The sequence below is a fragment of the Streptomyces sp. NPDC048600 genome, assembly GCF_055587025.1.
The window spans coordinates 1-114,324 of the sequence record NZ_JBVJGZ010000005.1 but is presented as its reverse complement, the minus strand read 5'-3'; the positions used below and the strand labels follow the sequence as shown (position 1 = coordinate 114,324).

Below are 114,324 nucleotides of genomic sequence, written 5' to 3'. Positions count from 1 at the left end.
TGGCACCTCGACCGCGACGACTGGCGCATCTCCCGCGCGGACCGCACCACCCCCCCCCCCCCTCCCCCCCCCCCCCCCCCCCCCCCCCACCCACCCCCCCCCCACCCCCCCCCCCCCCCCCCCCCCCCCCCCTTTCCCGCTGTGCGTGAGCGGTGTCAGACGCGCTTCTCGGCGCGGCGGCGCATCCAGAACACGCCGCCGCCGATGGCGGCCAGCGCCACCAGACCGCCGCCGATGGCCATGTCGGTCGGAGTGGCGCCGGTGGTGCTGCTGCCGCCCAGACCGCCGCGGACACCGCCGATGACGGTGAACGCCGCGTCCCGCGTGAGCGGCTGACGGCCGGTGCAGTTGACGGTGATGCTGTACGACCCGGGGGCCGCGTCGTTGTTGATGGTGGCGGTGCCCTTCGATGTCTCGTTGGCACCGCTGATGGGCGACAGGTGGGTGGACGGGAAGGCGCTGGACGTCGCCGTGCCGCCCTGGGGGCAGCCGTCGACGGTGATGGTCATCTGGCCGCCGCGCGCGATCACGCTGGGCAGGGCGACGATGTTGCTGGCACTGTCCCACGCGACGGCCGCGGGGGCGGCGAGCCCGAGAGCTGCGACCGCCGCGGCGGAGACCGCCAGAGCACGAGAATTGCGCATGTGATCCTCCGCGGAAGACGCCCCGGGGCCCGTCCCCGGTCGATCGGCGAGAAAGCGCCTCCCGGAACGACCCTCAGATGCCGTGCGGACGACCGCATTTCGGCAATGGTCCGTCCTGGTGAGGCAACACGCCGTAAGACAAGCGCACAATCGGATATTGCCGCAGGTCACGGACCGTCAGAAAAATCCTGTTCCGCGCTACTCGGATGGCGCACCGGCCGTCCCCCGCTTAACCCGTTCGACTCTCCCCCGTCGCCGGTTCCGTGCGCGGGACTTAGCGTTCCCGTATGCGCGAAATGACGTGGCGACGGCCGCGTCGAGAGGGGATGGCGAATGTCTGCGTCCGAGCTGGCCGAAGAGGAGGAGCGGCGGAAGAAGCGCGCCCCCTGGGGCGTGATAGCGCTTGTTCTGCTGACCGGCCTCGCGCTCATTCGCAACGGGTCCGGGGAATTCGACGTGGGTCCGCCGCAGCCGGCGTCCGCGGCGGCCGCCGACGGCCGCACGGCGGTGGACGGCGTCTTCGGCCGGAGCCCGGACCCGCTGCCCTACGGCGTGCCGGACCGGGTGCGGATCCCGGCGATCCGGGTCGACGCGCCCATGATGTCCGTCGGTCTGGACGCGGACGGCTGGGTCGGCGCGCCGCCGCCGGAGGACCCCAATCTGGCGGGCTGGTTCACCGGCGCCGTCTCCCCCGGCGAGAAGGGCACGGCCGTCGTCGTCGGGCACGTGGACAACAGGCAGGGCCCGGCGGTCTTCTACGGCCTCGGGGCACTGAAGAAGGGCAATCGCGTCGAGGTCGCCCGCAAGGACGGGAAGACGGCCGTGTTCGAGATCTACGGCATCGAGGTGTTCGAGAAGAACAACTTCCCCGGCGACCGCGTCTACGCCTCCAAGGGCGCCCCCGAACTGCGGGTCATCACCTGCGGCGGCGGCTTCTCCCAGCAGAACGGCTACGACGGGAACGTGGTCGCCTTCGCCCGCCTGGTCGAGGTCCGCTGAGCGGATCCCCGCCCGGGCGGGCGCCGGGCGTCAGAGGTGCTGCCGGCTCGGCACGGTGACGTGGTAGCCGGCGTCCAGCAGTTGCGGCAGATACGCGCGCAGCGCCCGGACGCTCTGGGAGCGGTCGCCCCCGGCGTCGTGCGAGAGCACCACGACACCGGGGGCGGCGCCGTTCTCGACGCGGTGGCTGATGGCGCGGGCGCCGGGGGTGGTCCAGTCGAGGGTGTCCAGGGTCCAGGCCAGCGGCTCCATGCCGAGCTCGGCACCGATCTGGAAGGCCGCGCGGTTCCAGGCGCCGTAGGGGGCGCGGAACCACTCGGGCCGCTCTCCGACGGCCCCCTCGATGACGTCGCAGGTACGTTTCATCTCGGAGTGGATACGGGATCGGGAGAGCTTGGTCAGCAGCGGATGCGACCAGGTGTGGTTCCCCACCACATGCCCCTCGTCGGCCATCCGCTCCAGCAGGTCCGGGTTCTCGGCGGCCATCCCCCCGCACACGAAGAACATCGCCCGGACGTCGTACTCGCCCAGCGTGTCGAGGATGTCGGGGGTGTAGCGGGGGTCGGGGCCGTCGTCGAAGGTCAGCACCATGGTGCGGCCGCGGCCCGCGATCCTCAGCAGGGGCTCGTGACGCACCAGCGTCCTGGCCGGGGCGGCGCGCGGGGGCCCGTAGCCGGTGAGCGGCTGGAGCCGGTAGGCGGAGGGCTTGAGGGGGACACGGCGGGCGGGGGCACCGGCCGCGGGGGCGACAGGGGCGGCGGACTCGCCGCCCAGCGCGAACAGACCGGCCGTACCGGCCGCACCTGCGGCAGCCACGCCGGCGATCAACACCCGGCGCCTGGTGAACAACTGATCCTTCTTCATGACTCATCAGTCGCCCGGACGAGGGCAGACGCCCCCCGGTAACACCGGGGCGGCGGCACGAATCCACCCGGTCGGCCCACAGGGGAGGCCGGCTGCGGCCCTCCGGTGGAAGTGGCCGCGACACGGGGGCGCGCCGGCACGCCGGTCACCTCTGCGCACATAACGTCTGACCTCATGTCATGGAAAAGAAGGGCGAACGCGACACTCGGACGCCTGACCGGATTCGAGATCCGTCGTGCGGCGCCGGATCAGGCGCACGACTACCCGGCGGACTACGACGAGGAGGCCAAAGCGGTGATCAACGCCGTGCGGCCGTACTCCATGACGCCTCCCGAGCGGATCAACGCGCTCATCCTGGCGACCCGGTACGTGGTGCGCCACCGCATCCCGGGCGCCGTCGTGGAGTGCGGGGTCTGGCGGGGCGGCAGCATGCACGCCGTGGCCCGCACCCTCCTCTCGCTCGGTGCCCCCGACCGCGACCTTTTCCTGTTCGACACCTTCGAGGGCATGCCACCACCCACCGAGCACGACCGCAGCCTCGACGGGGAGTCCGCCGCCCGGTTGCTCGCCGCGTCGAAGGAGGACAGTCTGATCCGGGCCGTGGCGAGCCTGGAGGACGTCAAGTCGGCCTTCGGGCAGATCCCTTACCCGAAGGAGCGCATCCACTACGTGCAGGGACTCGTCGAGGAGACCGTCCCCGGGGACGCGCCCGGACAGATCTCGATCCTGCGGCTGGACACCGACTGGTACGCCTCCACCCGGCACGAGCTGGAGCATCTCTATCCGCGCCTCGCCTCCGGGGGCGTCCTGCTCATCGACGACTACGGCACCTGGCAGGGGGCGCGCCAGGCGGTGGACGAGTTCCTGGAACGGACCGGGGAACAGCTGTTGCTGCTGCGGATGGACGAGGGGCGGATCGCGGTCAAGCCGTGATCAGGTCACTCGACCTCGTCGCGGCGGTTACGTGACAGCGCGGCCTGCACCGACCCCGCGGCGAAGCCGTACGTCCGTCGCACGAGAGGCAGGTCCACCAGCGCCATGCCGACTGTGAAGAGTGCCGCTGCACAGGCGCCACCGGCGACGCCCGACCCCAGGGTGCCGCCGCCCTGCGAGGCCACCGCCCACCCCAGCGAGGCACCGCACACCCCGAGGAGGGTGGGGGCGAGCAGCGGACGGACCAGGCGGACCGGGATCCTGCGGCTGGTGGCACGGCCGAGGACCAGGGCCTCGACGGCCCCGGACAGAGTCCAGCCCAGCCCGACGGAGATCACGCCGAGCGGCTCGAGCAGCGCAAGCGCGACGGCGAGCCAGGTGACGGCGCTCAGCAGACTCGCCCGCAGCACGCTCCGCGCGTCGCCGATCGCGTAGAGATAGCCCTGACAGGCCACCGAGACCACGCCGCCGACGGCCAGACCCAGGCAGGCCCAGGGGACGACCACGGCTGCCTCCCGCCACTGTGTGCCGAAGAGACCGGGCACCAGACCCGGGGCGGAAGCAGCCAGCACGGTGAGGACGAAGCCCATGCCGACGGAGGCGATGTCGACGGCCTGCTGGACGAGCCGTGCCGACCGTTCCTCATCGGTGGACAGCCGCGACATCGTGGGGAACGAGACCCGCCACAGCGACTGCATGACGAGGTAGGGAATCTCCATCAACCGCTTGGCCAGCGTCCACAGGCCGAGTTGGGAGACCCCGCCGAGCGCCGCCACGCCGAGGTTGAGCACCTGGTCACGCAGCAGCCAGGTCGCGCTGACGGCCTGGAACCGCAGACCGAATCCGACGAGCGGCTTGACGAGGCGGAGCTCCGGCCGCGGCCGGACCAGCCCCGCGGGACACACGAAAGCCATCACGACCGTTCCGGCCACCGCGCGGACGACGGTCGCGGTGGCGAGCCCCCACACTCCGATACCGGCCACCACCGTGCCGATCGCCCACGCCTGGAAACACAGCACCTGGGTCATCTCGACCGCGACGAGCCGCCGGTAGAGCAGGGATCTCTCCAGCAGGATGCGGCCCGGGAACTGGAGGGCGACGAAGGGCATCGAGGCGACCATGACGGCGGTCACCCAGGCGATCCGGCCGAGCGGCACCGCGACCACCACGGCGACGGCGGTCATCGTCAGCGTCACACCCAGTTGCAGCGCGCTCAGAGCGCCGAGTTCCTCGTCGCTCGGGGGTTCCGGGCGCCGGATCAGTCCGGCGCCGAGGCCGCCGTCGGAGACGAGACCGGCGAAGAGCACGAAGGACATGCCGATGGCGACCACACCGAAGTCGTGGGGGTTCAGCAGCCGGGCCACCACCACGTTCCCCGCGAATCCCAGCAGAAGGACGACGAGTCCGCGGGTGCTGACGAGGAAGACGCCCGCCTTGGCCCGCTGCTTCAGCTCCTGGTCCGAGAGGGCCTCGTCCTCACGGTGTGGCCGCTTGGCACCCATGCCGGCGTCAGTGGGCGGCCTGCCGTGAACGCCGACGGGCCAGTCGCGTCCGGATGCCGAAGCGGCCCAACTGGCGACGTCCGTGGTCGTGGATCAGGGTCACGACATCCGCGCGGCGTCGGTCGAGGGAGGCGGCCGGTCCTACGCGCAACCGCAGCGGCAGGGTCTCCGGCTCCAGCCGGAGGGCGACGTCGGGGGCCAGCAGCAGCCGTGTCATGAGGGTGGAGTAGATGGTGTCACGGGTCGCCGAGAGCCATGGTTTGGCCAGCACGTGGTGCAGCAGGAAGGGCTCCGTTCCGTCCTCGTAACGGCAGGTCAGACGCTTCTGGTCGGTCAGGGACAGCCCTGGGAAGGGCGGATGGGGAGCCAGCCGGTGTTCCATGACCGCCAGTTCCCCGGGCTCGAACCGGGCGGCGAGTACAGCGTTGAGCACATCCTGGTCGGCGAAGTAGAAGGGGTCGTCGAGGGTGGCCTTGCCGTATCTGCTGTGCGCCAGGCCGATGGTCCGCTGGCCCTCGGTCCACGGTGGCATCAGCCGGTCGGCGAGGGGATGCGGAAGTGCCACCAGTCCCGCGTTCAGATAGGGCTGCCGCCGCAGGGGACCGAGCCCGAGCGTGGTCTGCCACTCCCGGTGGAAGCGGCGGCTGTTGGGCAGGCAGTCGACGAACGCCACGATGTGACCCTGCCGCGCCGCCTGGGTGATCTCCGTCAAGGGCCGGGTGACGATCATGTCCGCGTCGATGAGGACCATCACCTCCGCCGGGTGCCGCTCGGGGCCGAACGGGGCCAGGAACCACGCGGGTGCGTCGGGTGACGGCGGATCGACGAGGGTTGCGTGTCCGGTGAGCCGGCTCCGCTGCTCGGCCGAGAGACCGAGGTCCACCACGAACACGGGCTCGTCGTGGCCCGTCAGCCGCAGCGAGTTGATCAGGGCCGCCAGTCCGGGGAAGAACCGCCGGTCGGCGACCGTGTAGAACGCGGTGCCCGGCAGCGGCGCGGGGGAATCGTCCATGCTCAGGCCCTCCGAACGAAGGCGGTGGGTGAACCACGTCACCGGCGACGACTCGATTCTATGGCGATATGCACATACTGTCCTGTATGCCTAAAATTGCACCGTGTCCACCGAACGGGCCGTCGTCTTCCGGTTTCATCGCGACCCGCTTGTCAGCCGTACCCGTGTGGCGCAGTTGCGCGGGCTCAACCCGCGTGTCCCGGTGCATGGACTCTTCGGCGGCGCGCGCGGGGCGCGCGGCGCGGCCTTCCGCCTTGCGGGCGGGCCGCTGCTCGGCCTCGACAGCCTGTACGCCTCCGGCCACAGCGGCTTCTGGAACTGGAAGAACGGCGACCTGGTCCTGCTCGACTGGTACCGCGAGGTCGGCCGTCGGCTTCCCTTCGACGTCCTCCATCTCGTCGAGTGGGACCTTCTGCTGACGGAGCCACTCGAGCGGATCTACGCCACGGTGCCCGTCGAGGCCGTGGGCCTGACCGCCCCGACCCCCTTGAGCGTCATCGGTGACGACTGGCGCTGGCTCAAGGGGCGGGAGGAGGCCCGGGAATGGCGCGAACTCCTGGCCTACGCACGCTCCGGCTTCGGCTTCGAAGGCACGCCGTACGGCTGCCTGGGCATCGGCCCCTGCTTCCCCCGGGCCTTCCTCGACGACTACGCCGCCGCCGACCCGCCCGACCTCGGCAACGATGAGCTCCGCTACCCGCTGTTCGCGCAGCTTCTGGGCCATCCGGTGGTCGACACGGGATTCCGTCGCTCCTGGCACTCCGTGGACGAGGACCGGTACTTCAACGCCGTGGGGACGGCGATCGAACCGGACACCGTCACGGCCGAACTGGCGAGGCCGGACGGCCGACGCGCCTTCCACCCCGTCCGCACCAGATGGCGGGCGGACAAGCCCGCCCGCCGCGTCAGCGGCGGCGGCCCCGGGGGAAGGGCAGCGCCGGGCGGATCGTCATCCAGGTGAGGCGGATGCCGTCGGCGGCCAGGGGCGCCCCGGCCAGGACACAGTGGCCGGACCACCCTGTCCCGGCGGGAGCCGGGGCGCCCGCGTCGGCGTTCATGACCCGGCCCGCACGACGGCGGTCATGATCCGCCCTGAGGGGGCACTCATGATCCCGACCGTGGGGCGGCCGGGAGGGGCGGGCTCCCTGGGGGCGGCCGGAGTCGTGGGTTCCGATAGATTTCCGGCTGTGACGGATCAGCACCGGTTCGAGCGGGGCACCGACGGCCCCAAGGTCATCATGGTCGGGGTCGACGGCTCGGACTCCTCGCTGCGGGCCGCGGCCTACGCGGGCGGTCTGGCCCGGCGGCAGCGCGCGCTGCTCGCGGTCGTGTACGTGCAGCCCGTGCTGGCGGCGGGCGCGGCGCTGGGCGCGCCCGTGGCGGAGGCGACGGGCGGGATCGCGGAGGATCTGGTGGCGCAGATCCGCGAGGCGGCCGAACGGGTCAAGGGGATATTCGACGTGCGCTGGGAGTTCCACACCCTCCGCGGTGACCCCTACGCCGGTCTGGTGGAGGCGGCCGACGAGCTCAAGGCGGACGCCGTGGTCGTCGGCGCCTCGGAGCAGGCCGGCCACCGCATCGTCGGTTCGGTGGCGATCCGGCTGGTGAAGGCCGGGCGGTGGCCGGTGACGGTGGTTCCCTAGGGTGCCCGTGTCCGGCGGTCCCCAGGACGCCGTCACTTCGCCATCACCAGACCGTCCTGGGCCGCGCCCCGGCTGAGGACGACGTCACGGATACGGTCGCGCACGGCTCTGACGTCGGCGCCCTGGCGGAGCGCGGCGTTGAGGTCGACGACCCGGCCCGCGTCGACGTCGAACAGCTGTGGCACGAACTCGGCCCTGGTGACCTCCCAGCGGCCGCCCGGCCGGGCCGGCGGGCTGAAGGTGAAGCGGCCGACGCTGGACTGGTTGCCGCGCGGGTCCTGGACGCCTTCGTAGTTGGTCATCTCGCCGGCGATCTGGTCGCCCATGCCGTAGATCACCCAGGTCCCGTTGACCTTCTCGTAGGCCTGCGGGACATGGGCGTGGGTGCCGAGGATCAGGTCGATGTCGGAGCGGCTCCCGGTGCGGGACGCGGTGAGGGCGCGGGCCAGGGCGAGCTGCCGGTCGTCGGGGGCGTCCTGCCACTCGGTGCCCCAGTGCACGGACACCACGACCACGTCGGCGCCCGCCCGCCGGGCCGCACGGGCGTCGGTGATCATGCGCTGTTCGTCGATGAGGTTCACGGCCCACGGCTGTCCGGCGGGCAGCGGGAAGCCGTTGGTGTCGTACGTGTAGGACAGGTGGGCGACCTTCGCCGTGCCCGCCCGCAGCACGGTGACCGTGCGCGCCTCGGCCTCGGTGCGGGCCGTCCCCGCGTGCCGTACGCCCGCCCGGTCGAGGGCGTCCAGGGTGCGCAGGATGCCCGCCGCGCCGTCGTCGAGGCTGTGGTTGGAGGCGGTGGAGCAGCCGTCGTAGCCGGTGGCGGCGAGGGCTGGGGCGATCTCGGGCGGGGACTTGAAGGCGGGGTAGCCGGTGTAGTCGCCGTTCTCGCCGTAGACGGTCTCCATGTGACACAGCGCCAGGTCGGCGCGGGCGACGACGGGTTCGATCCCGGACAGCATCGGGCGGAAGTCGTAGCCCGTGCCGCCGGCGTCGAACCGGGCCCGGTCGATGATCGAGCTGTGCGGCAGGACATCGCCGGAGGCGACGAGGGTGAAGCCGCGGGGGTCGGTGGCGCTGGGGGCCGGGTGTCCGGCTCTGGGTTCGTGGCGCTGGGCCTGGCATGCGGCGCCCGCGGTGAGGAGTGCGGTCAGGACGAGGGCGACCTGCCGTCTGCGTGCGATCATCCGTTCACCTCATATTGGTCATATTTACTGACCAATAGGTACGAAGGTGACCGGCACCCCAAACGGCCTCCACACCCCCTTTAACCCGTCCGGTCCGCGCGGATGGAGGTGTCCGGGACCGTTCGTCGAACCGTTCGCCGACGCGTTCGACCGTCCGCCGCACATCCGTGCGCACGCCCTGTCCCGGTGCGGATCGCTGCGATGCCATACGCCCATGACGGCCGTGACGACTCTCACCCCCGGGACGACGACCGCCGAGCACGAGCTCGCCGCCTTGCAGCGGGAGCACGGCCGGCCACTCTTCGCACTGCTCCTGCGGCTCTGCGACGGCGACCGGCAACGCGCCGAGGACCTCGTGCAGGAGACCCTGGTCCGCGCCTGGCAGCATCCCGAGGCGCTGCGCGCCGACGCCTTCGAATCCGTACGGCCCTGGCTGCTGACCGTGGCGCGGCGGCTCGCCATCGACGCGCGGCGGGCCCGTCAGGCACGTCCGGCCGAGGTCGGGGACGCCGTGCTGGACAGCGCGCGGGTCTGCGCCGACCACGCCGAACGGTCGGCCGCGACCGTGGATGTGCGCGAGGCTGTGAAGACACTCACTCCGGAGCACCGTGAAGTCCTGGTGCTCGTGTATTTCCAAGGGGCGAGTGTGGCGGAAGCCGCGCAAACCCTCGGCATTCCACCCGGTACCGTGAAGTCCCGCGCTTACTACGCGCTGCGCGCCCTGCGCCGGGTGCTACCGGGATACGCGGCCGACCTGCGGTGAAACCAATGGTCGGGTCAAGCCTCCGTAAAGTGCCTTGCCCAGGACCCCGGTTGAGTAATCGGCTGTCCTCATCCGTGTTCCGGATGGGCCCTTCAGTACGGGGCCCGGGGTCGGGCGACGCGCACGCACCGGAGGAAGGCAGGAAGGGATGCAGCACAGAGGTCATCAGAGCACCGACGGCAACGGCGGAGGGGAACTGACCGTCCCCATGGCCTGGTTGTACGCCGAGTACATCGCCGACGAGCTGCTGCGGTCGGGAGACCTGATGCCGCCGACGTCCTTCGAGTTCCGGGCCGGCCGCGACGCGCTGGCGCTCACCGTCTTCCTCTCCGACACCGAGGGGGAGCTGTCCGGGATCCGGGTGGTCACCCAGCTGGAGACCTGGCTGTCGCTGACGGCCTACGACCAGCCCTGGCAGGACTGGGTGCGCGCGCGGATGGCCGAGCTCACCGAGGAGGCGCAGGCCGCCGCGGTCCCCGCGCCCGATCTCGAACTGGCCGCGGCGGCCTGGCGCTGGCTGGAGGAGACCGAGCTGCTCGCCCCGGACCTCAACGCCGTCCCCGGCGGAGGCCTCGGCGAGGACGACAGCCCGAAGGTGTGGACTCCGGCCTGGCAGCTGGGACTTCCCCTCGGGCACCTCGCGATCAGCCTCTTCTGAAGCCCGCCCGGCAGGCCCGTACAGCCCCGTGGGGACACGGTTTCGCGCCCCCGCGGGCGTCGTCGACGGGCCTGATCCCGAACCGATTGCGACCTTTTTCGGGACGGGACCAATCCGGGGGCCCGAGGGCTCCGAATCCCTTGGCGCCGATTCGCGCGTGGCTTGAGTGATTCGGCGGTGCGGTGCGTACGGATGGGAGCAAGGAGTAACCCCACCCGCACTCAAAGGCACGAGGATTCGGCATGAGGTCCCAGGAACGGCATCGCGACGTCGCCGCCTACGCGCTCGGCGTGCTGGACGAGGCGGAGTCCTTCCGCTTCGAGGACCACCTCATGGAGTGCCCGCGGTGCAGCGCGCATGTGACCGAATTCGGTCCCGTCACACGGCAGCTGATGCTCTACCGCACCGCGACCCCGCGGGCCGTGCACCCCATGGCGGCACCCGGGCCCCGGCTCCTGGACCGGCTGCTCGGCGAGGTCGCCGCGCGCACCCGGGCCCGGCGCAGGCGCTCGCTCTACGCCGTGGCCGCCGCGGTGGTGCTGGCGGTGGCCGGGCCGGCGATCGCGCTGACGGCCGAGCGCGGCACCGACCCCCTGCGGGTCGAGGCGACCGACGAACGCTCGGGCGTGTGGGCGCAGGTCACGGCCGTGGCCGAACCGTGGGGCAGCGAGGTGTCGCTGGAGGTCAAGGACGCGGCCGGTCCGAGAGTGTGCCGGCTCGTCGCCGTCGGGCACGACGGCTCCGAGGAGACGATCACCACCTGGACCGCCTCCGCCCGCGACGCCCGCCCGACCTCCACGGAGGGCGGCGCCGCCCTGCACCCGGACGAGATAGCCCGCTACGAGGTGCGCACGACGACCGGGGAGCGGCTGGTGACGATCCCCGTGCAGTGACGTACGGTCCCCGCAGAGGCTCTTGACGCCGGAGCCGGCCCGGAGCACCCAGGGAGGCTCAGTCCCTGAAGGCGACGTCCTTCGTCGCCACGGTGCCCGCGCTGCGGCCGGGGGCCTTCTGCTCGTTCCAGTAGAGGTTGGTGTGGGCGATCACCAGCTCCGGGGACGGGGCGCCGTACTCGCTGAGGTCCTCGGTGGTGTGGGCGTCGCCGACCAGGAAGACGTCGTAGCCGCGGGTGAAGGCGCCGTGGACGGTGGAGCGGATGCAGGCGTCGGTCTGGGCGCCGGTGACGAAGATCCGGCCGATCCCGCGCTCGGCGAGGACCTCCTCCAGCTCGGTGTCCTCGAAGGAGTCGCCGAAGTGCTTGTGCACGACGGGCTCGCCGTCGCGCCGCACCAGCTCCGGCACGTACTCCCAGCCCTCGCTGTCCCGGGTCAGCTGCTCGTCCGAGTGCTGCACCCACACCACCGGCACGTCCTCGGCCCTGGCGCGGTCGACCAGGGCGGCGATGTTGGCGGTGACTCCCTCGCGGTCGTGCGCCGACGCCACCACGTCCTTCTGGAAGTCGATGACGAGCACGGCGGTGTGCGGACGGTCGGGCAGAGTGCTCACTGGGGCCTCCCGGTGCGGTGCGTGCGGGCACTGATCACGTACGGACCAGGCTAGGACACCCCGCTGACACGCCGGCCCGGGTCACTTCAGCAGCCGGGACATCCGGCGGTCCGCGAGCGGTTTGCCGCCGGTCTGGCAGGTGGGGCAGTACTGGAGGGAGGAGTCGCTGAAGGAGACCTCGCGGATGGTGTCGCCGCAGACCGGACAGGCTTCGCCGGTGCGGCCGTGGACGCGCAGTCCGCTCTTCTTCTCGGCCTTCAGCCGCCCCGCGGCCAGGCCCCGGGACCGCTCGACCGCCTCGGTCAGGGTTTCGCGCAGGGCCGTGTAGAGGGTGCGGGTCTCCTCCGGGGTCAGCTTGGCGGCCAGTTTGAAGGGGGACATCCTCGCCGCGTGCAGGATCTCGTCGCTGTAGGCGTTGCCCACACCGGCGATCAGGCTCTGGTCGCGCAGGGCGCCCTTGATCTGGCGGCGCTCGTCCTTCAGCAGCGCGGCGAACGCGGCCTCGTCGAAGCCGTCGGCGAGCGGGTCGGGGCCGAGCCGGGCGATGCCGGGGACCTCCCCGGGGTCCTGGACGACGTACACCGCGAGGCGCTTCTGGGTGCCGGCCTCGGTCAGGTCGAAGCCCGCGCCCGTCTCCAGGGCGACGCGCAGGGCGAGCGGCCCCTTGCCGGGCTTGGGCATGCCGTCCGGGAGGCGGTCCTTCCACTGGAGCCAGCCCGCGCGGGCGAGATGGGTGACCAGGTGCGGGCCGCCGTCGGTGGCCAGGGCCAGGAACTTGCCACGCCGTCCGACGCCGGTGACCGTGCGGCCCTCGAGGGCCGAGAGCGGGGGGTCGTACGTCTTCAGGACGCTGATCGCGACAGGTAGCGCGCGGACGATCTCATGACCGGTCAGGTGCTCGGTGAGGAAGTCCTTCAGCGCTTCGACCTCGGGGAGTTCCGGCATAGGTCCAGGGTGCCATCAGGGAGCGGAACGCTCAGGTCCGCACAGCCGGGCGGACGGCGGCGCCCCCGCCCGGTGCTCAAGTCCGCACGACCGGGCGAACGACGGCGCCCCCGCCCGATGCTCGGGTCCGCGCGCCTCGCCGGACATCCGGGTGCGGCCCCCGGCGCGGCGCTCACCTCCGCCTGTTGGGCCGCCGCCGGTCGCTCTCCGGTACGTCGAACTCGCACCACACGCACTTGCCGCCGCCGCGGGCCTCCACGCCCCAGTCGTCGGTGAGCAGGTCGACCAGGAGCAGTCCGCGGCCGGAGACCCCGGACTCCCCCGCCTCACGGCGGCGCGGCAGCGCGCTGGAGGAGTCCTCGACCTCGACCCGCAGCCGCCGGCCGCCGGCCAGGGCCCGCAGGGTGACGATCGCGGCGCCCTCGGTGTGCATCAGGGCGTTGGTGATCAGTTCGTCGGCGATGAGTTCGATCTCGTCGGCGCGGTCCCGGGCACCCCAGGTGTGCACGGCGGCACGGACCATGTGCCGCGCCTCGTGCAGGGCCTCCGGGTCGCCGGGGGCCACATGCTGCTGGAGCCGCCCGCCGCCCACGGGCACGTCCAGGCCGCGCCGGTGCAGCAGGAGCAGGGCCACGTCGTCGTCGCCGCCGCGCTCCTCGGCGAGGTCGATGAGCATGTCGGCGAGGCGGCGCACGTCCTCGGGGCCCGAGGCGATGAGCGCCGTGAGGGTGCGCATGCCGTCGTCAAGGTCGGAGCCCGGCTTCTCCACCAGGCCGTCGGTGCACAGCAGCAGGGTGTGCCCGGGGTCGAGCTCGACAGTGGAGACCGGGTACTCCAGGCTGCCGAACTCCGCCGACAGCCCGAGCGGCAGCCCGCCCGCGACGGGGATCCGGCGGCAGGAGCGGTCCGCGTGGCGCAGCAGCGGGTCGATGTGCCCGGCGCGCACCACCTGGACCACTCCGGTGGCCAGGTCGGCCTCGGCGTAGAGGCAGGTGGCGAAGCGGTCGGTGTCGAGTTCGTGCAGGAAGACGGAGGCGCGGGCCATCACGGTGGCCGGGGTGTGGCCCTCGGCGGCGTAGGCGCGCAGCACGATCCGGAGCTGGCCCATGACGGCGGCGGCGTGCGTGTCGTGGCCCTGGACGTCCCCGATGACGGCGCCGACGCGGCCGCCGGGCAGCGGGATGAGGTCGTACCAGTCGCCGCCGATGTCCCGGCCCTGGGAGCCGCCGATGGCGGCGGCGCGGTAGCGGACGGCGACGTCGGCGCCGCGCACGCTGGGGATGGTGCGCGGCAGCATGGCCTGCTGGAGGCCCTGGGCGATGTCCTTCTCCTGCTCGTAGAACATGGCCCGTTGCAGGCTCTGGGCGATGCTGCTGCCGAGCGCGACGAGGATGTTGCGTTCCTCGGTGGTGAAGCCGCGGCGGTCGTTGTAGAGCAGGCCCATCGCGCCGATCGGGCGGGCCTGCACGATCAGCGGCAGATAGGCGGCCGAGGTGATCCTCAGGTCGGTGATGTGCGGCCACAGGATCGGATAGCCGGCCGCGAACTCCTCGGGGGACTCGATGAAGCGGGGGCTGAGGGTCCGTACGACCTCGTTCATCGGGTACGGCTCGTCGATGCCGGTGACGTCGGTGCCGGCGACGAAACTGCCCGCGGGTCCCTCGGCGATCAGCCGGACGCGGCCCGCCTCGACCAGGCCCATCACCAGGCTGGTGGCGCCGAGGTGGGTGAGCCCGTGGGTGTCCTTGAGGACGTCGATGACGTCCTGGACGGTGCGGGCGTGGGCGAGGGCGGCCGTGGTCAGCTGGACGACATTGGTCTGCTCGCGCAGTGCCGTGTCCTGCTCGAGCCGTTCACGGCGGGTCGCGATGTCGGCGAGTTCCTGGGTGGCGTCACGGACGACACCGATGATCCGGCGGGGCCGGCCGGTCTCGTCGCGCCGGATGTAGCCCTGGGTGTGGGTCCACTGCTGGGTGCCGTCGCGGCGGCGGATGCGGAAGTAGGCGCCGTAGTTCTCGCTGCCGTCCTTGAGGGCCTGCGAGACGGTGGCGTCCAGCCTGCGGGCCTCGTTGGGCGGCACGCGGACGGCGAGGGTCTCGGGGCGGTCGTCGTACTCCTCGGGGAGGATGTCGAAGATCGCGTGTGCCTGGGCGTCCATCACCATCAGGCCCGCGTCCAGGTCCCAGTCGAAGCTGCCCATGCGGTTGAGCGCGAGGATCGCGTTCGCGTGGTCGGGCCAGTCGTCCGGGAGTGACATCGTGCCCGCTCCCCGATCAGCCATGGGCCCACCTTGCCAGGATTCGACCGATTCCACGAGCGGGGCCTGCCGGCCGGGCGACCCCGCCACGGGTGGCCTTCTCACCCGCCGAGGAAGCCGAGGGGGCTGCCGAAGACGATCCCGGTGGCCCGGGGCGCGGCCGGGTCCTCGGGGATCAGGCCGCCGCCGTCGGGCAGGTCGGGGGAGTCCGGGACGGTCTGCGGTCCGACACCGCCGCCGGGCGACGTACCGGTGCCGGGCTCGCTCGGCGGACGGGCGCCGGGGGGCGTCGCGGTCACCGTGGCCGTCGGGCAGGCGGTGGCGGTCGCGGTGGGCGGCGCGGCCGAGGGGGTGGCGCCCGGAGTGACCGTCACGGTCGGCGTCACGAGGCAGTCGGCCGGGGACTCGCCGGGCTCGGAGGCGCCGGGCTCCGAGGCGTCGGGGGACGTGCTGTTCCCGTCCCGCAGGTCCTCGCGGGGAGCGCTCGGGCTCGAGGAGTCGGGGCCGGACCGATCCGGGTCGGGCCGGCCGGGGGGCGAGGTGCCCTCGCCCGGGGTGCCGGTGCCGGAGGTGCTCGGGCTCGCGCCAGGGCTGTCCGACCCGCTCGGGGACGGGGGCCGGGTCACCCAGGCGGGCGGGGCCACCGGACGGTCGTGGCGGGCGTCGCGGCCGCACCGCCGCTCGATCCAGGTGTCGTTGACGACGTCGACGATGGTGATGTGGGTGATCACCTTCGGCGCCGGGGTCACCACGACCACCTCGGCCGGGCGGTAGCCGGACCAGGCCGTGCCGGCGGTCGACTCGGGCCCGCCCGCCCCGGCCGGCGGCAGCAGGGGGTTGCCGCAGGCGCAGCGCACCCGGGGCACTCCCCTCGTGTCGACGAGGACGGCGGTGCCGGCCTGGAGGACCGACTGGTAGACCGTCGTACGGCCGTCGCGCCAGCCGTGGTTGGTGACCCGGGTGTCGGCGCGCAGCTGCACCGGGGTCAGGCCGCGCAGATAGCCGGGGACGGCCTGTGCGCCGATGCCCTCGACCTCGGCGAAGGCACGCGCCTTGGCCGGGTCCGCGGTGAGGTGGCCGATCTGGCGCCCCACGTCACAGCTGCCGACCCCTTCGGTGCCGCCGTACAGACCGGGCGTGGCTCCGGAGACGAGGCGTGGCCGGGCGAGGGGTTCGGAGCCGCGTGGCGTCGGGGTGGCGGGCGCGGGCTTCGCCGTCGGGTCGGCCGTGGAGGCCGTGAACGGGTCGGGGCCCTGGGCCGCGGCCGGCTGGAGGAAGACCTCGCCGCCCGCCTCGCCCGGCTCGGTGTCAGCGCCGGCACAGCCGGCGACGACCAGCGCCGCCAGGAGCGCACACGCGGTGACGAGGGTTCGGATGGGTGAGGGCACCACGTTCTCCCGCCTCGTTTCGGGCAATACCTCACCATTGTTTGCTTCACTCACTTGGGTTACGCAAGCGGAGCATGCGGACACGCGCTGTGACCGGTCCGGGCCTGCCGGAGCGGAGGAGATCCGGGCCCGCCGGAGGAGAGGAGCTACGGCCGTGGACTGGTTCACCGAGTCCGGCTACTGGCTGAGCCGGCTGGTCTTCCAGCGGGCCCTGGCCGCGGTGTATCTGATGGCGTTCCTGACGGCGGCCCTGCAGTTCCGGGCGCTGATGGGCGAGCGCGGCATGCTGCCCGTCCCCCGTTTCGTCGCCCGGGTGCGGTTCCGTGACGCGCCCAGCGTGTTTCAACTCCACTACTCCGACCGCTTCTTCGCGGCCTGGGTGTGGACGGGCTGCGCGGTGTCCGTGGCGCTGCTCGCCGGGCTGGACTCCTGGCTGCCGCTGTGGGGCGGGATGCTGCTGTGGCTGGTGCCGTGGGTGCTGTATCTGTCGGTCGTCAACGTCGGCCAGACCTGGTACGCGTTCGGCTGGGAGTCCCTGCTGCTGGAGGTCGGCTTCCTCGCCGTGTTCCTCGGCAACGACGAGGTGGCCCCGCCGGTCGTGGTGCTGTTCCTGCTGCGCTGGATCCTGTTCCGGGTGGAGTTCGGGGCGGGTCTGATCAAGATGCGCGGGGACGCCTGCTGGCGAAAGCTGACGTGCCTCGACTACCACCACGAGACCCAGCCGATGCCGGGCCCGCTGAGCTGGTTCTTCCATCATCTGCCGCGTCCGCTGCACCGCGTCGAGGTCGCCGCCAACCATGTCGTGCAACTCGGCGTCCCCGTCCTGCTGTTCACCCCGCAGCCGATCGCTTCGGCCGCCGCCGCGCTGATGATCGTGACCCAGCTCTGGCTGGTCCTGTCCGGCAACTTCGCCTGGCTGAACTGGATCACCATCGTGCTGGCCCTGTCGGCGGTGCGGTTCCCGGCCGACCCGCCGTCCGTGCCGGACGCCCCGCTCTGGTACGAGGTGACGGTGCTCGCCGTCGCCGCGCTGATCGTGTTCCTCAGCTACCACCCGGTGCTGAACATGATCTCCCGGCGCCAGGTCATGAACCGCTCCTTCGACCCGTTGCACCTGGTCAACACCTACGGCGCGTTCGGCAGCGTCAACCAGATCCGCTACGAGGTGGTGATCGAGGGCACCCTGGACGACAGCCCGCGCGCCGAGTCCGACTGGCGGGAGTACGAGTTCAAGGGCAAGCCGGGTGATCCCCGGCGCTGGCCCCGGCAGTTCGCGCCCTACCATCTGCGCCTCGACTGGCTGATGTGGTTCGCGGGGCTGTCCCCCGGCTACGCCGGTGCCTGGTTCGGGGCGCTGGTCGAACGCCTGCTGGAGGACGACCGGGCGACCCTGAAGCTGCTGCGCCGTTCACCGTTCCCGCCCGGCACACCGCCGAGGTTCGTACGGGCCCGTCTCTTCCGTTACCGGTACACGACGTGGCGGGAGCTGCGGGAGACGGGGGCGTGCTGGGAGCGGACGTACGTACGGGAGTATCTGCCGCCGACGCGGCTGGAGGGGCCGGTCCGCCGGGGCTGAGAGGCGGCTCCGCCGGGGCCGAGTGACCCGTACGCCGGGGCTGAGGGGCCGGGCACCCGGTTCCGCGGGACCGGCCCGGCGGTCACACCTCACCGGCGGTCCGCCTCAGCCGCAGGGTCATCAGCTCGAACGGCCGCAGACGTACGGCGATCCGGCCGCCGTCGAGCCGTGGCCCGGCCGCCTCGGGCAGGGGCCGTTCCAGCAGGTCCGTGGCCTGCACCCCCGCCACGCCGAAGCCGGGCGTGAGCACGGCGCGGCAGCGGCCTCCGTGGGCCTCGTGGAAGCGGACCACCACGTCACCGCTGCCGTCGTCGGCCAGCTTCACCGCAGTGACCACGACCGCGTCCTGGTCGACGGCCACCAGGGGCTCGATCTCGTGCGCGCCGGTGAGCCGGCGTTCCGGCAGGTTCAGCCGCCAGCCCTCGCGGACGGCGTCACCGATCCCCGCGCCCGGCAGCAGGGCGTGCCGGAACCGGTGCACGCCCTGGTCGGTCTCGGGGTCCGGGAAGCGGGGCGCGCGCAGCAGCGAGGCCCGGACCGTGGTGGTCGTACCGAGGTCGCCGTCGGTGCGGACGGTGCGGGTCACGTCGTGGCCGTACGTGGAGTCGTTGACGACGGCGACGCCCCAGCCGGGCTCCGCCACATGCACGAACCGGTGGTTGCAGGCCTCGAACTTGGCCGCCTCCCAACTGGTGTTGGTGTGGGTGGGCCGGTGCACATGCCCGAACTGGGTCTCCGACGCGTACCGTTCGGCGTGCACGTCCAGCGGGAACGCCAGTTTCAGGAACTTCTCCGTCTCGTGCCAGTCGACCTCGGTGTCGAGCACGAGCCGTCGTTCACCCGGTGCCAGGGTGAGCAGCTGGGTGACGCGGGAGGCGCCGAAGGTGCGCACGACCCGCACACGGGCGCCGTCGTCGGCGGCCGTGACCTCGTCGGCGTCGGTGAGGTCGGTGACCGTGTTGCGGTAGAACCGGTCGACGTCCCAGGCGTCCCACATGTTCGGGAAGTCCGGGTGCAGCTGGAGCAGGTTCGCCGCCCGGCCCGGCGCGACGGTCTCCCGGTCGGCCTCGACGTCGTACGCGGAGACGACCAGCCCCGCGGCGTCGATCTCGACCCGGAGCAACCCGTTGTCGAGCACGAAGCCGCCCTCGGGGCGGAGTGCACGGGTCGCGGGCGGGGGCTCGGCGGGAGTGCCGGCTCCGCCCGCGGGGACGCCGCCCCGGCTGTGCGGGGCGGCGTTGAAGGCGAGTTCGCGGCCGCCCTCGCCGGCCAAGGCGCGCTGGGCCGCGTCGACGATGCCGTTCAGTTCCTCCGCCACGCGGGCGTAGGTCCGGCGGGCCTCGCGGTGCACCCAGGCGATGGAGGAGCCGGGCAGGATGTCGTGGAACTGGTGGAGCAGAACCGTCTTCCAGATCCGGTCCAACTCCTCGTAGGGATAGGGGTATCCGGTGCGCACGGCGGCCGTCGCCGCCCACAGTTCGGCCTCGCGCAGGAGGTGTTCGCTGCGCCGGTTGCCCTGTTTGGTCCGCGCCTGGCTGGTGAGGGTGGCGCGGTGGAGTTCGAGGTAGAGCTCGCCGACCCAGACGGGCGGCTCGGGGTACTCGGCCTCGGCCTTGGCGAAGAACGCCGCCGGGGTCTCCCACTCGACGGTCGCCGAGCCCTCCAGGTTCCGCAGCCGGGCGGCCTTGGCGACCATCTCCCGGGTGGTGCCGCCGCCCCCGTCGCCCCAGCCGGTGGGGGCGAGGGAGCGGCGGGCGGCGCCCTTGTCCCTGAAGTTGCGCACCGCGTGGGCGATCTCGCCGCCGCGCATCGAGCAGTTGTAGGTGTCGACGGGCGGGAAGTGGGTGAAGATCCGGGTGCCGTCGATGCCCTCCCACCAGAAGGTGTGGTGCGGGAACCTGTTGGTCCGCGACCAGGAGATCTTCTGCGTCAGCAGCCGCCTGGAGCCGGCCGCCCTGATGATCTGCGGCAGACCGGCGGCGAAGCCGAAGGTGTCGGGCAGCCAGGCCTCGTCGTTCTCGATGCCGAACTCGTCGAGGAAGAACCGCTTCCCGTGCACGAACTGACGGGCCATCGCCTCCGACCCCGGCATGTTGGTGTCCGACTCCACCCACATCCCGCCGGCCGGCACGAACCGGCCGTCCTCCACCGCCTTGCGCACACGCGCCCACACCTCCGGCCGGTGCTCCTTCACCCACGCCCACTGCTGTGCCTGCGACATGGCGAACACGAAGTCCGGCTCGTCCTCCAGCAGGGCCGTCATGTTCGCCGTGGTCCGGGCCACCTTGCGGACCGTCTCGCGCAGCGGCCACAGCCAGGCCGAGTCGATGTGCGCGTGACCGACGGCGCTGATGCGGTGCGCGGAGGGCGCGGCGGGCACGGCGAGCGCGGGGCGCAGCAGCGAACGGGCCCGTTCCGCGGTGCCGTTGACGTCCTGGAGGTCGATCGCGTCCAGTGCCTGTTCCACGGCCCGCAGGATCTCCCAGCGGCGCGGCGCGTCCACGGGCAGCTCGGCCATCAGCTCGCCCAGCACCTCCAGATCGAGCACCAGCTCCCACACCGCCCGGTCGAACACGGCGAGGTCCATCCGGGTCAGCGTGTACTGCGGCTCGTCGCCGGCCGTCTCCTTGTCGCCCAACTGCGTGGGCCTGAAGGGGTGGTAGCCGAGTACGACGGGGTTGGAGGCGGCCTCGACGTGCAGCCGCACCTCCTCGCCGCCGGCGACGGGTGAGCCGATCCGCACCCACTGGTTGCGCGGGTTGAGGCCCTTCACGGGGGTGCCGTCGGGGCGGTAGACGAGGCCCTCGCACTGGAAGCCGGGCATGTTCTCGTCGAAGCCGAGGTCCAGGAGCGCCTCGACGGTCCGCCCGGCCCACTCCCTCGGCACGGTCCCCGTGACCCGGAACCAGCTGGTGCCCCAGGGGGCGCCCCACCGGGCTCCCACCCCGATCGGCCCGGGTTCGGCCGCGAGCCCCTCGGCCACCGGAACCGGCTCGTCCGGGGCGTGCCAGACGGCCACCTCCAGCGGCACGGACTCGGGGTACACGGCGGGTCGGACGCGCTCGTCGAGGACGCGCCGCAGCCGGGCCTCGACGAGAGTGCGGTCGTCATGCATGAGGTGCTCCGTGGGTCGTCTCGCTGCTGACGGGCGTGGGTCACGGTCACGGGGGCCGACGAGATGTACAGCTCCCCCGCCGCGCGCGCTTCGAACCGTGCCGCACGTCCCCGCTGTCCGTGGGCGCGTGAACCGGGCTCCGGACTCTCGACGTACGACCCGCGCAGAGGCAGAGTTCTCCCTACGTACTCGCCAGTAGCCACCGTCCTGAGGAGCCGCCGTGACCAGTTGGGTGGGCCGGACCGCCGTCGACATAGCCGCCGCCGTACGGGAGAAGCGGGTGACGCCGCGGGAGGTGGTGGCGGAGCATCTGGCGCGGATCGAGCGGCTGGACGGGCGGATCGGGGCCTTCCGCGTGGTCCGGGCCCGGGCGGCGCTCGCCGAGGCGGACGAGGTCGGGGCACGGGACGACCTGGGCGAACTGCCGCTGGCGGGGGTGCCGGTGGCGGTCAAGGACAACCTGGCGGTGCGGGGCGAGTCGATGCGGATCGGCTCCGCGGCCACACCGGTGACACCGGCCGCGGAGGACCATGTGACGGTCGCCCGGCTGCGGGCGGCGGGCGCGGTGGTGGTGGGCCTGACGAACGTGCCGGAGCTGTGCGTGTTCGGCACCACCGAGGGCGTCCACGGCACCTCCCGCAACCCCTGGGACACCGCGCGCACCGCGGGCGGCTCCTCCGGCGGCAGCGCGGCGGCGGTGGCGGCGGCCTTCACGCCGCTCGCGCTGGGCAACGACGGGATGGGCTCGCTGCGCATACCGGCGGCCAACTGCGGCCTGGTCACCATCAAGCCGGGGCACGGGAAGGTGCCGGCCGGGATCAGTGACGGCGACTGGTTCGGCATGTCGGAGAACGGCCCGCTGGCCACCACCGTCGCGGACGCCCGGCTGATGCTCTCGGTGCTCGCCGACGCCGAGGTCCCCCACCGCGAGGAGCCCGCGCCGCACTCGGTGGCGGTGTCCCTGCGCAGCCCGCTCGCCGGGGTGACCGTCGCCAGGCCGTACGCCCAGGCGGTCCGGGAGGCGGCGCGGCTGCTGGCCGGCGCCGGGCACCGGGTGCGGCCCGCCGATCCGCCCTACCCCCTGTCGCTGAGCCTGACCTCGATCGCCCACTGGACGGCGGGGACGTCGGTGGACGCGCAGGGGCTCGACACCCGGCTGCTGGCCCGTCGCACCCGGACGCACGCGGCGGTCGGCCGGCGCTTCGTGGCGGGCGTACGGACGGGGGCGAGTCGGGAGGCGCTGCGGCGCAGGCTGGAGCCGTTCTTCGCCGAGCACGACGTGCTGCTGATGCCCGCGCTGGCCCGCCGCTCGCCGAGGTCCGCGCCCTGGCACGAGCGGAACTGGCTGCGCAACATCGCGGCCAACAGCGCCTATTCACCGATGACGCCGCCGTGGAACCTGACGGGCTGGCCCGCCATGGCCGTCCCCTTCGGCTCCCTGCCCTCGGGCGCGCCGTGCGCGGTGCAGCTGGTGGCGCGTCCGGGGTCGGAGGCGGACCTGCTGGATGTCGCGGGACAGCTGGAGGAGCTGCACCCCTGGCGGCGGACGGCGCCGCTCGACTAGAGGGCTTCGTCAGCCCGCTGTCGTCCGGAGGGCCTCGTCGGCCCGGTGTCGTCGCAGGTCCGGGGCGTTGTCAGTGGGGTCCCCTACGCTCCGGTGCATGCGAGCATCAGGAACGTTCAAGGTGGCCGAGTTCACTCCCGCGCCTGTCCCGCAGCCGGGGATCGAGACCGGGGTCCCCGTGGGCTTCGCCACGATGGAGAAGCGGTACGAGGGCGAGATCACGGGCCGCTCGGCCACGTTGTTCACCTCGGCGTACGGGGAGAGCACGGGCAGCGGCACCTATGTGGCCATGGAGTCCTTCGACGGGGCCCTGCACGGCGTGTCCGGCACCTTCAACTTCGCCCACAGCATGACGACCACGGGCCGGGGCACGGACAGCGCGTACTTCGTCGTCGTACCCGGCAGCGGCACCGGCGGGCTGGCCGGGATCACCGGGACGGGAGGCATCGTGGTCGACGAGGACGGCACGCACCGGATCTGGTTCGAGTACGAACCGGCCGGGTGACGCGAGGGGCCGGGCCGGCCGCGGGCGATCGGATGCGGCCCCGCCCTCGTGGGGCGGCGTCGGCGGTGATCGCGGAGGGGCCGCGGCGGTGCGGCGGATCGTCACCGCATGGGCGTGGGTCCCGCACGCCCATGCGCCAAGGACTCCCGCTCAGTCCACGCTGGGCAGGATGTGGGGCTCGGCGAGGTCGTCCTCGTAGCCCGCGAGGCGGATCGGGGCCGACCGGGCCCACACGTCGAGGCTGCCGATCTCGCCGGGCCGACGGCCGGCGCGGTCCTTGCGTTCCTTGGGGCGTTGATCGCGATTCGTCTTCTCCGGTGTCACCGCGCACTCCTTATGTGTCGGGTCACCCTCGGGCAATTCCGGTCAGTCTGCGCTCCGGCACCTGACGCCCGCTCGGGTCTGGCTGGAAAACCTCGGTCGCGGTGGCGCCCTTCCTGGTGCGGGAGCGGGCCGTGGTAGACCGGCTCGTCCCGGGACGGACCGTGGGTGTGGGTAGGACCCGTACTGCTGTCCGTCGCGCATCAGGATAACCAAATGAGCGGGGGTGCGCTCGATCGGGCTGAAAACTTGAGGTAACTATCCGAGGTCGGTCACGCTCGGAGCGCAAGCGTTCTGCACCTATTTTTTACAAGATCGACCCGTTTGCCGCCACCCGTTCAGCGCAGGAGATCGAACGGAATTCCGGCACCGCGAGGGCGTTCAGATCCCGTTGGCCAGGCCGAATGCTCGCCATGATCTGCTGGCGTACCGCTACGGCTGTCTCGCGGGAGGACGGACCCATGGAGCTGCGCGGCGTCGACGAGCTGATGGACCTGCTGAGCGCCTGCCGGGGTGTCCGCGCCCCCGGCCATCCGGTCGACCTGCACGAGCACTCCCTGCAGACCGCGGCCCTGCTGCGCCGCGGCCGTCCCGCCGACAAGGAGCTCCAGGTCGCCGGACTCGTGCACGAACTCGGCCGTGTACTGCGACCGGGTGATGTCACCGGTCACGCCGAGCTGGCCGCCGACGCCGTACGGCCGCTGCTGGGCGAGCGGGTGTCCCGGCTGGTGCGGCTGCACACACCCGCCGGGCGCTATCTCGGCGTCCTCGAAGCGGCGCCCGGCCGGGCCGCGATGTCCGAGGCGGAGGCCGCCGCCTTCGCCCGCGACCCGCTCGCCGAGGAGGCGCTGACCCTGCGGCAGGCGGACGACGCGGCGCGGGTGCCCGGCCTGGACGCGGGCGTGCTGGAGGACTGGCGCACCCTGCTGGAGCTGCTCGCGGCGCGCCGCTCCCGGCTGGGCGCGATCGACTGACCGGCCCGCGCGCCATCTGCCGGCGGCGGGCCTCAGTCCGGACGCCTCACCACTTGCCGGGCAGGTAGTCCTTCAGGAAGACGCCGTAGACGTCGTCGCCGGACTCGCCGCGCACGATCGGGTCGTAGACCCGGGCCGCGCCGTCGACCAGGTCGAGGGGTGCGTGGAAGCCCTCCTCGGCCAGCCGCAGCTTGTCGAAGTGCGGGCGTTCGTCGGTGATCCAGCCGGTGTCGACGGAGGTCATGAGGATGCCGTCGGAGGCGAACATCTCCTCCGCGCTGGTCCGCGTCACCATGTTCATGGCGGCCTTGGCGGCGTTGGTGTTCGGGTGGCCCGCGCCCTTGTAGCCGCGGTTGAAGACGCCCTCCATCGCCGAGACGTTCACGACGTAGGCGCGCTTGCTGGCCGCCCTGCGCGCGGCCTCGGCCATCGCCGGGCGCAGCGCGCTGATCAGGATGAACGGGGCCGTGTAGTTGCACAGCTGGGTCTCGAGCAGCTCGACCGGGGAGATCTGGTCGATGCTCTGCACCCAGGTGTTGCTCTCGACGACGTCCGGCACCAGGCCGCCCGCGTCGATGGCCGTGCCCGCGAGGTGGCGCTCGATGCTGGCGTTGCCGGCGACCAGCGCCAGGTCCGCGACCTTCTGCGCGTCGAGGCCGCTGACGCCGAGGGGCAGCGCGGCGAGGCCGTCGACCGCGCCGGAGTTGAAGGCGCCGATGACCTGGTGCGCGGGCAGCTCACCGGCGGGCAGCGGGGCGCTCTCGCCCTCGACCAGCGCGGCGTAGGCGGACGGCAGCCGGCGTACGGTCTGGGTCGCGTTGTTGATCAGGATGTCGAGCGGACCCTGCTCGGCGACCTGCTCGGCGAGCGCCACGGCCTGGGCGGGGTCGCGCAGGTCGATGCCGACGACGTCCAGGCGGTGGATCCAGTCCGCGGAGTCGTCCATGGCCTTGAAGCGGCGGATGGCGTCCTTCGGGAACCGCGTGGTGATCGTGGTGTGGGCGCCGTCGCGCAGCAGCCGCAGGGCGATGTACATGCCGATCTTGGCGCGGCCGCCGGTGAGCAGGGCGCGCTTGCCGGAGAGGTCGGCGCCGGCGTCGCGCTTGGCGCGGTTGACGCGGGCGCAGTCCGGACAGAGCTGGTGGTAGAAGTAGTCGACCTCGACGTACCGCGACTTGCAGGTGTAGCAGGAGCGCGGGCGCTGGAGTATCCCCGCGATCCTGCCCTCCTCGGTGCTCGACGACGGGAGGATGCCCTCGGTCTCGTCGTCGATGCGCTGAGCGGAGCCGGTCGCGGTCGCCTCGGTGACCGCCCTGTCGTGGGCGGTCTTGGCGGCCCGGCGCTCCTGCTTGCGGCGCTGCTTGACCGTGCGGTAGATGTGCGACGTGGCCTGGCGCACCTGGATCGCGTCGGGGTGGTCGACCTCCAGCCCGTCCAGCTCCTGGAGCACGCTGAGGCACACGGCGAGCCGTTCGGGGTCGATGCCGGGCCCGTACACGACCTCGTCCGTGGTCGCCGGACCGTCCTCTGTCACCGTCATCGCCGCTGCGCTTCCTGATTCCCTCGTCGCGGCGCTCCGGTAGCACCCGCTGTCGAACGGGGAATTCTACGGAGCGCCGGGCCGGACCGGCAAAATCCGCCGAGGTCAACCGTCGCAGGCGGTGATGAGCGTCTCCACCTCGGCGGCCAGAGCGGCGGCGAGCCGGTCCAGATCGGGGACGGCCTCGGCGTCGGCGACGAGTCCGTAGTGCACGCTGCCGCGGTACGTGGAGACGGCCACGGCCAGCGACTGCCCGCGGGCGAGGGGGGCGTACGGGTAGACGGCGGTGAGCGGGTGCCCGCCCAGGCGCAGGCCGAGGCTGGGCAGCGGCACGCTGGTGACGAGGATGTCGAACCAGAGCCGGGCCGCCTGCGCGGCGAGGGGTCCCCCGAGCCGGTGGCCGAGCGCCGGGACGTGGTCGGCGAGCAGGGCGACCGCGCCCGCGCCGCGGTTGGGTCCGGCGTCCTTGTTGCGGTCCATCGCCGTACGGACGGTCTCCAGGCGGGCGAGCGGGTCGGCCTGGCCGACGGGGAGCCGTATCAGGTAGCCGGAGAGCCGGTTGCCCTGTGGGTGGGCGGTGCGCGGGCGCCGCTTGGAGACGGGGATCAGGGCGCGCGGGGCGAGTCCCTCGCAGCCGTCGCCGCGTTCGTCGAGCCAGCGGCGCAGGGCGCCCGCGACGACGGCGATCAGCACGTCGTTGACGGTGCCGCCGACGCGCTTGCGGACCCGGTGGATGTCGTCGAGGTCGAGGACCGCTCCGGCGGTACGGCGGGTGCCGGACGGCTCGGCGGTCAGCGCGGCGGTCGAACGCACACCGAGGCCGGACACGGCGACCGACGCGCCGATGTCGAGCGCGCGGCCCACGTCGGACAGGGCCCCGCGGACCGCCCCGGGCAGCCGGCGCACGTCCGGCAGCAGGCCGGGGCGGGGCTCCTCGGGGCGCCGGGGCCGGGCCGGCGGGACGTCCACGGGGTCCATCACGGCGGCGGCGAGCATCAGTGCGCGCAGGCCGTCGGCGAGGGCGTGGTGGAACTTGAAGAGCACGGCGAAGGACGTGCCGTCCTCCCCCGGCAGCACATGCGCCTCCCACGGCGGCCGGGCCCGGTCCAGCGGGCGCTGCATCAGCCGTCCGGCGACGGCCTGGAAGTCGGCGGCCGGGGCGTGCAGGACCACGTGGTCGAGGGGGTCGAAGCCGCGGTACGGCTCCCGGGCGGCGCCGCCGAAGGAGAGCGGACGCAGCAGGCGGGAGGGCCGCCACGCGTCACGGATCCGCATCCGCAGGCCGGGCACCGCGGCGGCGCGGGCGGCCAGCAGGTCGGCGGCGTGCGCGCCCGCGGTGGGCGAGGGGGCGGAGAAGACACCGAGCGCGCCGAGGTGCATGGGGTGCTCGGGGGACTCGATGTTCCAGAAGGCCAGGTCGAGGGGTGCGAGCGGATCTGAAGTCAAGGGCTTGCCTCGCGTCGTCGACGGGTGAGTCAGCAGTCAAACCCGAGTGGGCGATTACGGTCAAGTACGATCAAGTTACGCACAGTTAACAGATGATTAAGTAACGCCGCAGAAGGCCCGAGGTCACGGCGTGCGGCCGGACGGTCGGGGCGGTGACGTCGCGTACGGCCACCCCGGCACCCGAGCACAACGGCACCCCGGCACCGAGATACCCCGGCACCGGCATACCCGCCCCCGAGGGGCTCACGGCACCCGCTGCCCCTTGCCCAGGGCGATCACTCCGCTGCGGGAGACGGTGTAGAGCTGGGTGTCCCGCTCCGGGTTGACGCCGATGGTGGCGCCCGGCGGGACCTCCACGTTCTTGTCCAGCACCGCGCCCCGCACCACCGCCCCGCGCCCGATGTGCACGTTGTCGTGCAGCACCGAGCCCTGCACCACCGCGCCGGGGTCGACCACGACACCCGGCGACAGGACCGACCGGGTGACCTGGCCCCGGATGAGGCAGCCCGCGCTGATGATCGACTCGCCCGCGATGCCGCCCGCGTTGAACCGGGCGGGCGAGAGCTGGTTGGAGTGGGTGTAGATGGGCCAGCCGCGGTTGTACAGGTTGAACGCCGGGCGCTCGGCGATCAGGTCCATATGGGCGTCGTAGTAGGCGTCCAGGGTACCCACGTCCCGCCAGTAGCCCTGGTCGCGGCTGGTCTCGCCGGGGACGTGGTTGTCACCGAAGTCGTAGAGCTGGGCCTCGCCGCGGTGGGTGAGCTGGGGCAGGATCGAGCCGCCCATGTCGTGCACGGAGCGCTGGTCCTCGGCGTCCCGCTGGAGCGCCTCGATGAGGGCCTTGGTGGTGAAGACGTAGTTGCCCATCGAGGCGAAGACCGAGTCGGGGGCGTCGGGCAGTCCGGGCGGGTCGGCCGGCTTCTCCAGGAAGCGCTCGACGCTGCGGCCGTCGGAGCCGGGCGTGATCACCCCGAAGGCCGAGGCCTCCGTGCGTGGGACTCTGATCCCTGCCACGGTCACCCCGGCCCCGGCCTCGATGTGCCGGGCCAGCATCTGCCGCGGGTCCATCCGGTACACGTGGTCGGCGCCGAACACGGCGACGTACTCGGGCTGTTCGTCGTGGACCAGGTTCAGCGACTGGAGGATGGCGTCCGCGCTGCCCAGGTACCAGCGCGGGCCGAGCCGCTGCTGCGCGGGGACGGGCGTGATGTAGTTGCCGAGCAGGCTGGACATCCGCCAGGTGGTGGTGATGTGCCGGTCCAGCGAGTGCGACTTGTACTGCGTGAGCACGCAGATGCGCAGGATGTCGGCGTTGACGAGGTTGGACAGGACGAAGTCGACCAGGCGGTAGGTGCCGCCGAAGGTGACCGCCGGTTTGGCGCGGTCGGCGGTCAGCGGCATCAGGCGCTTGCCCTCGCCGCCCGCCAGGACGATCCCCAGTACCGAAGGCCCACCACGACGCATCGCCGCTCCCCTCACTCCGGTTGCCTCTTCTGCCTGCCCCTGAGCAGGGGCGGCTAAGCCTGTTCGAGGACCTGCGCGTAGAGCGCGGCGGTGCGCCGGGCGACGGCGTCCCAGCCGAACTCCCCCACCGCGCGCGCCCGTCCGGCCTCGCCCATCCGCCGGGCGGCCGCGGGGTCACCGAGCACCGCGTCCAGCGCGCGGGTCAGTCCGGCCTCGAAGTCCTCGTCCACCGTCACCAGCCGCCCGCTCACGCCGTCCTCGACGACCTCGGGGATCCCGCCGACCCGCGAGGCCACGACCGGCGTACCGCACGCCATCGCCTCCAGGTTGACGATCCCGAGCGGTTCGTACACCGACGGGCACACGAACACGGCCGCGTGCGTGAGGAGTTGGATCACCTCGGGGCGCGGCAACATCCTCGGGATCCAGTGCACGCCGTCCCGTACGGCGCTCAGGTCCTGGTAGAGCTCGCGGAACTCCCGGTCGATCTCCGGGGTGTCGGGGGCGCCCGCGCACAGCACGACCTGTGCGGCCGGGTCGATGTCCCGTACGGCCCGCAGCAGATGGGGCACGCCCTTCTGGCGGGTGATGCGCCCGACGAACAGCACGAAGGGGCGGTCCGGGTCGAGTCCGACGCGCTTCAGGGCGTCGGTGCCGGGGTCGGGCCGGTACAGCCCGGTGTCGATGCCGTTGTGCACCACGTGGACACGGCCGGGGTCCAGTGCGGGGTAGCAGTCGAGGATGTCCTGGCGCATGGCACCGGACACGGCGATCACCGCGTCGGCGGACTCCACCGCGGTGCGCTCGGCCCAGCTCGACAGGGCGTATCCGCCGCCGAGTTGCTCGGCCTTCCAGGGGCGCAGCGGTTCCAGGGAGTGGGCGGTGAGCACATGCGGGATGCCGTACAGCGTCTTGGCGAGGTGACCGGCGAGGTTGGCGTACCAGGTGTGGGAGTGGACGAGTTGGCGGTCCTCCAGGGCGGCGGCCATGGCCAGGTCCACGGAGAAGGTGCGCAGCGCGTCGTTGGCGCCGTCGAGGGCCGGCCAGGGGCGGTGGCGTACGACGCCGTCGGCGCGGCCCTCGCCCCAGCAGTGCACGTCGAGGTCGACCAGGGAGCGCAACTCCCGGGCGAGGAACTCGACATGGACGCCGGCGCCGCCGTAGACGTCGGGGGGAAACTCTCGTGTCAGCAGTCCCACACGCACCGGATCCCCCTGTTCTTCGCACCAGGCTCCTCATGGTCACCCAGATGTGTCGCGCGGGGAAGAGCGCGGCGGGCGGGTGAAGCAGCAGTCGCCGCACAGGCCGCCGCCGGGCACCCGGTAGTACAGGCAGCAGCTGCGCCGCCGGAAGCCCGTGCCCGTGAGGGTGCCGGCGCCGGTGAGCAGGGGGTGCGCGAGCAGCTCGGCGGTGAGGGAGCGGGTCCTGGCGGCGGCCTCGGGTCCCGCGGTCGCGCCGGCCTGGCGGACCAGCTGCCGGGCGGTCCCGACGAGGGCGGAGGCGGCGTTGCCGCGCAGCAGGCCGGGCGCGAGCCGGTACTCGGAGCGCAGGGCGGCGGCCAGGGGTTCGAGGTGGCCGAGGAGCACGGCCTCGGCGAGGCCGGGGGCGTCGGCGGTGCGGCCCGGGCGTACCTCGGTGAGCCACAGGTCGTCCGGCGCGCTGCCTTCGGGGTCCCAGTGGAGCAGACGCGGGTCGAGGTCGGGGAGCCGCCCGTGGACGACGGCGCAGCCGAGGGCGATCGACCACAGCCGGGCGGCGAGCCCGAGGTGGGCGATCGAGGCGGCGACGCGCGGCTCGGGGGCGCGCAGGGCGGCGGCGGTCCTGCGGACACGGAAAGTCAGTGGATTCGTGTAAACGTCCGATGTTACGAATCCATAGGCCTGCGCGAGTGTCGCAGGGGGGTGGGGCCGGTCTCCGCCCGAGCCTAGGAGTGTGCGCACGGCGAAGAAGGGGCCGAGGTCGCGCAGAGCGGCGAGACGGGGGTCGAGGTCCACGAACATCAGTAGTACCAAGCCCCCTAGGGGTGATGACTTCAGGGTCTCCACACGGTGTCACCCGCCTGGGGGAGGACGAGGGGGCCTGCGTACTCCATCGGTAGTAGGAGCCATTGAGGTCTCAGGGACGACGACGGGAACAGCGGAAGGAGGCATGGTGTTGTCCATGGAAGCCGATCGTTCGCCGCGCCGGGCCGCAAGGACCCGCCTCACGCAGAGGAGCAGCTCATGAGCGCCCTCGCGTTGTCCGTGCTCCTGTCGTTCGTGTCCGCCGTCGCCTACGCGGGCGGTGCGATCGTGCAGGAGCGCGTGGCGGAGACCTCCCCGGGCGAGCAGTACGCGCCGGTGCGCCGGCCTGTCTGGTGGGCGGCCGTCGCGCTGAACAGCCTGGGTGGTCTGCTGCATGTGGTCGCGCTGGCGTTCGGACCGTTGAGCCTGGTCCAGCCGCTCGGCGCCCTGACCATCGTGTTCGCGCTGCCGATGGCCGCGCTGTTCGTCGGCCGCAAGGCCGGTGCGACGGCCTGGCGGGGCGCGATCATGGCGACGGTGGGTCTGGCGGGTCTGCTGTCGCTGGTCGGTGCCTCCGGTTCGCACTCGCTGAGCGGCCCCGAGCGCGTCGGCGCCTTCGTCGTCACCGGCGGTGTGGTCGCCGCGCTGATGGTGGCCGGCCGGGCCGCGCACCGGCATCTGGCGGTGCGCGCGATGCTGCTGGCCACGGCCTCGGGTATCGCCTTCGGCATGTCCTCGGTGTTCACCAAGACGGTGGCGGTCGACTGGACCGGCGGCGTGGCGCTGTCGGACGTGCCGTCGCTGGCCGCGATCGCGGTGCTGGCCACGGCGGGTCTGCTGCTGTCGCAGGCGTCCTACCGGGGCGCGGGCCTCGCGGCCCCGCTGGCCACGCTGACCGTGGTGAACCCGGTGGTGGCGGCCGCGGTGGGCATCACGATGTTCGGCGAGACCTTCCGCTACGGCACCACCGGCACCGTGCTCGCGCTGAGCTGCGGTGTGGTGGCCGCGGGCGGTCTGATCCTGCTGACGACCGAGCGCATCGCCCGCGAGGAGGCCATGGCCGCCGACCCGGAGCCCGCCTCCGAGACCAAGGCGCCCAGGGCGTCGGGGCCGGTCACGGCCAAGGCCCTGGTCCCGTCGCCCGCGACGACGGCGGAGCCGGTCACCGCCGAGGTGCCGGTGCCCTCGCCGGCCGCGGAGCCGGAACGGGCCGCCGCGGCCCGGCGGCGGGACGTGCTCGACGAGCTGAGCCCGCTGCTCGGCATGGCCGCCCTGGTGCCGGCGCCGATCCCGGCGGCCGCGTTCGAGCGCGGGCCGAGCGCCGAGGACATCGCGTTCGTCCGGGCCTACGCCCTGCCGTACGTCCCGCTGCCGGTCCTCGACCGGCACCGTATGCGTGTCAAATCCTGACGCCGCCGGCGCGCAGGTAGGCGATCGGATCCACGTCCGAACCGAAGCCGGGCCCCGTCCGCACCTCGAAGTGCAGATGCGGGCCCGTGCTGTTGCCCGTGGAGCCCGAGCGGCCCAGGCGCTGGCCCGCGCCGACGCTCTGGCCGGACTTCACACCGATCGCGGACAGATGGGCGTACTGCGAGTAGCGGCCGTCGTCGTGGCGTACGACCACCTCGTAGCCGAAGGATCCGCCCCAGCCGGCGCTGACCACGCGGCCCGAGGCGATCGACTTCACCGAGGTGCCGGTGGGCACGGGGAAGTCGACGCCGGTGTGATAGCCCTTCGACCAGGACGAACCGGCCTTGTGGTACGGCGTTCCGGCGGCCGCGTCGACGGGTGCCACCCGGGTCGCGCTGCCGTGGTTCTCGGCGCGCTCGGTGGACCGGGACGGCTTGCGCTGCTGGTCCGAGGAGGGCGCCTTCGCCCTGGGCTTCTTCTTCTCCGGTGCCGGCGGGGCCGCCCGCTCGGTGTGCCGGGTGGTCTTGGTGCCGTCCAGGCTGAGCCGCTGGCCGGGCAGGATCAGGTCGGGGTCGGCGCCGATGGTGATGCGGTTGGCCGCGTACAGGCCCCGCCAGCCGCCGCGCACGTCCTCCTCGTCGGCGATGCGGGACAGCGTGTCGCCCTGCACCACGGTGTACATCTCGGCGCGGCCCGCCCGCGACTGGGGCGTGGTCTGGGGCTGCACATCGCGTACGGAGCTCTTGGCGGCCTGCTGGGTCCGGGCCGCCTCCTGGGTGTGCACGTCGGGGCCGTCGCCGCCACGGGTGAGCCCCGCGCGCTCGGAGCAGACGGGCCAGGCGCCCGGCCCCTGCCCGTCGAGCACCTTCTCGGCGACGGCGATCTGCTGGTCCCTGGTCGCCAGGTCGGCGCGCGGCGCGTATCTCGTACCGCCGTACGCCTCCCAGGTGGACTGGGTGAACTGGAGGCCGCCGAAGTAGCCGTTGCCGGTGTTGATGTTCCAGTCGTTGCTCGACTCGCACGCGGCGACCTTGTCCCAGGTGTCCAGGTCGGCCGCCTGGGCGGCACCGGCGCCGACCAGCGGGAGGGCCATTCCGGCACCGCTCGCCGTGACGGTGAGCGAGGCGCGGTTGATCCTGTTCGGCTGATACCGGCGGTGCCGGCCGCGTACGGCCATGAAGTGCCCCCTAGCAAGCGTCAGGAGGGCCAAAAGTATGCGCGCGTAACAGGCCATGACAAGACGGCTATCGGTCGCACAGTCACCCCAAGTGGCCGGGATCGACTCTCCGTTGACTTCGGTTCAGGGTGACGGCGGCTTCGGTTCAGGGTGTGGGCGACTTCAGTTCGGGGTGTGGGCGACTTCAGTTCGGGGTGACGGCGGTGAGCCACCGGGCCGCCCCCGTACGTAATGAGCCCTGACGGACCCCATAAACAGTCGGTGTACCGGCACGTCGGGGCCGCCCCGGTGGGCAATACTGACGGTCACGCCCGGCACGTATCGCCCAGGAACCACCAGAGCCACCGGATCTTCTAGGAGCAGGCGGAAATGAGCACTTCAGCCCAGATCGGCGTCACGGGTCTCGCGGTCATGGGCCGCAATCTCGCCCGCAACTTCGCCCGCAACGGCTACACGGTCGCCGTGCACAACCGGACCGCCGCGCGCACGCACGCGCTGGTCGAGGAGTTCGGCCACGAGGGCGAGTTCGTGGCGGCCGAGACCGCCAAGGAGTTCGTGGCGGCCCTGGAGCGGCCCCGGCGCCTCGTCGTCATGGTGAAGGCGGGCGGGCCGACCGACGCGGTGATCGAGGAGTTCGCCCCGCTCCTGGAGCCCGGCGACATGATCATCGACGGCGGCAACGCCCACTTCGCCGACACCCGCCGTCGCGAGCGCGAGCTGCGCGAGCAGGGCATCCACTTCGTCGGCATGGGCGTCTCCGGCGGCGAGGAGGGCGCGCTGAACGGGCCGAGCATCATGCCCGGCGGGCCCGTGGAGTCGTACGACTCGCTCGGCCCCATGCTGGAGAAGATCTCCGCGAAGGCGGCCGACGGGGCGCCCTGCGTCACCCACGTCGGTCCCGACGGGGCCGGGCACTTCGTGAAGATGGTGCACAACGGCATCGAGTACGCCGACATGCAGCTGATCGGCGAGGCCTACCAGCTGCTGCGCGACGTCGCCGGGTACGAGCCCGCGCGGATCGCCGAGATCTTCCGCACCTGGAACACGGGGCGGCTGGACTCCTACCTCATCGAGATCACGGCCGAGGTGCTGTCGCACGTGGACGCGGCGACGGGGAAGCCGTTCGTGGACGTGGTGGTGGACCAGGCCGAGCAGAAGGGCACCGGCCGCTGGACCGTCCAGATCGCCCTGGACCTCGGCGTCCCTGTCTCAGGCATCGCCGAGGCGGTCTTCGCCCGCTCCCTGTCCGGTCACGCCGCGCTGCGGGCCGCCTCGCGCGACCTGGCCGGTCCGTCGGCGGCGCCGCTGGGCGAGGCGGAGGCCGCGGCGTTCGCCGACCGGGTGGAGCAGGCGCTGTACGCCTCGAAGATCGTGTCCTACACCCAGGGCTTCCACGAGATCGCCGGGGGCAGCGAGGAGTACGACTGGGACATCGACCTCGGGGCGGTGTCCGCGATCTGGCGGGGCGGGTGCATCATCCGGGCGGCCTTCCTGGACCGCATCCGGGCCGCATACGACGCCCGGGCGGATCTGCCGAGTCTGCTGTCCGACGGGGCGTTCGCCCGGGAGATCGCGGAGGCGCAGGACGACTGGCGTGAGGTGCTGGTCACGGCGACCCGGCAGGGGGTGCCGACGCCGGGGTTCTCCGCGGCGCTGGCGTACTACGACGCGCTGCGCGCGGAGCGGTTGCCTGCGGCGCTTACGCAGGGGCAGCGGGACTTCTTCGGGGCGCACACGTATCGGCGGGTGGATCGGGAGGGGGCGTTCCACACGCTGTGGGGTGGGGATCGGTCCGAGGTGTCCGGCTGACGGTTGTCCGGCCGACGGCTGAGCGGTTGTCCGTTTGTCCGGTTGCTCCGTCGTCGGGTGCGGGTTCGTCGTGGCTGGTCGCGCAGTTCCCCGCGCCCCCTTAGAGGGTTTGGCCCCTGGTTGCTCTGGTGAGCGGCTGGGGGTCTTCGGCTTTCGGGTGCGGGTAAGTGGGGGCTGGTCGCGCAGTTCCCCGCGCCCCTTCTGGGGCGGGGGTGGCTCTGGGGGGCTTTGGACGTGGGGGGTGGGGTAGGCGGGAAAGTGGGTGGGGGAAACGTTCGTGTTCGTTGTCGGAGGGCGTCATGAGTGAGCCGCGACCCGATCCTGTTCCGCCTGGGCCGACTCCCGGGCCGCAGCCTTATCCGGAGCCGGTGCCGCCGGTGCCCGCACCCCCGCCGGGGCCGCAGCCGGTTCCCGAACCGGATCCGTCCCCGATCCCGCCGGGGCCCGAGCCGGTGCCCGACCCCGAGCCGGGGCCGCCCCTGACCTGAGGGGGCCGCTCGGGTCAGGCCGTGACGGCCTGGGGGCTGCGCAGCTGGTCGGAGCCCGGGACCGGCTCGCCCGCGTCCGCGCCCAGCGCCACGATGCGGTTGTCAGCGTCCACGTGCACGACCCGCGGTTTCAGCGCGCGCGCCTCGGCGTCGGTCACCTGGGCGTAGCTGATGATGATCACCAGGTCTCCGGGGTGCACCAGATGGGCGGCGGCACCGTTGATCCCGATCACACCGGACCCGCGCTCACCCTCGATGACGTAGGTCTCGAGGCGGGCGCCGTTGGTGATGTCCACGATGTGGACGAGCTCCCCGGGCAGCAGGTCGGCGGCGTCGAGCAGGTCCGCGTCGATGGTCACCGAGCCCACGTAGTGCAGGTCGGCCTGGGTGACGGTGGCTCGGTGGATCTTGGACTTGAACATGGTGCGCAGCATGTTGAACTCCTGGAGGACGGCTCCCTGCCTGCTTTGTACAGGTCAAGGGCGTCCTCGACTTTACACCGGCACCCCCGTCCGATGCTTGTGAGGAACATCGCTCCGGTCGGGCTGGACGGCTTCCTACCTGGGGTTTCGCACCGCCGCCGACAAGCTGTACAGGCAATCCTCGGGGAATGCCCGGCGACTCATGCTGACCGCATGCCGACTTGCCTTATGAGCCATCAAACATCGATCTGCCGGGAGGTGAGCCCGTACGCGGTGTAGTCCTCGTCCTCGTACCAGTCCGCGCCGATCAGCCGGTCCGGAGGTCTTCGAGGCTGAACTCGTCGTGGGCGCGACGGCGGCCCAGGGATTCGAGGTCGGCGGTGGAGCGGTGGCGGGAGGCGGCCTGGACGTCGATGAGGTCGCGGACGGTGCCGCGGTCGGCGAGGGCACGGACCTTGGTGCCGATCACGTCGTCGAGGGAAAGAACGGGGCCGTAGGGGGTCTGGGCGGGCGGAGCCCAGAACGCCTCCTTGAGGACGTCGACCTCGCACTCCTCGCCGGTGTCCGGATCGGTGACGAGGAACCGGCCGCTGAGCGGATCGGTCTGGACGTGCGTGGTCCGCCATCCGCGCGCGCCGAGGCCTGGAGCAGGGTTCTCCGTGGCGACGTCGAGGTCACGGCTGAAGCGTTCGACCAGGCCGTGAGCCACGGCGTATCCGCCGGTGAGGACCAGAGGGTAGGGGGAGCCGAGGTCGAGGATGTCGGCGAGGAGTCGCTCATGGAGCGGAGTGAGCTTCACGCGGCGGTCGTCCCGGCGGGAGCGGCGCGGAGCAGCTCGGGGAAGGCGTCCTCCCAGACCTCGCGGATGTACGGGCTGATCAGGCGCCGCAGCACGGGCCACTGCTCGGTGAGCAGGCGGTGGTGCAGGAGGGCCACCAGATCCTCATTCAGCCCTTCGGTGAGGACGGTCCGGTAGGGCGTCATGCGGGACTTCGGGCGGTCCAGGCTGTAGCTCGTCCGCCCGGACCAGACGATGTGGAGCGGCAGTTCCACGTCGCCCTCGACGGGGCCGGCCAGCTCCTGCAAGCGCTTGGGCAGTCGGCTGCGGTAGCGGTCCCGCAGTACCTCGGCGCGGGGGGCGGTGGCGCAGCAACGGACCGTCCTGCCGACCCGGGATCAGCCCCACCCGCGGGCGCGGGTGATCATGACGCAGCAGGTCACGTGGAGGGCTATCGCGTCGGCTGCGGCTTCGATCTCGGTGCCGGAAATGGCGACGGTGCCGAAGCCGAGGTCCATGTCGTCGGCGCGAGGGACGAGAAGGACACCGAAGCGGGCCAGGTCGCGGGGCGGCCGGAGGGGGCAGGCGTCATCCATAAAGACACGCCGCTTCGACCCCGACAGCCGACTCGCTCGATACCAGTGCCGCGGACGAACTGGCGAGTCACGCTGCACACGTCCCCGGCGGGAGCCAGGCACCTGTGTCCCGGTCCCCCGTCATGGCGGCCACCAGCTCAGCAAGCTGGGACGCTTCCGCGCCCGATGCTGACCGTGTGCTGACCTAGCGAGGCCAACGAGCCAGTGACCTGCAAAAACACCCAATCGCTAGATCTTGGACTTGAACAGAGTACGCAGCACTTTGGCGCGTCCCCAGCTACGCGAGGCGCAGAACCGTGTTCTTCGTGGGGGTCTTGAAGGAAGCCGTTCCGTTCTTCGACGCGTCCGGCACCCTGTCGGGGTCGAGGACCCCGTTGGAATCCTGGGCGGACTTCTCGAAGGTGAACTTCGCGACGAACACGCCGCCGCTGATGACCAGCGGTTCACCGGCACCCGTCGCGCTCGTGTCCGCGGTCTTCCGGGTCTTGTCGGCGTCCTCGAGTTCGAAGGAGATGGTTCCCTTCCCGGGGACGGTGAACGCGCCGGCCACGTAGGTGAAGGTCGCCGTGAGCCTCTTCTCGATGTCGTCGGGCAGGCACGCGGGCAGCCCGCGCACCCGCACATGAGGGCTGGATCCGGACACGGGGAGCGGCGTGGCCGGGAGGATCGTGTAGGTCGCGACGGGGGGCAGTTCGGGAGGTCCGACGATCACTTCGTCGCCGGTGACGATGACGAACTCGCTGTTCACCAGTCCACCACCGAGACGGTGTTCGACGCGGCGTTGGTGACGTAGGCGCGGCGGCTGTCGGGGGCGAGCGCGAGGCCGTGGGGGGCGCCGCCGACCGGGATCGGGGCTCCGGTGAGCGTGAGCGTGGTGGTGTCGACCACGGCCAGGATCCGCTTCGCGGGGACGGTGACCAGGAGGCTGTGGCCGTCGCGGCTGACGGCCACGCCGTGCGGGGCGCCCGGCAGGGGAAGGGGACGGGCGACCGTCGGCGTCGCGGCGTCGATGACCAGGACCTCGTCCGCTCCGGTGTCCGTCACGAACAGGCGGGTGCCGTCCGGGGTGAGGGCCACGTCGAGCGGGGCCACCCCCGCGGGAACGGGGGCGCCGATCACCGTGCCCGTGGCGGTGTCCACGACCGAGAGGGTGCCGGCACCGGAGTTGGCCACGTACACGCGGGTGCCGTCCGGGGTGACGACCAGCCCCGCCGGTGAGCTGCCGACGGGGATCGGGGCTCGGGCCGCCGTGCCGGTCGCGGTGTCGATGACGGCCAGGGAGTCCGTGGCGGAGTCGGTGACGTAGAGGCGCGTGCCGTCGGGGCTCGGCGCCACATGGCGCGGTGAGCCGCCGACCTGGATCGGGGTGCCGCTCACCTCCGCGGTCGCGGTGTCGAGGACGTGCACAACGCCGTTCGCCGCGTCGGCCGCATAGGCGCGCCGACCGTCGGGAGCCACCGCCACTCCCAGGGGCTGGCCTCCGACGCGGACCCGGGTCGTCTGCGTGTCGACCACCGAGACGACGCCGGCGGCGGAGCCGGTGACGTAGGCGCGGCGGCCGTCGGGACTGAGCGCGAGGGCCGTCGGGGCGAGGCCGGCCGGGATCGTCTCGATCCGGGCACGGCTGGCGGTGTCGAACACATGGACGGCGCGGGAGTGGAAAGCGGCGACGTACAGCCGGCTCCCGTCCGCGTCGAGGGCCAGCCCGTGCGGGACCTGGAGGACCGGGATCGGATCTCCGCTCACGGCCGAGGTATTGGTGTCGATGACGGTCAGGGTGCCCGCATCGGCCGAACCGACGTAGACGCGCCGTCCGTCGGGGCTGACGGAGAGGAACTCGGGGCGGCTGCCGATCTGGACGGTGGCCGTCACGGTGCGGGAGACGGTGTCGATGACCGAGACGTCGTGGCTCAGCACGTTCCCGACGTAGAGCTGCCGGCCGTCGGGTGTGACGGCCAGGGCCGTCGGGTTCTGCCCCACGGCGACGGGTTCGCCTGTGACGCCGAGCGGGTCGGAGTCGATGAACAGGACGGTTTCCGTGGCGATGTCGGTGACATAGAGGCGGCTGCCGTCCGGGGACACCGCCACCCCGCCCGGGTCCTGCACGGGGGCGGTGGCGACGACCTGCTGGGTGGTGGTGTCGACGGCCGACAACCGCTGCTGTGAACCGACGTAGAGCCGCCGTCCGTCGCGGGACAGGGCCATCACGCGCGCGCCGCCGACATCGAGGGTGGAGGTGACCTTGTCGCTGGTGGTGTCGATCACGAGGACACCCAGGTCGTCGTCGACGACGAAGGCCTGTCGGCCGTCGGGGGCCACGGCCACCACGGTCGGGGTCCGGCCCGCGGGGATGTGGCGCGGGCCGGTCTGCAGGACCGCGACGGTGCCTTCGGCGGCGTCGGTGACGAAGACCTGCTGTCCGTCCGGGGTGACCGCCGCCGCCTCCGGGCGCTTCCCGACCGGGACCGTGACCGTCCCGGTGTCGAAGGGCAGGACGAACCGGCCGCCGAAGTCGGCGGCGTAGACACGGTGTCCGTCGGGGGTGAGGGCCATCGTCGCCGGCGTGCCGTCGAGCGGAAGGGTGCCGACGAGCGTCAGGGTCCGGGTGTCGACGACCGACACGCTGCCCATCGTGTTGCCGACGTACAGGTGTCCACCGTCCCTGGAGAGCACGGCGTGCCGGGGGAAGGAGCCGACGTCGAGCGTGGCGATCACGTTTCCGGCGGCGGTGTCGATCACGGAGACGGTCGCGTCCTCGTGGTTGACGGCGAAGGCCCGGCGGCCGTCCGGGGTCACCGCCACCGCGAGGGGGAACCGGCCCACCGCGATCGGAGTCCCCACGACCGTGTCGGTCCCCGTGGCGATCACGTGCACCAGTCCCTCGGACAGGCGGTCCGTCACATAGACGCGCCCGCCGTCCGCCGTGACCGCGGCCCCGAAGGGGTCCTCGCCGACCTGGATGGTGCGGATCACCTGGTTCGACGCCGTGTCGACGACGGCGACCCCGCCGGGCTGGACGGTGACGTACAGGCGTGTGCCGTCCGGGGTCATCGCCAGTTTCGCCGGTGCGAAGCCGGTCGGGATGCTCCCGGTCACCGCCATCGTGCCGGTGTCGACCACCGACACGGCGTCCGTTTCGCGATCGATGACGTACAGGCGGCCGCCGTCGGGGGTGAGCGCCATGTCCTTCGCACCGGAGCAGACCGTACGGTCCGTCACCGTGTGGGAGCCGGTGTCGACGACCAGGACGGTCCCGGTGTCCTCGGGGCTGGAGACATAGAGCCGTCGGCCGTCCGGCGAGACGGCGACTCCGTCCGGACTCACGTCGAGGAGGATCGGGGCGGTGCTGGGGTTGCTCACCGCCTCAGCATGGGACGGCCCCCCGCCGCCCGCACCGCGGGAACGGCCGACCGGGTGCGATGCCGCGCCGTCAGAGGTCCACCGTCGTCAGCGTGTTCGAGGCCGCGTTGACGACGAAGGCGTGGCGTCCGTCGGGTGCGACGGTGACGCCGTGCGGGGCGCTGCCGACAGCGATGGCCGGGCCGTCCGTACGCAGGGTTGCGGTGTCGACCACGGCCAGACCGCGCACCGTGGGGACGGTCACGAGGAGGCGCCGCCCGTCACGGGTGAGCGCCAGGCCGTGTGGGGCGCCGGGCAGGGCGACGGAGGAGGTCACTTCCAGGCCGGCGGTGTCGAGGACGAGTACGGCGTCGGAGCCGGAGTCGGTCACGAAGAGGACGGCGCCGTCGGGGGTGAGGACGAGATCGAGCGGGGCGACCCCCGCTGCGACGGTACCGGTCACCGTGTGCGCGACGGTGTCGATCACCGTGACGGTTCCCGCGCCGGAGCACGCCACGTACAGACGTGAGCCGTCGGGGGCGACGGCCAGCCCTGCCGGGGAGTCGCCCACGGGGATCGGGGTGCCCGTCACGGCACCGGTGGCGGTGTCGACCACGGTGACGGTGTGGGAGTCGGAGTCGGTGACGAAGAGCCGTCCCGCGTCGGGAGCGAGGGCCACGGCCCGGGGCCGGCCTCCCACGGAGATCTGGGGGCCGGACACCTTGGCCGTGGCGGTGTCGATCACGGTCACGGTGCCGCTCCCGGAGTTTGCCACGTAGGCACGTCCGCCGTCGGGCGTCACGGCGATGCCCAGGGGCTGGTCCCCGGCTCCGACCCGGGTCGTACGGGTGTCGATCACCGTGACGAGGTCGGTGTCGAGGCCGGTGACGTAGGCGTGCCGGCCGTCGGGGGCGAGAGCCACGGTCGTCGGCAGGTCACCGGCCGGGATCGCCTCCAGCAGGGCGCGGGTGCCGGTGTCGATCACATGGACGGTGCCCGAGAAGGACGCCACGTACAGGTGGCTGCCGTCCGGGCTCACCGCGGAGCCCTGCGGGAAGGGCCGGACCGGGATCGGGGCTCCGCTCAGGGTCTGGCCGACGGTGTCGATGACCGCGACTCCGTTCAGGCCCGCGCCGGTGTCGCCGCCGCCGACGCAGCTGATGTACGCCTGGCGCCCGTCGGGGCTCACGGTGACGAACTGCGGCTCCCCGCCGAGTTCGATGGTGGCGGTCACCGTGAGGCCGACGGTGTCGACGACCGACACGCTGCCGGAACCGGTGTCGGCGACGTAGACGTGTCTGCCGTCGGGGGTGATGTCGAGGCTCCTGGGGGCCTGTCCGACCGGAATCGGGTCACCGGCCGTTGCGAGGGGGTTCGTGTCGATCACGGTGACCGTGCCCGCCGTGGCGTCGGTGATGTAGAGGCGACTGCCGTCGTGACCGGCCGTCACCGCGGACGGGTCCGCCAGCGGGAGGGTGTCGGCGACGGTGCCGGTGGCGGTGTCGACGACGGAGAGCAGGCCGGGTCCGACGACGTACACCCGCCGGCCGTCGCGGGACATCGTCAGGGCGCTCACCGCGTCGACGGGGATGGTCGCGGTCACCTGGCGTGTGACGGTGTCGATCACCGTCACGTCGTTCGATCCGCTGTTGGCGACGTACGCGCGCAGGCCGTCCGGGGTCAGGGCCAGCGCCGTCGGCAGCAGGCCCGCGGCCAGCCGGGTCTCGCGCGCCTCGATGACGGCGACACTGTCCGCCCCGGCCTCGGTGACGTAGACGCGCAGGCCGTCCGGGGAGACGGCCACACCCTCCGGGCGCTTGCCGACGGGCACGGTGAGGGTTCTGGTGTCGAAGGGCAGGACGAACCGCTCCCGGAACGCGGCGGCGTACAGGCGCTGCCCGTCGGCGGTGAGGGCCATGTCGGCCGGCGGGCCGGGGACGCGAGTCGTCCGGATCACCCGCAGGCTGCCGGTGTCGATCACCGAAATGGTGTCGTCGTTGGAGTTGCTGACGTAGGCGCGGCCGCCGGCCGGGGAGATCACCACCTGCTTGGGGAAGTCACCGACCTCGATGACGTCGGTGACGGCGCGGGCGGCGACATCGATCACGGACACGGTGGCGTCCTGGCCGTTGACCACGAAGGCCCGCCGGCCGTCCCGGGTCACGGCCACCGCCCGGGGGAACTGCCCGACAGGGATGGGCGTCCCGGTGACCGTGTCGGTCCGGGCGTCGATGACGTGGACGGTCCCGTCGGACAGATCCGTCACCAGGACGCGCTCGGAGTCGGGTGTCACCGTCACACCCAGCGGATCGCTGCCCACGCCGATGGTGCGGATCACCTGGTCGGAGGCGGTGTCGATGACCGCGACCTCGTCGGAGTCCGTCGTGGCGTAGACGCGGGAGCCGTCCGGCGTCACCGCCAGGCCGAAGACGGGAGCGGGGGTGGAGACGGTGCGGGCCGGCGTGTTCGTCGCCGTGTCGACGACGGACACCGTGGCCGCCTCGGCGGCGGCGACGTAGAGGCGGCCGCCGTCGGGCGTCATCACCATCACGCTCGCTCCCGGGCAGTCGATCCTGCTCGTGACCGTGTGCCGGGCGGTGTCCAGCACGAAGACGAAGCCGGTGCTGTCGGAGCTGCTGACGTACAGCCGTCCTCCGTCCCTGGACAGCGCGATGCCGCGCGGTCTGAGGTCGAGCGGGATGGGGGCGACGCTGGTGCTGATCATTCCTTCACCGTGGGGCGGGTCCGCGAGGACCGCAATCGCGGGCGAGGCGGATGCCACCGCCCCGCCCGTCGCGCTCCGCAGGACGTGTGAACCGTCCGCCCGTCACGCATCGATCCCCGGTGCGGCTGGTACCTCATCTGTGCCGTGCCGGACCCGATCCGCCGAGAGGAGAGCCGCATGCGGTTCCGCGACCGCGTACTGCTGCGCCTGCTCGACGCGGACGAGCGCGCCGCCCTGCTGACGGCCGAGGTGGGCGACCGCCTGCTGAAGACCGCGTTCGTCGCGCGGGAGGCGACGGTCGGCCCGGTCACCGCCGTGGTGACCCGTCAGGTGAGCCTCATGCCCACGTCCCGGACACCGCAGCCGGTCGAGGCGCACTTGTACGACATCCAGTCGACCCACCAGTGGAGACTGACCGCCCAGCTGCCGCCGGCGGGCCCGGCGGTCGACGCCGACGCCCGGCTGGACCTGACCCTGCTCGCGAGCCGCGCGGGTGTGCGGACCTCGGTCACCGGGGTGAGTGTGGACGACCTGGGCGACATCGCCGCCCTGGAGGCCGTGGACGCCCGCATCGTCACCGAGGACGGCTCACTCCCCACGGACGCGCAAGCCCTGCGGGAGCGTCGGCTGACCTCGCTCGTCGGCATCCTGGAGGACCGGTTCGAGACCAGCGGGGAAGCACCGCTGGGTGATCTGCTGCGGGCGCACGGGACGACCTTCGAAGACCTTCGGGCCCGCCTGAGCACGCCGCACCACCCGCTGCGGCTCCGTCTCGCACTGGTCGAGGACGGCACGAAGCCGGCGACGGAGACGGCGTTCAAGTTGCTCTGCGTGGCCTTCGTCCTGGACGGCCCGCTGGACGATCTGGCGGCGCGGGTCGCCGAGATCCAGCTCGGGATGGCGCGGACCGCGGCGAGCGCCGAGCTGCCGCAGCCGCCGCCCGGGACGGCCGTGCGCGCGGCGACGCCCGCCCTGCTGCTGTTCCCGGAGACCGCCCTGGACGACGGGGACCTCCCCGCGGACTCCACCGGGATCGACCCCGCCGACACCGCGCGCCTGCGTGCAGCCCGCCTCACCGAACTCACCACCCGGCTGCGGCACATCGGCATCGTGCCCGTCGCGGTGCCCTGACCGGCAGGAGTGACAGCATGACCGTGACCGCCGAGTTCCCCTTCATCAAGGTCACCATCGACACCCGTGGCCTGCAGCCCCTGGCCCGGCGCGCGGTGGGCAACATCGCCGTCGTCGGCTCGACGGGCGGCTTCGGAGACGCTCAGCCCAACGTCCCGCTGCAGATCGGCGACGAGGCGGAGGCCCGTAAGCACCTCACGAACCCCGTCGAGGGCGGTATGGACGCCGGTCCGCTCTACCACGCCGTGCGGACGGCCCTGCTGCAGGACCCCGCGCCCTCCCGGGTCTACGCCGTGCCAACCGCGACCTCCGCCGGGGAACCCGGACCCGAGGGAGAGCCCCCCGGGCAGGAACCCGACTACACCCGTGCCCTGGCCGCCGCCGCGGCACTGCCCGTGCAGTTGGTCTGCCTGGCCGGCGAGTTCGATCCGAACCACCTGGAAAAACTCAAGAACCACGTGGACGACGTCAGCAAGGCCGGCTCCGCCAGGATGGGCGTGGCCATGGTCGACCCCGAACTCGCCGCGGGGAACCAGACGTTCGCGGCGGCCGCCGACGCCCGGTACAGAGCGGTCAAAAGCGGCTCCAGCCGCATGCTCCTGGTCGCCGCGCGGGTGGAAGTCGACAACGGCAGACCGAAGTTCGACGTGGCGGCCGCCGTGACCGGCGCCGTCGCGGGATTCCCCCCACACGCGAGTGTGCTGATGAAGCCGGTCCGCGAGGTGCGGATCCCGCTTGAGCGGCAGTTCAACGGCTCCGAGATCAAGGAACTGGCCGAAGCCTTCATCATTCCCGTGATCGACCCGGAACTGGTGCCGGGCGAAGGGCTGTTCCTCGGCTCCGGGCGCTGCTACACCACCGATGTCCAACGGCTCTACGTCGACGTGGTGCGCGTCCTCGACCACATCGAGTTCCTGCTCAAAGCGGGGCTGATCGGTGCGATCGGCGACACGCGCATCGACCGTCTGGGCATGCAGGGACTGCGCTCGAGGATCGACGGGATCCTCAGCCCCCTGGTCGGTTCCGGGATCATCACCGACTACACGATCGACATCCCGTTGCTGCCCATCCTGGAGGCCGCCGAGGCCAACCGCTCCCCCGGGCAGGCCGGGACGCTCACCGCGGCGCGCACGGAACGCGTCGTCGAGGTGCTGCTCACCGTCACATACGCCGGCTCGGTCCACTTTCTCGACATCAATCTCGCGCTCAAGTCCTGAGCCGGTTACCGGAGGACGCCGTGACCACTCCCAGCACCTGGGCCGACACACGTCTGGCCGTCGTCGTGGACAACAAGGTCGAATCGCCGCTCACACCCGTGGACTCCTTCACCCCCACGTTCACCCTGAACACGGAGGTGGTGCACTCCCTGGAGGCCACCCACGTCGGGTACATCGCCAACCCGGCCAGCTTCACCTTCACCCTGACCGTCAAGGCCATCGGCGGCGCCGCGGCCCTGCTCACCAAGATGGCCATGGAGGGCAAGGAGTTCTCCGTCGGGCTCTACCAGGCCAAGGGCAGCAGCACCGAGGAGTGGGACTTCAAGAAGCTGCTGTTCAACAAGTGCCTCATCACCTCGGCCAACCCGTCCAACGCCGTGATCAGCGGCGCGCCCTCGGCGGTCTTCGCCGGCGTGGCGCGGGAGGCGGTCGTCGACGACGGCGAGGAGCGGAAGCTGCCGCCGGTGGTGGCGTAGGTCCCGTCACGGCAGCCACGGCACGAAGGAGTCTTCATGACGGACGCCACGAGCCGCCCCGACGGTCCCTGGCCGGGCAGCGGCCAGGCGCGCCCGCGCGGCGGACGCGTGCGCAGAACCGGAATCGCCCTGGTACGGCGAGGCGAAATGGTGGTGCCGTTCGAGGGGAGCGAGGCCCAGCTCGCTCTCGCCGAGCAGGACGCGCGGCACGACATCCACGTCCATCTGCCGGTCGTCGTGGAGGTCGTCGGGACACCTCAGTCCCATGTGGTGCGCGAGGCGGTCGACGCGGCCCTGCGCCGGGTGCGGCAGGCCATGGACGCCCATGCGGAGGGGGGTTGAGACGTGGCCCTGCATGTGCACCTCCCTCTCCGGCTGCGCCTGGTGGAGCCGATCACGGCGCATGAACTCGCGCTCCTGGAGCAGGCGGTCGGCGACGCCTGCCGTACCGCGCTGCTCACCGTGCGCCGCGAGGTCACCGACCCGCGCGGGGGCGGGCGCCGTATCGTGCTGGACCGTCCGGCGCCGGTGTTCACCGGCCCGCCCCTGGCCGAAGGGGTGCGCGAGGGAGCCCGCGCTGCCGTGGAGCGCGGGCTGACACAGGCCATCTCCTCCTCGGGTCTCCTTCAGCGCCGGGTCATGCCGGGGGTTCGTGCCGAGGCCCGCGCGGACGAGACCCTGGACGCCTCGCGCCGCCGCGAGCACGAAAGCGGCAGCACCTACCGGATCCCGTCCTACGACCACGGGGGCGAGGAGGTGGCGGTCCCGCTCCTGGACCACGGCGGAGCCGGCAAGCCGGCCTCCTCCTGGCGGCCCGCCGACGGCCAGGTGCTGACCTTGGCCAGGGCACTGACGGTGGCGTGGGACGCGCATGTCGCCCGGTACGGCGCGAAGTGGGACCCCGCCGCCCTCGGCCACCCGGGCTACGCGGGGCTCGTCTCCGTCAAGGGCGGCCCGGCCGCGCACACATTGGTGTGGATCAGCCAGGTCGACAGGATCCAGCCGGACGGTCGGATCCTCGAAGGTGACCATGTCCCGCAGTGGCACCCGTTCGATCTCCTGAAATGGGAGAGGTCCGGGGGGCGTGCCGAGTTCCACCGCGACCGGCCGCGTGCCGGGCTCGCCGCCTTTCACGAACTCGTCCGCACCGACCGGCCCGGCACCGTGGACGAGCTCGAGAAGATGATCGACGAGCTGCTGGAGGAGCGCCGCGAGCCGGCGTCCCATCCCTTGCGCGAACCGGTCGCCCGACGCCGCTATGCCGAGCAGTTGCTCTCCGGCGCGCAGGGGCCCCGTGTCATCTGCCGGGTGACGGGCGGTCAGCAGCTGTTCGCACTGATGCGGAGCACCATCCAGTCGCCGATCCGCTTTGTGACGGCTCTGCCGCCCGGCCCTCCGGAGCCCAAGGTCAAGGGCGGAACGGGACAGGCGGCACCGCGCGCGAAGCCCCGGGGCAAGCCCGCCCCGAAGCCCGGTGCGAAACCCGCCCCGCCGAAGGCCCCCGGGAAGCCCCCCTCGGGCACCCCGGCGGGAAGGGACGCCGTATCCCGCCCCGGCGCCGGGGACGAGGAGTCCGTACGCGGTACCCCCGGCCGCCCTCATGGCAAGGGGCGGGGAAACGTCTGGCCCGTGACCGGAGTCGAGGGCGGCGAACTCACCTGTGCCCCCTACGCCGGTGAGCCCTCCCTGCTCAGGCTCGCCCACGGCGGAACCCGCCTCAAGGAGAGCATGCTCCGCATCGCCCGCCTGCTCGACGTCCCCGGTGACTGCGCCTACCCGGGGATGTTCACCGTGAACTGCGCCCGTGTGATCGCCACGCGGGCCCACGGCATCGGACTGGCCACACTCAGGAGCAACGTCACCAGCGAGGTGACCGTGCGGGGCGACGGCAAGGGCAACAACGGCTTTCTCGACCTGCGCCCCGGGCAGGCCCCCGAGCTGAAGTTCATGCGCGTCCTCGCCGAGGTCGCCGGCCTGGTCCGTGAACTCGCCAATGACGTGGCGGCGACGTACGGGCACTCGGCCAACGCCGCGCTGGTCAGACCGTACGCCGGGCAGGCGGGGGCACAGGCCGCTTCCTGGGGGCTGCAGTTCCTCAAGGACGTCCGGCAGCATCTGACGACCGGGTGCATGTACATGTACGCCGAGACGTGCCGGGTCCTCCTGCTCCAGCAACTGCGCTCCTCGCGCGCGGCGATCGAGGAGCGGCGCGGGGGCCACAAGGAGGAGACGCTCCAGCACTTCGCCCAGGCCCTGGACGTGCTCGGCGGTAGCGTCGTCAAGCTGCTGGTGCTGCGCAGGGCCGTACGCCATGCCGAACGCACCGGCGTCACGGGAACCGTGCGCCAGGTCCTGTCCGCCCGTGAGACCAAATACCGCGGCGGATATCACGGGTCCCACTACGAGGCCCCCGCACCCATCGGGGCCGTGGACGCGCGGACCCTGAGTCAGCTCGACGACGCCCGGATCGAACGCCTGGCGACCGCCTACGTGGCCGTGCACGGCGGGCGGTCGTGGACCGTCGGGCAGCTGGAGGAGGGCGTCAACGCCCGGCGCGCCCTGGTCAACCAGGTCGACCCCCTCTTTCTCCAGGTCGAGGACATCGAGGACCTCCTCAGGTCGGCCCACACAGACCCCTCGTACGTCCGTACCTATCTCGCGGCGCTGCTCGAGCGGATGGCCAGGGCCAACGACGAGATGACCCGCGGGACGCAGGAGGAGAAGGGCGGGGCGTTCTTCGCGCTGGAGACCTCGCACTGGGTCGAGAACGAGGGCGGCAAGGACCATCGCGGGATCCGGTACACCCTCAGAGGCATCCACGGCATGGCCGACGAGGAGCTCGAGCCGTATGCGGGAGGCCTTCCGGAGTACGCCCTCGGGGTGAATCTGGCGATCGGCCGCAAGGCGCACCTCGACTCCGTGCTCAAGGTGGCGGGCACCGCGGGGGTCGTCGTGCTCGCCCTGCTCTGCGCTCCGCTCGGCGCGACGGTCGCGGGGCTGATCTCCGGCGCCGCCGGTGCCGCGCTCGCGTACCGGGACTACAAGGAGGCGGAGGAGCAGGGACAGCTGTACCGCTCCCTGGAGGACCCGGAAGCGCTTGTGCGGTGGCAGGAGGTCGAGACGGCCCAGCTCATGGCCGCCGTCGGGCTCGCCTTCGCGGTATTCGACCTCGGGCACACGGCGGCCGGCGCCAAGATCGTCGGAAAGGCGGCACAGGCGGTGCGGGCGGCCCGCCAGGCGGCGCACGCCGCCGAGCGCCCCGTGGCCGTGCAGATGTGGCGCACGATCGTGGCGCAGACCACCGACGAGCTGCTCAAGCACGCCATGGCGCAGGCCGTCACCCAGTTCGCCGTCATGGAGGTGATGGACACGATCACGGCCAAGGTGCTCGGCCCGGTGATCGCGGACTGGAGCCGGGAACAGGGCCTGCTGCACGGCACTCTGGACCCGACCGAGGAGCCCGCCCCCACAGGCGGCCCCGCTCCCGCACCTCAGCCCTCCGGTGGACCCGCCCCCGCCCCCACGGCCGCTCCGCCACCACCGCCACCGCCTCCGGCGCGCAAGGAGGGCACCGACCGATGAACGTCGCAGCCGACCGCGCGGCAGCCCTCGAGGGGCTGCGCGCGTGGAGTCGTAGGAACCGCTCCGTCCGCGCGATCACGAAGGTCCTGAAGCAGGTCTACGGAGACGTCAAGGGCACCAAGGCCGCCGACGCCCTCGTCGAGTGGCTGCTGCTGCGGGCGTTGGGCGTGCACGAGAACCGGCTGAACGCGTCCCGGGACCGCCTCCAGGAACTACTGGTCCGCCTCCTCGAGGACCGCGACGTCCTGCGCGCCAAGGGCACCCGTGCCGCGCGCAGCCCTGCCGCGCAGGAGGCCGACATGCGGGCCCTGGTCAAGGAGTTCGAGAACCTCAGGACGTTCCAGCAGACCGTGCGGGAGACGCTCACCGGCGGCGAGCACGACTGGCACACCGGACTGCGCAACCAGATGGAGACCCAGCTGGGGCTGACGCGTTCCCACGCGCCCGTGCCTCCCCCGAAGGCCGCGGAGATCTCGCGGCTGCTCCCCCTGGTCAACCCACCCAAGCTGGCCCCCGGAATTCATCCCGCGATCGAGGGCGCCGCACGCTCCCTGCTTCAGGCCATGGAGAACCACCCGCCGCGCCCGGTACGGCCGGTGCCCAAGGGCCGCAGGGGGCCGTACGAGCCCTACAGCGCCCGGCAGTACGCCGGAACCCAGTCGAAGCGGGTGAACGACTGGGCGAGGACCCTGGTGGCCCTCTTCCGGGGCAGGGGCGGAAACGCGGTCGCCGAGGCCGTCAAGGCCATCATCGGCGGGTCGGGCGACCTCGCCGAGCGCAACCGCATGGTCATCGCCGTGCTCGTCGCCCACCACCGCATCAGGCCGGGCAAGGCCGTCCCCAGGAGCGGCCCCCATCTCGAGGCCGGTGCCTTCCAGCAGAAGTGGACCGGCTCCTCCTTCGAGTGGACCGGCCGTCTGCGGCAGCCGGTCCGTGGCTTCACCACGATCGGGATCGACGGCATCGTGGAGGGCTGGGTGCGCGACACCAAGTACACGGGCGTGCCGCTCGCCGAGTCCGGACACCTCAAGGGCCGTGTGGCCACGCCGAAGGAGGGCAAGGCGTCCGGCGAGATCCAGGGCGGATTCCCCCGCCGCGACCGGCCGTGGGAGGCCCACGAGACACCGGACGTCGCGACGCAGATGAAGCCCCCTCCCCCGATGTCGGCCCGCGAACGGATCGCCCTGTACGAGGAGAAGTCGGGCATCGTCCTCGAGGCGGAGCTGGAACGGCAGTTGGCCTTCGCCCGGGAGAACGGCCTCCGCGGGGTCCAGTGGGTGACCAACTCCCCCGAACTGGCGGCCGCGTTCGAGGAGATCCTCGGCGCCAAGCTGCGCAAGCCCGGCGTGGAGCTCGAGTTCAAGGCGGTGAGCGATTGATGACGTCCACGTCCAGACTCGACGAGTTCCAGCGGCTGCCGTCGGCGATCCTCACCGACGGCCTTCTGGCCGTCCCCCTGTTCGCCGTGCAGCAGCTCACGTTCACCGAGCGCTACACCATGCCGCCCATCGGCACCCCCGCCTTCCGGGCCGCGGTCGGCAACGCCGACGAGAGCGCCGGCCTCTCCGCGCTGCTGATCGGGCCGCAGCGCCACGCGTGGAAGCAGGGCCTGGAGCTGATGGCCAGCTTCGCCAGACGAGGCGGTGCGATCGGCCGCTTCACCGGCGGCAAGGTCTCCGGACTCATCCTGGCCACCCGCATGTCCGTCCGGATGAACATGCATGTGACCGAGCTGCAGTTCATGGCGTCCACGCAGCGGATCGACACCATCCAGGTGACCATCGGGCTCCAGCACGTGGCTCCTCCCGGGCGCGTCGACCTGCTCGTCGACGCGGGCATGCTGGCCGCCTCCACCGCGACGGAGTTCCTGTGACGAGCGCCCTGCCGGCCGGCTTCGGCCCGCTGCCGTTCAACCCCGCACGCGGCCTGCCGCAGCAGGTCCGGGTGACGGCGAACGGCCGCGCGCTCGCCGTCACCCTGGTCGCGATGACCGGCGACATCGTCGGGACACTGGCGCTGGACCGCACCCGCGTGGTCGTGGACGGGGCGGAGGAACAGGCGCCGCGCGACGCCTCCCGCGAGCCGGATGTCAGAGCCGGCCTGACCGCGCCGCCGCCTGACGCGCTCGGTTCTGCCGCGGTGCGCCCGTATCTCGTCGTGCTGGACGGCGGCCGGGTGGTCGGGTCGGCGCCGGTGGTCGTCGGCCGGCCCATGGCGTTCGGGACCTCACAGACCACGGGACTGGTGATCGAGATCCTGGTCACCGAACTACGCCTCGCGGCAGGCGCGTTGGTGGAACCGGGGGACGTCGGCAGCCGCATCGTCGCGGGCTTCAGGGAAGCGGGGGCGGGCGGTCCACCGCTGCGCGGCGCCGTGCCACGGGAAGGGAACGTCCATGACCTCCTTGTCTGATCCCACGACCGAGGCGGTGGTCGGGTTCCAGGCCGGCTGGGCGCTGGTGTTCCGCAAGGACGACGGCAAAGGCTTCCCCGACACGAAGTCCGAGCCGCTGCGACTGACCCACACCGACCACCCGGCGGAGATCCGGGTCGACGCGGACAACACGCTGCGCGGCGCGACCTTCGCGGTCACCGTGGACGGAATGCGGGACCGTGACTACGACACCGTCGCGGCGGGCCCCTATGTGCACCTGGAGATCCGGCTCGGCTGGTGGGACCTCAAGCGCGGGTTCGTCACCTCGGCGCTCGCCGCCATCGGTTCCCCCCTGCCGGGCGGCAGCGGCGAGGACGACGGGTACAGCCAGGTCCTCGAAGGCCGTGTGCTCGCCGTCGAACGCTCCCGCGCGGAGTTCACCTACCGTGCCCGGTTCGAGGGCATCGACGCGGCCTACTACCGCATGCAGTGCCGACACCCGCGCATGGACACGAAGGTGCCGCACACCTCCGTGGTCGATTACGCGCGCGAACTGTGCCAGCGGGACAGCACGGTGGGCGTACCGGTCCTGGGCGAGGGACCGGACACGCCGGTCGACGGTGCCCTCGACGTCTGCGCCGACGGATCCGTCGTCCAGGCGCTGAAGGACCTCGCCCGCCTCGCCCACGACGGTGACGCCCGCGCCGAGGTGCCGATGTTCCTGCGCGCGGGGCGACTGCACGTCGGGCGGTGGACGAAGCCGGTGGGCGGCGGCGACACCTGGGAGCTGACACCCGCCACGGGACTGGTGGAGAGCCGGCCGGTGGTGGAGCGTGATCCGGACGCCGTGTCACTCGGCTCCCCGTTCGAAGCGCCGGAGGTGCGCCGCTTCGACCTCACCCTGCTCGGCCGCCCGGACATCGGCGTCGGCGACATGGTGAGCGCGGATCTGCCCCTCCCCGCCCCGGCGAGCATGACCGGTACGCTCGCGCACTCGGCCGTCGGTCCGCTCGGCGACGCGGTCGGCGGTGCCGTCGGCGGGCTGGGGGTAGGCGCGCCCTTCCGCAATCTCGAGGAATACGGCGTCGTCGGCGTCCATCATCTGCTGAGTGCCGCCGAGGGTTTCGTCACCCGGCTCACCGTGGAGCGCCGCACCGGTGACGACCGGCGGGCCGTTGGGCCGAGGTCGGGCAGTTGCGACGAGGCCGCCAAGCTCGCGGCGAGCCTGGCGGAGCAACGCCGCCGGGCCGCCCTGGACCGGCGTACGCACGAGGTGGGACTGGTCCGGGGGCAGGACGTCGCCCCGGCCTTCCGCGACGGGCACGACGTGGCCGCCCAGACGCTCTCCCTCGACGAAGGGCTGGCCGACACACCCTCCCCCAACGTGCCCGGCAAGGCCGCCCCCGCGGAAACGCCAACCCAACTGGTCGGCAAGCCGTATCTCACCCCGTACGCCTTCGGCGGGACAGGCCTGATCGTGCCGCACTACCCCGGCATGCGGGTGGTCAGCCTGCACTACCGCGAGGAGCCGCAGAACGCCGTCGTCGCCGGAGCCCTGTGGGAGAACGGCAAGGCGCCCAAGTCCCACCTGGGCGACTGGTGGCTGAGCCTGCCGACGAATCTGGCCGGAACCGGCGTCGAGGGTGCGTCGGGCGGGGATCCGGCCACGGCGCCGCGCCCCCGCGACGAGGCCAGTCACGACCTCATCGACGGTCGGGGCAACCGCGTGATCGAGGTGCGCGGACTGCGGATCAGTGTGGGCAAGGCGCTGATGACAGAAGTCGGCGTTCGGCCCGAGGACGCGGCGTCCGACCAGGTGGTCATCGAACACGCCGCGAAGAAAGCCCGGATCGCGATCGACTCCTCGGGCAACATCGAGATCAGCACCGACGCCGATCTCACCCTCGCCGCCAACAAGATCACTCTTCGTACGAAGAGCACCGTGGAGGTGGTCTGATGCCCCCCGGCCCCGTGCCCGCCCGCGAGGTGGGCGCCGACGCCGAGCGCCGCTGGCTCGGCCACGGCGTCGCCCTGCGGCCCAGCAGCCCCGACGGCATCGGCCACGACATCGTCTTCACCGAGAGCGCCGACGGCCGGGACCTCGCCCGGGTCGAGGGCGGCGAGAACCTGGTGCAGGACCTGGCCGTCGCCCTGCTCACCGCGCCCGGCACCGACCCGTTCCATCTGCGGTTCGGCTTCGACGGACTCCAGGTGCTCACTCAGGGGCTCACCCCGCCCATGGCCCTGGAGATGCTCCGGCTGTCCGTGCTGCGCACCGTCTCGGTGGACACCCGGGTGGCCGAGGTGCTCGACCTCACCCTCACCGAGACCGTCCCCGGCAGTCGGCGCTGGGAGGTGAACGTCGTCCTGCGCACGGTGCTCGGCGACGTCCTGCAGAGCACGATCGGAGAGGTCGCGGCCGATGGCTGAGGAGAATCAGGCAGCCGACCTGGAGGAACTGGTGCGCATCAGCGGCTCCGGCAAACCCTTCGGGATCACCCCGGAAGGCTTCGTCCCCAAACCGCTGGCCAGGCTCCTGGACGAGAAGAAGGCCGCCGCACAGGTGCTGTTCGGCTCCGACGTCGACCTGACGGCCGGCAGCACCCTGCGCAAGATCCTGGAGATCATCGCTCTGGAGGAGGCGCGGGCCTGGGTCCATCTGGGACTGGCCTACGAGGACACCCGCGTCAGCACGGCGGTCGGCGACGCCCTCACCCGTCTGGGCGCCGAACTGGGCCTGCCCCGGCCGCATCACCGCGCCGTCGGGAAGGTCACGCTCAAACTCGTGGCCGACCTGCCCTCCGACGTCCCCGACGTGGGGATCGAGCGCGGCACCCGCCTGCTCACCACCGGTGGCCACGACTACTTCGTCGACGAGTCCGCCACCCTCACCAACGGCGCTCGGCAGGTCACCGTCGCCGTGAAGGCCTTCGCGCCGGGACCCCAGTTCACCGCCGACCCTCACATCGCGGCCGAGGACGGCACCTTCCCGGGCAGGATCAGCCGGTTCAACCCGGCCGATCCCCGCACGAACGAGGTGCGCCGGCTCAACGAGGCCGCCGGTACCGAGGTCGTGACCATCGAGCACACCACCGCGACCAGCGGCGGCGAGATGTACTGGAGCGACTCCCGCTACCGGGACCTCCTGCTCGCCCATCCGCGCAACATCTGGTCGCCCGAGTCGATGCGGATCACGGCCGCGCTGGTCCCCGGCGTACGCCAGGTGCTGGTGAAGGACCTGTTCGGCGGTCTCGACATCAACCAGCCGATCTTCGGCAGCTTCTCCTTCCTGGAGCGGCTGTTCTCCCAGGAACGCAGCCTGGGCGACCCCTCCTTCTTCACGGTGCTCGTCGCACCCGACGAGGGCGCCATCTGGGAGGGCTCCGGCCAGCTGCGCGAGCGCGTCGCGGCGGCCCTCGACCAGGTGCGTCCCGTTGGCATCGGGCCGAAGATCGAGCAGGCCCAGCAGGTCAGCGTGGGTCTGGCCTGCAAGATCTCGGTGGACGGCCTGCCCATTCCGGTCGGCCTGCCCGAGGCCGTCAAGGTCTCCCCCGAGGCCATCGCCCTCAAGAGCCGGATCCTGGAGCGGGTGCGGCGCCGGGTGCTGGCGCTGGGGATCGGCGAGCCCGTCCGCTACAGCGAGGTGCTCTGGGCGGTCATGGAGGAGCCCGGGGTGGTGGACGCCCGCGACCTGCGGCTGCGCCGGTTTCCGCGGCGGCTGCCGTCCGTACCGCTCGACGGGCCGGAGGTGCCGCAGGGGGCGCAGGTGCTGGAGCCCCTGCAGGACGTCGAGATCAGTCCCACGGAGATCGCCCTGCTCGTCGACTCGCTGGAAGACATCGTCATCGTGTGAGGTTGGGTTGAAGGCATCCTGTGAGGTTGGGTTCAGGGCCTCCGGTGAGGTTGGGTTCAAGGCCTCCGGTGAGTTCGGGCCGACGGCAGCGGCATCGGCGCGGGGGTCGCGATGACGGCGCTCGCCCCGGACAGCCGCCCCTTGGACACGTCCGGGCTGGAGACAGCGCTCGCCGCGCTGCCACCGGTCTACGCCGCCGCCGCACGGCGGCGCACCGTGCCCCTGTCCCAGGGCGCGCTCACCGTCACCGGTCCGTTCCACGAACCCGTCCTGCTGGTGAGGCTGCGCCGGCCGCTGGCCGATCAGGCCGTCGTCGTACGATGCTCGGCCGGCGGGGGCCGGAAGCTGCCACCGGTGGTGTACGCGCCCTTCTCGGGCGCGGACACGCTCCTTCCGGTGTTCCTCCCGGCGGACGGCACCGGCGACGCGCTCAGCGTCACGGCGCAGGTGCATGTCGTCGCCGCCGCGGACTGTCACGCCCCGATCCCCGCCGACGACGTACTGGGGGCCGCTCTGCCGGACGACGAGGCCGGGGAGCTCGTGGAGGGCGTACTCCTCGAAGGTCTCCTCGCCCGTCTGGCCTATCTCGCCACCCTGGAGAAGCAGCGGATCATCCGTCAGGCGCGGGAGATCTCGGCCTGCAGGCACGTCGAACTCGCCTTCCTCGGAGCCCTCGACTCGCTCGGCCGGGATCTCGGCGTCCGCCGGCTGCCCGACGAGGACGACGCCAACTACCGCGCCCGGCTGATGATGTTCACCTCCTGGCGCCTGCCCACTCCGGCAGGTCTGGAGAACGCGCTGAACGGCCCCGGCGAGGACGGCACTCCGAACGCGGGACTGCCCTCCCGCTTCGGGGTCACCGGGCGGTTTCGCGTACAGGAGCGTCAGAATCCGCTGGCCCTGTCCACCCGGCTGGTGGACGTCGGAGCCACGGGGGCCGCCCGGCGCGCCAGGTTCCACAGCGTCCTGCGCACCTTGTACCTGCTCGACCTGGACAGCCCCGTGCCACCCCTGATGCCGGCCGAGCGCCACGAGCAGCTCGAGGACGCCCGCCGGGTGTTGACCACCGAGGTGAGCAGGCCGGCGGGCCCGCCGGCGGTACGTCACATGGCTCCCTCGCTCGCCGTCGCCCTGGCCCGCCTCGTCCGGCTGGTGCGCGCGCTGAAGGATACGGGCACCGTCACGCTGCGCCGGGCCCATGTCGAGGAGCCCGACCCGCTCCACGAACTCGGCCTGGGCGCGACCCTCGAGCGGTTCGGCCGGCAGCGGCTCGAGGCGATGGCCGATGCCGTCCCCGAACTGGCCGCCGGTACAGGGGACATGGCAGACCTGGCACGCACTCTGGACCCCCGCCCCTTCGCCGACGACCCGGTGGGCGGATGGCTGGCGGAACCCTGCGGTCTGCGCACGGTCCACCCGCTCACCTCCGGCACGTTCTTCGTCTCCGGCCTGCCGATGTCCGGGCTGACGATCGACGGCCCGGCGACCATGGCACCGGGCGCGACGGCTGTCTTCCAGGCCCGACACAGCGCGGACGCCTCCCCGGAAGGGCTGCACGTCCTGGCCGCCGAGGCGGTCCGCGTGGCCGAGGACCGTTTCGCCGCGCAGGGGCTGGGGGCCGCCCCCGCGCCCCTGACCGGCGGTGGCCTCGACAGCGTCCTGCAGGGCGTGGCCGGAGGGGAGCCGGTCACGCCGCCTGCCCAGGTCGCGTCCCTCGTCGCCGGGGACCTGCTGACCCCGGACGGTGCCGCCTTCACCCAGGAGGTGCGCGAGGTCGTCGTGGTCGATCAGCTCGTGGCGTACCCGTTCACCTCGGCGCAGCTCACCGCACTCGGCAGTGGGGACGCGCTGCGGACCGCCGTGGCGGCGCGCGTCGAGGCACTGCTGGAGAGCGGCTTCTACAGCGTGCACGGGGTCTGGGACCCGGACGGGAACCGGCTGCTCCTGCTGGCCGCGGTCTGTCTGCTGCCCGGCAGACCCCCCAAGCACGGCGAGCGGCCGCCCGCGGAGTTCCGGTGGTTCACCGCAGAGGTGCCCGCGCCGTCCGGCGGGGAGTCGCCTCCGCTGTCCCTGGTGAACTCCACGGGCGGCCGGATCGGCGTCACGGCCTCCCGGGAGGGGCTGGCGCTGATGGTCTGCCTGGGCCACGCCCGCCGGGGACTGGCGGACCCGTACGAGGTACGCGTGGAGCTGTCTCAGGGCGCCGTACTCGACCGGGACCAGTTCGGTTATGTGATGAACGTCCTCGAGAACCTCTGTCCCCTGGGAATCGAGATCAACACGGCGGAACTGCGCCGCAGCCACGTGCAGTTCGGCGAGGACGGCGTGGACCAGCCCTTCCTGGCACGCGACGTCTCGCGCACGTACCACCGCTACCGGCGACGCCGCACCGTGGACACGGACCCGGGCCGTACGGCGCAACCGCCGGCCCCCTGACGGCGCTCAGCGCGTCTCCCTGAACCTCACGACGAATCCGGTGAGCACCATGGTGTCCTCCGTGGCCGCGCCGTCGGTGTGGGCGACGATGAAGTAGGACGCCTCGGGGTCGATCCCCGCGTCGGCGGGGGCGGGGGCCTTCTCCTGCGGGAACGCCTGGTCGGGCTGGGCGACGATCTGGACGATCTTCTTCTCGGTGCCCCCGGTGAGCTTGCGCCGCACCAGGTCGACCTTCAGCTTGCCGGTCCCGCTGCAGGTGCCGAACGCCCGGAAACCGGTGATCACGCCGCTTGTCGGTAGCTGGACGGCCACGGCGCCCTGGGCCTCGTCCGCGTCGGACGGCTTGCTCGCCTCGCCCGCGTCCGAGATCTCCCATCCGGCCGGGCCGATCGTGCTGAGGACGGGCGCGATGTTGACGCTGCGCGCCACTTCCGCGGTCGCGGCGAGCGCGTCCAGGGCCGCGCTGACGTCGGTGAAGCGCCTGCCGACCGTGCCGAGGTCCGCTTCCAGACGCTGGAAGCGGATGTTGAACCCGTTGTCACCGCCGGCCGCGACCCGGTCCACGGCGTCGACCCAGGGCGTGTGTTTGAACGTCGGCTCGAACGAGATACCGAAGGCCATGAGGTGCCTCCTCTGCCGCCAGGCACGGGTTCAAGGCGGACCGGTCGTCACACCGAGCCCGACTGATCACCATCGTGACCCTGCCCGCTACGCCTGTCCAACGGAGTCGACGGCGGCCCCGCACGGCACCGCACAGAACATCGGCGAGGCGTGGAGACCCGGGGTGACTCAGAGATCCACCACGGACAGGGTGTCCGACCCGGTGTCGGTCACAAGGGCGTGCCGCCCGTCCGGGGCGAGGGTGACACCGTGGGGCGCCTTCCCTGTCGGGATCGGCGCGCCGACGAGCTCGCCGGTGGCGGTCTCCACGACCGCCAGGCCTCCGAAGGCGGGGAGGGTGGCGACGAGGATCTTGCCGTCCTGGCTGACGGCGACACCGTGCGGGGCCCCAGGCAGGAGGATGCGGTCCTTCACCTTGAGCAGCTCCGTGTCGACGACCAGTACCTCGTCGGCGCCGCTGTCGGCCACGTACAGGAGCCCGCCGCCCGGTGCGAGGGCCAGGCCGAGCGGAGACACGCCCACGGCGGCAGGGGGGCCGCTCACCTCAAGGCCGGCCGTGTCGATGACCGACACGGTGGCAGAGCTGGAATCGGTCACGTACACGCGGGTCCCGTCCGGGGCGACGGCGAGCCCCAAGGGGGTGCCGCCGACGGCCACCGGTGAACCGACGACCGAACGGGAGGCGGTGTCGAGGACGACGACGCGGCCGCCGGCGGTGTCCGTGACATAGAGCCGCGCTCCGTCCGGTGACAGGCCGAGCGCACGCGGCTGTCCGCCGACGGGAACGGGGGCTCCCGTCACCTTGTCATCGCTGGTGTCGATCACCGACACCGTGCCCGCGCCGGACTGCGCGACATACACGCGGCCTCCGTCCGGGGACACCGCGACGCCCACGGGACGGCTGCCCACCGGGATGCCGGTCGTCAGAGTGTCGACGACCGAGACGGTCCCCGCCTCCCGATTCGCGACGTAGGCGCGCCTGCCGTCGGGGGTGAGTGCCACCGCCCCGGGCCCCGGGAGGAAAGCCGATCCCGATCCCGGGGCGAGGCCGACGCAGAGGCGCTCGGTCACGGTCCCCGTCCCGGTGTCGATCACGCACACGGTGGAGGTCCCTCCCGCGAGGACGTAGAGGCGGTCTCCAGCCGGGCTCACCGCGGCAGCCCTCGGCCCTCCGTGGACCGGGATCGGCTCCCCCGCCACTGTCCGGGTCTGTGTGTCGATGACGACGACATGCGCGAACGGACAGGCGACGTAGAGGCGCCCGCCGTCCGGGGACAGGACGAGGCCGGCGGGAATGCGGCCGATGTCGACGGTGGCCGTCACCGTACGGGCGAGTGTGTCGAAGACCGACACCGCCAGGCCGGAGAATTCCGCGATGTACAGCTCGCGGCCGTCCGGGGACACCGCCAGAGCGCCGGGGAAGCTGTCGAGGGCGACCGGCTCGCCGGTCATGGCGAGCGGGTCGGTGGTGAACACGGCGACGGACGGCCCGTGGACACTGACGTAGAGGCGGCTGCCGTCACGCGACACCGCGATGTCCTGTGGGTCGGCCGGCACGGGCGCCGTGCCGGTGATCTCGCGAGTGGCCGTGTCGATCGCGGACACCTCGCCGGGCCCGAGGACGTACACGTGCCGGCCGTCCTCGGGCATGGCGAGCGCAAGAGCGTCGGCGCCCACCTGGATCGTCTCGAGTGTGTCGTCGGTACGGGTGTCCAGCACCGTCACTGTGCCCGCGCCGGTGTTGGCGACGTACGCGTGGCGGCCGTCGGGGGTGAGCCGTACGGCGTTCGGGCCCGGACCGGCGTCGATCGGCCGTTCGCGCGGACCGACAACGGCCACCTCGTCGTCGCCGAAGGCGGTGACGTACACGCGCCGTCCGTCCGGATGCGCGGCCACGGCCTCCGGACGCGACGGCACCGGTGCCGAGACCACCCGGGTGTCGAACGGCAGCAGGAAGTCCATGTCCCGTGCCGTGGCATAGCCGCGCAGTCCGTCGGGCGTCAGGGCCAGGGCGAAGGGCGGAGCCCCGAGGGGCAGCCTCCGGCGGACCTTCAGAGTGTGGGCATCCAGCACCCCGATCGCGTCCGCCCCCTGCAGGGACACGTACAGGCGTTGCCCGTCCGGGGACACTCCCAGGTCGGCGGGGAAGGGACCGACGGGGATGACGGCGTCGACGGTGGGAGTCAGGGCGTCGATCACGGTGATGGTCCGGCTCTGGAAACCGGTCGCGACGACACGGCGGCCGTCGGGCGTGACGAGGAGGCCGACGGGGTCACTGTCGACCGGGACGGGTGTGCCGACCGGCTGCCCGCTGTCCGTGGCGATCACCATGACCGCGGACACCACGAGGTCGGACGCGTACAGGCGGCTGCCGTCCGGAGAGACCGCCAGGGCGGACGGGTGGCCGTTCGTCGGAATCCGGCGGATCTCCGTGTCCGAGTCCGTGTCGATCACCGAGATGAAGCCGCCCACGGAGGTGCTCGCATAGACCCGCTTCCTGACCGGGTCCAGCGCGAGGTCGCTGGGACGTTCGCCGAGGGAGACGGTGCCCGTCACGGCTTTCGTGCGGGTGTCGACGACGGACACTCCCGAGGCGGTCGCCACATGGAGACGGCCGCCGTCGGGGGTGACGGTCATCTCCCTGGGTGACGGGCAGACGAGCGAGTCGATCACGTGGTGGGTGGCGGTGTCCACCACCAGCACCCTCCCGCCCTGGGAACTGGAGACGTAGACACGTCGGCCGTCGGGGGCCATGCACAGCGCCCGCGGCGTCATGCCCAGGGCAATGGGTGCGGTGACGGGGTCGCCCATACCCTCAGCATGGAAGCGGACCTCGGCACCCGCAATCGGATGTTCTCCGCGTTGCTCCGCGTCAGGCGCTCGATCGCGTCGCATGCGTGTCGTGGCCGGCCTCTGCCCGCTGTTTGCCGAGAGCGTCCCGGAACCGACTCGTGTACGGGTGCGAGCGGCGGGTCGGCTCGGAACAACCCGCAGGACCTGTGTGCCACGGCAGCGCTCACGGCTCTGCGGGACGAGGTGGCCTACGAGGGCCGCTTTTCCCTGCTTGCCATGGGCGATCACGCCGCCGTACAGTCCCTGCACCCGGCTAGTCCGGCCGCTTCGACCATCCCCTTTGAGCACATGAGGAGCGCCCGGTATGACGGGTGTACTGGCGGTCGCAGGCGGCACCGCATCCGGCAAGTCCACCCTTGCCGAAGCCCTGTCGCTGCAGTGTCCCGAGAGCGTGTCCCTGGTCCATCTGGACGACTACTACGTGCCCGCGCACGACCCCCTGAGGGGTGTGTGGACGGTCAGTGCCGACGGGCACGCCATCCTCGACTGGAACCATCCGGGGTCGATCGACGAGACAGCGGTGACAGACGCCATCGACGCGGCGCTGCTGCGTCCCGGCGTGCAGCTGGTGGTCGTCGAGGGCCTGTTCGCGCTGTCACTGCCGTCCGTGGTCCGGCGGGCGGCGTGGCGGGTGTACGTCGACACCCCCGACGACATACGCCTGGCCCGCAAGATCCTCCGGAAGATCGAGGCGCAGCGGCAGGACCCCCGACTGTCCCTGCGCAACTATCTGCAGACCGGCAGGGACCGCCACGCAGCCCACGTCGCGCCTTCCCTGGCAGCGGCCGATGTGGTCGTGGACGGGACATCGAGCGAGGCGGAAATGCTGGCGGCCGTCATGCCGCTGATCGGGCCGGCCCTCACGCCGCCGCCCGCGACGCCCTCGCGGGCACAGGGGGTGTGCGGTCCGACCCGTATCCCCGGGGTCCCTGCGTTCGCGCTCTGACGTGCCCGGGCACCGGCCCCGGCGAAGGGCGCCGCGTGATCACGCTTCCGGCAACACGGCTCAGGCCCCGGCGGGCTCCCAGGTGGATCACGACCGATCCAGTCCGCCCGCAGCGGGGCCGGTCAGCCGTTCGCCGGTGGTCCAGGGCTCGCACCGGCCCGGCTTGCGTACTCCGCGAACCAGTCCAGCATGTGGCCGTCCGTCACCGTGCCCCGGCCCGCCACGTCGCGGACGCGCGCGCCCTGGAGCAGGCGTTTGACGGGGACCTCGAGTTTCTTGCCGGTCAGTGTGCGGGGCACGGCGGGCACTCGTACGATCACGTCGGGCACATGGCGGGGCGACAGCCGCTGCCTGATGGCCGCCGTGATCCGCTCCCGCAGAAGGCCGTCGGACGCCGTGTCGGTCTCCGTCACGACGAACAGCGGCATGAAGTAGCCCCCGTCGGGCTGTTCGACGCCGACGACGAGGCTGTCCGTGATGCCGGGCACCTGCTCCACCACCGCGTAGATGTCGGCGGAGCCCATGCGCACGCCCATGCGGTTGAGCGTGGAGTCGGAGCGGCCGGACACGACGACGGAGAGGTCCGTGTCCACGGTCACCCAGTCGCCGTGCCGCCACACCCCCGGATAGGTGTCGAAGTAGCTGGCCCGGTACCGCGCGTCGCCGGGGTCGTCGACGAAGCGCAGGGGCATGGACGGCAGTGGCGCGGTCACCACCAGTTCGCCCTGTCCGCCGGTCACGGGCCGGCCCGACTCGTCCCAGGCGGCCAGCGCCACACCCAGCGCCGGGCACTGGATACGGCCGGCGCGTACGGGCAGGAGCGGTGTGCCGCCCGCGAGGACGGAGCAGATGTCGGTGCCGCCGCAGATCGACTGGAGCCACACCCCGGGGGTGAGCCGCTCGTCGACCCATCGCCAGGTGCTCGTCGCCATGGCCGAGCCTGTCTGGAGGACCGAGCGCACGGCACCGAGGTCGAGGTCCGCGGCGGGGTGGAGACCCGACTTCTCCACGGCCGCGAGGTAGGCCGCGCCCACCCCGACCATCGTCGCGCCGGTCCGTTCGGCGACGCGCCAGGCGCCGGCGGCGTCGGGGCGCGTGGGGCTGCCGTCGTACAGGACGATCGTGCTGCCGTGCAGCAGCCCGCAGACCAGGAAGTTCCACACCATCCAGCTCGTGGAGGTGACGAACAGGTACCGGTCGTCCGGGCGCAGGTCGGCGCCGAGCCCCAGCGCCTTCAGCAGTTCGACGACGATGCCGCCGTGGCCCTGCACGATCCCCTTGGGGACACCGGTGGTTCCGGAGGACCAGAGGATCCACAGCGGGTGGTCGAAGGGCACGTCCTCGAAGACCGGCGCCCGGTCCGCGGCCGGCAGCGCGGACCAGGCGTGGACCGTGACGCCGCGTCGTACGGGCCATTGGTCCGTACGCGGCGGGAAGAGGTTGTCGACGGCCAGGAGGTGGCGGACCGTGGGCAGGCCGTCCAGGAGTTCGGTGACCGTGGCGCGTCTGTCGTGGTCCTTGCCTCCGTAGTGGTAGCCGTCCGCCGCGACGAGGACCTTCGGCTCGGCCTGCCGCAGGCGCGCGAGCACGCTCGGGGTGCCGAAGTCGGGTGAGCAGACGGTCCACACGGCGCCGACCGCGGCGGTGGCGAGAAGTGCCACCACCGCCTGGGGAAGGTTCGTGAGGTACCCGGCGACACAGTCGCCGGGCCCGACGCCCATGCCCCGGAGCGCTTCGGACACGGCCGCCACCTCACGGCGCAGCCGGTCCCACGACATCTCGGCCGGTTCGCCGCCCTCGGTCACGCTCACCAGTGCCGGACGCTCGTCGGTCGCCCGGGCGAGGCACCGTTCGGCGAAGTTCAGGCGCGCGCCGGTGAACCAGCGGGCTCCCGGCATGGTGGCGTCGGCCAGCACCTCCTCGTAGCCGGAGACGGCGTCCAGCCCGTAGTACTCCCACACCGCCGACCAGAAGGCGGGGAGGTCGGTGGAGCTCCATCGCCACAGCTCGGCGTAGTCGGCGAAGCTCAGGCCGCGCGTCTCGTACAGCCATGCCATGAACAGCGCGACGTTGGAGTCCTCCGACTCGCGCGGTCCCGGTGTCCACAGCAGGTCGGGGTCCGGGCTCATACGCGCTCCCCGGCGGGTACGGTGCGGGCGGAGCCCGACTCCAGCTGGGCGAGCAGTTCTTCTGCCAAGGGCCATTCGCCATACCCCGAGGCCGGGTTGAGGTGGCCGACCTCGCCGAGTTCGACGAGGCGGCTGCCCCAGTCGCGGGCCAGGGCGGCGACCCGGTCCGGTGCGCCGAGCGGGTCGTCGGCGCCGGCGGCGACGATGCTGGGGAACGGCAGCGGTCCGCGGGGCACCGGCGTCCAGCCGTTCCGGGCGAGTTCGACCCGGGTGGGGTAGCCCTCCGGCAGCGGGGTCCCGAAGTCCGGCGGGGTGGCGAGGAGCGCGCCGCGTACGTCGGCGCGGTGGCGCGCCGCCCAGTGCACCGTGGTGATGACCCCGGCGCTGTGGGCGACCAGCAGGAGGGGACCGGCCAGGGGCGCCAGCGTCGCGGCCAGGTTGCCGACCTGGGCGTCCAGGCCGAGCCGCTCGCCCTCCAGCGGGGGAACGGTGCGCACGGCACGGCCCGCCTCGGCGAGCCGTTCGGCCAGCCGTGTCTGCCAGTGGTCCGCGACGTGGTCGCGCAGTCCGGGGACGATGACGACAGTGGGTTCCGCGGTGGAGCTCATGAGGGGATCTCCGACGGCTGCTCGGGCTCCGCCTTCTCGGCGGTGGTACCGAGGCGGAGGAGGTCGCGGGTGTACCGGCGTCGGCCGATCAGGAAGGCCACCGTGGCCGCGACCGCGACGAGGGGGACGACACGCAGGGCGCCCAGCAGGCCGATACGGTCCGCGAGCGCGCCCGTGACGGCGGGGCCCGGGGCGAGGCCCAGCAGGCTGTTGGCCAGGGTGAGGGTGGCGAACGCGGTCGCGGCTACGGCCGCGGGGGTCAGGTTGGCCACCATGGCCGCCGCAGGTCCCGCGGAGCCGGCCGACAGCAGACAGCCGAGGCCGAGCGCCAGCAACTGGGCGGGCCCGGTGGGCAGTTGGAAGGCGACGGTCAGCAGGAGCAGGGAACCGAGGCTGCAGCCGACGGCGACGGCCCACTTGCGGCCGGGAGCCGTGGAGCTGACGCGGTCGGAGACGAGGCCGCCGAGGATCATCCCCACGCCGATGATCAGCGCGAAGCCGCCCGCGGTCGCGCCCGCCTTCGCCGACGCCATGCCGTAGTAGCGGTCGAAGAAGCTGGGCAGCCAGGCCAGGAGCGTGGCGGCGACGAACAGTTGGAGTCCGCTGCCGACGTAGGCGCTGACGACGGAGACGGAGGAGAACAGCCGGGGCAGGTGGACGCGCAGCTTCTCGGGCTCCTTGCCGTCCTCCTCGCCGGCGGTGGGCCGTTCGCGCGGTGCCAGTTTGCGTTCCTTGACCACGACTCCGTACACGGCGGCGAGCACCAGGCCGAAGATTCCCATCACGGCGAACGCCCAGCGCCAGCCCGCCGCCTGGGCCACGGCGCCGCCGACGGCCACGCCGAGCACGGAGCCGAAGGCGCCGCCGGCGATGAAGGCGCCGGACAGCGTGGCGCGCAGGGTGACCGGGAAGATGCTGAGAACCACGGCGATCCCGACGCTGCCGTACGCCGCCTCGCCGATGCCGACGAAGAGGCGGCCTATGAACATCTCCCCGTAGTTGGCCGACAGGGCGCATCCGAGGGTGGCCACGCTCCACAGGGTGGCGGCGAGCAGCAGGCTGCGCACCCTCCCCCAGCGGTCGGCCATGAGGGACATGGGGAAGGTGAGTACGCCGACGGCCAGGGCCACGACTCCGCTGAGCGATCCCAGGGCGGCGTCGGACAGCAGCCAGTCGGCCTTCAGCATGGGGAAGACCGCGTTGAGCACCTGGCGGGACATGTAGTCGGAGAGCAGCAGGCCGAAGCTGAGGGCGAAGACCGTCCAGGCATAGCGTCTGGGGACGGGCCAGGCCGACGCGGTCGGGGCCGTGGGCTGCGCAGTGGTGGGAAACTCCATTGTCATCACCTCGACTGCTGGGGAAGGGGCAGGTCAGAAGGGTCTGTCGCCGACGATTCCGGCGCGCTCCATCTTGCGGACGGCGGGCCAGTAGTCCTGGACGGCGTAGTGCTGGGTGGAGCGGTTGTCCCAGATGGCCACGCTGCCGGGGGTCCACCGCCAGCGCACCTGGTACTCGGGGATCGCGGCCTGGCTGATCAGATAGGCCAGCAGCTGGCCGGCGCCCGGCGCGAAGTCCTGGCCGAAGCGGACGTTCGCGGGCGTGTGGTAGTTCACGAAGTGCGTCGTGAAGGCGTTGACGAAGAGGATCTTCTCGTCCGTCTCGGGGTGGGTGCGCACGACGGGGTGCTCGGCGTCGGGGAATCGTTCCTTCAGCGCGTGACGCTGCTCCTGCGGCATGACGGCACCGAAGGTGGCCTCGATGCTGTGCCGGGCGCGCAGTCCCTCGATGCGGGTCTTGATGTCGTCGGGGAGCCTGCGGTAGGCCTCCGCCATGTCGACCCAGATCGTGTCACCGCCGACCGGGGGCGACTCGACGCAGCGCAGTACCGCGCCCATCGACGGGTTGACCCGCCAGGTGCCGTCCGTGTGCAGGGCGTTCTCGTAGTGCTCCGGGGGACTGTCCAGGTCCTTGTAGATCCGGACCAGTCCGGGGTGGTCGGGGTCGCTGCCGGCGACGGGGTGGTCCTCCAGCGGGCCGAACCGCGAGGCGAAAGCGACATGGTCGGCACGCGAGATGTCCTGGTCCCGCAGGAAGAGGACCTTGTACCGCAGCAGCAGACTCCTGATCTCGGCGAACAGGTCGTCGTCACGGGCCGCGTCGGCGAGGCTCACACCGCGCAGTTCGGCGCCGATGGCACAGGTCAGCGGTTCCACGTCGATCGACGTGCGCCGCGCGCCGGTATGCACGGCGGACGGGAGGATGTCGGTCATGAGTGCTCACTCCAGGGGATGGGGGCGGAGGGTGCGGTGCTCATATGGCTCACGGGTCCTGGGGCTCCGGCGGCCTCACAGCGCGAAGACGGAGGACCCGGTGGTGCGTCCGGCTTCCAGGTCGTGGTGCGCCTGGACGGCGTCGTCGAGCTCGTAGCGCTGGTTGATCTCGATGGAGATGCGCCCCGAGGCGACGTGGCCGAACAGCTCTCCCGCCAGGGCGTCGCGTTCGGCGGGGTCGGCGATGTAGTCGGCGAGTGCGGGCCGGGTGACGAACAGCGATCCGCGGACGGCGAGTTGCATGGCGTCGATCGGCGGCACGGGGCCGGAGGCGGTGCCGAAGCAGACCAGCAGGCCGCGGCGGGCCAGCGAGGCCAGCGAGCCGGTGAAGGTGTCCTTGCCGATGCTGTCGAGCACCACCGGCACTCCGGCGCCGCCGGTCAGTTCCCGCACCCGCTCGGCCACGTCCTCCTGGCGGTAGCGGATGACGTGCTCGCATCCGTGTGCGCGGGCGAGCTCCGCCTTCTCCTCGCTGGAGACCGTTCCGATCACACGGATGCCGAGCAGTGCGGCCCACTGGGAGACGATCAGGCCCACGCCGCCGGCGGCCGCGTGCAGCAGGATCGTGTCCCCCTCCCGCAGCGGGTGGATCCTGCGCAGGAGGTAGGCCGCCGTCAGGCCGCGCATGGTCATCGCGGCCGCCGTCTCGCAGCTGATCTCCCGGGGCAGCCGGATCAGGTGCGAGGCGTCCATGACCCGCTCGGTGCTGTACGCGCCGAGGGGGCTCCCGGTGTACGTCACCCTGTCCCCCGCCGTGACGTGGGTGACGCCCTCGCCGACCGCCTCCACCACGCCGGAGGCCTCGACGCCGATGCCGTCGGGCAGCCGGACCGGGTAGAGCCCGGTGCGGAAGTAGGTGTCGGCGAAGTTGAGGCCGACGGCCTCGTGCCGGATGCGCACCTGGCCGGGGCCGGGGTCGCCGACGGACACCTCCTCCCAGGTGAGGACGTCAGGGCCACCGGTTTCGTAGAAGCGGACGGCGTGTGCCACAGGGAGCTCCCGGGGGTTCGTGGGGCGGGGAAGGGGGCCGGGTCAGGCCTGGACGTCGCGCAGCATGAAGCCGCGCTGTCCGGGGCGGCGGTTGGGCACCATGCCGAGGCGGGCGAGGGTCTCGTCGGCGTCGGCGTAGTACTCGCCGATCTTGTAGATCCGCTTGGCGTCGGCTCCGGTGGCGATGTCGCGGCCGAGGGCCTCGGAGATCTTCACCATCTGCTCGATCTGGGCCACCGACGACATGCGCTCGCCCTTGGCGCCCCAGAGGTTGTCCTCGTTGCCGACGCGCACATGCTGGCCGAGGGCGATGGCGACGGCGTTCATCGGGGCCACGGCACGCATGGAGCTCTCGATCGTCAGCACGGCGCCGTCCGGCACACGGCGGATGAACTCGACCAGGTCGGCGGGGTGCCGGCCGGCGAAACCGCCACCGATGGCCACGTAGTTGAGGATCAGCGGGCCGGTGTAGATGCCCGCGCGGATCAGTCGCTCGACGGTCTCCAGCTGGGCCAGGTGGGCGAGCTGGAAGTGCGGCTGGATGCCGCCGGCGTGCAGGCGCCTGAGGTGCTCCAGATAGAAGTCGGGACCGGCCTCGACGACCATGTCGCGGTAGGCCCGGTAGTAGTCGGGCTTCGCGATGGACGTGCCCTCCAGATCGTCGTCGTTCATGATCTCGACGATGTTCATCTGGCTGGTGTTGATCGCGATGGTCACCTGGTCCGGCGCGGGGGTGAGCTCGGCCAGCAGGTGGCGGGTGTCGTAGGCGAGCCACTTGGCGTCGCCGCCCTCGCCCTCGGGGGCGAAGGAGATGGAGCCGCCGATCTGGAGCACCATGTCCGGCACGGCCTCGCGCAGCCGCCCGAGCAGCTCGTTGAACATGGACATCCGCTTGGAGCCCTTGCCGTCCAGCTCGCGCACATGGATGTGCAGGACCGTCGCTCCGGCGTTGTAGCAGTCGACGGCGGCCTGGACGTGCTCGTCCATCGTCAGGGGCAGGTCGTCCGCGTCCCCGGGCAGCCACTCGGGGCCGTACGGCGCGGCCTGGATCACCAGCTTCTCCTGGTTCTCCGGGAAGAGGGAGTCGTCGTGGAAGTGCACGGGTGCTTCTCCTTGGCATCGGGAGACGGCTTCACGCGGCGGGGGCTGGGGGGACGACCGGCCGTGGCCGGGGGCCGTCCGGACCATTGACAGCTCGTGGCCTGCGCGGTGGTGCCAAGGTAGGGGCGGTGGAAGGGGCCCGCTTTGCCTGCGGTGACAGGTGACTTGTCAATCGGGGACACGGGAGCGGCGATACGGAGCCACCGCCGTGCGTGCCTGGTCCCGGCGGCTCAGCTGCCGTCCGGATGCGTGCCTGATCCCGGCGGCTCAGCCGCCGCCCGGCCCCGACGAGCCGGTCCGGGCCTTGCGCCACTCCCGCGGACCGGTGCCGAACTGTTCGTGGAACCACCGGGAGAACGCGCTCAGCGACGAGAACCCCAGCAGCGTGGAGACCTCGGTCAGCGAACGGCTGGGATTGGCGACGAACTGCTCCGCGAGCGCCCTGCGGGTCGCGTTGAGCAGCGAGGAGAACGTCTCCCCGCACCGGGCCAGATGGCGGTGCACGGTGCGCCGGTCGACACCGAGACTGCGCGCGATCTGCTCGATCGAGCAGCGCCCGGTCGGCAGCAGCGCCTCGATCAGGTCGCGCACACGGTCGGCCTCGGAGGCCTGGACGGGGGCCGCGACGGGCTCGAAGTACTGCCGGGTGTAGCTGCGCAGCTGCGCATCGGCCATGGCGTTGGGGGCGTCCAGGTCCTCGGTGTAGAAGACGATGCCGTTGAAGTCGCGGTCGAACTCCACGACCGGTCCGAACAGACGGCGGTGTCCGGCGGTGTCCCGCGGCGCCCGGTGGGTGAAGCACACCGACGACGGACGCCAGCGCGGGCCGAGGAAACCGCAGAGCACGCGGTGGAAGGCGCCCACGGCGAGCTCCGTGCCCTGCCGGGCCGGGCGTGGCTCGCCGAGCCGGAGGTCGACCTTGAGCGTGGCCACCCCGTTGCCCTCCGAGAGGCGGGCGTGCAGGACCTCGTTGTAGGTGTGCTGATGGCGGATCAGCAGGGCCAGCGCGCTGCGCACGTCGGGCTCCTCGCGCACCAGCAGGCTGATCGGCCCGAGGTTGGAGAAGCGTCGCAGCTCCGCCAGGAGCAGCCCGAAGTCCTCGCGCCCCGAGCGGGCGGCCGACAGTTCCAGCAGGCCGACCACCGCCGTGGCGGAGATCCACCGGTCCTGGACGGCGAGGTCCGCGGTGTCCAGGCCCACGCTCCTCATCAGCGTCCGGGGGTCGAGACCCAGCGAACGGCTCAGTTCGACGTAGCCGTTCAGCGCTGCGGTGCGGGCGAGAGGCCTCATGGACACGCTCCAGGGGCGGCGGGGTCCCCAGAAGTTAAGTTTCCCGTCCCTGTACGTCAAGCATCCGGGACGGGTGCTTCATAGCATCCCCGTTCGACGCGGCTCCGCGGCGGCGGTCCGGCCCGCAGCGCCCGGCCGCCGCGCCGCCGCCAGAAGCTGCCCGGCTCTCCAGACCTCGCGGAGGCGACCATGGCCGAAACCCCGGATGCGACGACCGTGCCGAGCGGGCCGTTCACAGGTCCCGCCCTGTGGTACGGACCCGAGGTGGCGGACCGCGACGACTGGGTCCTGACGCTGTCCGCCGGACACCGCGAGGAACTGCGTACGGCTGTGCGCACGGTCCGCCGGCGTGCCGCCCCACTGCTGCGGATGACGGTCGCCGACTTCCCGCTGCCCACGCTCGCCGCCGCACTCGGACGCGCCACGGCGGCACTGACGCGCGGCCGCGGCTTCGTCCTGCTCAGGAGCGTCCCAGCGGACCTGCTCGGCGAGGCGGAGGCGAGCACCGTGCTGCGCGGGATCGGCCAGTACCTCGGGCGGCCCGTCCCGCAGACGCCCGACGGCCGCACCCTCTGCCACGTCCGGGACGCCGGGGCGGCGCCCGGCGGTGCCGCGCCGCCCGCGTACCGGACCCGGGCGGCGATACCGTTCCACACCGCCGAGTCCGATCTGCTCGGCCTGCTGTGCCTGCGCCCGGCCCGTTCGGGCGGGCGCACTCTGCTGGCCAGTGCCGCGGCCGTGCACAACGCCGTGCTCGACGCCCGGCCGGACCTGGCCGGGCACCTCTACCGCAGTCATCACTTCGACCGTGACCGGGAGCGGACGCCCGACGGGGAGACCCCCCTGTCCTCCCCGCTGGTCACACGGCACGGCGACAGACCCAGCATGCGCTACGACCGCGGCCGCCTGGCCCACGGCCCCCACGACACCGAGGACGTCGACCGCGAGCTCTACGCCCTCATCGACACCACGGCCGCCTCCTCCCGTGTGCGGCTCGACCTGGACCTGGACCTGGGGCCCGGGGACCTGCTGCTGCTCGACAACCACGCGGTCCTGCACGCCCGGTCCGCCTACGACGACTTCGACGCCCCGCAGGACCGACGTCACCTGCTGCGCCTGTGGCTCGCCCGCCCGGAGGACACCGCCCCGGGCGAACGGGGTGCCGCACCGCCCGTCCGGCCCCCGACCCGGGCCGGGGTCGTCCCGCGCGATGTCGTCCATCCGCGCGGCCCGGGCGTGGCACGCCCCGGCTGCGGCTGTCAGCCGCCGCGCGCCCCCCGCGGGTGGCGGTCGTGAAGGGCACCGGCAGCTCCCCGTCGGGAACCGCCCGCCCCTCGCCCGGTGCCATCCTGAGCAGGAGTTTCGCCGCCCGGCTGCCCGGCCTCGCGCTCGCCGTCGGCATCGCCCTCGTGGCGACCGCGGCGGGACGGCTGGTGCCCGTCGTCGGCGGGCCGGTGAGCGCGGTGGTGCTCGGGATACTGGTCGCGGTGGCGGTGCGGCCCGGGGAACGGACGCGGCCCGGCATCGCCTTCGCCGGGCGCGGGGTGCTCCAGGCCGCGGTGGTGGTGCTGGGCGCGCAGCTCTCCCTCGGCCAGGTGCTGCGGGTCGGTGCCGGCTCGCTGCCGGTGATGACGGGGACCCTCGCGGCCTGTCTCGCGGCCGCCTACTGGATCGGGCGCCGACTGGGGGTCGTACGCGATCTGCGCACCCTGATCGGCGTGGGCACCGGCGTCTGCGGCGCCTCGGCGATCGCCGCGGTCACGCCGGTCATCGCCGCGGCCGAGGCGGAGGTGGCCTACGCCGTCTCCACCATCTTCGTCTTCAACGTCGCCGCGGTGGTGACCTTCCCCCTCCTCGGCCATCTGCTGGAGATGGACCCGCAGACCTTCGGCCTGTTCGCCGGCACCGCGATCAACGACATGTCGTCGGTGGTGGCCGCGGCCGCCACCTTCGGGGGCCCGGCGGCCGACCACGCGGTGGTGGTCAAGCTGGCCCGCACGCTGATGATCATCCCGATCTGCCTGGGCCTCGCCGCCCTCGCCCGCCGTCGCGCGCGGAAGGCGGACGAGAGGACGAGCGCAGCGGAGGACGCGGCGGAGGCGGTGGGCGGCGCGGCGGAGGCGGTGGGCGGCGCGGCGGCGGACGCCGTGGGCTCCGCGGCGGACGCGGGCAAGGCCGGTCCCGGCCGCGGGGCCGCGGGACCGCCGCGCGTCGGCCGGCTGGTGCCGTGGTTCCTCGTCGGCTTCCTCGCCCTGGCGGCCGTGAACAGCGCCGGTCTCGTCCCGTCCGCCGCCCACGCACCGCTCGGCACCCTCGCCGGCTTCCTGATCACCGTCGCCCTGGCCGCGATCGGCCTGTCCACCGATCCCGCCAGGCTGCGCCGCACCGGCCCGGCGCCCCTGCTTCTCGGAGGCTGCCTGTGGCTGGTGGTGTCCGCCACCAGCCTGGCCTTCCTCTTCCTCGACCGGTATCTGTGAGGGCCGTCGGCACGCGTCCGCCGCGCGGACCGCTGACACCACGCCGTCAGGCCGTGCCAGCGGCGTACGGCTCCACCCCGTCCTGCTCCTAGGGTGGCGGGCGACCGTACGACGAAGGGGAGCGGACCGTGGCCGAGACCTCGACCGGGAGCGCATGGATCCGGCGGTTCCACACGGCGCCGGACGCCCCCGTACGGCTGGTCTGCTTCCCGTACGCCGGCAGCGGCGCCTCGTACTACCACCCGCTCTCCCGGGCGCTGGCTCCGGACGTACAGGTGCTGGCGGTGCAGTACCCGGGGCGGCAGGACCGTGCCGACGAGCCGTGTGCCGAGGACCTCACGGTGCTTGCCGACCGGGTGGCCGAGGAACTGCTCGACCGGTGCGACCCGCCGTTCGTGCTGTTCGGGCACAGCATGGGGGCCGTGGTCGCCTACGAGGTGGCGCTGCGCCTCGAGGCGCTCGGGGTGCCGCCCCGGGGGCTGGTCGCCACGGGGCGGCGGGCGCCCTCGCTGCCGCGTGTCCGGCGGGTGCGGTTCGCCGACGACACGGAGCTGGTGACCGAGCTCAAGCGGCTCAACGCCGGCAACGAGGCGGTGACCCGGCTCCTCGACGACGAGGGCGTGCTGCGCATCGTGCTGCCGACGCTGCGCGGCGACTACCGTGCCATCGAGCGGTACCACCGTCCGTCGGCCCCTCCCCTGCGCTGCCCCGTCGTGGCGATGGGCGGCGACGCCGACCCCGTCACCCCGGTGGCGGACCTGGAGGCCTGGGAGCGGCACACCACGGCGTCCTTCCGTCTGCGGGTGTTCCGCGGCGGCCACTTCTTCCTGGACACGCACCCGGACGCGGTACGGCAGGAGATCCTCGACCACATCGCCGCGGTGACGCCTCGCTGACCCCGCCGGACGGAGGTCGGGCAAGCGGCCCTCGGCGTCTCCGGCGGCTCGGGCGTTCCCGGCGTCTGCGAGACTGGCAGACGTTCTCCGAGCATCCGGACGGGGTGCTCACCGCACCGCAGGAGCCGCACGTTGTCGCCACAGTCGCCACCGCCCTCGGCTTCCTCGTCCTCCTCGGGGCGCAGGCGGTCCGGCGCCGCCCGGGGGCAGGCACGGGACAAAGCAGCGGCACGGGACAAAGCAGCGGCGCGGGCCGAGACCGCCGACACCCCCTCGACCGACCGCAGCGCCCTGCAGGCCGACTGCGCCGAGTGCTTCGGCCTCTGCTGCGTGGCCCTCCCCTTCGCCAGGTCCGCCGACTTCGCGGTCGACAAGCAGGCCGGGCGCCCCTGCTCGAACCTCGACACCGGGTTCCGCTGCGGCATCCACGCGCGGCTGCGCGAGGAGGGCTACCGGGGCTGCACGGTCTTCGACTGCTTCGGCGCCGGGCAGAAGGTCTCCCAGGTCACCTTCGGCGGCACCGACTGGCGGCAGGCGCCCGCGACGGCCCCGCGGATGTTCGCCGTGTTCCCCGTGATGCGACAGCTGCACGAACTGCTGTGGTACGTCACCGAGGCCCTCGATCTCGCCGTGGCGCGGCCGGTGCACCAGAGGCTGCGACGCGAGCGGGCCAGACTGGAGGAGCTGACCCGCGGCGACGCCGACACGCTGCCGGCGCTGGACGTCAACGCGCTGCGGGGTGAAGTGAACGTGCTGCTGGTGCGGGTCGGCGAGCTGGTGCGGGCGCAGGTGCCCGGCCGGACCCGTGACCATCGCGGGGCCGACCTGATGGGTGCCCGGCTCGCCGGGGCCGACCTGCGGGGCGCGAGCCTGCGGGGCGCCCTGCTGGTCGCCGCCGACCTGAAGAACGCCGACCTGCGGATGGCCGACCTGATCGGCGCGGACCTGCGCGACGCCGACCTCGGCGGGGCCGACCTCACCGGCAGCGTCTTCCTGACCCAGGCGCAGGTGAACGCCGCCCGCGGTGACGCCGGCACCCGGCTGCCGGCGGCGCTGAGCAGGCCCGCGCACTGGTGACCCGGTCCCGGTGACCGCGCACCGGTGACGGCGGCGGGCCGTGGCCCTCACCACGACCTCCGCCGGGCCCCGGCCGGTCCCGCCTCCGCCTACGCCGCCACCCCCGCCGTTTCCGTCCCCGCCCCCTCCGCCACGTCCGTCCCGCTCCCGCGCTGCTGCTCGAACTGTGTCCGGTACAGCTCCGCGTAACGGCCCTCGGCGGCCAGCAGTTCCTCGTGCGTGCCGCGTTCGACGACCCGGCCCCGCTCCAGGACCAGGATCTGGTCGGCCGCGCGCACGGTCGACAGCCGGTGGGCGATGACGAGGGCGGTACGGCCCGCGAGGGCCTCGGTGAGGGCCTCCTGGACGGCCGCCTCGGAGGTGTTGTCCAGATGGGCGGTGGCCTCGTCGAGGATGACCACGCGCTGACGGGCCAGCAGCAGCCGGGCGATGGTCATGCGCTGGCGCTCGCCGCCGGAGAGGCGGTAGCCGCGCTCGCCCACGACCGTGTCGAGACCGTCGGGCAGGTCACGGACCAGGTCGTCCAGGCGGGCCCGGCGCAGGGCGTCCCACAGGTCCTCGTCGGGCGCGTCCGGCCGGGCCAGCAGCAGGTTCGCGCGGACGGTGTCGTGGAAGAGATGGCCGTCCTGGGTGACCATGCCGAGGGTGGCCCGAAGCGAGGTCTGGCTCACCTCGCGGACGTCCACGCCGCCGACCCTGACCGCGCCCGAGTCCACGTCGTAGAGGCGGGGCAGCAGTTGGGCGATCGTCGACTTGCCCGCGCCGGAGGAGCCGACCAGGGCCACGGTCTGGCCGGGTTCGGCGCGGAAGGACACGCCGTGCAGGACCTCGGCGCCGCCGCGCGTGTCCAGGGTCGCCACCTCCTCGAGGGAGGCGAGGGAGACCTTGTCGGCGGCGGGGTAGCCGAAGCGGACGTCGTCGAACTCGACGGCGACCGGTCCCTCGGGCACCTCCCGGGCGTCGGCGCGCTCCTCGATGAGCGGCTTCAGGTCGAGCACCTCGAAGACCCGCTCGAAGCTGACGAGGGCGCTCATCACCTCCACCCGCGCGCCGGCCAGCGCGGTGAGCGGCGCGTACAGCCGGGTCAGCAGCAGGGCGAGGGCGACGACGGCGCCGGGCTCCATGGTGCCGCGCAGCGCGAACCAGCCGCCGAGGCCGTAGACCAGGGCGAGGGCCAGGGCCGAGACCAGGGTGAGCGCGGTCATGAACGCCGACTGCGCGGTCGCCGTACGGACGCCGATGTCGGCGACCCGGCGGGCCCGGTCGGCGAACTCGGCGGACTCCTCCTCGGGCCGGCCGAACAGTTTGACCAGGGTGGCGCCGGGCGCGGAGAAGCGCTCGGTCATCCGGGTGCCCATGGCCGCGTTCAGCGTGGCCGCCTCCCGCTGCATCTTCGCCATCCGGCCGCCCATGCGCCGGGCGGGCACCACGAACACCGGCAGCAGGACCAGCGCCAAGAGCGTGACCTGCCAGGACAGGGTGAGCATGACGGCGAGGGTGAGCACCAGGGTGACCAGGTTGCTGACCACACCGGACAGGGTGTTGCTGAACGCCCGCTGGGCGCCGATCACGTCGTTGTTGAGCCGGCTGACGAGCGCGCCCGTGCGGGTGCGGGTGAAGAAGGCGACCGGCATGCGCTGGACGTGGTCGAAGACGGCGGTGCGCAGGTCGAGGATCAGGCCCTCGCCGAGCCGGGCCGAGAGCCTGCGCGCGAGGATGCCGAGCGCCGCCTCCACGACGGCGATCAGTGCGATGAGCAGGGCGAGCCGTACGACGGTGTCCTCGTCGCCGTCGGTCACGATCGCGTCGACGACCCCTCCGGCGAGGACCGGTGTCGCCACGGCGAGCAGCGCGGTGACGACCCCGAGCAGGACGAACAGGGCGATACGGGAACGGTGCGGGCGGGCGAACGCGGCGATACGGCGCAGTGTGGCGGCGGCGAACGGGCGGCGCTCCTGCTGGGCGTTCATGACGCTGTACAACTGCGTCCAGGCGGTGGTCTCCATGCTCATGGCCACGACCGTAGGACCTCAAGCGGCATTGAGGTCAAGGAGATGTGTCCGGTTCCCTCGGTGTAAGGCGCCGTCCGCGCTGCCGCTACCCGGCGTTGGCGCCGTGCGGAGAACCTGTCCGGATGTGACAGGGGTTCGAATTTCCGTGGGACGGCTCCGGCGGCGCGTCCCGGTGCGGCAGATCCTGTGCCTGCTTCCGGTGGCGCTGGTCGCCGTGCCGGCCGTGCGCCACCGTGACGTACTGGCCGACGGGTTTCGGCACTTGGCGCACGCGCAGTGGCCGTGGCTGCTCGCGGCGGGCGCGGCGACCTGTCTGACCTGGGTCGCGGCGGCGGTCGGCCGGCAGGGCGCGGTCGTGGAGCGGCTGCCCAGGCTGCGGCTGCTGGCCACCCAGTTCGCGGCGGGCGCGGCCAACCATCTGCTGCCGACCGGTCTCGGGGCGGGCGCGGTGAACCTCCGCTTCCTGACCGTGTGCGGGGTGCCGCTCGCCCGGTCCTCGGCGGCCCTCGCCCTGTTCCTGCTCGCCGAGGGTGTGGCCCGGGTGGGGCTGCTGGCGGTGCTGCTGCTGGCGTTCCCGCACGCGCTGCGGCTGGGCACCCTGCTGCCCGAAGGGGTGGGTGGTCCGCTGCTGTTCGGGCTGGGCGTGGGCGCGGTGGCGGCCGTGGCGGTGGTGCTGCTGGTCCGGAGGGTACGGGAGCCGGTGCTGCGGTTCGCGCGCACGGCGCTGGGCGAGGCCCGGTCGGTGCACACACGGCCCGCGCGGGCCCTCGCGCTGTGGGGCGGTTCGTTCGCGTTCCCGGCGCTCCAGGCGGCGGGGCTCGCCGCGGTGGGGACGGCGCTGGACCTGCCGGTGCCGCCCGCGCACATGGCCGTCGCCTATCTGGCGGCCACCGTCGCCGTCGCGCTGATACCGACGCCGGGCGGGATCGGTTCGGTGGAGGCCGCGCTGATCGTGGCGCTGGTCGCGGCGGGCGGCCCGGTGGCGGTGGCGACGGCGGTGGTGCTGGCGTACCGGATCATCACGGTGTGGGTGCCGCTGGTGCCGGGGGCCCTGACGCTGGGCGCGCTGGTGCGGCTGAAGGTGATCTGACGCCGGGGCGTGCCGTGGGGCGTGCCGTGGCCGGGCGGCGGTGGAACACTCGTGGTTCCCGAGCCGAGAAGGGGTTCCCGTATGCCGGTGCGCGTCGAACGCGAGGGTCATGTCACCACGGTCATCCTCTCCCGTCCCGAGGCCCGTAACGCCGTGGACGGGCCCACCGCCGCCGAACTGGCGGCGGCCTTCCGGGACTTCGAGGCGGACCCGGAGGCCCGGGTGGCGGTGCTGTGGGGCGAGGGCGGCACGTTCTGCGCGGGCGCGGACCTCAAGGCGCTCGGCACCGGGCGCGCCAACCGGGTCGCCGAGGACGGCGACGGGCCGATGGGGCCCACCCGGATGCGGCTGTCCAAGCCGGTGATCGCGGCCGTGGCCGGACACGCGGTGGCGGGCGGGCTGGAGCTGGCCCTGTGGTGCGATCTGCGGGTCGCCGAGGAGGACGCGGTGTTCGGGGTGTTCTGCCGCCGCTGGGGCGTCCCGCTGATCGACGGCGGCACGGTGCGGCTGCCCCGGCTCGTCGGTGCCTCGCACGCGATGGACCTGATCCTCACCGGCCGTCCGGTCCCGGCCCGTGAGGCGCTCGGCATGGGTCTGGCCAACCGTCTCGTGCCCACCGGCACCGCGCGGGCCGGGGCCGAGGCCCTCGCGGCGGAGATCGCCCGCTTCCCGCAGGCCTGTCTGCGCTCGGACCGTGCCTCGGTGCTGGACCAGGAGGGCCGGGGCGAGGAGGAGGCCCTGCGGGGTGAACTCGCCCACGGGGCGGCCGTGCTGGCGGAAAGCCTGGAGGGCGCGGCACGGTTCGCGGCGGGGGCTGGACGGCACGGGTCGTTCGAGGGACCGTGAGGTGCCGTGTCCCTGCGCCAGGTGTGCCGGGCCCGCCGCCCCGACTCGGCGTAACGGATGACCAGAAGCCCGACCACGTGCACGAACCGGTGTTCCCCATACGGCAGGATGAGCCCTCGCGCCGGTTCGTGACGGACGTCCGCCGGTGGCTGCGCACATCCCGAAACGAGCAGGTGACAACGTGACGAGACTTCACATCCGGCCGTCGGCGGCCCGTTCCGCCGCACCCCGTCTCCCCGGAGGTGACCGGTGACCCGCACGCTCACCGTGCACGACTACGTCGTCGCCGGGATCGTTCTGGCCGCGGGCCTGCTGGCGGCGTTCGTGCTGCGCGTCGGCTTGCGCTGGCTGGGCAAGCAGGCCGACCGCACCCGCTGGGACGGCGACGACGTGATCGTGGACGGCCTGCGCACGGTGCTGCCGTGGGCCGCCGTACTGGGCGGCGCGGCGGCCTCGGGGGCCGTGCTGCCGCTCACCAGGACCGTGCAGCGGCATGTGAACCAGACGCTGACCGTGCTGCTGATCGTCGCGGCGACGGTGGCCGCCGCGCGGGTGGTCGCCGGTCTGGTGCGCACGGTGACCGAGTCCCGCTCCGGGGTCGCCGGTTCGGCCACGATCTTCGTGAACATCACCCGGGTCGTGGTGCTGGCCATCGGCGGCCTGGTCGTGCTGCAGACGCTGGGCATATCGATCGCCCCGATGCTCACCGCCCTCGGTGTGGGCGGTCTGGCCGTCGCGCTGGCCCTTCAGGACACGCTCGCCAATCTCTTCGCGGGCATCCACATCCTCGCCTCCAAGACCGTGCAGCCGGGCGACTACATCCGGCTGAGCAGCGGCGAGGAGGGCTACGTGACCGACGTCAACTGGCGTCAGACCACGATCCGTTCACTCTCCAACAACCTCGTCATCATCCCCAACGGGCAGCTGGCGGGGACGAACATGACGAACTACAACCACCCCGAGCAGGAACTGACGATCCTGCTCCAGGCGGGCGTGGCCTACGACAGCGACCTGGAGCACGTGGAGCGGGTGACCGTCGAGGTGATCGCCGAGGTGATGCGGGAGATCACCGGGGCGCTGCCGGAGCACGAGCCGGCGGTGCGGTTCCACACCTTCGGCGACTCGCGGATCAACTTCACGATCATCCTGGGTGTGGGCGAGTTCAGCGACCAGTACCGGATCAAGCACGAGTTCATCAAGCGGCTGCACCGCCGCTACCGCGCGGAGGGCATCCGCATCCCGGCGCCCACCCGCACGGTGTCGCTGGAGCAGGGCGCGGTGGTCATCCCGCAGCAGCGCGCGAGCGCCGCCGAGCCGGGCGAAGTGTCCTCCGCCCGGCTCGACTGACGGCTCACCGGGCCGTCACACCACGGCTCAGAGGGTCGCCGAGTTCTCGTGGTAGTGCCCGCCCCTGCGGCTGTGCGGGGCGGTGAGCGCCGAACTCACCGGCGTCACCGTCCAGTCGGGGTGGCCGGGCATACGCGGGGTCCTGGTGCCGTAGAGCCAGTCCCGCAGGAAGCCGGAGAGGTCCTGGCCGGCGGCCTGCGTGGCGACGGTGATGTAGTCCTCGGTCGAGGCGGAGCGGCCCCGGAACCGCTCCAGGAAGGTGCGCTCGATCGTGTTGAAGACCGCCTCGCCGACCTGCTGCCTCAGGGCGTACAGGACGAGCACGCCGCCGAGGTAGCGCTGGCTGTCGAAGAGGTTGGCCTCGTTCGGCGCGGCGACCGGGCCGGAGGACTTGCGCCACTGGTCGCCGCGCGCGTACGTGTCCTTCATCCGGGCTTCCATCGTGGTCAGCCCGAGGGAGTCGGCCCAGCCGCGCTCGTAGCGGTAGAGCAGGCCGTAGAAGTCGGCGTGGCCCTCGTTCAGCCAGAGGTCGGCCCAGGTGGCGGGGCTGACGCTGTTGCCGAAGTAGGAATGCACGAGCTCGTGCATCATGTGCGAGGCGATCTTCGGCTCGGCCTGGAGCAGGTAGTTCGGCTTGTAGAGCGTGAGGGTCTGCGTCTCCAGGCCGGTGAAGTCGAACGCGGCCGGATCGTCGGAGTTGCACGGAAGCAGGCCGTACGTCTCGAACGGGTACGCGCCGAGCCGCTCCTCGATCCAGCTCACCAGGTTGGGGGTGAGGGCCAGCGCGGGTTCCAGCGCGGCGGCGCGGGCGACCGGGACGACGTCGCGCAGGGGCAGTCCGTGGGGGCCGGAGCGCTCCTTGACCGTGTAGTCGCCGACGGTGATCTGCACCAGCTCGGTGGCCATCGGCTCGCGCGAGGTGTAGGTGTACGCGGTCCGGCCGTCGCCGAGGTCCTCGGTGGAGACGAGCGAGCCGCTCGCGACGCCGCGCAGTCCGGCGGGGACCGTGATGCGGAAGGTGAAGTCCGCCTTGTCCACCGGGTGGTCGTTGCAGGGGAAGAGGGTGTGCGCCGAGTTCGGCTGCGGGCAGACCGCGAAGCCGTCCGGCGTGGGCACCCAGGCGGTGTGCGCGAGGGTGCGGCGCGGGTCGGCCGTGTACCGGACGGTGATCTCGGCGTCCCGGCGGGCGCGCAGCGCCGTCGCGGGGGTGATCCGCAGCTTCTCGCCCTCCTGGGCGTACGCCGCGTCGGTGCCGTCCACCTGGACGGCCGCTATGTCGAGGCCGAGGGCGTCGAGGGAGAGGCGGCTGAGCGCCTGCGTGGTCCGGACGGTCAGCCGGGCGGTGGCGCCGACGAGCCGGGTCGTGGCGTCCCAGACCAGGTCCAGGTGGTAGCCGCAGACGCGGTAGCCGTCGTTGCCGAGGCTCGGGAAGACGGGGTCACCGAGGGTCTCGGGGCCCTGGACGGGCGGGTTCTTCGGGCGCTTCCCCGTGGCGGCGTGGGCGGTGCTGCCGGCGCTCAGTGCCACGGCGGTGCCGATCAGGGCGGCCGGGGCGGTCACTCTGCTGCGATATCTCATGGTCCGCTTTCACTCGGGCGGCCGGCTGGTCATGTCCGGCCGTCTCGGATGAGATGACGATCACCCTTCATGACCGCAAGATCACCCTCCCCGGTTGCGTCCCGGCGCAAGCGATCCGTGGCCGCATCCGGCCGGACCCCTGTCGAGGCGCGGCCGATCACGAGATATCTTGATGTCGAGCAATGTTGCAGACGTGGAGCGGAGCACCCGGTGACTGACTCGACCATCATCTATACGCACACTGACGAGGCCCCGGCCCTGGCGACGTATTCCTTCCTGCCGGTGGTCCAGGCCTACGCCTCGCAGGCGGGTGTCTCTGTGGAGACCCGGGACATCTCGCTGGCCGGGCGCCTCATCGCGGTGTTCCCGGAGTACCTCGACGAGGACCAGCGCATCCCGGACGCGCTGACCGAGCTGGGCGAGCTGGCGAAGACGCCCGCGGCCAACATCATCAAGCTGCCGAACGTCTCGGCCTCCATCCCGCAGCTCAAGGCCGCCGTGGCCGAGCTCCAGGGCCAGGGCTACGCGCTGCCGAACTACCCGGACGACCCGAAGACCGACGAGGAGCGGGAGATCAAGGCCCGCTACGACAAGGTCAAGGGTTCCGCCGTGAACCCGGTCCTGCGCGAGGGCAACTCCGACCGCCGCGCCCCCGCCTCGGTGAAGAACTACGCCAAGACCCACCCGCACCGCATGGGCGCCTGGTCCGGCGAGTCGAAGACCAACGTGGCGACGATGGGCGAGAACGACTTCCGCTCCACCGAGAAGTCCGCGGTGATCGCCGAGGACGGCGCGCTGCGCATCGAGCTGGTGGCCGAGGACGGCGGCACCACCGTGCTGCGCGAGTCGGTACCGGTGCTCGCCGGTGAGGTCGTCGACGCCTCCGTGATGCGCGTCGCCCACCTGCGCGAGTTCCTGACCGCGCAGGTCGCCCGCGCCAAGGCGGAGGGCGTGCTGTTCTCCGTGCACCTGAAGGCCACGATGATGAAGGTCTCCGACCCGATCGTCTTCGGCCATGTCGTGCGCGCGTTCTTCCCGAAGACCTTCGCGCGGTACGGCGAGGCGCTGGCCGCCGCCGGCCTGTCCCCGAACGACGGTCTCGGCGGCATCCTCAAGGGCCTGGAGTCGCTGGCGAACGGCGCCGAGATCAAGGCGTCCTTCGACGCCGAGATCGCCGAGGGCCCGGCCCTGGCGATGGTCGACTCCGACAAGGGCATCACCAACCTGCACGTGCCGTCCGACGTCATCGTCGACGCCTCGATGCCGGCCATGATCCGCACCTCCGGCCACATGTGGGGCCCGGACGGCCAGGAGGCCGACACCCTCGCGGTGCTGCCGGACTCCTCCTACTCCGGTGTCTACCAGGCCGTGGTCGAGGACTGCCGCGCGAACGGCGCCTACGACCCGTCGACCATGGGCTCCGTCCCGAACGTCGGCCTGATGGCGCAGAAGGCCGAGGAGTACGGCTCCCACGACAAGACCTTCGAGATCGCCGCCGCGGGCACGGTCCGCCTGGTCGACCGGGCGGGCAACGTCGTCATCGAGCAGCCGGTCTCCGAGGGCGACATCTTCCGCGCCTGCCAGACCAAGGACGCCCCGATCCGCGACTGGGTCAAGCTGGCCGTCACCCGCGCCCGCGCCACCGGCGACCCGGCCGTCTTCTGGCTGGACGAGACCCGTGCGCACGACGCCAACCTGATCGCCAAGGTCGAGGCGTACCTGGCCGAGCACGACACCGACGGCCTGGACATCCGTGTCCTCGCCCCGGTCGAGGCCACCAAGCTGTCGGTGGAGCGCATCCGCCGCGGCGAGAACACCATCTCGGTGACCGGCAACGTCCTGCGCGACTACCTGACCGACCTCTTCCCGATCCTGGAGCTGGGCACCAGCGCCAAGATGCTGTCGGTCGTCCCGCTGATGGCGGGCGGCGGCCTGTTCGAGACGGGCGCCGGCGGCTCCGCGCCGAAGCACGTCCAGCAGCTGGTCAAGGAGGACTACCTGCGCTGGGACTCCCTCGGTGAGTTCTTCGCGCTGGTCCCGTCCCTGGAGCAGTACGCGGCCGCCACCGACAACCCGAAGGCCAAGGTCCTCGCCGACACCCTGGACCGCGCCACGGCGACCTTCCTCAACGAGGACAAGTCCCCGACCCGTCGCGTCGGCGGCATCGACAACCGCGGCAGCCACTTCTACCTGTCCATGTACTGGGCGCAGGAGCTGGCGCAGCAGTCCGACGACGCCGAGCTGGCGAAGGCCTTCGCCCCGCTCGCCGAGTCCCTCGCCGCGAACGAGTCGAAGATCGTCGACGAGCTGAACGCCGTCCAGGGCAAGCCGGCCGACATCGGCGGCTACTACCAGCCCGACCCGGCCAAGGCCGCCGCCGTGATGCGTCCCTCCGCCACCTGGAACGCGGCGCTCGCGTCCCTGAGCTGACGCCTCCCGGCACACCCGACGACTCCGCCCCGACCGGTGCAACCGCCCGGCCGGGGCGGAGTCGTCTGCCCCGCCGCCCGCTCGGCCCGCCCGTACGACCTGGGAGACCTCGTATGTCCTACGCCGTCCTGCCCGGCGCCCCCGACTCGCCCGTCCTGCTGCACGTGCCGCACTCGGCGCGCGCGATACCCGCCGAGGCACGGGCCGGGATCGTGCTCGACGACGCGGCGCTGGAGCGGGAGCTGGACCACATCACCGACGCGCACACGGACGGTGTCGCGGCCGCGGCCGCGGAGCTCGCGGGCCTCACGCCCTGGCGGTTCGTGAACGGGCTGTCGCGGCTGGTGGTGGACCCCGAACGGTTCCCGGACGAGCGCGAGGAGATGCTCGCCGCCGGCATGGGGGCCGTGTACACGCGCACCACGCACAAGGAGGTGCTGCGGGAGGCGGACACGGACCCGGAGCCGCTGCTCGAGCGGTACTTCCGGCCGTACGCGCGGGCCATGGCCGACGCCGTGGCCGGCCGGCTCGCGGCCACCGGACGGGCCGTGATCGTCGACGTCCACTCCTATCCCGCGAAGGCCCTGCCCTACGAGCTGCACGGCTCCGGGCCGCGGCCGCCCGTGTGCCTGGGCACCGACTCCTTCCACACCCCGCCGGAGCTGCTCGCGGCGGCACGGGAGGCGTTCGCGGGCATCGGGGAGACGGGGCTGGACAGCCCGTTCGCGGGGACGTACGTGCCGCTGGAGTACTACGGGCGCGATCCCCGGGTGGCGGCGCTGATGGTGGAGATCCGCCGGGACACGTACATGACCGAGCCGGGCGGACCCGCCGGTCCCGGACTCGCCCCGCTCGCCGAGGCGCTGGCCCGTCTGGTGGACGCGGTGCCGAGGTAACCGGCTGGAGCACTCCCGCGCGACAGGCGGCGCCGGGGCGGCGAGGGTGAGGGCATGACCGAGGAGACCACCACGCTGACCGGGCAGGCGCCGCCGACCGTGCGCAACTGGCCCGCGCTGGACGTGCCGGGCACGGACTTCGACCCGGTGCTGGACCTGCTGATGAGCGAGGGCCCGCTGGCCCGCATCACCCTGCCGCACGGCGAGGGCTGGGCGTGGCTGGCCACCCGCTACCAGGACGTCCGGCAGATCACCGACGACCCGCGGTTCGGCCGCGCCGAGCTGACCCGACGTCAGATCACCCGGATGGCACCGCACTTCGGGCCCCGCCCCGGTTCGCTGGCGTTCACCGACCAGCCCGACCACGACAGGCTGCGCGAGGCGGTCGCGGACGCGTTCACGGCCGACGCTGCGAAGCGGCTGCGGCCGAGGGCGCAGGAGCTTCTCGACGAGCTGGTGGACGACGTGGTGGGCCAGGGCCCGCCGGCCGATCTGGTCGAGCGGGTGCTGGAGCCGTTCCCGGTCGCCGTGGTCGCCGAGGTGATGGGAGTGGGCGCGGCCGACCGGCCGCGGGTGCGCTTCTGGACCCGCGAGATCGCCGCCGGTGACGCCGAGGCCGCCGAGCGGGCCAGGGGCGAGCTGTACGGATGGATCGCCGAGACCGTGCGGGCCCGCGCCGGCGGCGACGGCGACGACGTGTACGCGATGCTGGGCCGGTCCGTCGCACGGGGCGAGTTGGACGAGGAGGAGGCCGTGGGCCTGGCCGGACCGCTCCAGACCGGCGGCGAGGCGGTCACCCACAACTGCGGGCAGATGCTGTACCTGCTGCTCACCCGGCGGGATCTGCTGCGCCGGATGCGCGAGGCGCCCGAGGAGCGCGGCCGGGTCGTCGACGAGCTGCTGCGGTACGTCCCGCACCGCAGCAGCGTCGGCCCGGCGCGGATCGCGCTGGAGGACGTCGAGGTGGCCGGCCACCGGATCGGCGCCGGGGAGCCGGTGTACGTCTCCTACCTCGCGGCCAACCGCGACCCCTCGGTGTTCCCCGACCCGCTGCGCATCGACCCCGACCGGGAGCCGAACGCGCACCTGGCCTTCGGCAACGGCACCCACCACTGCACGGGCGCGGCGCTGGCCCGGATGCAGGCCGAGCTGCTCGTCGACACCCTGCTCGACCGGCTGCCCGGCCTGCGGCTGGCGGTCCCCGCCGAGGACGTGCCCTGGCGGACCAGGACGATGCTCCGGGGACCGCGCAGCCTGCCGTGCACCTGGTGACCGTACGGTGTCAGGCCCCGGACCCGGCTCTCAGGCGCGCAGCCACTCCGTGACCACCACCTGACCGCCGGTCCGCAGCCGCAGCGCGAACGGCCCCGACGGGGCCACATCGCTGCTGAAGCGGCCCAGCGCGTCCGCGGCGAGCGTGTCGGGCGTGGAGGGATGCGGTCCGCCCAGCACCTCGATGCCGGCCGGCTGGGGCGGGATCACCTGCCCCATCAGGCCCTCCCCGGTCACCTCGATGTCGACCGTCAGCTCGCCCGCCCGGAAGGTCAGCATCCGCGGCGGGTCGGCCGCTCCCCTCACCGGAATGGAGTCGACCAGCGAGTCGAAGGTCAGCTCGGCGACCCGGGCGTCCAGGTCGTGCAGCAGAAACGCCTCGACGGCGATCTGCCGCAGCGCGGCCGGAACCGGGTCGAGGACGGCCTCGGCGCGCCGCAGCTCCTCCTCCAGCAGACCCGTGTCGAAGGAGTCCTCCCCCAGGTCGTCGCTGTCGTGTCCGGCCTCGCTGTCGTAGCCGGCTTCGTCGTCGTGGCCGTTGTGGTCCATGTGGCCGTTGTCGTCCATGTGTTGGCCGTTCACAGCGCTCCCCGTGCGTCGATTCGGGCGCGCAGCCGCCGCAGGCAGCGCTGGCGCAGCGGTCCGATGCTGCCCACGGCGATCCCCAGGGCCGCGGACACCTCCTGGTACGTGGGCGGCGGCGAGGCCATGAGCACCCGCAGCAGTTGCCGACAGCGGTCGCCGAGGGCCTCGAACTCCTGCCACATACGGCGGATCCGCTCGGTCTCGGCGGCCGCCTCCTCGGAGTCCAGCACCGACTGTTCGGGTGTGCGGTCCTCGCTGACCCGGTCCAGGAGCTGCGGGTCGTCGGTGGGGGTCAGCCGCTTCAGGCTCTTGATGACCTTCAGGCTCTCGTGCCGCGCCGTGCTGGCGAGCCACGAGCCCGCCTTGTCCGGTTCCCGCAGCCGCCCCAGATGCTGGGCGAAACGGAACCACACGGTCTGGTAGACCTCGTGCGCGTCGGCGTCGGACAGCCGGTGCGCGCGCACCACTGACCACACCAGCGGGCTCATGCCCTCCACCAGCGCTTTCCAGGCCGCCGCGTCACCCTCGACGGCGGACTGGACGAGCGCGCCGACATCTGCACGGTCCACGGCCCCACCCCTCGTGTACGGCCTGTCATCGTACGCCGTGGAGGGGCATGCTCCGATCCTCATCCGGGCCTCACGCGGTGGGCGCGACCGGCACCGCGCGCCACCCGGCCGGGCGCAGCGCGGGCACGTGCGCGCCCCGCACCTCGGCGAACTCGGTGTTGGCGGCGAGCAGTTGCTGCCGGGCCAGACGCGGGTCGGTCAACTGGTGGGCGGTCATATGGGCGGCGATCATCCCGGCGACGACGGGGGTGGCGAAGGAGGTGCCGCTCCAGCTCGCGAAGCCGTCGAACATCACCTGGTCGGCCTTGCCGCTGCCGTTGGTCTGCCGCTCGGTCAGCTCGCCGGTGTGGCTGGGGGCCTGGCAGGTGCAGGCGTAGGTGAAGCCGTAGCGGCAGGCCTCGTAGGTGGAGTGCTGGTAGACGTACGGCACGGGGGTGTTGAAGCCGGTGAAGGCGCTGGTGAGGCGCTCGCCGGGGGCGTAGGCGTGCACCCAGGGGCCGTGGTTGGAGAAGCAGGCGCCGAACTCGCCGTCGCCGCGCAGGGCTCCGACGGAGAGCACGGCGTGCTCGTAGGCGGGCAGGCTGGAGTAGGCGGCGGGCCAGAAGGGGGTCGCGCTGCCGTTGTTGCCGGCGGCGGCGACCAGCAGGGTGCGCTGCTGGAGCAGTTCGGCCATGAAGTTCTCGACGCCGAGCAGGCCGTCGAGGCGGCCGTTGGAGGTGCCGGCGGACAGGGAGAGGATGTCGGGCCAGCCGCTGTGGTCGACGGCCTCGAAGAGCTTCTCGCCGAACTCGGACTCCAGGATGGCGCCCGCGTCGGTCAGCGCGTTGCTCACGGTGATCTCGGTGTTGGGCGCGACGGCCGCGACGAGCCCGGCGATGAACGTGCCGTGGCCGACGTACTGCTGGAGTATGCCCTGGTCGTCGGTCTCCCGGGTCTGCGCGTCGCCCTGGGTGTGCGCCAGGGGCTGGTAGGAGCGGTAGTCGTTCATCAGGCCGGTGTCGACGACGAGGACGCCGACCGCGGTCTCGGGGTCGTAAGGCGTGGTGTCCAGACCGGGGTTGGGGGCCTCGGTGCGGGCGACCGGCTCGGGCTCGTCGCCCGGGCAGGCGTTGACGGCGATGGACACCAGGTGGTTGCGGCTGACCAGACGGCGTCCGGCGCGGCCCTCGGCCTGGCGCAACGACCGCAGGGCGGCGGCCACTTCGCGGTCGCCGCCGCCGGCGCGCAGGCCCTGGCCCGGGTCGCCGACCTGGATGCGGGTGATGCCGGAGCGGTTGGTGGGCGGGCCCGCGCGGCGGATGGTGTCGGCGGTCAGTCCGGGCGCCTCGGTGAAGTGGGCGCGCACGGTGTCCTCGACGAGCCGGGCCTCCTCCCCGTCGCGGGCGAGGACGACTCCCTGCTCGTAGATGAACTCGGCGGAGTCGTCCGGTCCCATGGCCAGGGGGACGTCGGGCAGCGAGCGCTGGATCTGGTCGAACTGCTCGTGGAATCGCTGTGGTGCCATGGCGGGTCCTCCCAGTGGGGCACGTGTCGTCAGACAGAGCCGCGGGTCCGTTGCCTGATACAGACCCAAGGCCATGTGACACGGTTCCGCGGAGCACTACCATCCGTTGCGTGACAGCGGGAAGCGACACGGTGCTCGAACTGCTGCCGATGGTGTTCGCCGCCCCGAACGAGGCTCTCGCGCGGGCGCGCGGTGTGCTGGCGTCGGACGCGCCGCCGCTGCACGCCTCCGTGGCCCACCAGGTCATCGGCATCTGGCAGCGGGACTTCGGCGATCTGCGGCTGGCGCTGCACCATCTGCGCCGGGCCCGGGACTGCGCGGCGCGCGCGGACTCGGCGGAGCGTGAGGCGGACGTACTGGGCACGCTGGGGGTCGCGTTGGTGCACGCGGGGCGCACCCGGCAGGGGCTCGCCGCGTTCGAGCGGGGCGTGCGGCGCGGCAGCGGACACACCCGCGCGCGCGTGCTGTACCGCCGGGCGTACGCCTGGTGGGTACTGGGGCACCACCGGCGGGCCCTGGAGGACGTACGGCGGGCGATCCCGGTGCTGCGGCAGGCGGACGACGTGATCTGGACGGCGCGGGCGCTGACGCTGCGGGCCACGGTGCATCTCGCGCTGGGCGCGGTGGACCGTGCGGACGCCGACTTCACGGCGGCGGAGGCGCTGTGGGACACCACAGGCCAGGAGCACGACAAGGCGGACGCGGTGGAGAGCCGGGGCCTCGCGGCGTTCCGCGCCGGGGACATCCCCGCGGCGCTGCGGCTGCTGGACGAGGCCGAGGGACGCTACGCGGCGCTGGGCACACCGACGTTCATGCTGAACATCAGGCGCTGCGAGGTGCTGATGGCGGCGGGACTCGCGCCGGAGGCGCTGGCCGAGGCGGACGCGGCGATCGCCGCGCTGGACGGGATCGGCGGCCAGTCGACGCGCAAGGCGGAGCTGCTGCTGGCGGCTGCCCGCGCGGCCCGGCTGGCGGGTGACCCGCACACGGCGATCGCCCGCGCGGCACTGGCGGTGCGGCTGTTCGCCGGTCAGCGGCGCATGTGGTGGGAGACGCACGCCCGGCTGGTGCTGATCGAGGCGCGGGTGGCGGCCGGCCGGCACGCGGGCCGGATGGTGGCGGACGCGGCCGCGGTGGCCGAGCGGCTGGCGTCCTTCGGGGCGCCCTCGGCGCCGGAGGCCTCGCTGCTCGCGGGCCGGATCGCCCTGGAGCTGGGCTGGCGGGAGGACGCCGAACGGCATCTGGCCGCGGCGGCGCGCAGCCGGCACGGCGGTCCGCCGCTGGCGCGGATCACGGGCTGGGCGGCGCAGGCGCTGCGCGCCCAGGCCGCGGGTTCGGGGCGGGGGGTGCTGGAGGCGTGCCGGCGCGGTCTGGCCGTGCTGGACGACCACCGGACCACCCTCGGCGCCTCGGAGCTGCGGGCGCGGGCGACCGAGCAGGGAGCGGAGCTGGCGGCGCTGGCACAGGGGGCCTCGCTGGCGGCGGGCGGCTCACGGCGGCTGTTGCAGTGGAGCGAGAGGTGGCGCGCGACGGCACTGTCCGCGCCCCCCACCCGGCCGCCGGGCGACCCGGCGCTCCAGCGCGGGCTGACGGCCTTCCGGGAGATCGCGGCGCGCGCGGAGGCCGCCCGGATGGAGGGGCGGCCGGTCCCGGCGCTGGAGCGCGAACAGCGGCGGCTGGAACGGGAGATCCGCTCGCTGACCCTGCACATCCGCGGCGACGCGCCCGGCGGCGGCGACCGGTTCGACGTGGCCCGGCTGCTGGCGGCGCTGGGCGGGACCCGGCTGGTGGAACTGGCGGTGGTGGACGGCCGGGTGCATGTGCTGCTGTGCGGCGGCGGGCGGGTGCGGCGGTTCGAGGCGGGGCTGCTGGCCGAGGCGGTGGCCGAGGCCGAGCATGTGCAGGCGGGGCTGCGGAGGCTGGCGCATCCGGGGGCGGAGGCCCGGCTGCCGCTGGTGGAGGCCATGGGGCGGCGCCTGGAGGAGCTGCTGCTCGGCCCCGCGGCGGCGCAGCTGGGCGGCGGGCCGGTCGTGATCGTGCCGCCGGGCCGGCTGCACCGGGTGCCGTGGGCGCTGCTGCCGTCACTGCGCGAGCGGGTGCTGAGCGTGTCGCCGTCGGCGGGCAGCTGGCTGCGGGCGCACGAGACGGCTCCCCCGCCCGGCGGGCGGCATGTGCTGGTGCGCGGGCCCGGTCTCGCCACCGGCGGCGCCGAGGTGCCCGAGCTCGCGGGCCGTTACGGCGCTCCGACGGTCCTGGAGCAGGACGAGGCGCGGGCGCCCAGGGTCCTCAGGGAACTCGACGGAGCGGCGCTGGCGCACATCGCCGCGCACGGCGCCTTCCGGGCCGACAGTCCGCTGTTCTCCTCCCTGCGCATGGCCGACGGCCCGATCGTCGTCCATGACTTCGAGCGTCTGGACCGCAGTCCGTACCGGATCATCCTGTCCTGCTGCGACACCGCCCGGTTCGCCTCCGTCGGGGCGGACGAACTCCTCGGTCTGGTGACGGCGTTGCTGCCCCTGGGCACCGCGGGCGTGGTGGCGTGCAGCGCGCCCGTGAACGACGAGGCCGTGGTGCCGCTGATGCTGGCCCTGCACAAGGGGCTGGCGGCCGGGCTGTCGCTGGCGGAGGCGCTGCGGGACGCACGGGCCGCGGTGCCGGACGACGCGGTGCACCAGGCGACGGGGTGGGCGTTCACGGCGTTCGGTGCGGCGTGAGGGCGGGGGCCCGGGGGCGGGCCTGACGGGGTGGTCCGGGGTACGGGTCTCGTGCGGTCCGGGTTGCGGGCCGGGGGTGACCGAGGGCCGGTGAAGGCCCTCGGTCGTGCTCGTCACACCTCTATTCCGGGCCGTGCACTGCCGGAACCGTCATCAGGACACTCGCGGCAATGGCGCGGCCTTCCCGGATCCACTGAACGGTCTCCCTCGACTCATGCCCTCGACGGGGCGGCGGGTTGCAGGGAGACCGGCACAACGGCGCTTCGAGCAGGCCCCATTATGCCGTGCGGATCATGCAGTGTGAGCCGTCAACACACGCCGCCTCAGGCGGACTTGCTCTCCGGGTCGGCCCTCCTGCCCGGCAGGGTCTGCCGGTCGCCGCCGAGGCGGGTGTAGGCGCTGTAGAGGTGGTTGCCGACCGTACGCACCGACAGGGTGAGGCGCTCGGCGATCTGCCGGTTGCTCAGTCCGGCGGCCGCGAGGGTCACGATCTGCCGCTGGCGGGCGGTGAGTTCACCGAGCACCAGTCCGGTCAGCGCCGGGGTACGGGCACCCTGGCAGCGGCGGGCCAGGGCGGCGGCCCGGGTGCGTGAGGTGCGCGCGGCGAGCGGGTCGCGGTGCGCCCGCACGGCCTGGGCGTGCGCCTCCGCCGCGAACAGCAGGAAGCCGCGCTCCCTCAGGGCCTCGGCCGCCCCGTCCAGCGCGGGGCCGTCGGCGCGGGAGAGCGCTTCGGCGTGGTCCCGGAACACCTGTGCGGAGCAGGGCAGTTCGGCGGCGAGCTCGGGCGCGCCGAGACGTACGGCGTCGTAGGGCCGTTCGCCGCCGAGGGCTCGGAGGGCTTCGAGGGCGGCGTCCAGGTCACCCCGGGCGGCGGCGCGCCAGGCGGCGGCGCCACCGCCGCCTCCACCGCCCTCGCCCTCGCCCCTGCCACCGTCACCGTCCCGGAGCTCGTCGCCCTCGCCCACGATGCCCGACTGGGCTTCGCTCAGGGCGAGTTCGAGGTGGCAGGTCTCGTCGCCGGGTGTGTGCCGCAGCCCCTGACGGGCCCAGGCGGCGGCGTCGCGCAGTTCTCCCCGCAGCCGGCAGTAGCGGGCGCGTACGGCGGCGTAGGCGGCGGGCACCGGCTCGCCCGACTCGGTCAGCCACTCCCCCGCCGGTGTCGGCGTGTCGCGTACGTCGGCCCGCTCGACGCGGTGCTCCAGCGCGGCGGCCTCGGTCTTCAGGGCGAGGCCGATCTCCTCGGGGGCACGGGCGAGCCGCCCTGCGCGCAGCCGTCCGGCGGCGGCGCGCAGGGCCGGGCCGTGCAGGGGGTGGGCGAGGCGGACGGCGTAGCCGCCCCGGGCGGGGTCGGTGACCTCGATCAGGCCGTCGGCCTCGAGCCGTTCGAGGACGTCCAGGTCACAGGCGTCGGAGTCCAGCGGCAGGGGTTCGGCGAAGGCGAGGCGGTCGAGCGTCTCGCGCTCGGCGGGCTCGGCGCGGCCCAGGACGGCGGCGGCCCGCTCCCGGACGGCGGCGGTCAGCGGCAGCGGGCCGCGCCAGGCGCGTTCGCCGGTGGCCGGATCCGAGGTGAGCAGGCCCCTCGCGCGGACAGCGCCCACCAGGTCCCGCAGCAGCCGCAGGTCGCCCCCGCACAGGCGGTGCAGCCGGCGCGCGGTGAGGGGCTCCACGGGGCCGCCCGCACCGGCCGTGAGGAGCTCGGCGGTCTCGTCGTGGGGCAGGGGGCCGAGGGCAAGGCGGGGCAGCAGATCGCCCGTCCACAGCCGCCGTACGGCGTCGGGGGCGGGCGCGTGGTCGGTGGCGACCACGACGAGCCGGGTGCGGGCGTGCACCGCGAGCTGGTGGACGAGCGCGGCGGAGGCGTCGTCGAGGAGGTGGGCGTCGTCGACGACCAGCAGCCGGACCCCGGAGAGCAGGCGCACGGCGCGGTGCAGGGTGACGGCCTCCGGGAGCAGGTGGGCGAACGCGGCGAAGGGCGTGTCACGGGTGTCCGGCGTGCCCCCGGCCCGGACGCGGTCGGTGCCCCGCAGCGCCTCCTCCACCAGCCGGGACTTGCCGCAGCCGGCCGGGCCGGTGACGACGATGCCAGGGCGCGCGGCCGTCGACGAACGGCGGACCAGCTCGACTTCCTCCTCCCGGCCGGTGAACGGCCAGGGCATGTCGAGGGTCCTGGCGTCGCGTTCGAAGGGTCCGGCGGACTCGGTCGGCGATCCGGCCCCGCCGGATGTTCCCGCGCGGCTCGGCGTACCCGCCGCACCGGGCGCCTGCGTCCCGAAGGGCGTCACGTTCTCGAAGGCCGTCTCGAAACTCGTCACGACAAGAGGAGTCCGCGTACTCACTTCTGATACAGGCGGACTTGAGTAGACCCCGACTCAGGCGCGAGCCCGCGGCGCGGCGGCAGGCTTCTCGCATGACCGGACGCTACTGCTCGCTCACGCAGGCACCGGCCCCCGCCTTCACCGCGGGGCTGGCGGCCGAGCGGCTGGGCGCGCTCGTGGGCGGCCGGCGGATGTGGGTGAACGGCACGGTCCTGCACTACTGCTTCTTCGACGGCGAGGCCGACGGGTCCGTGATCCCCGTTCCCGGGTCGGGCGAGACCCGGCGGGTGTCCTGGGTCGGCTCCGAGCGGCAACGGGACGTGGTGCGCGCCGGTTTCGGCGCGTGGCACGACCTCGGTATCGGGTTGGGCTTCGTGGAGGTCACCGACCGTTCGGAGGCCGAGCTGCGCATCGGGTTCCAGCTCGGCGACGGCTCCTGGTCGGCGATCGGCAAGGACGCCCTGCGCACCGGCATCAACGACCGCACCATGAACTTCGGCTGGGACCTGACCGCGACCGGCGGGCACGGCACGGCGCTGCACGAGATCGGGCACGCGCTGGGCATGCAGCACGAGCACCAGAACCCGTACGCCGCGATCCACTGGGACGACGAGGCCGTCTGTGCCGAGCTGGCGGGCCCGCCGCACCACTGGAGCCGGGAGACCACCCGGGACAACATCCTGCGCAAGCTGAGTCCGGCCGAGGTCAACGGCTCGGTCTGGGACCCGCAGTCGGTCATGGAATTCGCGTTCCCGCCGGGGCTGATCCTGGAGCCGGAGGAGTTCCGCGGCGGTCTGAACCCGCCGGGGACTCTGTCTCCCGCGGACAAGGAGTTCGCGCTCCGCTGGTATCCGCCGCTCGCGGCGCATCCGGCCCTGGTGCCGTTCCGGTCGGCCCCGCTCAGGCTCGGGCCCGGCGAGCAGGCCGATTTCACGCTCGAACCCGCCGAGACGCGCGAGTACACCGTCGCCGCGTTCGGCGACTGCGACACCGTCGTGGTGCTCTTCGAGGAGCGCGACGGCGAACCCCGCTATCTCGCCGCCGACGACGACGGCGGCACCTCGCGCAACGCCCGGATCGGGGCCCGGCTCGTCAAGGGCCGCCGCTACGTCGTCCGCGTGCGCCTGTACTCCGGCTGGGGGCCGGGTGAGACAGCGGTCATGTGCTGGTGACAGCACGGCCGCGGCAACCGTACGACGCCGCTCCGCACGGAAGCAGGACCACACAGTCCGGCACCGGGGGAGCGGCCGGGGCCCGTCTCCTTCGGGGGAGGGGGACGGGCCCCGGCCGCGCGCGGAAACCCCGCACCACGAGGGAGGTGCGGGGCTTTCGCGTGTCCACCGTCCTGGAAGCTGCGTCCACAGCGGCCCTGGCCCATGTCGACGCCGGTCCACCGGGCGGACTCTCAGCTGCGGCCGGCCGCCTCCGCGTGCGCCGCCCAGTCGAGAATGCCGACGGCCGCTCCGGCGGCCTCCAGGCCCTGACAGTGGGCTCGGTGGCGGCGGGCGATGCCGTCGAGGTCCAACTGGCGCCCGAAGGCGGGGTGGACGGCCAGTCCGCGCGCATAGGCCCACAGGGTCCGGTGCCCGGCGATGCGCTGCACGGCGGCGGCGTCCAGGTGATGGAGGTGCACGGTGTCGAGCTGCACCAGAGTGACCCACAACTCGATGTCCACGGCGTTGATCTGACGAGTCGCCACATCTCCCTCGGCGCTCACCAGTCGTTCCAGCTCCCCCAGCGCCGCCAGCAACTCCTCCAGGGCCGCGGCACGTTCGGCCGGGTCCGCGCCGACCGTCCCGGCCCGCTGGGCGGCGTCCTCGACGCCTCGCGCGCACAGCCGCCGTACGGCCTCGAACTCCCTCTCCGTCCCGCACGGGTAGAGAGCGGGGCCGCTCTCGCCGAAGCACAGGGCGAGGTCGCGCATGATGTCCTGGGCGTGCACGCTGACGACACGGCCGGACCAGTCGTCGCCGAGGACGGGCGCGGCGGCCGGACCGGTGTGGCGGTGGGCGCTGGCCTCGTAGTGCGGGAGCAGTGCCGAGTGGCCGCCGTCGGGCAGGTCCGGGACGGCGGGCAGGTGGGTGACGGGGCAGATGTCGTCGAGGCCGAGCAGGGCGTGGGTGACGGCGAGGCGCAGGCCGTCGGGACACGCGTTCGACAGGTACAGGCGGTAGCGGCCGGGCACGGCGTAGTGGCCGCTGCGGGCGTCACGGCCGATACGGCCGCGCAGCGAGGGCGCGGGGCGGGCGGCGAGAGGTGCGACGGACATGGTTCTCCCCGGGTGAAGGCGTGGACGTACGCACGGCGACGGTGGTGTCGGACCCGGCACGCCGAAGGCGGCGCCGACGGCGCGCGTGACAGTGAGGGGTGCGAAGGCGGGGGTGCGGGGTCAGCCCTGGGCGTCGGGCGCCGCGGACGCGCGGCGGTACGACGGAGCGGCCTCAGCCGCGGGCGGCCATGGCGCTGCAGACGCGCTGCAGATCGATGTGGCGGCGGGAGGTCAGCAGCGGCGAGCGCGGGGACACACGAGTCACCTCTGCGGTGACCGGCCCGAGGCGCCCCATGGTTTCTCCGCCCGTTCTCGAGGTTCTCCTCCCTGGACTCTCGGGCCGGCTCGCGGCGGTGTCAAGGGGGCGTCCGTCAGGCGGGCGGGGTCAACAGCACGGTCCGGTGCCCGGGTTCACCAGCCGCGACGGGCGTGGGCCGCGCGGCGGTCCCGGGACGGGAGGTAGGCGGAGCGGAGTGCGGCGACGAGCGCGCGCCGCAGTTCCCGGTCCTGGTCGGTCTCCAGCGGCATGTCGAGCTGGACGATGCCGACCCCGGCCGCGCGCAGCCAGCCGATGCGGGCGGCGACCGTGCCGGGTGAGCCGACGAACGCGCCGGCCAGCGAGCGGGCGACATAGGCGGACAGCTGGTCACGGCCGTCGGAGCGGCCGCGTTCGCGGTCCCGGTCGAGCTGTACGGCGTCCAGCCAGCGGTCCGCGTCCGGGCCGGAGGCCAGCCGGACCGCGTCCGCGCGGATGCGGCGGGCCCGCTGCTCGGCGGCCTCGTCGGTGGGGGCGGTGACGACGGTGACATGGCGCCAGATCCGCAGGGTCCGGCCGTGCTCCGCGGCGGCCGCGTGGGCGCGGGCGATGTGCCGCCGGGTGGCGGTCAGGGGCAGCGGCGGCACCGCGTACACGTCCGCGAAGCGGCCGGCGAGCGCCACGCCCTGCGGTGAGGAGCCGCCGAAGGAGAGCAGCTCGGCGCGGGGCCGGGGCAGCAGCCCCGCGCGTGCGCCGCGCACCGTGTAGAACTCGCCCTCGTGGTCGAAGTCCTGGCGTTCCGTCAGGGAACGCCGGAAGACCTCGAGGTACTCCCCCGCTCTGCGGTAGCGGTCCGTCTTGCCGAGGGTGTCGCCGTCGCGGGCCACGTCGGCGTCGCTGGAGCCGACGATGACATGCGCGGCGGCCCGCCCGCCGGAGAGGCGGTCCAGGGTGGCCAGGGAGCGGGCGGCCACGGTCGGCGCGGTGGTGCCGGCCCGGTGGGCCACCGCCACCCGCAGCCTGCTGGTGGCCGCCAGCGTCCAGGAGGCCACCAGCCAGGGGTCCGGCCAGGAGCTGGACTGCACGACGAGCGCGCTGTCCAGTCCGTCCTCCTCGTTCTCCCGGGCACTGCGCGCCACGAACTCCGGGTCGGCGTCGCGCTCGCGCGGGTCGGGGGCGAAGCGCAGGGCCTGGCGCTCCTCGGGGGTGGTGCCCGGCACGGGCGCCGCGCGGACTCCGCCGCGTATGTCGAGCTCCACGGGGGTGCCTTTCGGGGACGGGGTCGGTGGGCGGTGGCCGGGCCGGGCTGTCACGTCCGGGACGGTCAGCGCGCGGCGGCCGGACCGAGCCGGGTCAGGGTGTCCAGGACCCTGGCCCGGCTGACGAAGACCTCGGGGGGCAGGGACACGTACAGCTGGATGGTGGTCACGCCCGGCCGGTGGTAGCGCAGGATGCGTTCGCGGCACTCCTCGGGCGAGCCGCTGATGAACAGGCCGTCCACCACCTCGTCGGGCAGCGCCTTCTGCGCGCCGTCGGTGTCGCCCTCCGCCCACCGTTCGTGCGACTCGCGCAGCAGTTCGCCGTGGCCCAGCCATGCGTGGAACTTGCGGTAGGGCTCGCGGTTGAGGATCCAGGCGAGGAAGGGCCGGGTGGCGCGGTGGGCGTAGTCGGTGTCCTCGGTGGGGCAGACGAACACCTTGACGACGAGTTCCTTGCCCGGCGGCTGCGGCCCGACGGCGTCGAGGATCTTCGGCACGTCCTCGGGGAACAGCAGGTTGGTGATCGCCCCGTCACCCTCCGTGAAACCGAGGCGCAGCATGCCGGGGCGCAGGGCGCCGAGGATCACCTTGACGGGGTCGGCGGGCGGGTGCGGCAGCCGGTAGCCGCTGATGGAGAAGGTGTCGAAGTCCCCGGCGACGTACTCCCCGCGCAGGGCCCGGGTGACGAACCGCAGCACGTCCCGGGTGCGTTTGAAGGGCTCGTCGAACGGGATGCCGTTGATGTCGGTGACATGCGCGGGCACCGAGGCGCCGAGGCCGAACAGGAAGCGGCCCGGGGCGAGTTGGGCGAGGGTGGCGGCCGTCTGGGCGAGCACGGCCGGGCCGCGGGTGTGCACCGGGACGATGCCGGTGCCGATGCGCAGCGAGGACGACCAGGCGGCGACGGCGGCGAGCGGGGTGAAGGCGTCCGTGCCGCCGCCCTCGGCGCTCCACACGTCCGTGTAGCCGAGGTCGGGGAGCCGTTCGACGAGGAAGCGGTGGCGGTCGATGGTCAGTCCGGGCAGCGGCAGGGTGACGCCCCACTTCGGGGGCGGGTCGGTCGCCGGGGCGTGGGAGAGAGTCATGAGTCCACCCGTACGGTCGTGAGGTCGATGAACCAGGACTGAGGCTGCACGAAGCCGCGCACCTTCGGCGAGAGCGCCCTCGGATTGCGGTCGTTGACGACGAACAGCCAGGGCGCGTCCTCGGTGACGAGCCTCAGCGCCCGTGTGTAGTCGGCCTCGCGGGCCGCTCGGTCGGCCTCGGCACCGGCGGAGGCCAGCAGCTTGTCGACCCGGGGGTTGCTGTAGTGGCCGGTCCAGAAGGGGCTGCCGGTGCCGATGAACAGCGGCAGCAGCGCCTCGGACTGGAACAGCGTGGTGGACTGGGCGATGGCCTGCGAGCCGCGGGCGACCTCGCCCTCGGCCTCGGCGCCGATCAGTGTGGACCAGTCGGTGGTGCGGATCTCGGCCTTGATGCCGACGGCGGCGAGGTCGCGCTGCACGGCCTCGGCGATGGGCACCGGGACGAGGTTCCCGGAGCCGCCGGTGGGCACGGTGACGGAGGTGCTGAAGCCCTTCGGGTAGCCGGCCTCGGCGAGCAGCCGCCGGGCCTTCGCGGGATCGTGGGTGTAGACGTCCTGCGACTTGTCGTAGGCGAACGTGCCGCGCGGGGCGGCCTGGTGGGCGGGGTCGGCGGTGCCGTGCAGCAGGTTCTCGGCGATGGCCTCGCGGTCGATCGCGTGGTTGGCGGCCCGGCGCACCCGCGGGTCGTCCCAGGGTTTCGCGGCGGTGTCGAGGATCCAGTACCAGAGGTGGTCGTAGCTGTTGGTGACGACCTTCGCGCCGTCGCCCTTCAGACCCGGGATGTCGTCGGGGTTCGGGTACTCGATCCAGTTGACCTCGCCGGAGCGCAGGGCGGCGGTACGGGCGGCCGCGTCGGGCAGCGCCTTCACGACCAGCCTGTCCAGCCTGGGGGCACCGCGCCAGTAGCCGTCGAAGCGGGCCAGCTCGATCTGCTCGCCCGTCTGCTGACGCACGAAGCGGAACGGGCCCGTGCCGACCGGGTGTTCGGAGAACTTCTCGGTCCCCGCCTTACGCACGGCGGTGGGGCTGGCGATCAGGACGTGGGCGAGGTCCTGCGGGAAGTGCCCGTTGGGCGTCCTGGTGACGAGGCGGACCTTGTCCTCGCCGAGCTTGGAGTACGAGGTGATGTCCCCGGCGTACTCGCTCGCGGCCGCGCCGAGGGCGTCGGTGTACTGCGGGCTGTCCTTGTCCAGGTAGCGGTCGAGGTTGAACAGCACGGCGTCGGCGTCGAACCGTGTGCCGTCCTGGAACTTCACGCCCTTGCGCAGGGTGAACGTCCAGGTTCTGCGGTCGTCGGCGACCTTCCAGGAGGTGGCCAGGGCGCCGGTGATCTCGGAGGGGCCGTCGCCCCGGGACAGGTCGTAGCGGGTGAGTCCCTCGTAGATCTGGAAGCTCACCAGGCGTTTGCCCTCGAAGCCGGCGCCGCCGATCACCGTGTCGGGGTTGGGGAGCTTGCCCGTCGCGCCGATGACGAGGGTGCCGCCGGACCTGCCGCCGCCGGGGGTGTCGTCGGCGGCGGTGCCGGTGCCGCAGCCGGACACGGCGAGACTCAGCAGGAGGACGGCGGCCAGACCTGCGCGGCGGCGGGAGACGGACGGATGGTGGTGGTGCGTCATGGGTTCCTCGTCGTGACTCAAGGGGCGGACGGTGTGGCTCGAGGGGCGGACGATGTGCAAGGGGCGGACGGCTCACCGGCCGGCTCCGGATCACCGGGCCGGTTCGGTGTGGGGGGCTCGGGGACACCGCCGTCGGCGGCGAGCAGGGCGCGGGTGTAGGGGTGGCGGGGCGCGGACCACAGGGCTTCGGCCGGTCCCTCCTCCACCACCCGTCCCGCGCGCAGCACCACGACCCGGTGCGACAGCTGACGTACGACGGCCAGGTCGTGGGAGATGAACAGGTAGGCGAGGCCGAGGTGTTGCTGGAGGTCGGTGAGGAGGGCGAGGACCTGGGCCTGGACGGTGGTGTCCAGGGCCGAGGTCGGTTCGTCGCAGACGATCAGGTCGGGTCCGGTCGCCAGGGCCCGTGCGACGGCGACGCGCTGGGCCTGTCCGCCGGAGAGCTCGCGCGGGCGGCGCCGGGCGAGGGCCGGGTCCAGGCCGACCTTTCGGAACAGTTCGGCGACGCGGTCCGGCCGTTCCTCGCGGGGTGTGCCGTGCACGCGCAGGGCGAACTCGACCGCCTCGCCCGCCCGCAGCGCCGGGTTCAGCGAGCCGCTCGGCTGCTGGGGCACGAACTGGAGCCGGGACCGGACGCGCCGGCCGGTGGCGCCGCGCAGCCTGTGGGGGTCGTGCCCGTCGAAGCGGACGGTTCCCGCGTCGGGTGCGAGCAGTCCGAGGGCCAGCCGCCCCAGCGTGGACTTGCCGGACCCGGACTCGCCGACCAGCCCGACGGTCTCCCCGCGCGCCACCCGGAGCGAGACGCCGTCGACGGCGAGGGGACCGCGCGGGTAGCTCTTGGAGACCCGGTCGAGGCGGAGGAGATGGTGTCCCCCGGCCTCGGTGTTCGCGATGTCCACCGCCTCGGTGACCGTACGGCGGCTCATCGGGCGCCTCCCGGCTGCGCCGCCACCAGTGCGGCGGCGTAGGGGTGTTCGGGTTCGGTGAGGAGCTTGGCGACCGGGCCGGACTCCACGATCCGTCCCGCTCGCAGCACGGCCGCCCGGTGCCCGATCCGGCGGGCGACGCCGATGTCGTGGGTGACCAGGAGCACGGAGGCGCCACGGGAGGCGAGCAGGTCCAGGACGCGGCCGCGGACCAGGGCGTCGAGCGCCGTGGTCGGCTCGTCGGCGATCAGCAGCCCGGGCGAGCAGGCCAGGGCCAGGGCGATGACGGCGCGCTGGCGCCGGCCGCCGGAGAGTTCGTGAGGGTGGCTGCGGGCCGCCCGGTCCGGGTCGTCGAGGCCCACCGCGGCCAGGAGTTCCGGGACGGCCTCACGGGCCGCGCGACGGCCGGTCGCCACCTGGTGGCGCAGCAGCACCTCGACGAGCTGGGAGCCGATCCGGCGCAGCGGATCGAGCACGGCGTCCGGGTCCTGGGGGACGTAGCCGATGCGTCGGCCGCGGATGTCGCTGAGGGCGCGCTCGTCCAGGGTGCGCAGTTCGGTGCCGGACAGCCGGACGCTGCCGCCGACCCGGGCGGTGGGGCCGGGCAGGCCGAGAATCGTGCGGGCGAGGGTGGACTTGCCGCTGCCGGACTCCCCCAGCAGGACCAGCACCTCGCCGGGGAGCACGGTCAGGGACACTCCGTCCACGGTGCGTGCACCGCCGTGGGTGACCGTCAGGTCCGCCACCTCCAGCCGTTCGGGCGCGCTCATCGGCCGGCCTCCGTGAGCGGCCCGCGCCCGGCCCCGGTACGGCGGCGCAGGGCCTCGCCGAGGGCGTTGAAGACGACGGAGACGGCGAGGACGGTCAGGGCGGGCAGCACGGCGACCTCGGGGCGGGTGAGCAGGCTGGGCCGCAGTTCGTCGAGCATGGCGCCCCATTCGGCGGCGGGCGGCGGCACGCCCAGGCCGAGGAAGGACAGCCCGGCGGCGTAGACGATGGCGAGCCCGATCAGGGAGGAGGAGTAGACGAGCAGGACGGGGGTGACGACCGGGGCGACCTGGCGCACGGCGACGGTCCAGGCACCCGCCCCGCTGACCCGGGCGGCCACCAGGTACTCGGCGCCGCGGATGCGCCGCACCTCGGTGAAGGCGACCCGGGTGACCGCCGGGGTGAGCACGACCGATAGCGAGACGACCGTGGCGGTGAGGCCCGGCTCCATCACGGTGGCGACGGTGATCGCCAGCAGGACGCCGGGGAAGGCGTAGAGCACGTCGAGGGTGCGCAGCAGGGCGTGTTCGGTGCGGCGGCCGCCGAGGCCCGCGGCGATGCCGAGCAGGCCGCCGGCGACGGTGGCGACGGCCACCGGGAGGAGACCGCCGAGCAGCGAGGGGCCCGCAGCGACCAGGAGGCGGCTGAGGACGTCCCGGCCCTGGGTGTCGGTGCCCAGGAGATGGCCCGGACTGCCCGGTGGCAGCAGCCGCTCGCGCAGGTCGCCCGCGTCCGGGTCGCCGGGTGCCAGCAGCGGACCGGCGACGGCCAGCAGGAGCAGGGTGGCCGCGAGGCAGGCGGAGAGGGGCGGGCGTCTGCTCACAGCGCACCTCGCAGCCGGGGGTCGATCAGCACGTGCGCGGTGTCGACGAGGATGTTGACGCCGACGAAGGCGACGGCGACCAGCAGCACGCCCGCCTGGATCAGGGGCAGGTCGCGCGCGGTGAGGGCGTCGTAGAGCAACCGGCCCAGGCCCGGCCGGGCGAACAGGGTCTCGACGAAGACCACGCCCTCCAGCAGATAGGCCAGTTGGAGTCCGCCGATGGTGAGCAGGGCGGGGGCCGCGTTGTGCACGCAGTGCCGGAGCACGGCCGGGCGGCGCAGGCCTCGGGCGCGCAGCCCGTCGGCCAGGTCGGACTGGAGGACGGAGCCGAGGGCGGCGCCGAAGACCCGGGCGGTCAGGCCGAGCGGCACGAGCGCCGCCGCCACGGCGGGCAGCACGAGGTGGTGCAGCTGGTCGGCCGCGCCGCCGCCGGTGAACAGGTCGTGGGTGCCGCCGGCCGGGAACCAGCGCAGCCCCACCGCGAACACGGCGATCAGCAGCAGCGCCACGGCGTACTGCGGCGCCGACACGGCGAGGGTGCCCAGCGCCCTGGCCACCCTGGCGGCCGGCCCGTCGGGGCGGCCCGCGCCGAGCGCGCCCAGCAGGGTGCCGCCGGTGAGCACCAGCAGGAACGCGGCGCCGGCCAGCAGGAGGGTCTGGCCCAGGGCGGGCAACAGCATTTCGCCGACCGGGCGTTGGGCGGAGACCGAGACACCGAGGTCGCCCTGGAGCGCGTGCCCGAGCCAGTGGACGTAGCGGACCGGCAGGGGTTCGCCCAGCCCGAGGCGTTCGGTGAGCCGCTGCCTGGCCTCCTCGGAGGCGCCGGGGCCGAGCAGGGCGAGCACGGGGTCGCCGGGGACGAGGGCGACGGCGGCGAAGACGACGACGGTGACACCGAGGAGGGTGGGCACGGCCAGCAGCAGTCGCCGCAACAGGTACCGCCTCATCCGTCGGTCCCGCGGGAGTGGGCGGCCATGCGCTCGGTTCCTTCCTGGCGGGTGCGGTTCGCCAGAAGAGTGCGGGGAGCGCGAGGGCGGGAACCAGCCAGGCGTTGATGCCGATACCGGTGGTCATAGGACCGGTCGTACGGAATACACGGTTCCCTCATACGCGTGTGGTCCGGTCCTGGTTGACCCCCGTCGAACGGCCGAATTACGCTGCTCGCATGGTCAAACGGCGAACCGACTTCACCCTGGTCGGTATCGGCGGCTCGTGGCACCGCAGGTGCTTCGACGAGTCCTGTCGTCCGTGTGCCGGGCGCTGACCCGACGGCTCCGTCCGTCCGCGCGCCCCTCTCCCTGCTCCAGGCCGATCCGCCACCGCCGAGGGGACACACATGAAGCCGTACCGCCCTTTTGACGCCATCTCCCTTGTCTCGCACGGGAGTCCGTCCGCCCCGCACGGGAGTCCGTCGTGACCGCGCTGACCGTCGCGCCCGCGTCCGGCGCTCCGCGAGCGCTGCACGCCGAGATCGACAACCCACTGGACCTGATCGCCGGGCACCAGTTCCTGGCCGACGCGGAGGAACGGACCGCCGCGCGGCCGCCGGTGGCCGTCTGCGACTGCGGTCACGCCGCCTGCGCCGGGCCGCGGGCCCACCGCCAGGCGTCCGTCGTGCGGGTGTTCCTCGCCGAGCGCCATCCGGTGGCCAGTGCCGGGCTGCGCAGTGTCCTGAACGCCGACCCGGGCCTCGCGGTCGTCGGCAGCTCCGCGGACCCGCTGCGGCTGCCCGACGCGCTGCGCCGGGTCCGGCCCGACGTGGTGCTGCTCGGCCGGGGCGGGACGCTCGCGGAGGACCTGGCGCTGGTCGCCCGGCTGCGGGCCGCCGACGCCGCGCCCCAGGCACGGGTGCTGCTGCTGCGCCGGGCGGAGAGCACCGCCGAGGCGAGCCGCATGCTGCTGGCGGGCGCGAGCGGCTGTTTCCCGCTCGACCTGCCCGAGGACCGGATCATCCGGGCGGTGGCCGTGGCCGGTGCCGGAGGTTCGGTGTTCCTGCCCGCTCCCCCGCCGGCCCGCGTCCAGGCGGCGAACCTGGCCGGGGAGGCCGCCGAGCCCCTGCCCCAGCACTGCGGGCTCACCGACCGCGAACGCCAGGTCCTCGCGCAGCTCGCCCGCGGGCTGAGCAACGCCGAGATCGGGCGTGAACTGGCCCTGGCCGAGGCCACGGTGAAGAAGCACCTCACCAACGCGATGCGCAAGACGGGCCAGTCGGACCGGCTGCGGGCGGCGCTGTACGCGCACCGCCACGGTCTGGCGGGCTGAGCCGCCGGACGTCACGGGCGGGCACCGCGAAGGTGCCCGCCCGTCGGCGTGTCCGGGGAGTTGCGGCCGTCGGTGTGTCCGGGGAGCGGCGGCCACCGAGGGCGACCTTCGGAGCAGTTCCCGGGCACCGATGGTCGCCGTCGGTGCCGCCTTTCGGGGCTTCTGAGCCGGCCGGCCCGCTTCATAGCGTTGCGGCACACCAGGACCCCACCGGTCCGCCCCCCACCGCGAAGGAGACCCGACATGAGCGATGCGCCCGCAGCAGGCATCGCGCGCGACGGTTCCGACGGGGCTCCGGCGACCACCGCGGACGACGGCGTCGGCGCCCGGGAGACCGGCCGTCCCGCCACCGCCGTACTGGACGGCCCGCGCACCCCCGGCGCACCCGGGCCGCAGGCCGAGCGGCAGCCCGAACGCCTGCGCAACACCTACCGCGGCATGCCGGACGCCGAACGCTCGACCCTGTGGAGACAGCGGCTGCACGAGGCGGAGTCCGGGCTCACCCGGCTGCTGGCCGCCCGCAACAACAACACGCACCTCGTGGACTGGTTCGCGCTCCAGTCGGAGATCTTCGCCGACCTGCCGGACGCCGAGGCCGGCACCTCCACGGACTGGCAGCGGGTCTTCTTCCGCGGCCAGGCCCTGATGGAACGCTTCCTCGTCACCCGCTTCGGCGAACAGGCCCTGGCCGCCTGGGCGTCGGCCATCGGCGAGGTGCACCGCGAGGTGGAACCCGACCGCGGCCGGGGCGCCGCCGACCCCGTCCACCGCATCGCCCGCCAGGCCGAACTGTACGGATCGGACTACGAGTTCGACGACGACACCAGCACGGGCACCGGCACCGGCACCGGCACCGATGAGGCCGACCGGGCGGCGCTGACCATCACCCACTGCGCGATCTGGGACTACCGCGAGAAGGCCCGGCGTTCCGGTGTCCGCATCACCCTCGCCTCGCCCTGCACGTACTGCGTCAGGGCCCTGTCCGCGAACATCCGCGCCAAGGGGTTCGAGCCGTCGCACAGTCTGCGCACCGGGCCCACCGGACACGGCTGCCGCTGGGAGGCGTCCACCGGCGCGGGCACCGCCACCGACCAGGACCGCTCCGCCGGTCTTCCCGGGGAGCTGTGATGTGCGGCGTCACCGGATGGCTCGACTGGGCGGCCGACCTGCGGACCCGGGGCACCACCGTCGAGGCGATGACCGAGACCCTCGCCTGCCGCGGCCCCGACTCCGCCGGCATCCGGCTCACCCGGCACGCGGCACTCGGCCACCGCCGGCTGTCCGTCATCGACCTCGACGGCGGCGCCCAGCCGCTGGAGGCGGACGGGACGGTGCTCTCGTACAACGGCGAGCTGTACAACCACACCGACCTCCGACGTGAACTGGAGTCCCTCGGCCACACCTTCCGCACCCGCTCCGACACGGAGGTCGTGCTCCGCTCCCATCTCCAGTGGGGCGCCGAGGCCCCGCGCCGTTTCAACGGCATCTTCGCCTACGCGCTCTGGGACGGACGGGCCGAGGAACTGCTCCTGGTCCGCGACCACTTGGGCATCAAGCCGCTGTACTGGCACGCCCACGCCACCGGCGTCCTCTTCGGCTCGGAGCCGAAGGCGGTGCTCGCCCATCCCGCGTTCCGCGCCGAACTGGACGCCGAGGGCATCGCCGAACTGTTCGCGCTGCCCGCCGCGCCCACCGCCGGGCACGGCCTGTTCCGGGGCCTGCGCGAGGTGCGTCCCGGCCATCTGGTGCGGGTACGGCGGTCCGTGACCCGGGAGACCCGGTACTGGCAGCCGGTCTCCCGCCCGCACACCGACGACCCGGCCACGACCCGGCGGACCGTGCGCGAGCTGCTCGCCGACGCCGTGGAGCGCCAGCTGATGAGCGACGTGCCGCTGTGCACCCTGCTGTCCGGGGGCGTCGACTCCAGCGCGATCACGGCGCTGGCGGCACTGGCCCGGGAGCGGGCCGGGCAGGGCAAGGTCAGCAGTTTCTCGGTGGACTTCCCCGGCAGCGCCGACCGGGCGCCCGACGACTGGCGCACCGGCGCCGACGCCCCCTTCGTTCAGGCGGCCGCCGAGCACATCGGCACCCTGCACACCACCGTCGTCGTCCCCGACGACGACCTCCTCGACGCCCGCGCGGCCGTGCTGCGCGCCCGGGACCGGCCGGGCTGGGGCGAGATGGACGCCTCGCTGCATCTGCTGTTCCGTGAGGTGCGCCGGCGTTCGACGGTCGCGCTGTCCGGGGAGGCCGCCGACGAGGTCTTCGGCGGCTACCCCTACTTCCACGACCCGGCCGCCCGCGCCGCGGACACCTTCCCCTGGCTGCACGGCCGTACGACCCCGGCCGCGCTGCTGCGTCCCGAGGTGCGGGCGGTGGTGCGGCCCGAGGAGTACACCGCCGAGCAGTACCGCGCCACGCTGGCGCAGGTGCCCGCGCTGCCCGGCGAGGACGGCACCGACCGGCGGATGCGCGAGCTGTTCCATCTCGCGCTGACCCGCTGGCTGCCGCCGCTGCTGGAACGCGTCGACCGCGTCAGCATGTCGGTCGGCCTGGAGGTGCGTGTGCCGTTCTGCGACCACCGGCTCGTGGAGTACGCGTGGAACGTGCCCTGGGCGCTCAAGGCACCCGGGGGCAGACCCAAGGGGCTGCTGCGGGACGCCGTACGCGATCTGCTGCCGGACCGGGTGGCCGACCGGCCCAAGAGCGGCTACCCGTCGACACCCGCCGTGCGCTACACCCAGGTGCTCACCGAGCGCGCCCGGGAGCTGCTCGCCGACCCGGCGGCCCCGGTCTTCGACCTGGTCGACCGGGAGACCGTACGGCTGGCCCTGAAGGAGGGCCGCCCGCTGCCCGGTCCGCGCACGGCACCCAATCCGGTGGGCGGCCTGGACCACCTCGTACAGGTCGACGAATGGCTGCGCGCCTACCGGGTGGGGCTGCGGTGAGCGCGCCCCGTACGGACGCGCTCCGGCGCGGCGAGGCGGGAACCGGCGCATCCGCCCGGCTCCACGAGGCGGAAGCCGACGCGTCCCCCCGGCACGGGGAAGCCGGCCAGGACGCCTTCCGGCTCGCCGCCCGCCGCTGGACCAGCGGCGTCGCCCTGCTCACCGCCCGGCACGGGGAGGAGGTCTTCGCCAAGACGGTGTCGTCCCTGTGCACCCTCTCCCTGGACCCGCTCCTGGTCGGCGTCGCGGTGAGCGCCCGCAGCCCGCTGACGGCCGCGGTCCGCGCCGACGGCCGCTACGCCGTGGCCGTCCTGGCCCGCCATCAGGAGCCGGTCGCCCGCCGCTTCGCGGCACCGGGCGCCGGACGGGCCCTCGGTCTGTTCACCGCGGCGCCGATGCTCCCCCGGGCCACCGGCGCGCCGGTCCTGGAGGACTGTCTGGCCTGGTTCGACTGCCGGCTGCACTCCGTGCTGCCCGGCGGCGACCACACCATGCTCGTCGGCCGGGTGGCGGCGGCCGACGCGGTGTCCGGAGAGCCGCTGATCTACCACCACGGCGAGTACCACGCGCTCGCCGGCCCGCCCACACCCCCGACGGGAGCCCGTACATGACCCTGCTGGACACCTCCGCCGCCACCGCCCGGGGGCTGCTCACCGGCGACCGGTACCGGGCGGAGCTCGACGACGGCCGTGAGCTGTACCTCGACGGCCGGCGGGTCTCGGACCCGGCCGGCCACCCCGCCCTCCGTCCCGCGGCCGACACCCTCGCGGACCTGCTCGACCTCCAGCACGACCCCGGGCACCAGGACCTGCTCACCTACAAGGACCCCGAGAGCGGGCTGCGGCTGGCCCGCGCCTACCAGCCGCCGCGCACCCTCGACGAACTGCGCCTCCAGCGCCGCAGCGCCGAGTTCTGGCACGCCAACGCCTTCGGACAGCACGGCCGTTCCCCCTCGTTCATGGCCTCGATCGCCGTCGGCGTCCACGACTTCCGCCATCAACTGGACAGGTCCCGGCCGGGCTTCGGCGCCAACGCGGAGGCCTGGTACCGGTACTGCGCGACCAACGACCTCGTGCTCTCGCACGCGCTGGGCGATCCGCAGATCGACCGCTCCACCGACCCGGTGGACGACCCGGACCTCGCGCTGCGGGTGGTGGCCGAGAACGACCGGGGCATCGTCGTACGCGGCGCCAAACAGCTCACCACGCTCGCTCCCCTCGCCCACGAGGTGCTCGTCTATCTGTCGGCCTCGTTCACCCAGGGGCGCGGTGAGCAGTTCGTCTCCTGGTTCGCGCTGCCGCTGAACACGCCCGGCCTGGTGACCCTGTGCCGGGAGCCGCTGGGCGCCGAACCGTGGGGCCACGCCCACCCGTTGGGAGCGCGCTACGACGAGCAGGACGCCATGCTGTTCTTCGACGACGTCCTCGTCCCGTGGAACAGGGTCTTCCTGCTGAAGGACGCCGCCCTGGCCCGCACCGGACTGGCCCGGATCAACGCCTGGTCGGCGTACATCGGGCACGTCCGCTACCGGGAACGGCTGCGCACCCTGCTGGGCACCGCGACCCTGGTCGCCGAGAGCATCGGCGTCGACGGCTTCCGCAACATCCAGGAGGACCTCGGGCGGCTCGCCTCGTACGCCGAGCTGACCGAACTCTTCCTGGACGCCGCCGAGGCGCGGGCCGTCGTCACCGACAGCGGACTGCTCGCCCCGGGTGACACGGCCGCCGGCCGGGTCTGGTCCGCCGAGGCCGCCGACGGCGCGGTGGACGTGCTGCGCCGGATCGGGGCCTCGGGACTGCTGATGCAGCCCACCGAGAACGATCTCGCGCACCCCCGGCTGCGCCCCCTGCTCGACCGCTATATGCGCGGACGGGGCATCGACGCCGAGCGCAAGTCCCGGCTGCTGCGCCTCGCCTGGGAGCTGACCGGCGACGGCTTCGGCCAGCGCCAGCACCTCTACGAGCTGGTCCACCGGGGCGACCTGGCCCGCAACCGGATCAACCTGTTCAAGCGGTACGACCAGAGCGAGGTGAGGCGGCGGCTGGAGGAGTTCATCGCCGCGCCCCGGCCCGGCCGTCCCGCCGACCCGTCGTCCACCGTGGAGGAGCAGCCGTGACCCTGTCCGACATCGAGGCCCAGGCCCGCACCCTGGGCGGCTACGACGACGCCAGCCGGCTGCGTCAGGTGCACGACCGCGACTGGGTGCTCGACCGGGTGCCCGGCGAGCCCGGTGTACTGGTCGATCTCGGCAGCGGGATAGGCCAGTTGCTCCAGGAGGCGCTGGAGCGTCATCCCTCGCTGCGGCTGGCCGTCGGGCTGGAGCGCTCCGAGCACCGCATAGCCGAGGCGGGCGAACGGCTGCGCCGGTACGGCGACCGGGTCGCGCTGCGGCAGGCCGACCTGACCACGCCCGAGCCGCTGCCGTACCGGGCCGACGTGGTGACGATGACGTCGGTGCTGCACTGGCTGTACCCGGTGGAGCACCGGGTGCTGGCCTGGGTGCGGGACCATCTCGCGCCGGGCGGCAGCTTCCTGCTGACGACGTATCACCCGGCGCGGGACGAGCACGGGCTCGGCGGCGAGGACGACATCGTGCGGGACGCGCTCACGGCCCTCGGCGTCTCCCGTGAGTCGGTACCGGCCCTGCTGGCCGGCCACCAGGTGCCGCCCATCGCGACCCGGACCCGTCCGGACGACGAACTCGCTTCTCTGCTGGCCGAGTTCTTCACCGTCGAGGAGTGGTGGGAACGGGAGGCGGTGGTCACCGTCCGCGACGCGGCGCAGTACGAGCACTTCCACGCGGCCACGTTCGGCGACTACTACGCCTCCGTACTGGAGCCCGGACAGCGGGCGGAGTTCTTCGCGGCCGTCGGCCGGGCCGCCTGGGAGAGGCAGTCGCGGCAGGGGCGGGTCAGCGCGATGCCGGTACGGCTGTGGCGCCTCGGCGTGCGCGGATGAGCAAGGCATAGGCTGAACACCCGGGGCTCGGAGGCCCGTTGGGACTCCGGGCCCGTCGCGGAACCGACAAAGGCGAGGAGCCGTCAGCATGTCCACTCCCACCCCCGGCCCCAGCCAGGAGCTGGGAGCCTTCCTGCGCGCCCACCGCGAACTGCTGAAGCCCGTCGACGTGGGGCTCACCGCGACACCGCGGCGGCGCACGCCCGGTCTGCGCCGCGAGGAGGTCGCCTCGCTGTCCGGGGTCGGGCTCGCCTGGTACACCTGGCTGGAGCAGGGCAGGGTGACCGCCAGCCGCCAGGTGCTGACCTCGGTGGCCAGGGCGCTGAGGCTGGACGCGGCCGGGCTGCGGCACGCGATGCGGCTGGCCGGCTACCACGAACCGGTGCTGTCCGGCGCCGAGCCGGCGGGGCTGGCCGCGACCGTACGGCCGGTCCTCGACTCCTGGCCCGCCAGTCCGGCGGTGCTGCTCGACCGCCACTTCGATCTGGTCGCCTGGAACACGGCGTGGAGCGCCCTGTGGGGCAGCCCCGAGTCGGTGCCGGGCGACCGGCGCAATCTGATGTGGCTGATGGTGGCCGACCCGCGGCTGCGGACGGTGCTGCTCGACTGGGAGCCGCTGGCGATGAACATCTTCCAGCACTTCCGCGCCCAGGCCGGTCCCGCCCTGGCCGACGGGCGCACGGGTGAGCTCTACGACCGGCTGGAGGAGGACGCACCGGAACTCCGCCACTGGTGGGGATGCCACTCGGTGGCGGAGCTGACGGCCCGCACGGTGACGGTACGGCCCCCGGGGTCGGCCCCGATGTCCCTGTCGCTGTCGTCCTTCCACCCGGTGGACGACCCCTCCGCGCTCATCCTGCTCTTCACGCCGTCGACCGAGCAGGACCGGGAGCGGATGACCGGACTGTGCGAGCGGCCGCTGCGGGCGGTGGACCCGGACGCGGACGCCCGCGCGGCGGGCTGAGCCGGTAGGGCGCCTCCCCGGTTCAGCCCACCGCACGGGTGCCCGCCGGCCGAGCGTCTCAGGGGTGAGCCGTCTCCCGCCCCGCCCCGCCCGGCACGGCGGCGGCCGCGCCGTCTCCGCGCTTCGCGTCCCGTCGCATCCCGGTGCCGACGGCGAGGGCCGCGAGCGCCGAGACCAGGGCGAGACCCGTCCCGACCAGGAGCGTTCCGGTCGCCGCCGTGTCGAAGGCGCCGACGGCCCAGGCGCCGAGCCCGGTTCCGGCGTACATCGTCGAGGTCAGCCACGCGCTGGAGGTGGCCCGGAGGTCGGGGGCGGCCGTACCGGCGAGGGTCTGCTGGTCGATGACGAACCCGCCGCTCGCCACGAACCAGACGGTCACCCCGAGCAGCGCGAGCACGAGGCCGGGGCCCACGGCGGACAGCGCGACACCCACGGCGAGGAGCAGCCCCCACACCGGCAGCAGGGGAAGGTGGTCGTGGCCCGCGGCCCGTGCCCGGTCGCCCAGCCGTCCGCCGGCCAGCGACCCGGCGACACTGCCCGCGCCGACCAGGACGCCGACGAGGCCGAGCGCGGAGACCGACAGGTCGAACCGGTCGACGAGCACCACGCCGAGGAACGTGTAGGCGCCCAGGTTGGCGGCGTGGAAGGCGGTGTTGACGGCGAGCGCGCGGCGCAGGGCGGGATGGCGCCACGCGGCGAGCACGGCGCCGAAGGCGCCCTGGTTCCGGGCCGCCGCCTCGGGCGCGGGCCGTCCGGTCACCTGGCGCAGCAGCAGCGGCACGGCCGCGGCGGTGGCGACGGCCAGGGCGAGGAACGCCGAGCGCCAGCCCGCCGCCCCTGCCAGCAGTCCGCCGAGCGGGACGCCGACGACCTGGCCGCAGGAGAACAGGGCCATGCCCAGGGCGAGCGCCCGGCCGCGCACCCGGTCGGGGGCGGTCTCGGCGATGTGCGCCCAGATCGCCGGTCCGGCCGCCGCGGCGGCGAGGCCGGCCAGGGCCCGCGAGGCGATCAGCAGGGCGAGCCCGCCCGCCGGGGGGGCGGCCGCGGTTGTCGGGAGGGAGAACGCGGTTTCTGTGCCCAGTGTGCTCCGCCTTAC

General features: G+C 73.0%; 93 protein-coding genes and 1 pseudogene. 45 read left to right on the top strand and 49 right to left on the bottom strand.

Annotated features, from left to right (window positions below):
• Window positions 1–155: 155 nt before the first annotated feature.
• A complete protein-coding gene (locus ACZ6SQ_RS08535) occupies window positions 156–644 on the bottom strand; it encodes a hypothetical protein (protein ID WP_469558078.1) in 489 nt (162 codons plus the stop codon).
• A 333-nt stretch (window positions 645–977) separates the two neighbouring features.
• Between ACZ6SQ_RS08535 and ACZ6SQ_RS08530 the strand changes: the two genes are divergently transcribed.
• The gene (locus tag ACZ6SQ_RS08530) at window positions 978–1,643 is read left to right on the top strand and encodes a class F sortase (protein ID WP_469558076.1); all 666 of its coding nucleotides are present in this window, start codon (window positions 978–980) and stop codon (window positions 1,641–1,643) included.
• A 30-nt stretch (window positions 1,644–1,673) separates the two neighbouring features.
• Here ACZ6SQ_RS08530 and ACZ6SQ_RS08525 read toward each other — a convergent pair whose 3' ends face one another.
• Entirely contained in the window at window positions 1,674–2,507 is an 834-nt protein-coding gene (locus ACZ6SQ_RS08525) for a polysaccharide deacetylase family protein (RefSeq protein ID WP_469558074.1), read from the bottom strand.
• A gap of 174 nt (window positions 2,508–2,681) precedes the next feature.
• On the opposite strand from ACZ6SQ_RS08525, the gene ACZ6SQ_RS08520 reads away from it, so the two are divergent.
• The gene (locus ACZ6SQ_RS08520) at window positions 2,682–3,440 is read left to right on the top strand and encodes a TylF/MycF/NovP-related O-methyltransferase (RefSeq protein ID WP_469558071.1); all 759 of its coding nucleotides are present in this window, start codon (window positions 2,682–2,684) and stop codon (window positions 3,438–3,440) included.
• Window positions 3,441–3,445: 5 nt separating this feature from the next.
• Here ACZ6SQ_RS08520 and ACZ6SQ_RS08515 read toward each other — a convergent pair whose 3' ends face one another.
• Both ACZ6SQ_RS08515 and ACZ6SQ_RS08510 read right to left on the bottom strand, forming a co-directional pair.
• Complete coding sequence (locus ACZ6SQ_RS08515; RefSeq protein WP_469558069.1) at window positions 3,446–4,942, bottom strand: oligosaccharide flippase family protein; 1,497 nt, start codon at window positions 4,940–4,942, stop codon at window positions 3,446–3,448.
• A gap of 7 nt (window positions 4,943–4,949) precedes the next feature.
• On the bottom strand, window positions 4,950–5,954 hold the full coding sequence (locus ACZ6SQ_RS08510; RefSeq protein ID WP_469558068.1) for a hypothetical protein: 1,005 nt from the start codon (window positions 5,952–5,954) through the stop codon (window positions 4,950–4,952).
• A 103-nt stretch (window positions 5,955–6,057) separates the two neighbouring features.
• Between ACZ6SQ_RS08510 and ACZ6SQ_RS08505 the strand changes: the two genes are divergently transcribed.
• Together ACZ6SQ_RS08505 and ACZ6SQ_RS08500 are read left to right on the top strand one after the other, a co-directional pair.
• Window positions 6,058–6,915, top strand: a complete 858-nt coding sequence (locus ACZ6SQ_RS08505; RefSeq protein ID WP_469558065.1) for a hypothetical protein — start codon at window positions 6,058–6,060, stop codon at window positions 6,913–6,915.
• 226 nt (window positions 6,916–7,141) lie between these two features.
• A complete protein-coding gene (locus ACZ6SQ_RS08500; RefSeq protein WP_469558062.1) occupies window positions 7,142–7,597 on the top strand; it encodes a universal stress protein in 456 nt (151 codons plus the stop codon).
• Window positions 7,598–7,629: 32 nt separating this feature from the next.
• Here ACZ6SQ_RS08500 and ACZ6SQ_RS08495 read toward each other — a convergent pair whose 3' ends face one another.
• Complete coding sequence (locus tag ACZ6SQ_RS08495; protein ID WP_469558061.1) at window positions 7,630–8,781, bottom strand: CapA family protein; 1,152 nt, start codon at window positions 8,779–8,781, stop codon at window positions 7,630–7,632.
• A gap of 214 nt (window positions 8,782–8,995) precedes the next feature.
• On the opposite strand from ACZ6SQ_RS08495, the gene ACZ6SQ_RS08490 reads away from it, so the two are divergent.
• The 3 genes from ACZ6SQ_RS08490 (at window position 8,996) to ACZ6SQ_RS08480 (ending at window position 11,095) form a co-directional block, all read left to right on the top strand.
• Window positions 8,996–9,544: a sigma-70 family RNA polymerase sigma factor gene (locus tag ACZ6SQ_RS08490; RefSeq protein ID WP_386378121.1), complete on the top strand. Its 549-nt coding sequence runs from the start codon at window positions 8,996–8,998 to the stop codon at window positions 9,542–9,544.
• A gap of 148 nt (window positions 9,545–9,692) precedes the next feature.
• A complete protein-coding gene (locus ACZ6SQ_RS08485; protein WP_469558058.1) occupies window positions 9,693–10,202 on the top strand; it encodes a hypothetical protein in 510 nt (169 codons plus the stop codon).
• Window positions 10,203–10,444: 242 nt separating this feature from the next.
• On the top strand, window positions 10,445–11,095 hold the full coding sequence (locus tag ACZ6SQ_RS08480) for a zf-HC2 domain-containing protein (RefSeq protein WP_469558055.1): 651 nt from the start codon (window positions 10,445–10,447) through the stop codon (window positions 11,093–11,095).
• 58 nt (window positions 11,096–11,153) lie between these two features.
• On the opposite strand, the gene ACZ6SQ_RS08475 is transcribed toward ACZ6SQ_RS08480, so the two are convergent.
• The 4 genes from ACZ6SQ_RS08475 to ACZ6SQ_RS08460 form a co-directional block, all read right to left on the bottom strand.
• Window positions 11,154–11,708, bottom strand: coding sequence for an isochorismatase family protein (locus ACZ6SQ_RS08475; RefSeq protein WP_469558053.1), 555 nt, complete (start codon window positions 11,706–11,708; stop codon window positions 11,154–11,156).
• Between the two features lie 81 nt (window positions 11,709–11,789).
• Window positions 11,790–12,653 carry an Fpg/Nei family DNA glycosylase gene (locus ACZ6SQ_RS08470; protein WP_469558051.1) on the bottom strand — a complete coding sequence of 288 codons (864 nt, stop codon included), beginning with the start codon at window positions 12,651–12,653 and terminating at the stop codon, window positions 11,790–11,792.
• A 172-nt stretch (window positions 12,654–12,825) separates the two neighbouring features.
• Window positions 12,826–14,934 carry a SpoIIE family protein phosphatase gene (locus ACZ6SQ_RS08465; RefSeq protein ID WP_469558049.1) on the bottom strand — a complete coding sequence of 703 codons (2,109 nt, stop codon included), beginning with the start codon at window positions 14,932–14,934 and terminating at the stop codon, window positions 12,826–12,828.
• Window positions 14,935–15,011: 77 nt separating this feature from the next.
• On the bottom strand, window positions 15,012–16,298 hold the full coding sequence (locus ACZ6SQ_RS08460) for a DUF6777 domain-containing protein (RefSeq protein WP_469558046.1): 1,287 nt from the start codon (window positions 16,296–16,298) through the stop codon (window positions 15,012–15,014).
• Window positions 16,299–16,452: 154 nt separating this feature from the next.
• Between ACZ6SQ_RS08460 and ACZ6SQ_RS08455 the strand changes: the two genes are divergently transcribed.
• A complete protein-coding gene (locus tag ACZ6SQ_RS08455; protein ID WP_469558044.1) occupies window positions 16,453–17,874 on the top strand; it encodes a lipase maturation factor family protein in 1,422 nt (473 codons plus the stop codon).
• Window positions 17,875–17,956: 82 nt separating this feature from the next.
• On the opposite strand, the gene ACZ6SQ_RS08450 is transcribed toward ACZ6SQ_RS08455, so the two are convergent.
• Window positions 17,957–20,989 (bottom strand): alpha-mannosidase, encoded by a 3,033-nt coding sequence (locus tag ACZ6SQ_RS08450; protein WP_469558042.1) that lies wholly within the window; start codon window positions 20,987–20,989, stop codon window positions 17,957–17,959.
• Between the two features lie 220 nt (window positions 20,990–21,209).
• On the opposite strand from ACZ6SQ_RS08450, the gene ACZ6SQ_RS08445 reads away from it, so the two are divergent.
• Both ACZ6SQ_RS08445 and ACZ6SQ_RS08440 read left to right on the top strand, forming a co-directional pair.
• The gene (locus tag ACZ6SQ_RS08445) at window positions 21,210–22,553 is read left to right on the top strand and encodes an amidase (RefSeq protein WP_469558039.1); all 1,344 of its coding nucleotides are present in this window, start codon (window positions 21,210–21,212) and stop codon (window positions 22,551–22,553) included.
• A 97-nt stretch (window positions 22,554–22,650) separates the two neighbouring features.
• Window positions 22,651–23,058, top strand: a complete 408-nt coding sequence (locus tag ACZ6SQ_RS08440; RefSeq protein WP_469558037.1) for a DUF3224 domain-containing protein — start codon at window positions 22,651–22,653, stop codon at window positions 23,056–23,058.
• A gap of 150 nt (window positions 23,059–23,208) precedes the next feature.
• Here the strand turns inward: ACZ6SQ_RS08440 and ACZ6SQ_RS08435 are convergent, their stop codons facing one another.
• Window positions 23,209–23,382: a hypothetical protein gene (locus tag ACZ6SQ_RS08435; RefSeq protein WP_386378135.1), complete on the bottom strand. Its 174-nt coding sequence runs from the start codon at window positions 23,380–23,382 to the stop codon at window positions 23,209–23,211.
• A 458-nt stretch (window positions 23,383–23,840) separates the two neighbouring features.
• On the opposite strand from ACZ6SQ_RS08435, the gene ACZ6SQ_RS08430 reads away from it, so the two are divergent.
• Window positions 23,841–24,353 (top strand): HD domain-containing protein, encoded by a 513-nt coding sequence (locus ACZ6SQ_RS08430; RefSeq protein WP_469558033.1) that lies wholly within the window; start codon window positions 23,841–23,843, stop codon window positions 24,351–24,353.
• A 46-nt stretch (window positions 24,354–24,399) separates the two neighbouring features.
• Here the strand turns inward: ACZ6SQ_RS08430 and ACZ6SQ_RS08425 are convergent, their stop codons facing one another.
• The 5 genes from ACZ6SQ_RS08425 to ACZ6SQ_RS08405 form a co-directional block, all read right to left on the bottom strand.
• Window positions 24,400–25,893, bottom strand: coding sequence for an SDR family NAD(P)-dependent oxidoreductase (locus tag ACZ6SQ_RS08425; RefSeq protein ID WP_469558030.1), 1,494 nt, complete (start codon window positions 25,891–25,893; stop codon window positions 24,400–24,402).
• 105 nt (window positions 25,894–25,998) lie between these two features.
• Window positions 25,999–27,339: a wax ester/triacylglycerol synthase family O-acyltransferase gene (locus ACZ6SQ_RS08420; protein WP_469558028.1), complete on the bottom strand. Its 1,341-nt coding sequence runs from the start codon at window positions 27,337–27,339 to the stop codon at window positions 25,999–26,001.
• 243 nt (window positions 27,340–27,582) lie between these two features.
• The gene (glgC, locus tag ACZ6SQ_RS08415) at window positions 27,583–28,803 is read right to left on the bottom strand and encodes a glucose-1-phosphate adenylyltransferase (protein WP_469558025.1); all 1,221 of its coding nucleotides are present in this window, start codon (window positions 28,801–28,803) and stop codon (window positions 27,583–27,585) included.
• A gap of 53 nt (window positions 28,804–28,856) precedes the next feature.
• Complete coding sequence (glgA, locus tag ACZ6SQ_RS08410; RefSeq protein WP_469558022.1) at window positions 28,857–30,008, bottom strand: glycogen synthase; 1,152 nt, start codon at window positions 30,006–30,008, stop codon at window positions 28,857–28,859.
• A gap of 36 nt (window positions 30,009–30,044) precedes the next feature.
• Complete coding sequence (locus tag ACZ6SQ_RS08405; protein ID WP_469558020.1) at window positions 30,045–30,803, bottom strand: (2Fe-2S)-binding protein; 759 nt, start codon at window positions 30,801–30,803, stop codon at window positions 30,045–30,047.
• Window positions 30,804–31,025: 222 nt separating this feature from the next.
• On the opposite strand from ACZ6SQ_RS08405, the gene ACZ6SQ_RS08400 reads away from it, so the two are divergent.
• A complete protein-coding gene (locus ACZ6SQ_RS08400) occupies window positions 31,026–32,216 on the top strand; it encodes a DMT family transporter (RefSeq protein WP_469558017.1) in 1,191 nt (396 codons plus the stop codon).
• On the opposite strand, the gene ACZ6SQ_RS08395 is transcribed toward ACZ6SQ_RS08400, so the two are convergent.
• Entirely contained in the window at window positions 32,206–33,393 is a 1,188-nt protein-coding gene (locus ACZ6SQ_RS08395) for a transglycosylase family protein (protein WP_469558015.1), read from the bottom strand. The two genes, ACZ6SQ_RS08400 and ACZ6SQ_RS08395, sit on opposite strands and share 11 nt — an antisense overlap.
• A 369-nt stretch (window positions 33,394–33,762) precedes the next feature.
• Between ACZ6SQ_RS08395 and gndA the strand changes: the two genes are divergently transcribed.
• Window positions 33,763–35,202: an NADP-dependent phosphogluconate dehydrogenase gene (gene gndA / locus ACZ6SQ_RS08390; protein ID WP_469558012.1), complete on the top strand. Its 1,440-nt coding sequence runs from the start codon at window positions 33,763–33,765 to the stop codon at window positions 35,200–35,202.
• A 502-nt stretch (window positions 35,203–35,704) separates the two neighbouring features.
• Here gndA and panD read toward each other — a convergent pair.
• From panD to ACZ6SQ_RS08355, 7 genes and pseudogenes are all read right to left on the bottom strand, one after another.
• Window positions 35,705–36,124 carry an aspartate 1-decarboxylase gene (gene panD / locus ACZ6SQ_RS08385; RefSeq protein WP_469558009.1) on the bottom strand — a complete coding sequence of 140 codons (420 nt, stop codon included), beginning with the start codon at window positions 36,122–36,124 and terminating at the stop codon, window positions 35,705–35,707.
• 233 nt (window positions 36,125–36,357) lie between these two features.
• Window positions 36,358–36,911, bottom strand: a pseudogene (locus tag ACZ6SQ_RS08380) (nucleotidyl transferase AbiEii/AbiGii toxin family protein); the annotation flags it as partial.
• Window positions 36,908–37,234, bottom strand: coding sequence for a hypothetical protein (locus tag ACZ6SQ_RS08375; RefSeq protein ID WP_469558729.1), 327 nt, complete (start codon window positions 37,232–37,234; stop codon window positions 36,908–36,910). The gene ACZ6SQ_RS08375 and the pseudogene ACZ6SQ_RS08380, both read right to left, overlap by 4 nt.
• A 54-nt stretch (window positions 37,235–37,288) precedes the next feature.
• Window positions 37,289–37,486: a hypothetical protein gene (locus ACZ6SQ_RS08370; protein ID WP_469558006.1), complete on the bottom strand. Its 198-nt coding sequence runs from the start codon at window positions 37,484–37,486 to the stop codon at window positions 37,289–37,291.
• A 277-nt stretch (window positions 37,487–37,763) separates the two neighbouring features.
• Window positions 37,764–38,234 carry a hypothetical protein gene (locus tag ACZ6SQ_RS08365; protein ID WP_469558003.1) on the bottom strand — a complete coding sequence of 157 codons (471 nt, stop codon included), beginning with the start codon at window positions 38,232–38,234 and terminating at the stop codon, window positions 37,764–37,766.
• Window positions 38,231–40,846 (bottom strand): beta-propeller fold lactonase family protein, encoded by a 2,616-nt coding sequence (locus ACZ6SQ_RS08360; protein ID WP_469558001.1) that lies wholly within the window; start codon window positions 40,844–40,846, stop codon window positions 38,231–38,233. Before ACZ6SQ_RS08360 ends, ACZ6SQ_RS08365 begins: the two co-directional genes overlap by 4 nt.
• Window positions 40,847–40,916: 70 nt before the next feature.
• A complete protein-coding gene (locus ACZ6SQ_RS08355; RefSeq protein WP_469557999.1) occupies window positions 40,917–43,550 on the bottom strand; it encodes a YVTN family beta-propeller repeat protein in 2,634 nt (877 codons plus the stop codon).
• Window positions 43,551–43,727: 177 nt separating this feature from the next.
• On the opposite strand from ACZ6SQ_RS08355, the gene ACZ6SQ_RS08350 reads away from it, so the two are divergent.
• The 12 genes from ACZ6SQ_RS08350 to ACZ6SQ_RS08295 all read left to right on the top strand — a co-directional run bounded on the left by ACZ6SQ_RS08350 (window position 43,728) and on the right by ACZ6SQ_RS08295 (window position 58,618).
• Window positions 43,728–44,681, top strand: a complete 954-nt coding sequence (locus ACZ6SQ_RS08350) for a hypothetical protein (RefSeq protein WP_469557996.1) — start codon at window positions 43,728–43,730, stop codon at window positions 44,679–44,681.
• A gap of 17 nt (window positions 44,682–44,698) precedes the next feature.
• Window positions 44,699–45,898, top strand: coding sequence for a hypothetical protein (locus ACZ6SQ_RS08345; RefSeq protein ID WP_469557994.1), 1,200 nt, complete (start codon window positions 44,699–44,701; stop codon window positions 45,896–45,898).
• 20 nt (window positions 45,899–45,918) lie between these two features.
• Window positions 45,919–46,374, top strand: a complete 456-nt coding sequence (locus tag ACZ6SQ_RS08340) for a hypothetical protein (protein WP_386378153.1) — start codon at window positions 45,919–45,921, stop codon at window positions 46,372–46,374.
• Between the two features lie 36 nt (window positions 46,375–46,410).
• Window positions 46,411–46,716, top strand: a complete 306-nt coding sequence (locus ACZ6SQ_RS08335; protein ID WP_469557991.1) for a hypothetical protein — start codon at window positions 46,411–46,413, stop codon at window positions 46,714–46,716.
• 3 nt (window positions 46,717–46,719) lie between these two features.
• Complete coding sequence (locus tag ACZ6SQ_RS08330; RefSeq protein ID WP_469557989.1) at window positions 46,720–49,956, top strand: hypothetical protein; 3,237 nt, start codon at window positions 46,720–46,722, stop codon at window positions 49,954–49,956.
• Window positions 49,953–51,335 (top strand): hypothetical protein, encoded by a 1,383-nt coding sequence (locus tag ACZ6SQ_RS08325; protein ID WP_469557987.1) that lies wholly within the window; start codon window positions 49,953–49,955, stop codon window positions 51,333–51,335. The genes ACZ6SQ_RS08330 and ACZ6SQ_RS08325 overlap by 4 nt, the downstream gene beginning before the upstream one ends.
• On the top strand, window positions 51,335–51,829 hold the full coding sequence (locus ACZ6SQ_RS08320; protein ID WP_469557985.1) for a hypothetical protein: 495 nt from the start codon (window positions 51,335–51,337) through the stop codon (window positions 51,827–51,829). The genes ACZ6SQ_RS08325 and ACZ6SQ_RS08320 overlap by 1 nt, the downstream gene beginning before the upstream one ends.
• The gene (locus ACZ6SQ_RS08315; RefSeq protein WP_469557983.1) at window positions 51,826–52,368 is read left to right on the top strand and encodes a hypothetical protein; all 543 of its coding nucleotides are present in this window, start codon (window positions 51,826–51,828) and stop codon (window positions 52,366–52,368) included. The genes ACZ6SQ_RS08320 and ACZ6SQ_RS08315 overlap by 4 nt, the downstream gene beginning before the upstream one ends.
• Window positions 52,352–54,286, top strand: coding sequence for a hypothetical protein (locus ACZ6SQ_RS08310; protein ID WP_469557981.1), 1,935 nt, complete (start codon window positions 52,352–52,354; stop codon window positions 54,284–54,286). The genes ACZ6SQ_RS08315 and ACZ6SQ_RS08310 overlap by 17 nt, the downstream gene beginning before the upstream one ends.
• Window positions 54,286–54,759, top strand: a complete 474-nt coding sequence (locus ACZ6SQ_RS08305) for a hypothetical protein (protein ID WP_469557978.1) — start codon at window positions 54,286–54,288, stop codon at window positions 54,757–54,759. Before ACZ6SQ_RS08310 ends, ACZ6SQ_RS08305 begins: the two co-directional genes overlap by 1 nt.
• Window positions 54,752–56,182 (top strand): hypothetical protein, encoded by a 1,431-nt coding sequence (locus ACZ6SQ_RS08300; protein ID WP_469557975.1) that lies wholly within the window; start codon window positions 54,752–54,754, stop codon window positions 56,180–56,182. The genes ACZ6SQ_RS08305 and ACZ6SQ_RS08300 overlap by 8 nt, the downstream gene beginning before the upstream one ends.
• Window positions 56,183–56,293: 111 nt before the next feature.
• Entirely contained in the window at window positions 56,294–58,618 is a 2,325-nt protein-coding gene (locus ACZ6SQ_RS08295; protein ID WP_469557973.1) for a hypothetical protein, read from the top strand.
• A gap of 6 nt (window positions 58,619–58,624) precedes the next feature.
• Here the strand turns inward: ACZ6SQ_RS08295 and ACZ6SQ_RS08290 are convergent, their stop codons facing one another.
• Both ACZ6SQ_RS08290 and ACZ6SQ_RS08285 read right to left on the bottom strand, forming a co-directional pair.
• Window positions 58,625–59,239 carry a hypothetical protein gene (locus tag ACZ6SQ_RS08290; RefSeq protein WP_469557971.1) on the bottom strand — a complete coding sequence of 205 codons (615 nt, stop codon included), beginning with the start codon at window positions 59,237–59,239 and terminating at the stop codon, window positions 58,625–58,627.
• Between the two features lie 168 nt (window positions 59,240–59,407).
• Window positions 59,408–62,050 carry a beta-propeller fold lactonase family protein gene (locus ACZ6SQ_RS08285; protein ID WP_469557968.1) on the bottom strand — a complete coding sequence of 881 codons (2,643 nt, stop codon included), beginning with the start codon at window positions 62,048–62,050 and terminating at the stop codon, window positions 59,408–59,410.
• Window positions 62,051–62,396: 346 nt separating this feature from the next.
• Here ACZ6SQ_RS08285 and ACZ6SQ_RS08280 point away from each other — a divergent pair, with 346 nt between their 5' ends.
• A complete protein-coding gene (locus ACZ6SQ_RS08280) occupies window positions 62,397–63,038 on the top strand; it encodes a uridine kinase family protein (RefSeq protein ID WP_469557966.1) in 642 nt (213 codons plus the stop codon).
• A 122-nt stretch (window positions 63,039–63,160) separates the two neighbouring features.
• Here ACZ6SQ_RS08280 and ACZ6SQ_RS08275 read toward each other — a convergent pair whose 3' ends face one another.
• The 7 genes from ACZ6SQ_RS08275 to ACZ6SQ_RS08245 all read right to left on the bottom strand — a co-directional run bounded on the left by ACZ6SQ_RS08275 (window position 63,161) and on the right by ACZ6SQ_RS08245 (window position 71,486).
• On the bottom strand, window positions 63,161–65,167 hold the full coding sequence (locus ACZ6SQ_RS08275; RefSeq protein ID WP_469557964.1) for an acetoacetate--CoA ligase: 2,007 nt from the start codon (window positions 65,165–65,167) through the stop codon (window positions 63,161–63,163).
• Entirely contained in the window at window positions 65,164–65,775 is a 612-nt protein-coding gene (locus ACZ6SQ_RS08270; RefSeq protein WP_469557961.1) for an RBBP9/YdeN family alpha/beta hydrolase, read from the bottom strand. The genes ACZ6SQ_RS08275 and ACZ6SQ_RS08270 overlap by 4 nt, the downstream gene beginning before the upstream one ends.
• Window positions 65,772–67,112, bottom strand: coding sequence for an MFS transporter (locus tag ACZ6SQ_RS08265; protein WP_469557958.1), 1,341 nt, complete (start codon window positions 67,110–67,112; stop codon window positions 65,772–65,774). Before ACZ6SQ_RS08265 ends, ACZ6SQ_RS08270 begins: the two co-directional genes overlap by 4 nt.
• Before the next feature lie 33 nt (window positions 67,113–67,145).
• Window positions 67,146–68,045 (bottom strand): TauD/TfdA dioxygenase family protein, encoded by a 900-nt coding sequence (locus tag ACZ6SQ_RS08260; RefSeq protein WP_469557955.1) that lies wholly within the window; start codon window positions 68,043–68,045, stop codon window positions 67,146–67,148.
• Window positions 68,046–68,120: 75 nt separating this feature from the next.
• Window positions 68,121–69,095 carry a quinone oxidoreductase family protein gene (locus ACZ6SQ_RS08255; protein ID WP_469557953.1) on the bottom strand — a complete coding sequence of 325 codons (975 nt, stop codon included), beginning with the start codon at window positions 69,093–69,095 and terminating at the stop codon, window positions 68,121–68,123.
• A gap of 42 nt (window positions 69,096–69,137) precedes the next feature.
• Window positions 69,138–70,196: a beta-keto acid cleavage family enzyme gene (locus tag ACZ6SQ_RS08250; RefSeq protein WP_469557951.1), complete on the bottom strand. Its 1,059-nt coding sequence runs from the start codon at window positions 70,194–70,196 to the stop codon at window positions 69,138–69,140.
• Window positions 70,197–70,463: 267 nt separating this feature from the next.
• Entirely contained in the window at window positions 70,464–71,486 is a 1,023-nt protein-coding gene (locus tag ACZ6SQ_RS08245) for an AraC family transcriptional regulator (RefSeq protein WP_469557949.1), read from the bottom strand.
• Window positions 71,487–71,675: 189 nt separating this feature from the next.
• Here ACZ6SQ_RS08245 and ACZ6SQ_RS08240 point away from each other — a divergent pair, with 189 nt between their 5' ends.
• From ACZ6SQ_RS08240 to ACZ6SQ_RS08225, 4 genes are all read left to right on the top strand, one after another.
• Entirely contained in the window at window positions 71,676–72,782 is a 1,107-nt protein-coding gene (locus ACZ6SQ_RS08240; protein ID WP_469557946.1) for a TauD/TfdA family dioxygenase, read from the top strand.
• Window positions 72,779–73,963: a YeiH family protein gene (locus ACZ6SQ_RS08235; protein WP_469557944.1), complete on the top strand. Its 1,185-nt coding sequence runs from the start codon at window positions 72,779–72,781 to the stop codon at window positions 73,961–73,963. Before ACZ6SQ_RS08240 ends, ACZ6SQ_RS08235 begins: the two co-directional genes overlap by 4 nt.
• 128 nt (window positions 73,964–74,091) lie before the next feature.
• Complete coding sequence (locus tag ACZ6SQ_RS08230) at window positions 74,092–74,859, top strand: thioesterase II family protein (protein ID WP_469557940.1); 768 nt, start codon at window positions 74,092–74,094, stop codon at window positions 74,857–74,859.
• 291 nt (window positions 74,860–75,150) lie between these two features.
• Window positions 75,151–75,936: a pentapeptide repeat-containing protein gene (locus tag ACZ6SQ_RS08225; protein ID WP_469558727.1), complete on the top strand. Its 786-nt coding sequence runs from the start codon at window positions 75,151–75,153 to the stop codon at window positions 75,934–75,936.
• Between the two features lie 89 nt (window positions 75,937–76,025).
• On the opposite strand, the gene ACZ6SQ_RS08220 is transcribed toward ACZ6SQ_RS08225, so the two are convergent.
• Window positions 76,026–77,942: an ABC transporter ATP-binding protein gene (locus ACZ6SQ_RS08220; protein WP_469558724.1), complete on the bottom strand. Its 1,917-nt coding sequence runs from the start codon at window positions 77,940–77,942 to the stop codon at window positions 76,026–76,028.
• Between the two features lie 151 nt (window positions 77,943–78,093).
• On the opposite strand from ACZ6SQ_RS08220, the gene ACZ6SQ_RS08215 reads away from it, so the two are divergent.
• The 3 genes from ACZ6SQ_RS08215 (at window position 78,094) to ACZ6SQ_RS08205 (ending at window position 81,231) form a co-directional block, all read left to right on the top strand.
• Window positions 78,094–79,038, top strand: a complete 945-nt coding sequence (locus ACZ6SQ_RS08215) for a lysylphosphatidylglycerol synthase transmembrane domain-containing protein (RefSeq protein WP_469557938.1) — start codon at window positions 78,094–78,096, stop codon at window positions 79,036–79,038.
• An 81-nt stretch (window positions 79,039–79,119) separates the two neighbouring features.
• The gene (locus ACZ6SQ_RS08210) at window positions 79,120–79,884 is read left to right on the top strand and encodes a crotonase/enoyl-CoA hydratase family protein (RefSeq protein WP_469557935.1); all 765 of its coding nucleotides are present in this window, start codon (window positions 79,120–79,122) and stop codon (window positions 79,882–79,884) included.
• A gap of 249 nt (window positions 79,885–80,133) precedes the next feature.
• Window positions 80,134–81,231, top strand: a complete 1,098-nt coding sequence (locus tag ACZ6SQ_RS08205) for a mechanosensitive ion channel family protein (protein ID WP_469557932.1) — start codon at window positions 80,134–80,136, stop codon at window positions 81,229–81,231.
• Window positions 81,232–81,258: 27 nt separating this feature from the next.
• On the opposite strand, the gene ACZ6SQ_RS08200 is transcribed toward ACZ6SQ_RS08205, so the two are convergent.
• On the bottom strand, window positions 81,259–82,809 hold the full coding sequence (locus ACZ6SQ_RS08200) for a M1 family metallopeptidase (RefSeq protein ID WP_469557930.1): 1,551 nt from the start codon (window positions 82,807–82,809) through the stop codon (window positions 81,259–81,261).
• 210 nt (window positions 82,810–83,019) lie between these two features.
• On the opposite strand from ACZ6SQ_RS08200, the gene ACZ6SQ_RS08195 reads away from it, so the two are divergent.
• The 3 genes from ACZ6SQ_RS08195 to ACZ6SQ_RS08185 all read left to right on the top strand — a co-directional run bounded on the left by ACZ6SQ_RS08195 (window position 83,020) and on the right by ACZ6SQ_RS08185 (window position 87,407).
• Window positions 83,020–85,239, top strand: a complete 2,220-nt coding sequence (locus ACZ6SQ_RS08195; RefSeq protein ID WP_469557927.1) for an NADP-dependent isocitrate dehydrogenase — start codon at window positions 83,020–83,022, stop codon at window positions 85,237–85,239.
• Between the two features lie 113 nt (window positions 85,240–85,352).
• A complete protein-coding gene (locus tag ACZ6SQ_RS08190; protein ID WP_469557924.1) occupies window positions 85,353–86,135 on the top strand; it encodes an N-formylglutamate amidohydrolase in 783 nt (260 codons plus the stop codon).
• A gap of 54 nt (window positions 86,136–86,189) precedes the next feature.
• Entirely contained in the window at window positions 86,190–87,407 is a 1,218-nt protein-coding gene (locus ACZ6SQ_RS08185; RefSeq protein ID WP_469557921.1) for a cytochrome P450, read from the top strand.
• 30 nt (window positions 87,408–87,437) lie between these two features.
• On the opposite strand, the gene ACZ6SQ_RS08180 is transcribed toward ACZ6SQ_RS08185, so the two are convergent.
• The 3 genes from ACZ6SQ_RS08180 to ACZ6SQ_RS08170 are packed head-to-tail and all read right to left on the bottom strand — an operon-like array spanning window position 87,438 to window position 90,065.
• Window positions 87,438–87,974, bottom strand: a complete 537-nt coding sequence (locus tag ACZ6SQ_RS08180; protein ID WP_469558722.1) for a hypothetical protein — start codon at window positions 87,972–87,974, stop codon at window positions 87,438–87,440.
• A gap of 11 nt (window positions 87,975–87,985) precedes the next feature.
• On the bottom strand, window positions 87,986–88,624 hold the full coding sequence (locus ACZ6SQ_RS08175; protein WP_386378206.1) for an RNA polymerase sigma factor: 639 nt from the start codon (window positions 88,622–88,624) through the stop codon (window positions 87,986–87,988).
• Between the two features lie 7 nt (window positions 88,625–88,631).
• Window positions 88,632–90,065: a S8/S53 family peptidase gene (locus ACZ6SQ_RS08170; RefSeq protein WP_469557918.1), complete on the bottom strand. Its 1,434-nt coding sequence runs from the start codon at window positions 90,063–90,065 to the stop codon at window positions 88,632–88,634.
• Window positions 90,066–90,214: 149 nt separating this feature from the next.
• Here ACZ6SQ_RS08170 and ACZ6SQ_RS08165 point away from each other — a divergent pair, with 149 nt between their 5' ends.
• Complete coding sequence (locus ACZ6SQ_RS08165; RefSeq protein WP_469558720.1) at window positions 90,215–92,779, top strand: CHAT domain-containing protein; 2,565 nt, start codon at window positions 90,215–90,217, stop codon at window positions 92,777–92,779.
• A gap of 323 nt (window positions 92,780–93,102) precedes the next feature.
• Here ACZ6SQ_RS08165 and ACZ6SQ_RS08160 read toward each other — a convergent pair whose 3' ends face one another.
• Window positions 93,103–95,091, bottom strand: coding sequence for a LuxR family transcriptional regulator AbsR2 (locus ACZ6SQ_RS08160; RefSeq protein WP_469557914.1), 1,989 nt, complete (start codon window positions 95,089–95,091; stop codon window positions 93,103–93,105).
• Window positions 95,092–95,186: 95 nt separating this feature from the next.
• Between ACZ6SQ_RS08160 and absR1 the strand changes: the two genes are divergently transcribed.
• Window positions 95,187–96,266, top strand: coding sequence for a beta-glucuronidase AbsR1 (gene absR1 / locus ACZ6SQ_RS08155; protein ID WP_469557911.1), 1,080 nt, complete (start codon window positions 95,187–95,189; stop codon window positions 96,264–96,266).
• Window positions 96,267–96,499: 233 nt separating this feature from the next.
• Here absR1 and ACZ6SQ_RS08150 read toward each other — a convergent pair whose 3' ends face one another.
• The 9 genes from ACZ6SQ_RS08150 to ACZ6SQ_RS08110 form a co-directional block, all read right to left on the bottom strand.
• Window positions 96,500–97,363: a glutathione S-transferase C-terminal domain-containing protein gene (locus ACZ6SQ_RS08150; RefSeq protein ID WP_469557908.1), complete on the bottom strand. Its 864-nt coding sequence runs from the start codon at window positions 97,361–97,363 to the stop codon at window positions 96,500–96,502.
• 172 nt (window positions 97,364–97,535) lie between these two features.
• Window positions 97,536–97,658, bottom strand: coding sequence for a putative leader peptide (locus tag ACZ6SQ_RS08145; protein ID WP_469557905.1), 123 nt, complete (start codon window positions 97,656–97,658; stop codon window positions 97,536–97,538).
• Window positions 97,659–97,774: 116 nt separating this feature from the next.
• Window positions 97,775–98,878 carry an LLM class flavin-dependent oxidoreductase gene (locus tag ACZ6SQ_RS08140; RefSeq protein ID WP_469557901.1) on the bottom strand — a complete coding sequence of 368 codons (1,104 nt, stop codon included), beginning with the start codon at window positions 98,876–98,878 and terminating at the stop codon, window positions 97,775–97,777.
• Between the two features lie 65 nt (window positions 98,879–98,943).
• Complete coding sequence (locus tag ACZ6SQ_RS08135) at window positions 98,944–99,963, bottom strand: LLM class F420-dependent oxidoreductase (RefSeq protein ID WP_469557898.1); 1,020 nt, start codon at window positions 99,961–99,963, stop codon at window positions 98,944–98,946.
• Complete coding sequence (locus ACZ6SQ_RS08130; RefSeq protein ID WP_469557895.1) at window positions 99,960–101,600, bottom strand: ABC transporter substrate-binding protein; 1,641 nt, start codon at window positions 101,598–101,600, stop codon at window positions 99,960–99,962. Before ACZ6SQ_RS08130 ends, ACZ6SQ_RS08135 begins: the two co-directional genes overlap by 4 nt.
• Complete coding sequence (locus tag ACZ6SQ_RS08125; RefSeq protein ID WP_469557892.1) at window positions 101,597–102,505, bottom strand: ABC transporter ATP-binding protein; 909 nt, start codon at window positions 102,503–102,505, stop codon at window positions 101,597–101,599. Before ACZ6SQ_RS08125 ends, ACZ6SQ_RS08130 begins: the two co-directional genes overlap by 4 nt.
• A complete protein-coding gene (locus ACZ6SQ_RS08120) occupies window positions 102,502–103,275 on the bottom strand; it encodes an ABC transporter ATP-binding protein (RefSeq protein WP_469557890.1) in 774 nt (257 codons plus the stop codon). Before ACZ6SQ_RS08120 ends, ACZ6SQ_RS08125 begins: the two co-directional genes overlap by 4 nt.
• Window positions 103,272–104,096: an ABC transporter permease gene (locus tag ACZ6SQ_RS08115; protein WP_469557887.1), complete on the bottom strand. Its 825-nt coding sequence runs from the start codon at window positions 104,094–104,096 to the stop codon at window positions 103,272–103,274. The genes ACZ6SQ_RS08120 and ACZ6SQ_RS08115 overlap by 4 nt, the downstream gene beginning before the upstream one ends.
• Window positions 104,093–105,043, bottom strand: coding sequence for an ABC transporter permease (locus ACZ6SQ_RS08110; protein WP_469557884.1), 951 nt, complete (start codon window positions 105,041–105,043; stop codon window positions 104,093–104,095). The genes ACZ6SQ_RS08115 and ACZ6SQ_RS08110 overlap by 4 nt, the downstream gene beginning before the upstream one ends.
• A gap of 466 nt (window positions 105,044–105,509) precedes the next feature.
• Here ACZ6SQ_RS08110 and ACZ6SQ_RS08105 point away from each other — a divergent pair, with 466 nt between their 5' ends.
• The 7 genes from ACZ6SQ_RS08105 to ACZ6SQ_RS08075 all read left to right on the top strand — a co-directional run bounded on the left by ACZ6SQ_RS08105 (window position 105,510) and on the right by ACZ6SQ_RS08075 (window position 113,228).
• Window positions 105,510–106,358 (top strand): response regulator transcription factor, encoded by an 849-nt coding sequence (locus ACZ6SQ_RS08105; RefSeq protein ID WP_469557881.1) that lies wholly within the window; start codon window positions 105,510–105,512, stop codon window positions 106,356–106,358.
• 243 nt (window positions 106,359–106,601) lie between these two features.
• Window positions 106,602–107,486, top strand: coding sequence for a hypothetical protein (locus ACZ6SQ_RS08100; RefSeq protein WP_469557879.1), 885 nt, complete (start codon window positions 106,602–106,604; stop codon window positions 107,484–107,486).
• Window positions 107,486–109,306 (top strand): asparagine synthase (glutamine-hydrolyzing), encoded by a 1,821-nt coding sequence (gene asnB, locus ACZ6SQ_RS08095; RefSeq protein WP_469557876.1) that lies wholly within the window; start codon window positions 107,486–107,488, stop codon window positions 109,304–109,306. The genes ACZ6SQ_RS08100 and asnB overlap by 1 nt, the downstream gene beginning before the upstream one ends.
• A complete protein-coding gene (locus ACZ6SQ_RS08090; RefSeq protein ID WP_469557874.1) occupies window positions 109,303–109,917 on the top strand; it encodes a flavin reductase family protein in 615 nt (204 codons plus the stop codon). Before asnB ends, ACZ6SQ_RS08090 begins: the two co-directional genes overlap by 4 nt.
• Window positions 109,914–111,422, top strand: coding sequence for a 4-hydroxyphenylacetate 3-hydroxylase family protein (locus ACZ6SQ_RS08085; protein WP_469557870.1), 1,509 nt, complete (start codon window positions 109,914–109,916; stop codon window positions 111,420–111,422). The genes ACZ6SQ_RS08090 and ACZ6SQ_RS08085 overlap by 4 nt, the downstream gene beginning before the upstream one ends.
• Window positions 111,419–112,264, top strand: coding sequence for a class I SAM-dependent methyltransferase (locus tag ACZ6SQ_RS08080; RefSeq protein WP_469557867.1), 846 nt, complete (start codon window positions 111,419–111,421; stop codon window positions 112,262–112,264). Before ACZ6SQ_RS08085 ends, ACZ6SQ_RS08080 begins: the two co-directional genes overlap by 4 nt.
• 88 nt (window positions 112,265–112,352) lie before the next feature.
• Entirely contained in the window at window positions 112,353–113,228 is an 876-nt protein-coding gene (locus ACZ6SQ_RS08075) for a helix-turn-helix transcriptional regulator (protein WP_469557865.1), read from the top strand.
• 58 nt (window positions 113,229–113,286) lie between these two features.
• On the opposite strand, the gene ACZ6SQ_RS08070 is transcribed toward ACZ6SQ_RS08075, so the two are convergent.
• Window positions 113,287–114,324 (bottom strand): MFS transporter (locus tag ACZ6SQ_RS08070; RefSeq protein WP_469557863.1); only part of this gene is annotated, 1,038 nt, incomplete at its 5' end.

Excerpts from the sequence above, each read along its gene's own strand:
- ACZ6SQ_RS08275 (WP_469557964.1), bottom strand. The coding sequence starts at position 65,167 with ATGAGCCCGGACCCCGACCTGCTGTGGACACCGGGACCGCGCGAGTCG.
- ACZ6SQ_RS08395 (WP_469558015.1), bottom strand. The coding sequence starts at position 33,393 with ATGGCCGTACGCGGCCGGCACCGCCGGTATCAGCCGAACAGGATCAAC.
- ACZ6SQ_RS08150 (WP_469557908.1), bottom strand. The coding sequence starts at position 97,363 with ATGTCCGTCGCACCTCTCGCCGCCCGCCCCGCGCCCTCGCTGCGCGGC.
- ACZ6SQ_RS08290 (WP_469557971.1), bottom strand. The coding sequence starts at position 59,239 with ATGGCCTTCGGTATCTCGTTCGAGCCGACGTTCAAACACACGCCCTGG.
- ACZ6SQ_RS08450 (WP_469558042.1), bottom strand. The coding sequence starts at position 20,989 with ATGCATGACGACCGCACTCTCGTCGAGGCCCGGCTGCGGCGCGTCCTC.
- asnB (WP_469557876.1), top strand. The coding sequence starts at position 107,486 with ATGTGCGGCGTCACCGGATGGCTCGACTGGGCGGCCGACCTGCGGACC.
- ACZ6SQ_RS08125 (WP_469557892.1), bottom strand. The coding sequence starts at position 102,505 with ATGAGCCGCCGTACGGTCACCGAGGCGGTGGACATCGCGAACACCGAG.
- ACZ6SQ_RS08530 (WP_469558076.1), top strand. The coding sequence starts at position 978 with ATGTCTGCGTCCGAGCTGGCCGAAGAGGAGGAGCGGCGGAAGAAGCGC.
- ACZ6SQ_RS08535 (WP_469558078.1), bottom strand. The coding sequence starts at position 644 with ATGCGCAATTCTCGTGCTCTGGCGGTCTCCGCCGCGGCGGTCGCAGCT.
- gndA (WP_469558012.1), top strand. The coding sequence starts at position 33,763 with ATGAGCACTTCAGCCCAGATCGGCGTCACGGGTCTCGCGGTCATGGGC.
- ACZ6SQ_RS08525 (WP_469558074.1), bottom strand. The coding sequence starts at position 2,507 with ATGAAGAAGGATCAGTTGTTCACCAGGCGCCGGGTGTTGATCGCCGGC.
- ACZ6SQ_RS08305 (WP_469557978.1), top strand. The coding sequence starts at position 54,286 with ATGCCCCCCGGCCCCGTGCCCGCCCGCGAGGTGGGCGCCGACGCCGAG.
- glgC (WP_469558025.1), bottom strand. The coding sequence starts at position 28,803 with ATGCGTCGTGGTGGGCCTTCGGTACTGGGGATCGTCCTGGCGGGCGGC.
- ACZ6SQ_RS08370 (WP_469558006.1), bottom strand. The coding sequence starts at position 37,486 with ATGGATGACGCCTGCCCCCTCCGGCCGCCCCGCGACCTGGCCCGCTTC.
- ACZ6SQ_RS08185 (WP_469557921.1), top strand. The coding sequence starts at position 86,190 with ATGACCGAGGAGACCACCACGCTGACCGGGCAGGCGCCGCCGACCGTG.
- ACZ6SQ_RS08175 (WP_386378206.1), bottom strand. The coding sequence starts at position 88,624 with ATGAGGATCGGAGCATGCCCCTCCACGGCGTACGATGACAGGCCGTAC.
- ACZ6SQ_RS08510 (WP_469558068.1), bottom strand. The coding sequence starts at position 5,954 with ATGGACGATTCCCCCGCGCCGCTGCCGGGCACCGCGTTCTACACGGTC.
- ACZ6SQ_RS08280 (WP_469557966.1), top strand. The coding sequence starts at position 62,397 with ATGACGGGTGTACTGGCGGTCGCAGGCGGCACCGCATCCGGCAAGTCC.
- ACZ6SQ_RS08270 (WP_469557961.1), bottom strand. The coding sequence starts at position 65,775 with ATGAGCTCCACCGCGGAACCCACTGTCGTCATCGTCCCCGGACTGCGC.
- ACZ6SQ_RS08425 (WP_469558030.1), bottom strand. The coding sequence starts at position 25,893 with ATGACGGTGACAGAGGACGGTCCGGCGACCACGGACGAGGTCGTGTAC.
- ACZ6SQ_RS08085 (WP_469557870.1), top strand. The coding sequence starts at position 109,914 with ATGACCCTGCTGGACACCTCCGCCGCCACCGCCCGGGGGCTGCTCACC.
- ACZ6SQ_RS08345 (WP_469557994.1), top strand. The coding sequence starts at position 44,699 with ATGACCGTGACCGCCGAGTTCCCCTTCATCAAGGTCACCATCGACACC.
- ACZ6SQ_RS08400 (WP_469558017.1), top strand. The coding sequence starts at position 31,026 with ATGAGCGCCCTCGCGTTGTCCGTGCTCCTGTCGTTCGTGTCCGCCGTC.
- ACZ6SQ_RS08465 (WP_469558049.1), bottom strand. The coding sequence starts at position 14,934 with ATGGCTGATCGGGGAGCGGGCACGATGTCACTCCCGGACGACTGGCCC.
- ACZ6SQ_RS08120 (WP_469557890.1), bottom strand. The coding sequence starts at position 103,275 with ATGAGCGCGCCCGAACGGCTGGAGGTGGCGGACCTGACGGTCACCCAC.
- ACZ6SQ_RS08220 (WP_469558724.1), bottom strand. The coding sequence starts at position 77,942 with ATGGAGACCACCGCCTGGACGCAGTTGTACAGCGTCATGAACGCCCAG.
- ACZ6SQ_RS08490 (WP_386378121.1), top strand. The coding sequence starts at position 8,996 with ATGACGGCCGTGACGACTCTCACCCCCGGGACGACGACCGCCGAGCAC.
- ACZ6SQ_RS08285 (WP_469557968.1), bottom strand. The coding sequence starts at position 62,050 with ATGGGCGACCCCGTCACCGCACCCATTGCCCTGGGCATGACGCCGCGG.
- ACZ6SQ_RS08310 (WP_469557981.1), top strand. The coding sequence starts at position 52,352 with ATGACCTCCTTGTCTGATCCCACGACCGAGGCGGTGGTCGGGTTCCAG.
- ACZ6SQ_RS08430 (WP_469558033.1), top strand. The coding sequence starts at position 23,841 with ATGGAGCTGCGCGGCGTCGACGAGCTGATGGACCTGCTGAGCGCCTGC.
- ACZ6SQ_RS08180 (WP_469558722.1), bottom strand. The coding sequence starts at position 87,974 with ATGGACGACAACGGCCACATGGACCACAACGGCCACGACGACGAAGCC.
- ACZ6SQ_RS08210 (WP_469557935.1), top strand. The coding sequence starts at position 79,120 with ATGCCGGTGCGCGTCGAACGCGAGGGTCATGTCACCACGGTCATCCTC.
- ACZ6SQ_RS08335 (WP_469557991.1), top strand. The coding sequence starts at position 46,411 with ATGACGGACGCCACGAGCCGCCCCGACGGTCCCTGGCCGGGCAGCGGC.
- ACZ6SQ_RS08200 (WP_469557930.1), bottom strand. The coding sequence starts at position 82,809 with ATGAGATATCGCAGCAGAGTGACCGCCCCGGCCGCCCTGATCGGCACC.
- ACZ6SQ_RS08300 (WP_469557975.1), top strand. The coding sequence starts at position 54,752 with ATGGCTGAGGAGAATCAGGCAGCCGACCTGGAGGAACTGGTGCGCATC.
- ACZ6SQ_RS08520 (WP_469558071.1), top strand. The coding sequence starts at position 2,682 with ATGTCATGGAAAAGAAGGGCGAACGCGACACTCGGACGCCTGACCGGA.
- panD (WP_469558009.1), bottom strand. The coding sequence starts at position 36,124 with ATGCTGCGCACCATGTTCAAGTCCAAGATCCACCGAGCCACCGTCACC.
- ACZ6SQ_RS08515 (WP_469558069.1), bottom strand. The coding sequence starts at position 4,942 with ATGGGTGCCAAGCGGCCACACCGTGAGGACGAGGCCCTCTCGGACCAG.
- ACZ6SQ_RS08100 (WP_469557879.1), top strand. The coding sequence starts at position 106,602 with ATGAGCGATGCGCCCGCAGCAGGCATCGCGCGCGACGGTTCCGACGGG.
- ACZ6SQ_RS08355 (WP_469557999.1), bottom strand. The coding sequence starts at position 43,550 with ATGATCAGCACCAGCGTCGCCCCCATCCCGCTCGACCTCAGACCGCGC.
- ACZ6SQ_RS08485 (WP_469558058.1), top strand. The coding sequence starts at position 9,693 with ATGCAGCACAGAGGTCATCAGAGCACCGACGGCAACGGCGGAGGGGAA.
- ACZ6SQ_RS08470 (WP_469558051.1), bottom strand. The coding sequence starts at position 12,653 with ATGCCGGAACTCCCCGAGGTCGAAGCGCTGAAGGACTTCCTCACCGAG.
- ACZ6SQ_RS08495 (WP_469558061.1), bottom strand. The coding sequence starts at position 8,781 with ATGATCGCACGCAGACGGCAGGTCGCCCTCGTCCTGACCGCACTCCTC.
- ACZ6SQ_RS08440 (WP_469558037.1), top strand. The coding sequence starts at position 22,651 with ATGCGAGCATCAGGAACGTTCAAGGTGGCCGAGTTCACTCCCGCGCCT.
- ACZ6SQ_RS08165 (WP_469558720.1), top strand. The coding sequence starts at position 90,215 with ATGGTGTTCGCCGCCCCGAACGAGGCTCTCGCGCGGGCGCGCGGTGTG.
- ACZ6SQ_RS08325 (WP_469557987.1), top strand. The coding sequence starts at position 49,953 with ATGAACGTCGCAGCCGACCGCGCGGCAGCCCTCGAGGGGCTGCGCGCG.
- ACZ6SQ_RS08260 (WP_469557955.1), bottom strand. The coding sequence starts at position 68,045 with ATGACCGACATCCTCCCGTCCGCCGTGCATACCGGCGCGCGGCGCACG.
- ACZ6SQ_RS08135 (WP_469557898.1), bottom strand. The coding sequence starts at position 99,963 with ATGACTCTCTCCCACGCCCCGGCGACCGACCCGCCCCCGAAGTGGGGC.
- ACZ6SQ_RS08265 (WP_469557958.1), bottom strand. The coding sequence starts at position 67,112 with ATGGAGTTTCCCACCACTGCGCAGCCCACGGCCCCGACCGCGTCGGCC.
- ACZ6SQ_RS08170 (WP_469557918.1), bottom strand. The coding sequence starts at position 90,065 with ATGGCACCACAGCGATTCCACGAGCAGTTCGACCAGATCCAGCGCTCG.
- ACZ6SQ_RS08480 (WP_469558055.1), top strand. The coding sequence starts at position 10,445 with ATGAGGTCCCAGGAACGGCATCGCGACGTCGCCGCCTACGCGCTCGGC.
- ACZ6SQ_RS08350 (WP_469557996.1), top strand. The coding sequence starts at position 43,728 with ATGCGGTTCCGCGACCGCGTACTGCTGCGCCTGCTCGACGCGGACGAG.
- ACZ6SQ_RS08145 (WP_469557905.1), bottom strand. The coding sequence starts at position 97,658 with ATGGGGCGCCTCGGGCCGGTCACCGCAGAGGTGACTCGTGTGTCCCCG.
- ACZ6SQ_RS08110 (WP_469557884.1), bottom strand. The coding sequence starts at position 105,043 with ATGAGGCGGTACCTGTTGCGGCGACTGCTGCTGGCCGTGCCCACCCTC.
- ACZ6SQ_RS08295 (WP_469557973.1), top strand. The coding sequence starts at position 56,294 with ATGACGGCGCTCGCCCCGGACAGCCGCCCCTTGGACACGTCCGGGCTG.
- ACZ6SQ_RS08075 (WP_469557865.1), top strand. The coding sequence starts at position 112,353 with ATGTCCACTCCCACCCCCGGCCCCAGCCAGGAGCTGGGAGCCTTCCTG.
- ACZ6SQ_RS08405 (WP_469558020.1), bottom strand. The coding sequence starts at position 30,803 with ATGTTCGTGGACCTCGACCCCCGTCTCGCCGCTCTGCGCGACCTCGGC.
- ACZ6SQ_RS08245 (WP_469557949.1), bottom strand. The coding sequence starts at position 71,486 with ATGAGGCCTCTCGCCCGCACCGCAGCGCTGAACGGCTACGTCGAACTG.
- absR1 (WP_469557911.1), top strand. The coding sequence starts at position 95,187 with ATGACCGGACGCTACTGCTCGCTCACGCAGGCACCGGCCCCCGCCTTC.
- ACZ6SQ_RS08240 (WP_469557946.1), top strand. The coding sequence starts at position 71,676 with ATGGCCGAAACCCCGGATGCGACGACCGTGCCGAGCGGGCCGTTCACA.
- ACZ6SQ_RS08320 (WP_469557985.1), top strand. The coding sequence starts at position 51,335 with ATGACGTCCACGTCCAGACTCGACGAGTTCCAGCGGCTGCCGTCGGCG.
- ACZ6SQ_RS08190 (WP_469557924.1), top strand. The coding sequence starts at position 85,353 with ATGTCCTACGCCGTCCTGCCCGGCGCCCCCGACTCGCCCGTCCTGCTG.